This is a genomic window from Halioxenophilus aromaticivorans (genome assembly GCF_042850945.1).
Lineage (GTDB): Bacteria > Pseudomonadota > Gammaproteobacteria > Pseudomonadales > Cellvibrionaceae > Halioxenophilus > Halioxenophilus aromaticivorans.
Window position 1 is genome coordinate 1495165 of record NZ_AP031496.1, and the last position, 115343, is coordinate 1610507.

The window sequence follows — 115343 nt, forward strand, 5'->3', positions numbered from 1 at the left end:
GATTTACCGCGAGTATTGATGAGCTATTTTTTTTAATGGGATTGGCTGTGTTGGCGCCGGGTTTATTCTGCTGGTTTCAGCGATAGACCTGGCAACATTTGCCGGTGAATTTGCTGCCCCGGCAACGCAGTATAATATCTTGGTGTTAACCAATACCGTCACCTGATCCTGCTTGATGGAAATTACCCTAGAGGGAACGGTGGAGCCCGCATCGTCTTTATGCAACACCATTGTCTACTGCATGGCGGCGTTGCTTATCATCGCGTTTTTTGCCAACCTGTCCACACAGCCGGTGGCAGCTAAGCACCCTTTGGTGAACACGCACCCTAAGGATGCGCCAAGCGCTGCTGCCGCCGAAGTTTTGCTCGCTACCAAGCCTGCGCAACAATGGTTGCTAAGGCCAAAACCGAGCAGGCTGAAGAGGCGACTGAGCCAATTAAAATTCGTAAGAGCCGTAGCAATTGTGGAGCCCTAAGATGCCAAAAGACGAACACATTAAAAAGCCCTCTTCCGCCGCGGGTGGTTGGGGGGCGCTAAAAAGCGTTGGCAAGCAGCTTATGGGCACCGGCCAAGCGGTAACCGGGGCTAAAACGCTACTCAAGCTGAACCAGGCCGATGGCTTTGACTGCCCTGGTTGCGCCTGGGGCGACCCTGAACACGGCAGCTCGTTTGAGTTTTGTGAAAACGGTGTTAAGGCGGTGGCCTGGGAGGCTACCCGCGCCCGAGTGACGGCGGATTTTCTGCGTGAGCATTCGGTGGCTAGCTTACAAACCTGGTCGGACCACGATTTGGAACACCTGGGCCGGTTAACGGCTCCACTGCGTTATAACGCCCAAACCGACCATTACGAAGAGGTCTCTTGGTCGGCGGCCTTTGAAGGCATTGCCCAGGCATTGAACGCGTTAGAAACCCCCAACCAAGCCGAATTTTATACTTCTGGCCGGGCCAGCAATGAGGCCGCGTTTTTATACCAGTTGTTTGTGCGGTTATTTGGCACCAACAACTTTCCGGACTGCTCCAATATGTGCCACGAGGCCAGTGGTGTTGCGTTAACCGAGGCCATTGGCATTGGTAAGGGCACGGTGCAGTTGGAAGATTTTGAGCAGGCCGATTTAGTGTACTGCGTGGGCCAAAATCCGGGCACCAACCATCCGCGTATGCTGGCAACCCTGCGTGAGGTGATTGAGCGTGGCGCCAAGGTGTGCGTTTTTAATACTTTAAAAGAAAAGGGCCTGCATCGATTTGCCGATCCGCAAAATAAAATTGAGATGATCGTCGGTGGCTCCCAGCCAACCTCTACCGAGTACTTTCAACCAAGGCTCGGCGGCGATATGGCGCTGTTTCGGGGGATGTCCAAGGTGGTGTTGGAAGCCGAAGATAAGGCCCGTGCCGAGGGGCAGCCACCGGTGTTGGACCACGACTTTATCGCCGGGCACACCTCCGGCTTTGAAGATTGGTGCGATATTGTGCGAGCCACCGATTGGCAGCATATTGAGGCGCAATCCGGCCTCAGCCGTGCCGATATCACCCGCGCCGCGGAGCTGTACCTAAACGCCGATAAAGTCATCGTTACCTGGGCCATGGGCATTACTCAGCACTTGCATTCGGTGGATACCATCCGAGAAATCGCCTCGTTTATGTTTTTACGCGGCAACATCGGCCGCGAGGGTGCCGGCCTATGCCCGGTGCGCGGGCATTCCAATGTTCAGGGCGACCGCACCGTGGGTATTAACGAGAAAGCGCCAGCGGCTTTTATGGATGCCTTAGAAAAAGAACTGGGTGTGACCTTGCCGCGTGAGCCTGGCCACAATGTTGCGGATGCCATTGGTGCTATGTTGAATGGCTCGGCCAAAGCATTTTTTGCATTGGGCGGTAATTTTGCCCGAGCCGTACCAGACAGCACGCTGGTGGCAGAGGCCATGGGCAAGCTGGATTTAACCGTTAATATTGCCACCAAGCTAAACCACGGCCATTTAATGCCGGGTAAGGTTTCTTATGTGCTGCCCTGCCTGGGGCGTACAGAAATCGATAAGAATTCCAAAGGCGAGCGGCAGATGATTACCGTGGAGGATTCCATGTCCATGGTGCACGGCTCGGCAGGCATCAACACACCGGCATCTGATCAGTTAAAGTCTGAGATCGGTATTATTGCCGGCGTGGCCAAAGCCACCCTGGGCAGCGAGGTTGTTGATTGGGATGCGCTGGCCGACGACCACGACAAAATACGCGATATGATTGCCAGGGTGCTGCCGATGTTTGGCGAATTTAACACCCAGGTGCGCAAACCGCGCGGGTTTTGGTTACGCAACCCGGCGGCACTGCGAGAATGGAACACACCCACCAACAAGGCCAACTTCGGTGTGGCCCAATTGCGCGATCAAACCGAGTGGCAGGCCGCCCAGGGGCAGGAGGCAACCTTTGTGCTGCAAACCTTGCGTTCCCATGATCAATACAACACAACCGTGTATGCCATGGACGATCGCTACCGCGGTGTGTACGGCATTCGTAATGTGGTGTTTATGCACGCCGACGATATTAAGCGCATTGGTGCCAAGGCCGATGACATTGTAGATGTCGTCGGCTGTTATAACGACGGCCGAGTGCGCGCCTGCCGTGGTTTTCGCTTGGTGTCCTACGATATTCCCAGGGGCTGCATTGCCGGCTATTACCCGGAAATGAACGAATTGGTACCGCACCAAACGGTGGGCACGCAGAGCTTTACGCCCACGTCCAAATCGGTAATGGTGCGCATCGAACCCCACGGCGAATAAAATTGGATTCGGCAGAAAAGTTGGCAGCGGCCTTTGCCGCCGCCGAGTCTACAGGGCTTGCGTTTTTAAGCCCTATTGGGCCACTGGTGCTGGCCGCTGCCTGGGAAGAAATTGCCCAAGACAGCCGCAAGTTCGCCCGGGTGTTTGATGTAGAACACGCGCTGGTAATTCGAGAATGCGTGCACCTAGCATCCGATTTAAATCTGATTACCCTAACCTATAAAAACGAGCGCTCTTCCCGCGTGGGGTATGAATTAAACGATAAGGGGCTGGGCATATTTAACGCGGGCCCGTTAGCGCCGGTTTAGCGTTTGGGTAATTCGCGTGCCTTTATATTTTGGCCGCATTAAAGATTGCCCATCAGGGCTTTCGCTTTTTATAGGCCAGTAACAACCGCTCGAAACCCCCCAAATAGTTCGGCTAGGCCTCGGTAGATAACGTCACGCTTTTCCAGGTATCGATCTGTTCCGCCAGCTCGGCAAAATGGTAGGTGGCGTATTTGTAGGCATCTGGCCCCAGCAGCAGTAGGGCGGGTGGCTCTGCTTGTTCGCTTACGGCAATAATTTCTTTGGCAACTTTTGCCGGGTCGCTGGGTTCTTCACCTTGGTGGTTGGCCAGGGTGGGGCGTGCCAGGTGCGCGGTGATAGCGTAGTCGGCTATGGTGGGCTCGGCGCCTTTTAGCGAGCCACCGCCAAAGTGCGTGCGCATGCCGCCCGGTGCCACGTTAACTACCCGTATTCCCAAGGGTTTTACTTCATCGCGCAGGGTGCGGCCAATGCATTCCATGGCAAATTTAGAGGCACCATAAATAGCCGAGCCCGCCCAAGGCGCCAACCCGCTCACCGAGGATACGTTAATAATCAATCCCGCCCGCCGGGATCGCATGGCCGGCAACACCGCCTGAATCAGCGCAATAGCGCCAAACAGGTTTACGTCAAACAGCGCGCGCATTTCTGCTAGGGGTATTTCTTCTATGGCGCCGGTGTAGCCGTAGCCTGCGTTGTTTACCAACACATCAATAGGCCCGGCCAAGTCCACTGCAGCCTGCACGGCCGCCGCAGTTCCGCTGGTATCGGCCACATTAAACTGCACTGCAAAGCTGGCGCCGGGAGCCAGGGCCTGAAACATGGCGCAATCCTCCGTGTTGCGAATTAACCCCACCACCTTATGGCCCTGTGCCAAAAGGGCCTTGGATAAATGCAGCCCAAGCCCCTTGGCTGCGCCGCTGATCAACCAGTTCGCCATACAAACTCCCACATACCCGTTTTTAATTATCCCCAAAGAATAGGCGCACCAACCGCCTGGGGGTGGCAACGCCATAGTGGGTATAGGCTAGCGGAGATTACTGTGCGTCTCTTGTCAGATTCGGCATAAAAACTTGCCCAGGCTGTTTTACTACGGTTTGGCGTGCGGAGTGCTCCTTGTGAGAGATGTATGCTAGAGCAGGGCTGTGCCGTTCATTGAGAATATGGCAAGCTCAGTCGTCTCTTCGCTAAGTGTGCTGAAGCACACATTCTTGAATTCAGACTATAAGGTAACTTCTTAATGATCACCCGCGTAGCCCGCACCCTTGCTCTGCCCGTTATGGTGGTGCTAACGGCCTGTTCCGAGCCCAATACCGATGTAGATGTAGTCGAAACTACGGCCCAAGTAGAGCCCCGCCAGGTGGCCGAGTTTTTGTCTCGCAGCCAGGCCCAGTACCGCGCCGAGCGTATTAGCAACGTACACTACCAGTTGCAGCTCAGCCTGCCTGCGCAGAACAAGCCCTTTAACGGCACCGCCAAGATAACCTTTGAGCTGGCCGATGCTAGCAGCCCTATCACCTTGGATTTTGTGGAGGGCACGGTTACTTCCCTTAGCGTCAATGGCGCGGCGGTGGCGGTGGACCACAACGGCTACTTTATTACCCTGCCAAGCGCGGTGCTCAGCGAGGGCGAGCAAACCGTGGTGGTGGAGTACACCCACCCCTATCGCCGGGATGGCCGTGGCCTGCATTGGTTTGAAGACCCAGTAGATGGCGAAAGCTATGTGTATTCGCAGTTTGAGTCCTGGGATTTTAATAAGGTGTTCCCCGGTTTTGACCAGCCCGACTTAAAAGCCACTTACACCCTAACGGTTGAGGCACCGTCCCACTGGCAGGTGATTAGCGCCACCCGGGAGACCTCGGTTACCGACGTATCCTCCCAGCGCAAGCAGTGGCAATTCGCCCCTAGCGAAACTTTCAGTACCTATTTAATTTCTTTGCACGCCGGCCCTTACAAGATGTGGGAGGAGGCGGAGCCGTTTCGTATTCCGCTGCGCTTATTTGCGCGCAAAAGCTATTCAGAACACGTAGAAGTGCAAGAGTGGTTTACCGTTACCCGACAAGGGTTTGATTATTTTGAAAGCTACTTTGGCACGGATTACCCCTTTACCAAATACGACCAAGTACTGGTGCCAGAATTTGTGTTTGGCGCCATGGAAAACGTGGGCGCGGTAACCTTTGCCGAGCGCTTGCAACCCCGCCGGGAGCAAACCAAAGCCGACCGAGAAACCATGGCCATTGTGGTAATGCACGAAATGGCGCACCACTGGTTTGGCGATTTGGTTACCATGCAGTGGTGGGATGATTTATGGCTTAACGAAAGCTTTGCCGATTTAATGGGCAACCAAGCCACCGCCGAGGCCACCGAATACACCGGTGCCATGGAATTGTTTTCTACTCGGCGTAAATCCTGGGGTTACAGCGAAGACCAGTGGATAACCACCCACCCCATTGTGCAGGATATTTATAACACCGATGTGGTGATGTCCAGCTTTGATGGCATTACCTACGCCAAGGGCGCGTCTTCGTTAATTCAATTGCAGCACCTTTTAGGTAAGGATTCTTTTCAGCAGGGTATTGCACAGTATTTTAAAACCTACGCTTGGCAAAATACGCAATTAACCGATTTCATTGGCACCCTGGGCGATGTGGCCGAGCGTGATTTATCCGCCTGGACGCAAAGCTGGTTAATGCAATCTGGCGTTAATGCGTTAAAAGCACAATTCATTTGCGAAAACGATGTGATAGCAGAATTTGATTTAATTCAGCAGCCGGCAAATGTCAGCGGTGCCGTGCGAGAGCACAGCTTGGATGTTTTGTTGGTGGATAGCAGTGGCGAGCGTACCACCTTTGATGCTCACCTAACCGCAGAGCACAACCCGCAGGCTGACGCCATTGGTAAACCCTGCCCGGCGTTTGTGTTGCCCAATGTATCGGATTACACCTTTGCCACCATTTTGTTGGATGAAACCTCCATTGCCTATCTGCAAGATCACCTGCCGGAATTTAATAACCCGGTAGAACGAGGCATGATTTGGCGCAGCTTAAAAGAGTCGGTATACGCCGGCGAATTAACCGCGCCTGCCTATTTAGATATGGCGTTAAAACATTTGGCCGGTGAGGCCAACGATGGTGTGCTTTCTACCCAATTAAATGTGGTGTCTTCGGTTTATGGGTTTTTGGTGCTGGCGCAACAACAAGTGCCAGAGGCCAAAGCAGCCGCCACTGAATACCGCGCTAAATTAGAAGCCATGGCATGGCAGCAATACCAGCAAGCCACGGATGACTCTTTAAAACACAGCTGGTTGGGTTTTTGGATGGATACTCTGCATTCCAGCGAACAACTGGCTAACGCCCGTGCGCTGTTAGAGGCGGCGGAGTTGAGTATTGATGATCAATGGAGCCTGGCCGGTGCGCTGGTAAGAGAAGGCGCCGCCGAGGGCACCGTGTGGGTGGAAAAACTCACCGAGCAAGATAACTCTGCCAACGCCCAGTTAAACGAATGGGTAGCCTTGGCCCAGGCGGCGGACAGTGAAGCCAAACGGCAATGGCTGCAAGAGGTAGCCAATGTGGAGAGCGATAAATCCTACACGCAAATGCGGTCTATATTGGCCATGTTATTTGCAGTGGAACAATTTGCACTACAGACCAGTTTAAAAACAGATATCCTGGCCCCGCTGGAAAATATCAACAGCGCGTTATCGCCGGTGTTACTGGCAACCTATGCGCAGTCGGTATTGCCGGTGGAATGTTCTAAAAAGGCAGAGGCCGATAAACTGGCCCTGGCTGCCAAGCCAGATATGCCTGCACCGGCGGTTAAATCTTTGAAAAAGGCTTCCCAGGTGGAGGATATTTGTATGAAGGTTGCTGGGGCTTTGAGCTAAGGGCTTGATAGTTAGGTAACTTGGGTTAGAGGGCTTATAGTTGGCCCTCTATCGATTTACACTTAGCAGGTGATAGAAAGATGGAGCTGGTGCCGCTCCGGTCTAAGTGCCTGTATTTTATTTCCCATATTGTTATTCAGAACACATAACAAAATATTCATAGGTGAACTAAAGTTGGCTTATGGCTACCATGTAAGTAACTTGTCCTATCATTCAAAAATATAGGATATAGCCATGAGTGACGCATTGACGAGAATTTTTACTACCTGGAGAACATACCCGGACGGCGCTAGTACGCTTGAGGCAACGGTGGATAAAGCGTTTAACCGCTGTACCAAGGCGGTACAGCAGTATCAGGATGGGCAGGGATCGATAGTCACTGCTTACGATGCCGGGTGGTACAGAGATAAATCTGAGAAACACGTCAACTTTGAGTTTACGTGGCCCCAGGCTGATGTTGTCGAAGGAAATTGTGTTTGCACGATTAGTAGCCCATTAGCAGAGGGGATAACACCGACTAAAAGGCCGATTGACTCCCGCGACGGCGTTAAGGCATTGGTTATTTGCTTGGGTAAACTAAAAGCTCTAACGCCGTCTCGCATAACTATCTATCAAGATATTTCAGAACGTATTAGTGCCCCCATTTATGTGAAAACATTTAATACTAGAGAGTATTGGGTGATCGAAAAAGATAAAGTAGAAGAGTATGCAATTGCGGCAAATCACTGAGCAATTTAAGCGGGCTGGGCTTTTTGGGATGGTATTAGCTGGATTGAGCGGTTGCTCTGAAAAGATGCGTGGTACGCCGCCGGATACCTATCCCGACGGCGGTTTTGAACCGGTTTCAATTTATTCGATACTGGCGAATCCCAGCCAGTTCAGCCAGCGTCACATTGAGGTGAAGGGCTATCTTGCGTTTCATGACGGATACTGGTCCTTGCTCCCTTCTAAGGAAAGAACAGCAATCATTGATCTTCCTTCAACAATCCGATTACGTGTTGCTATGTTAGATGAGGAAAGATGTAACGGGGCCTGGGTGGCGGTTAAGGGCGTTACTAAGCCTTTTATCGGGATAGACGTGGAATTCGATCCAGATAAAATTCAGTATATCAGCTTAGCTGAGCACCCCGGCAGGTGCTACGTCTCTGAAGAATTTGCCAAAAAAATTAAAAGCGGTAAAGGCAAAGTAATTATTGTTGAAGATGGGGAAGAGATCCCGCCTGCGGAGCCGCGTGACGAAGAGTCTCCCAATGCGGCTTTTCAGTGAGTTTTCACTTTCAGTCTATTTTTAGTATCTGTCTATCCAGTAAATAAAAATCCCGCAGAGGCTACGGCCACTGCGGGAAATCCTTTCTATTGAACCACCACCCGCAATCGATCTAAATTGTATAACTTGGCATAGTCGGTGGTCATATCGCCCTCACGATGGGATGCCCCTCGTAGCACGACGAAATACGTACCGGGTTGGTTAAACGTGTATTGCGTGGTTACCGTTACGGTTTCTTTACCTGGGGTTACTTCGACCTTGGTGGCGAATTCGCCGGAGCCATCGAAATCCCATTCAGCCGCTACTACCTTGCCTACACCGGGTGGTACTGTAATTTCACCGCTGAACTCCACAGGTTCGCCGGCTTTTACCTCGATGCGTTCGCTATCACCGGTGTGGATATTTACCACCGGTTGTATCCCTTTGCGCTGTTGTGCGTTATCAGGAATCACTACCTGGGCATCGACAATCTGGTAGTTGTCGCTGGCCGGTGGGGGGGTGCCTTTCTCTGCCCAGGCGGCTAGGTCTCGCAGGGCTTGTTGCAGCATTCCTTGGTAGCTAACGATGCGGGTAAATTCGCTTGCTTGAGGTTGGTCGCCGTGCAGCGCTCGGTCGGTGTAGTACAGGCGCACTTGATCGTCGGCTTTATCGCCGTGGTAGGCTTGCACGCGTTTGAGGTACCAATCGGCCTGCCAAGGCATGGCTTCTCTATCTAACAACGATGCAACGAGGATGACCTTTTCGTCCACTTCGCCGGTCATTTGCGAACCCACGGTGTTTTGCACAAACATTGGCCCTATTAAAAATGGGCGCTGGGGATAAATAGGTTTACCTTCGGCATCGCGGAATTGATCCCAGGCGGGGAAATCTGGCCCCGGTACTTGGTGGCGATGGTAAGTTTGCACCGCCAAAAAGTTGGAGTTATCCACACGTACTTTATCTCCCACGGCTAGAGAATCTACCAAGGTTTGGTCGTTCATGCCCAGTACGATAATGTCTTCCTTGATGTGGGCCAGGGTCAGTTCTTTACCCTCAGCTGAACCGCTGTTGATGACTAGGTCGCCGCCCAAAAACTGCACCTTGGGCGGTGTGGCTGCCAATTTAAATGCGACAACTTTGCTGGCTTCGTCGGCGGACATGGTGAAGGCTTCGTCTACGCCACCGCGATTTTCGGTGTTGGATGCATCGGTAGAGATATTGGCTTCTGCCGCTTGTTTAGCGGTAATAAGTTCGGTGATTTTGCTTTCAAATTGAATACGATAACCGTCAAAGGCGGTGGGATCGTCGTGGCCAAGGTAGCCGGGAGTTGTCCAGAATTCGGTAAAGTAGCCTGGGTCTGCCATTCTTACGCCGCCGTACAAAGCGGCAAAGCCGTGGATACCCATGGTCTTATAGCCGTACCAAGATTCTGGTGGAAAGCCCATGCGGGTAACTTCGGTGTAGGCCTTGCGTTGCAAATCGGTTAAACCAGCGTAGGGATCGCTACCACCCGCGTCCACTGCATCGATAATGCTCGGGAAATTATCTTGTAAAATACGCATGGCGTGCATGCGTACGGTAAACATATTGGGGATGGCCATACTTGAGCCCAGTACATAGGGTACAACACCATCCCATACGCCTTGGGTGTTCTCCGCCGAACCAACGGTGCGATAACCGCCACCGGAACCACCATAGGCATAGCCATAAGGGCGTTCATCTGTTTGGTAGATGGCTTGAGCAACTGCGCGGGAGTATTGCGCCGCTGCAGCGTTAGCCCGGTAGGCGGTGATGGTTGGATCCTGTGGCGAGGTACCGATGGACGCCAGGGTCGAGTCGTCGCCACCATTGGTTTCAACAAAATAAGCGCCGCTGTCTATTGAGAAGCCAATTTTGTTGTACATGCCGGCGGGCATTTCTTGCGCTAGGTTCTCGCTTAGCGGTACCGGAGTAATGTGTTGAAAAAACCGCCCCTGGTATAGGTCTTTTGGAGGGAAATAATAGGAGAACCGAGTTTGCGTGCCGCTAAAACCGCCGTGAATATAGCGGTGCGGCACAGGCGCATCGCGCATTTCGTCGATGTCTATATAGGGCTTGGAAAAGTGCGCGTCTCTGTCTAATAAGGCTTGAGGGGCGGATGGGGCGGCTTGTTCTACCAGCAGCGTTGGCATGGTGTCCGTTTGGTTCTGGTCTGAATTAGAGGTATCACTACCACAGGCGTTTAGCATAAGGGCCGCTATTACGGCAGCGCCCGAGGAGAGTAAACGCTTGGGATTAGTCAGCCCAGCGCTGGTGATTAAATTAAACAACATAAGAAAATGTTTCCGGCTAGTATTTTAATGCAATTTCATCCTAAGACGACTTCCTTGCCGCTTTTTACAGACGTTAGTAAAGAGTATTTTCTATTATTGGCACGACCAATAACTGGGGCTATTGAATGCACTTTCGTCAATTATATTTTTTATCGCCAGTGCTTGCGCTGAAGTCTGTTTCGAATTTGGTTAATAGAGTTATGATATGTGGCCATCTGCAGTGAGTTGTTGTCCAGATGAGTATACGCAGTTGGCCTGAAACTAACCTTAAATGAGCGCTTTCATACCGGTCGGTTTTAGAATTGTTTAAGAGTTGCCTGGCGGTAAGCGGAAAAACTGGGGATAAATGCCACGATGAATACGCTGGCAATAATAAGCCCCAGTAATATAACGGTGGTGGGCGTTAGCAGGTTTGCGCTGATTAATAAGCCATAGTGGTCGGCAAGGATGGGGGCGGCCACAGCCAGCACTGCGCTTAGTAACGCCAAGCCCAGGAGGCAACCCAAGGTGGTAATAATAAAAGCTTCGGCCTGAATCAACAGTAACACCAGCCAGGGTGGAGCTCCTATGGCTCGCAGCACGGTTATTTCTCGGTTGCGCTCGCGAATGGAGGCCAATAGCATGGCCGCCAACCCAAATTCCGCAGCCAGCAATACCAGCAAAGAGATAACGCGTAGGGTGTTTTCCATGGTGGCCATCAATTGCCACAGTTGGCTGAGAGTAACGCCGGGCAGAATTGCCGAAAGCGGTTCTTCTGGGTAGTTGTTTATTGTGCGTTGCAATGTGAAGGTGGCGAGTTTTGATTTTAAGCCCACCATATACGCAGAAAGGCTTACATCGCCGTTAAGATCTTCGTGCTCATGCTCATGCTCATGCTCATGCTCATGTTTGTGCTCTTCTGGCTTACGGTTTGTTGGCGTTGCTGCACCTTGCTGCCAGCCGGCGTGGATGGCATCAATTGCTGCCAGTGGTACGTACAGTGCTTGGTCCACCGGTGTGCCCGTGGAAGATAAAATACCCACGGTTTTAAATGGGCTACCGGTGTGTTTGCTAAAACTGGTGCTAGCCATACCGTGAGCCAATTCTAAACTGTGGCCAATGGAATAACCCAGTTTGCGCGCTACCTCGCTGCCCAGTACAACATCGTAGGTTGAGTTAAAGGGCTTTCCTTGGCTAAAACTCAATGGCTTTTTATTGCCGTAATTAAAGTGCGTAAAATAATTGCTGTTGGTGCCCACCACAGGAAACCCCTTGTGAGAGTCTCCAAGAGCGATGGGGATTGTCCAGGCCACCTGTGGATTGCTGGCAAACTGTTGGTAGCTTTGCCAACTTACGTTGTTGGTTGCGTGGCCAATTCTAAATACCGAATATAGCAATAAGTTAATATCTCCGGTGCGAGCGCCTACAATTAAATCAATACCCGATACTGTATTGCCGAAACTGTTTTTGGCTTGTAAACGAACTTGCTCCACCGCCATTAACACAAATACGCTAACCGCAATAGCCATTATAGTGAGCAGGGCAGAGCCTTTACGGCTCCATACACTGGCCAGCGCCAATCGTAATAAAATCATTGCCTAGCTCCTGCCCGGTTAAAGTCACTCAGGGCTTCTACCCGTGTCATGCCCTCGCTGAGTGAAAGGTCGTGGCTAACAAATAACAGGGTGGTATTGTGTTTTTCTACTTGCCGCAACAACAGCTGCATAAACGCCGCTCGGTTTTCGGCGTCCAAAGCCGAGGTGGGCTCATCGACAATTAACAGCTCTGGGCGGTTTATTAAACTGCGGGCGATGGCCACACGTTGCTGTTGGCCAATGCTTAATTGGCTGCATTTTTTTTCGGCAAGGCTGGCGTTAATGCCCAGAGTCTCTAATAACTCATGGCTGTGCGATTTCGTATCCTTGCCCTTGCCAAAGTGAGCGCCAAGCTGAATATTTTGCAAAGCGTTTAAATAGGGGATTAAATTAAATTGTTGAAACACCACGCCGATATGTTGAGCCCGCCAACGGTCGCGCTGGCCTGGTCTCAACCGATGTAAGGGCTGGCCTAAAACTTCCAAAGTACCTGGGTTATGTTTTTGATTGCACACCAATATGCCGGCTAGGAGATTCAGCAAGGTGGTTTTACCGCTGCCGGATGGCCCGTGCAAAAACACTCGTTCGCCAGCTTCAACCTGCCAGGTTGGAATATCCAATATTGGCTGGCTGTTTTTGTGGTAACGATAGATTAAATCTGAGATGCCAATCAGCACTGTAGGCCCCTTACATGCTTACTCGGCTGGATTTTAAATCAGCCTAAGTCCCGCGTTTTTTCCTGTCGCAAAATGATATAACATGTCATCGAACTATACGACACCCCCGGTGAACTTGTTGGCTAGCGATCATTCCTATGAATAGGATTTTTGGGGCCGGCTGAAGCGTTGGTCTGGTACCTTAGGTGGATTGCGCCTTAGACGGGGCGAGCTCGATGGATAGCTTGATGCCTGTGAGAGAGGCGAGTTTGGAGATTAATACGATGTTAGGGATATTTCACGGTCATGGCCGGAGCGCCTCTTACGTGGGTGCACTGTGCGCTGCCGCATTGTGGCTTTGTGCTTTTCACAGTGCACAAGCGCAGGATGACTCCGCGCCTGAGGTGATAGACGGTTATCTTACTGTGGAATGGCCAGAGCTTATGCCACAGGCGGATTTGGATGCTTTGCTCAACCCGCCGGAAGAGATTATGCAAATTCAGGATGGCTCGGAAGAAGACCAAATCACCAGTCAGCTAAAAGCGGAATCCGGTGAGACGCTTTCTGGTGGAGAACCTGTATTCGAGGATTCCGCCCAGGCAAAGCGTTATCAGCAGGCGTTAATTTCTACGACGATTGTGCCGGAATACGATGGTAAGCAAATTAGAATTGCGGCGTTTGTGGTGCCCTTGGCGTTTGGTGAAGGCCCGCAGGATGTTACCGAATTTTTCTTAGTGCCGTATTTTGGCGCTTGCATACATGTGCCACCGCCGCCGCCCAATCAAATTATCTTTTCAGATTTTCAAAAAGGTTTTGTTTTAGAATCACTCAGTCAGCCGTATTGGGTGTATGGGAAATTGGCCACTAAAATAGTAGAAAACGATACCGCAACCGCGGCCTACAGCCTAATGGTAGATAAAGTAGAGCCTTATACGGAATACAACGGCTGAGCTTCAGCTCACTCGCCCGCTGTTTTGCTATTTATTTGTTTGGTATAGACCTAGCGATACGCTAGGCAATCCATTAGTGCTTGGGTGAGCTCGGTGTCGTTTAGGGCGTAATCGCTGATGATTTCCAGTCTGCTATCATCGGATTCATAACCCGGACTTTGGGTGAGTACATCGTCAGCTTTGTTGAAGACAGTAATACCTTCCGAAGTAATAAGAACGCCCTTAATTCGTTCGGCCGGTATGCCCAACAGTAATAGGTTGAGTTTATCGGTATTAAAAACCCACCGCGAATCAAAGATCCAACCCACTGTATGGAAGCCGTCGCCAGAACCAGTTAAGCACAGGTAGCCTTCCTCTGGTAGTGTTTTTTCACTGAGTAATTCTACGGAATTTGCACTTGGGTGGTGGTGAGTATGCGCGTTACTTTTGACGCTATTCGGGGCGCTACTATTGGCGCTATTTAGGGCATTAACCTCTGGCGTAAGCGGTTTGGTTTGTGAGCGTTTGGTTTGCAGCCACTTGGTTTGCAGCCATTGGGGTTGTAATTCACCGTTTTGCACTTGGTAAATAGGCGCATTACTTAGGTTGCCTTTAGATTCCAAATAAACCAGTAGATTACTAAAATCCTCTGGCTTGTAGAGATCGGATTTATTCGCCACTATTACATCGGCTACGTCTAGCTGTTGGTTAAAGGTAGCGTGTTGGGTGTAGCGAGCATCTTTTATTTTGCGCGCGTCAACCAGTGTGATAGTGGCTTGCAGGGCGAGTAATTCTTGATTGTAATCGGCCCCTAGGGTATCTAATACTTCTCGCGGGTGGCCAAGGCCCGTGGGTTCAATCAGTAGCCGCTGGGGTTTCGCTTTTGCCAGCAGCATATTCATCGCCATTTGCATGGGCAAGCCCGCGGCGCAACACATGCAGCCACCGGGCACTTCTTTAATAAATACGTTTTCAGCTTGTTGGCCCAGCCGGCTGTTGCATAGTTCGCCATCGATGCCGACCTCACCAAATTCATTCACTAATATGGCCCAGCGTTCATCGCTGGGTTTTTGCTGTAACAGATTTAAAATGGCTGTGGTTTTGCCAACGCCAAGGAACCCGGTGATAACATTAGTTGGTATAGCTGTCAGTTTTGTCATCGATAGTTATGAAAAAGAAGATTAAGGGTAATGTTATTGAATGTATGAGTTGCATCACTGGATTGCATGGCAACCTTTTAGGCCTTTTGTTTACGGTTAGTGGTCACAATGGCAGTGGCTTTGTTGGCACAACCGGAAGTTTTTAATGTGCCCAATGGCTATCAGGCTAGCCCCCGCCAGCGATAACGACTTCTCGGTAAATTCACCCAGAAAATCGTGCCCTAAAACTGCCGCCAAGCACATTAATGCTATGCCAAACGCGCCAAAGATTAATACGGTTCGGTCACCGTGCTGCCGGCAGCCCAGTGTTAAGGCTACGATGCTGGTGGGTATTACGGCCAACAATAACCATAGATGAAACTCTCGCTGGCGAACACCGTGGCGGTTAGCGTTGGCGTAAAGGCCAGTAACGCAGGCAATAACAGGCAATGTGCTGCGCAAGCTAACGATAAGCCAACGGCGGTTTTATCTATGTGGGTGCTATTGAGTTTCATGGTTTCCTTAGGGGTTAGGCTGCGCGCTCTGCGCAGTCCTGGCAGACACAGTGCAGTTCAAGCTGTGGGCTTTTTAGTAGGTAGCCTGCTTGTTCAACACTGTTTTGCAATGTGTTAATCACGTTTTTCTTAACACCAATTTCGGCCACACTGCCGCAATCATCACAAATAAGAAACTGCGGTACCTCATGGGCGTGGTCGCAACTGATGTGGGAACAAGCAACGTATTTGTTCGCCAGCTTCAGTTTATGCACCAGGTTTTCTTCTGATAAAAAATCCAATATGCGATACACCGAGGTGGGCGGAGGGGCTTCGTCGAACTCAACTCGTAGGTAGTCGATCAAATCATAGGCGGATAGCGCTTTTTTGGACTGTAGCAGCCCGGTTAGCACGCGCTTACGCTTTTCTGTGAGATTGGTTCCTCGTTGCCGGCAGCTGGCTTCGGCGTGGCTTAAGATCTGGCTAATATTCGGCATCACATCGTTACCTTATTTGTATTTTGTCCCGGCTATTATCCAGCGTTGACGCGCCTTGTCGACTGCCTATCACCCATTGAGCGTTTAACTGGGTGATTGCCGGAAAATTAGTCAACAGTTGGGTGGTGATGGATTCCAACTCAGCCACACGTTTGCAGGTGTAGTTGTAGGTGACGATGACGTCTGCATGGTTCTCATCGTGATCCTGATCGTGGTCATCTTCATGTTTAGCGTGGTGCTCGGCGCCTGAATCCAAAGAGGAGAAGTCCGCATCAATCGAGTCTGATTCGCAATCGCTGGGTTCAGGCTTGAACAGGTTTTTGGTTAGCAGGATTTGCTTGGCTCTGTTGACCGCTCGCTGTTGCTGGGGGCTCTGGGCTATTTCCTCAAAGCCGGTGATATTGGCGGCAGGGGATCGTAACTGGATTTGCAACTGGCTGCTTTGGGCCACAATCAACAGTTCTGCGTGGTCATGCTGGTGTGGCGCTTTGCTGTGCTGGGCCAGTACAACCTGGGTGCAAAGCAAACTAGCTCCTATGAGTAACGCCACCCAGCCGTAACGCAATGGTCGTTCGGCAACGTGTGTCGTTGTGGAGCCGGGTAAACGAATCATAATTAGCAGTGCTCTATCTGAGGCAGGCGCAGTGCCCAACGGGTTACTTATTGGGGAGGGGGCTAGCTTGCCTGTGCATCTCACGCAAAAGCCTTCTGGTTCCCTCTCTGGACGCGATTAATCATCTTGACTGTGGATGATATAACGTATCATAATTTCCACCATCGGGTTAGGCAAGCACTAAAGCTCGTAGCTAAACGTCTTTTTAGGCGGTCAGCGTGATTGGTTGCTTGTTTAGGTAGTCCAATAGGCACCGCGCTTATAGAGACGTTTTGAGTGGTTGTACAAACGGCCCTATGGTGCTGATACCCAAATATGAATCTTGGCCTTGTGTCCAGTGTTGATTTGGTTTTTGAAATGATGGATGTAGGCAATATGAAGTTGCAAGCGGATGAATTGCGCGTAGCGCGAGGGGGAAAGGAAATCCTGCACGGGTTGTCTTTTCATGTAAGTGCGGGGGAAGTATACGCCCTGCTAGGCGGCAATGGTGCTGGTAAATCCACCACATTGTTGAGTTTTTTGGGGTTTATAGAGCCCACCAGCGGCGCGGTAAACGTAAATGGGCAAAGTGTTACCAGCAATTTAACCCAAGCGCGCAGTGCCATAGCCTACCTGGCCGAAGCCGCCAAATTGTATGAGCATTTAGATGCGCGAGAAAACCTAACCTACTTTTTGCAATTGGCGGATAAACAGGTCGACAGCAACGCCATAGAAGCCGCGCTGGATCGTGTTGCCTTGCGAGGGGATGCTCGCGGTCAGCGTCTTAAGGGTTACTCTAAAGGTATGCGGCAGAAGGTGGCCATCGCCCTGGCAATTTTGCGCGATACCGACATTTTACTGTTGGATGAGCCCACCTCCGGATTGGACCCAACCGCCATTGATGAATTTCACCATCTGGTACGCGCTTTGGCCGATGCTGGCAAAGCGATTTTAATGGTGACCCACGATGTATATGGGGCCTGCCATGTGGCAGATAAAATTGGCCTGTTGAAAAGTGGCAACCTAGTGGGTGAGTTCACCGCCGAGGCTGGGCAATCTATCGACACAGAACTGGTTCACCGCGCCTTTGCACAAAAGGATGCCCCATGAGCCCTGTGTTATTAATCGCCAAGGATGAGTGGCGTTATTGGCTACGGTCTAATTTGGCCGTTTACAGCGCGCTATTGTTTTTACTGCTGTTGGTGGTGACCAGCGTAATTACAGTGAGCGAAATTCACAGTAAAGCCCAGCACCTGGAGCATGATCAAAACCAAGCGGAAGAAGCCTTTGTAGACCAACCCGCCCGTCATCCGCACCGTATGGTGCATTACGGGCACTATGTTTTCCGTACCCCGTTGCCTTTGTCGTTGTTTGACCCAGGCTTGGATGCCGTAACCGGCAAGGCGATTTTTTTAGAAGGGCATCGACAAAATTCTGCCACCTTCTCCGATTCCGCCGCAAGCGCCGAGCTGGGTGGTTTAGCTTGGCTCACGCCCGCCGTTGTGTATCAGTTATTTGCCCCTTTGCTGATTATATTATTGGGCCACGGCGCCATTGCTCGTGAGCGCGAATCGGCCACGTTAATGCCCATGCTGGCACAGGGCTTGGGTGGCAGAACCCTACTGCTGGGCAAGTCGCTGGCATTACTGGCGGCCATTTGTGTGTTATTAATCCCTATGGTTATCGCTATGGGAATTGCGGTGGCCAATGGCGCGTTGTTTTCAGCATCGATTTCTTTGCTGGCCATTTATTTTATCTATTTGTGTATTTGGGGTGTGCTAACCCTATGGGCGTCTAGCTTAATGCAAAGCCGGGCCACGGGCTTAGCAAGCCTTGTGTCGGCTTGGTTGTTGTTTAGCTTGGTTATGCCAGCGGCACTAATCAACTGGGTGGCTAAGCAGCATCCCATGCCGGGCAAAATTGAAACCGACATGGCAATGCTTGAGGAAGCCCGTAAGTTGGGCGATGGTCACAATGCTAACGATCCAGCGTTTGCTCAACTACGAGCCCAATTATTAGAGCAGTACGACGTAGAAAACGTGGAAGACCTACCAGTTAACGTGCGCGGTATTGTGGCGCAATACGGCGAAGAAAAACTCACCAAAACGCTGAATGAATACGCCCAGCAGCAAGCTGCCGGTGAAGCAAGGCAGGCGCAGTTGTTACAGAATATGAGCTGGCTATCGCCCACCGTAGCGCTGGGGTTGGCTTCTCGGGCCATGGCGGGTACGGATTTACACCATTATCAATTGTTTTTAAAAGCCGCGGAGCAATTGCGGTTTGATTTTGTGCAGGGCTTAAATAAATTGCACGCCGAAGAAGTGACCTACAACGACGATGTCAATAAATACGGCTCTGCCGAACAACAAGCTCGGGCAAGAGTAGACGCCAGCAACTGGCGGTTACTGGATGAATTTGAATTTCACCCACAGGGGACATCAGCGCGCTGGGGCCAATCAACCGTAACCTTAGCGGTGTTGGTGGTTTGGTTGCTAGGGCTAACCTCAGCAATGTTTTTCCAGGCTGGGAGGTTGCAGCGATGAATTTGATGGCAAATATGCGGCGGGAATCCACTCTGATGCTGCGCGACCGCGCCGTTATTGCATGGGCAGGGGTGATTTTTTTGCTAGCGGTATACGCCGTTTGGGTAGGCATGGCTGAAGTAAAACAGCAGCGTGAGAGCATCACTTGGTTGCTGCAGCAAGATACCTTAGAGCGCGACGCGGCGCTCACGCATCAATCGGATTACGGCGGTGTGGCTTATTACAGCTTTCATTTAACCTATGACGAACCGTCTAACCTCGCCTTTGCAGCAATGGGATTGCGAGACGAAACCGCCTGGAAGCACCGGGTACGTATGCTCGCCTTGGAAGGCCAAATCTACGAGCGCGATGCGGGTAACCCGGTGTTTGCGTTGATCGGCCGGCTAGATTTTGCGTTTTTAATGGCTGTGGTTTGGCCCCTAGCGCTCATTATGCTGTTGCACGATCTTAAATCCAGTGAGCGCGTTGCCGGGCGTTACAACCTGTTGGTAGCCACGGCGGCGCAACAGAGCGCTTTGTGGGTTTCGCGGGCGTTACTTCGGGCGGGCTTATTGTTGGTTGTGGCGGTGCTGCCGTTTGTTACCGGGGCATTGCTCTCTGGCGCATCGCTACTGGCAATCGTGTTGGTGTTGGCCATGGTTATTATTTACGCCGTGTTTTGGTTGTTGGTGTGTTATTGGTTGGCCAGTTGGCAGCAACCTTCGCCTACCATTTTGGCGGCCAATCTCGGCGTCTGGTTATTACTCGCGGTGGTGATCCCTTTAGCTGGCCGCATTACCATTGATCAACTAGTGCCACTGCCCAGCGGATCAGAAATATTAATGACCCAACGCGAGGCGGTAAACGATGCTTGGGATTTACCCAAGCAAGATACCTTTGATGCGTTTGTTGCCACCCATCCACAGTGGCAGGAGCAGGCCAAGGTTGGCCAAGGGTTTCAGTGGGATTGGTATTACGCCTTTCAGCAAGTTGGCGATCAAAAAACGCAAGCCTTATCCGATGCCTATCGCGATGGCCGCTTGCACAGGCATGCTCTTGCGGGGTTGGTGGCGTGGGTTGCACCACCGGCATTGCTTGAGCGCAGCATGCAGAGGATTGCCCAAACCGATTTGAAATCAGTCATTACCTACGAATCTAAAATACGAGAATTTCATGCGCAACTACGGCAATTTTATTATCCGTTATTGTTTGGTGATGGCGCCTTTGATGCAGACAATTTGCAACAAAGGCCTAACTTCTCCTTGACCCACTCTAACGACAGTTAGGTGGTAAGTCTTAGCCCTCGTTTTTGCAGCAGCAGCGTTTTAGGGGGCTTTTTTTATTTAGCGGTTCTTGTGCTGTTTGCGGCATTTTACAACCACAAGAACCACTCTGGGTGATCTTGCCAGAGCAAGCGAAGGGACATAATCAGCGATACCGCCACCAACAGTGGGCGCACCAAGGCAACTCCCTTGCGCAGAACTAAGCGAGAGCCTATGGACCCACCAATAAATTGGCCCACAGCCATGGCGAAGCCGATAGTCCAAACTACGTGGCCGCCAAAGGCGAAAAACAGCAAGGATGCGATGTTAGAAGTAAAGTTGAGCAGTTTAGTGTGCGCCGTTGCTTTTACCATGCCATAGCCCAGCAGTGACACATACGCAATGGCAAAGAACGACCCCGTGCCAGGCCCGAAAAAGCCGTCGTAAAATCCGATGGCGGTGCCGAGTACGAAAGCAAAGCTTCTGTGTGAAAGCCGCTGGTGGCTGTCTTCATCTTGGATGCGAGGTGAAAACAAAAAATACACAGCGAAGCTGGCGAGTAGTACCGGCAATAATTTATTTAACACAGAAGCATCAATAAATTGTACGCAGATGGTGCCCAAGGCCGACCCGGCGAAGGTACAGGCAATGGCAAGCTTGTTTTGCTTTAAGTTGATGAGGCCACGTTTAAAAAAATAGGCCACAGCAGCGAAGGAGCCAAAACAGCTTTGTAATTTGTTGGTGGCTAACGCAGAGGCTGGCGGCAGCCCCGTGGCGAGTAACGCCGGAATGGTAATCAGGCCACCACCGCCGGCGATGGAATCAACCGTACCAGCGCACAAACCCACTAGGGCCAGAACCAGCAGGGTGGTTAATTCGACTTCCATGGTCATCCTTAAATGACCTGATACTAACATTTTGTATAAAAAGTAAGTAGTGGGTAGCGCTTATCTCACCTACATAGCAACGCAACAGGGCACCGTTTTAGCTTTAAAAATCAGTGGCCCATTGTTAAGCGGTGGGGGGCTAAGCAGTGGGGATGCGATGGCCGGTTAAATAAGCTCAAACCGTATGTTCTACGTACATTCTGTTAGATATGATATATCATAACTATGTGGAGAAAATTACTGTGCAAGCTTTAACTGCAGCAGTCAACCAGCCTCCAGGCGCTGTGTATCACTCGGAACCCGAAATATTGGCAGAGATATACCAGCACAGCGTCAATATGGCCTGTTGGCAAAGGGACCTGTCAACCAACGTTTCTGAATTCGCAACATTTTTAGTTAATAGCAGCCCGGATTTTCAGCTGCGTAGCGGTGTGCGGGTAGACGCCTGCGCCCAGTGGTTGGAGCGCAGTCTGCCAAGCCATGCAGCTAAATCCGAATTTATAGAAGACGTTAGCCTGCTTACGGATATGTTCGCCTGCTTGTTTCAGTTAAATGAGGTAGGCGTGCGATTGGCGGTGTTGCACTGCGCTATGTGCCCAAAATTCCATGTGGATTATGTGCCTTGCCGCCTGCTGTGTACCTACGCCGGGGTCGGCACACATTGGCGCAGGGCCGAGCAAGGCGACGACGAAGGATATCAACAATTGTCCCAGGGCGACGTTGCCTTGCTCAAAGGAGAAAACTGGGAAGGCAACGAAAATTTCGGATTGATTCATCGCTCACCCCAGGCAACGCCTGCCACTGGGCGGGTAGTTCTGTCCCTGGATTTTGCGTAACAACATTATAAGGCAGCGTTGATGAGCGCAGCCGTAGTACTAACTGGAGTTAATAATGAAACTTAAGGGAATTGCTGCACTGATCGCCCTGGCATCCGTCGATGCTGCGGCGCTGGAAGGTGTGGTTGTAAACGCAGCTGGAGAAGCCATCGCCGGCGCTGAGGTGACTTCCTATAAAAATAAAACCACGGTAACCACTGGTACTAATGGTGAGTTTTATTTTCAAGGCGAGCCCGGCGAATTGCATTTTGATGCAGCAGGCTTTAGCCATAAAATTGTTCATACCGATGATCGCGTAACGCAGAACGGGCGTGTCACCGTAACGTTAGCGCCTACTGTTATCGAACAGGTTGATGTCGTCGGCCTACCCATTCACGCCTCTACCATTGAATCTGCCATACCCGTGGCGGTGCTTACCGGTGATAGTCTGCGCGAGCAACAAGCAGCAACCTTGGGTGATACCTTAGTTCGTCAGCCCGGGGTAAATTCAAATTTCCACGGTAATGTGGCCAGCACGCCCATCATTCGTGGATTAAGTGGCCCGCGAGTTCTAATCACCCAAAATAATTTGGATGTCAGTGACGTATCGCGAGTTGGTCCAGACCATGCCGTATCCACCGAGGTGTCTACTGTCCAGCAAGTCGAAATTTTGCGGGGCCCAGCAACACTGTTTTACGGCAGTGGTGCGATTGGCGGCGTGGTCAATATTGTGGATCAGCGCGTGCCGACCGATTCGGAAACCCGTGGCGAGTTTTATGTTGGCCACGAGAGCGTCAATGATCAAAAAGCGGCCTCTTTCAGTGGCCTCACCGGGGGCGATAGCTGGGCCATATACGGCGACGGCTTTTGGCGCGAAGCCGACGATTACGAAACACCGGAGCCCGCAGAAGAGGGCAGTGACAGCACAACCGTGGCTAACAGCAGTGAAGAGTCCAGTGGTTACACCTTGGGCGGCAGCTATCTGTTGGATAACGGCTACATAGGATTATCCGTGGGCCGTTTGGATCGCGAATATGGTATTCCTGGCCACAGTCATGGCGAAGAAGGTGGCGAGGAAGAATCGGTTCTGGCCGAGCTGGAGCAGGATCGTTACCAATTGCAAAGTGAGTTCGAGATTGCGAGTTCTTGGCTGCGCAGTATTCGCACCAGTGCCGCCTATACCGATTATACCCACGCGGAAATCGAAGCGGGTACTGTCGGTACCACTTTCTCTAACGAGACCACCGAAGTGCGCATGGATTTAATGCATCAAACTTGGCACGACTGGCAAGGCGGTATCAACCTGCACTATAAAAACAGCGAAGTCGCGGCCCTTGGCGAAGAGGCTTTCACCCCGCCGTCGGAATCCGAAACCTTCGCCATAGCGTTAATGGAAGAGCGTCACTTTGGTGACTTTCTGGTTCAGTTAGGAGCACGAGCGGAGCAGGTCACCATAACCGCAGACAGTGTGCTCTTGCCAACCATTGAGGCCCATCTACACGATGGCACGGAGGACGATGCCCACGATCACGACCACGCAGGCGAAGCCAGTGTTACTCGTGTGTTCGACGTTGAGCACGAATTTACGCCGGTGAGTTTATCGGCCGGTGTGGTTTGGGATTTTGCACCCGGTTACAACCTTGGTGTTTCTTTATCCCGTGCCCAGCGTGCGCCATCGGCTGCAGAATTGTTATCTTTTGGCCCGCACATAGGTACCCGAACCTATGAAATTGGTGCATTGTTTTTAGAAGACCTTTCTGGCGATGAAGCCGAGTTTGCGCTCTCCAATGCCGATATCCAATTGGAAACCTCCAACAATATCGACTTAACCTTCCGTAAATTTGAAGGCGACCTAGGCATCGTATTAAACCTCTTTTACAACCAAGTAGACGACTACTATTACCAACGCGCAACCGGCTTATACACCGAGTTTAGCCATGATCACGAGCACGACCATGATCACGCCGATGGCGATGAAGAAGAGCACGCTGACGAATTGCCGATTTACATTGGCGCCCACGCCGATGCGGATTTCTACGGCTTTGAAGCACAGGGTATTTTAAAACTTAGCCAAGCCTGGCAAGCCTCGGTGTTTTCCGATTACGTAAGAGCGAAATTGGCCGATGGCGGCGACCTGCCACGTACGCCTCCCAAGCGATTTGGCTTTGATATTGATTACCAAACCGGGCCTTGGAGTGCCAATGTCAATTGGACTAACTACGCAGAGCAAGACAAGGTCGCAGCGCTTGAAACCAGCACCGATGATTACGATTTATTGGCTGCCAGTGTGACCTACCGCTTGCCCTTTGCCGGCAATGCGTTGGCGCTCTTCGCCAAAGTTGAAAACATTACGGATGCCGAAGCGCGAGTTCACACATCGTTTATTAAGGATGTAGCGCCATTACCCGGCCGTAATTTCCGTTTAGGCCTGCGCGGGTCATTTTAATTTCACATAGGACGTAACTGTACTGCTGGCTATTTGCCAGCAGGAATTAATACTAAGAGCTATTATGAATTTTTATAAAAAACAATTGTTGGCGTTTTCTGTAACCCTGGCCTCAGCGGCTTTACTCACCGGCTGTGGCGATGCAGAAACCAATATCGTCGAAAACGAGGCCATTGTTGAAGAGAGTGAGGAAGAGGTCGGTGAAAGTGATACCTCCAGCGGCAGATTATTTTTGTTGGATAAAACTGCGGTGCAAGCCCATGTTTACGATTTAAGCACCACGGATTTACTAGCCACCATCCCGTTGGATGCCCTACCCAGTGCGGTGTATGCCTCGGGGGACTACCGTTTTGCCTCATTAATTGAGCGCACGGAGGATAAAGTTGGTTTTGTCGACGGCGGACTTTGGCAAGAGCCACACGATGACCACTACGACACCTATTCCACCACGCCTGCGTTAATGAACAACAGTCTCACCGGCTCCCGTCCCACTCACTTTGTGCGCCACGAGGGTAAGGTTGCTGTATTTATGGACGGAGATGCAGCCACCGGCGCCGTGGCCGGCGTGCAGGTATTTGAAGATCATCACATCGAGGATGCTGAGGCGCCCGCCACATTAGAATTTACTATGAATATGCACGGCGTTGCGGAGCCACGCGGTGAATATTTAATCTCTACCATTCGCCGTGAGGATGCGCTAAGCACCTCAAACAATTTTATTCTTCCGGATCAGGTGGGTGTTTATCATTTGCACGACGAAGAATTTGAATTAGAGCAAACCATCGACCTGCCTTGTCCAGATTTGCACGGTGCGGCTCAAAACGAGAGCCATGTTGCCTTTGGTTGCAGTGACGGCATTTTGGTATTAACGGATAACGGCGACGGTACATTTGCTGCCGAAAAACTCGCCAACCCAGATGATTTGGAAGATGGACTGCGAATTGGCAGCCTGTGGGGCCACTACGACAGCGGCCAATTTATTGCTTTGGCTAGTGCCCACGGCGGTTCAACTTCTCAGTTATACGCTGTAGACCCTGACGAAGGTGAAATTGAGGCCATCGATTGGCAGCCAGAAGATGGCGCCAGCGCCGTGGCTCGTGGTTTTGGGTCTGCTGCGGAACAGTTTCTGATTTTGGATGATCAAGGCTACCTAACCGCGGTGGAGCCCCACGATGAAGGGGATCACACCCACTGGGAATTCGGCGCTCGTTTGGATATCTCGGAAGAAGACGTGAGCACTATGCCGGATGGTGAAAGTTTCAGTATGACCTTGGCTCGTAATGGGCATTTCGCCTACGTGGCGGATCCCATTGCGCAACATGTTTTGGTGATTGATTTGGGCTTGCTTGAGATCACCGGCGACATAGAAACGGACTTTGTGCCCAGTTCGCCTACTTGGTTGGGAATCGCCAGCGAGTAAATACAGTGGTTTCAGCGCGGGCAGGTACCGCGTTGAAACCCTAGTGCGCTTTCAGGGCCTGATGCAACCGGTTATCAAAGGCGCACCTTAATTTAACCCCATCAGTTTACGTTAACCAAGCGACTACTCCTTATGCCCCGTGTATTAGCCAGCAATCTATTACTGTTTTCCACTGATACTTCTGCCGCAATAAAGCAAACAATAGGCGATTTTGAGGATAAATTCCGGCAACTAAATGAAATACTGCCTCCCCTCAATACCTATCGCAATGCCGCCGGCGAGCCCAGCCACGCCTATTGGCAACAGCAGGTGAATTATCGTGTTGAAGCCACACTGGATGAAGAAACGCGGCACTTCAGTGCCAGCCAAGCCATCACCTATGTAAATAACTCGCCGGATACGCTGAAACACCTGTGGTTGCAGTAGATTATTAATTCCATAAGACTCAAACCAGAATCAATCCAATAACCAGCTCGAGGCGGTTATTGATTGAACGCTATTCAAACACCTGTACGGCCTGAATTTGCTCGCGTTGCTGGCGTTTTTTCTCAACCCTGGCCGGCGCACATTGGCTATCGTCGCGTAAAATTACCACGCATTCCAGGCACTGAATGCATTCGTCGTAGTCAATTTTGCCACTGGGCTCAATGGCGTTGATGCCACAGCGATGGTGGCACAGTTGGCAGGGGGTACCGCACTCCTTGCGGCGGCTAAGCCACTCAAAAATGTGCAGTTTGCCCACCACGGCTAAACCAGCGCCTAGGGGGCAGATGTAACGGCAGTAAAATTTGTGCACAAATAACCCCAGCCCCAGCAGTGCAATGGCGTAAAGCACAAATGGCCAGTAGCGCACAAACACCAAAGTGATGGCGGTTTTAAACGGCTCTACCTCGGCCATTTGTTCTGCCAAGCGTAGGGAATAAAACGACATGCCCACCAAAACGATTAGAATAACGTATTTTAACCACAGCAACCGGCGGTGCCAGCTGGGGGTTATTTTCCACTGTTTAATGCGCAGTTTTGTGCCCACCCAGGCTACGGCTTCTTGCAGCGCGCCAAACGGGCATAGCCAGCCGCAGAACAAACCTCGCCCCCAAATCACTAAGCTAATGGCGGTGTAAACCCACAATATAAAAATGATGGGGTCTAGTAAAAATACATCCAAACTAAAACCGTTATAGATTTCTAAAAGCAGGGTGTAGATGTTCACCACCGAAAGTTGGCCCTGGGTATAGAAGCCAATAAAAAAGAGGGTAAATGCCAAATAACCCCCACGAAACCACGCAAACAGCTTGGCTTTTTGAGTGAATTTTTCTTGGTAGACGAACACAACGGTAAGTACGGTTAGGCCCAGTAAAAGCACCAGAATGTCCGCGGCTCGGTTTTCCCAGATGCGTTGCCAAAGTGGTTTATTTTGGCTTTGGTCGACCTCTGGTAGTATGGCCTCATTGAATAATTTTTTAGGCAGTTGGTAGTTATCGGTAAAGGTCGCGCTATCGCTGATTAAATGATTGCGCGGTAACGTTAGGTTGAGGTTGAGCGCTATTTCGCCACTGGGATCTAAGCCGGTTTGGCTGTTGATAACAAAGACGTTGATGTTTTCTACGTCCTCATATTCTGCTGGCAATAGACTGTTGCTGTAGGAATAAAAGTTGATATCGCGCATGGGCATGGAGAGCCCTTCCTGGGTGATGCTGATGCGGTTAGGTACGGTTCCGGGCCGAAATTCATCCTCTAAATAAGACAATATCCCCCGGGAAAACACCATCAGCGCGTGTTGGCCCGGTTTAAGTTTTTCAGTGAGGCGGGCAAATTCCTGCTCGCCAAGTAAATTACGGCCAATGATTGGGCTGTTAAGGTAGGCGTAATAAATATCTAAGCCATCTTCTGGGTTGTAGTCAAAATTTAAATCCACCGCGTAGCTGTCTAGGCTTTGCCCAAGCTGTGCTTCTAGCATGTCTGGGGCTATGTGCCATCGCTTCAAATACCCCAGCTGCAGCAGCTCCTGCCAGGGTTTGGGCTCATAGTTATCGGTTATAGCTGTGGCCGGTGGCGATTGAGAAAAACCATCTAACATGGCGCGCGCAACCTGCAATGACGACGACAAAATTGTGTCGTTAATGACAATTACCGACACCGTAGCCTTGGTGACACCGTCAAAATACGCCGTACCGTCGGTACCGGTTCCAGATTTTTTACCGCCAACGATGATGCGGTCGGATACTTTACGGCCAGGGTATTGGTTGACAAATTCCAGCAATGGTTCTGGCCCGAGGCCGTGTAGAAATATGGGCTCGTGGTGGTGGATGATTTGCACGCCTTCCAGCACGCCAGCGGTATTGATACCAATGAGTAGGTTCACTCGGTCGCCGGAAAACCCCGGTAAGTCAACGAGGTCGTTACTTTCAAATGCGTAGCCTAAAAGCTCGTTGAGCTGGTATACCGGCCAAGCCGGTGGGTGTGCGAGCTTTTCATCAAGGCGAGTGGCTTTCGGGAATATTTCGAGAATTCTGTCCTCAATGGCGGTGTCGCGGAAGATTATGTCGTTCTCAGCCCATGCAGGTGTGGCGCGGATAATCGCAAGGCAGATTAACAAAACAAGCAGCCAATAGTAGGTGCATAAACAGCGGGCAGAACGAGATAGGGTTACATCAGATTTCGTAGGCACCACAGAAGACTCTTTTATATAGGAAGTTATTATAGGAACGTCTGATTAACCCAAGAATTAGCTTTCGTTGCGACTTAAATACGGAATTTAATGACCTTTACAGCTAACGAACTCGGTTATTACCACCGCTTCTTAGGCGATGTGCTACTTTCAGGCATACCTCGCCTGCTAAATGGCCAACAAATGCCGTTTGGCAATCACTAAATTTGCCAAAGCGCATTTCGTAAATACTGCCTGTGCGTTCTTTTCCAAGCCTTTATATCGAACTTTGCGATACCCGAATTGGTTTTTGATAACACCAAATAGGTGCTCAACGCGTGGTCGAATCTTGGATTTATGACGATTCGCTTTACGCTCTTTTTCGCTCAATGGGTGATTACGCCGTCCACGCCTATGCGTAAAATCAGCAGCATCTTCTGCATTGGCTTTTATTTGCGCCTTTTGGCCTATGTACGCGGAATCACCGTAGACTCGCTTCTCGTTACCGTGTAATAAATCGCCAAGTACTTGCGAGTCATGGACGCTTGCGGAAGTGACCACGACAGAATGAATTAGCCTCGTTTGGCTATCTACGCCAATGTGCGTTTTCATTCCAAAATACCACTGATTCCCTTTTTGGGTAGACTCCATGTCGGGGTCTCGGTGGCGCTCCTTATTTTTAGTGGAGCGTGGTGCATCGATAATCGTTGCATCGACAATGGTGCCACGGTTGAGTTTAAGACCATTTTCCTCAAGATACACATTCACTAGCTGAAATAACTCACCGCCTAAATTATGACGCTCCATCAAATGACGAAATTTGCAGATTGTCGTTTCATCCGGTACAGGCTCTTTGCCTAAATCGATACCGACAAACTGGCGCATGGCGCGCGAATCGTACAGCGCTTCTTCCGCGCCAGGATCGGATAGCTCGAACCAGTGCTGCAAGAAGTGTATTCGCAGCATTCTCTCTAACCCAATCGCTGGACGACCACCTAGTGCTGATGCCTTCGGATAAAATGGCTCAATCGCTTTACAGAGCTCTACCCAAGGAAGAATCTCGTTCATTTGCTCCAGAAATAACTCTTTTCGAGTCTTCTTACGATACTTTTCGAATCCACTGGCATCTAGGCTTTGCTGTTTCATGTTTTCGTTGGGCTCAAGTTCGGGTTCTGGATATTATTGCATTTCTGGTGGGTAAATCAGAGTGTCCTATATTTTCTGATGTTAGCGCTGGCGGTTGTGATAACAATGGTTCAGCTGGATGAGGGTTTTCATACTTTGGTAGGTGTTGGTCGGGGTGGCAAAAGGCCAGCTGAACGATTGAGAGGCCATGCAAACGAATGCTGGCCCGCGAAAGTAGGATTTACCCGCACGCGAGAGAGGCTCTACTATACGGCGAATAAAAAGTGCCGATATAGAGCACACAAAATGCCGCTCAAGATAATAACGATAACCTTATATAAGAGGATAATTTGTGACACACACAAATCTGCCCAACCGCTTTTTTTATAAAATTCCGTTATCTTGCGCCATTGCTCTAATAGTATCTTCGGTTAACGCCCAAGCGAAAGACGACAGAGAAGCCATCGAAGAAGTCAGTGTGGTTGCTGCCACGCCGTTGCAAGGCCTAACTGCTGACTTGTCGCGGTTGCCCTACGCGGTGCAACGCGTCATCGGTCAAGAGCTGGAAGAATCCGCCGCGCTGAGCATCACGGATTTTGCCAATAATCAGATGTCGAGTTTTTCCATAAACTCGGCGCAGAATAACCCCTTGCAACCGGATTTACAGTACCGCGCCTTTACCGTGTCGCCTTTATTGGGTTTGCCCCAAGGGCTGTCTGTGTATTCCAACGGTGCGCGTTTAAATGAGCCCCTGGGCGATGCCGTTAATTGGGATTTGATTGCCACATCGGCCATTGCCGAGATGACCGTGCACGGCGGTGCCAACCCTGTGTTTGGCCAGAACAGCTTGGGTGGCTCACTCGCTATTGTCACCAAAAATGGATTTAACTATCAGGGTAATTCCCTATCTGCTTTGGCCGGGTCCTGGGATAGAAAACGTGCCAGCTTTGAATCTGGCGGTAACAACGGTGAGTGGGGTTACTACGTTAACATCGACGGCTTCGAAGAAGACGGCTGGCGCGATTTATCGGAATCCGAAGCCACCCGCTGGTTGGGTAGTGTAAGCTGGCGCAACGATGATGTATCCGCCGCCAATTTGACCTACCAAGGCGGCGACAGCGATCTCACCGGTAATGGTGCCTCTCCAGAAGGGCTGTTAGCCATAGACCGCGAGGCGGTATTTACCGCGCCGGATACCACGGCCAACGAAATGAACATGGTTACGTTAGATGGCTATCACTTTTTCAACGATAACACTCAAATTGCAGCGGTGGCCTACTACCGCGATATCGAGACCAAAAGCTTTAATGGCGACGCCTCTGAATTTGAAGAGTGTACCTTTGCCAGCGGCCAAGAAATTCTGCTCGAAGAAGCCGATGAGTTAGAGGATTTATTTGAGGATGAGCTGGGCATCGACCTCGACGGCATCTGCGAAGGCGGTAACCCCAATATCAACGATTTCGACGATCTTGAAGAATTCATCGAAGACGCCGCTATTGCCGCCGGTTTCGACCCAGAGGATTTTGAACTGGAAAACGCCAGCGAAGATCTGCCTCCCGGAGCTGAGCTGAGCGATGAAGCCATTAATAACATCAGTACACGCCAGCAAGAGTCCTACGGGTTTGACGTACAGTGGACAGGTACCGGTGAGCTCTCTGGCATGGAAAACAGCTTGGTGGTTGGCTTGGGTTATTTTAGCGGTGATGCCGATTTTGAATCCGCCACCGAGTTGGCCGACCTAGACCCCATTACTCGCAGCACCGAAGGCCTGGGCACAGGGGTATTTTTGGAAGACCAAGAGGTAGACGTTAATGCCACCGTAGAAACTTCTAGTTTGTATTTGGCCAACACGCTGCAAATCAACGAACAGTTGGCGTTAACCCTAGCAGGCCGATTCAACCGCACGGAAGTCGTGTTGCGCGACCAATCCGGCGAGCGCCCAGAATTAAACGGCGATCATCGGTTTAGCCGGTTCAACCCATCGGTGGGTATTAACTACGCTGCTGGCGATGGCCAATTTTGGTATGCCTCCTACAGCGAGTCGTCCCGAGCGCCTACGCCTATTGAGTTAGCCTGTAACGAAGGTGTGTTTGAGGTAGCCCGTCAGTTTGCTGAGGCTCGCGGCGACGACCCAGACGACATCGATTTTGAGTGCCGCCTACCCAATGCGTTTTTGGCTGACCCGCCGTTAAAGCAAGTGGTAGCCAAAAGCCTGGAAGTCGGTGTGCGTGGCGGTGAGGATGGCCTGCGCTACAGCGCTGGTGCGTTTTTCACCCAAAATACCGACGATATTTTGTTCCAATCCACCGGGCGGGCCACGGGTTTATTTGCCAATGTGGATAAAACCCAGCGCCAGGGCATAGAGTTTTCGTTGAGTGGTCAAATTCAACGTGCCCAGTGGGCGGTGAATTACTCTTGGGTGGATGCCACCTTTGCCAGCGACATGATGGTACTGAGCCCTAACCACGATTTTGCCGATGAAGAAGGTGAAATTGCGGTGCGCGATGGCGATCGCATCCCAGGTATTGCGGATCACCAAATTAAGTTGTGGGGGCAATATCGGTTTACCGATGCCTTTAACACCAGCTTAGAGGTGGTTTATAACTCAAGCCAAGTGATGCGTGGGGATGAGTCCAACCAGCTCGATGAAGTGGATGGCTATACCGTGGTGAATTTTAACGCTCAGTACACCATCAACAACCAGATACGCCTGTTTGCTCGAGTGGATAACGTGTTTGATACCGAGTACGAAAACTTTGGCTTAATTGGTGAAGACCCCACCGAAGTGATTGAAGACTTGGATAACGACAGCGCGCGTTTCTATGGTGCCGGCACGCCAAGGGCTGCTTGGTTAGGCGTACAGGTTCACTTCTAACGCAACTACCAGCTAGAAAATTACCGAATGGTCTAAATTGTGCCCCAGAAATGGGGTTTTTTTTGGCCTGCAAAAGGTGTCACGGTTGATTTATGACCCTGTTTATTAATCTGCTTGGCGGCTATTTACTCGTAGATAAGCGTACACAAAAATTCATCCTAAAGTAGTAAATCCAACGGTGTAAATTACCGGCCCCGAAAGGATGGCTTAATAAGTCAGATCGGGCAATATTCCAGATTTCGCCTCCCGCGCATACTCTCCCCACACTTAAAGAGCACACATAACGCCGATAGGTGTTGGCTGTTGCAAAACAGTCGTCACCTTCTGCCACTCAAAGCTAACAATAATCATAGATATGAGGGCTTATAATGAAACCAACCGCCTATAAAACCACCACCACCAAATTGTGTTTAGCCATGGCCGCTGCGGTAGCTATGCCCGCCAGCGCCGCAATCACTTTGTACGACAAAGAAGACACTAGCTTTAGTGTTGATGGCTCATTTAACACCTTTTTGGTACGCAGCGATTCTGACAACGATTTAACCGGTAACGACCGCACCCAAGCTCGGGTAAAAATGGGTCTGTTGCCAAACTGGATTGGCTTTAACTTCAGCAAACAAGTTGGCGATCTTAAATTAGGTGGCCGCTCCTCGTTTTGGGTGACCATTAACGACAGCAACACTGGTATAACCAGTACTGGCATTGATGTTCGTCAGTTCTACGCTACCGTAGATGCCGATTGGGGGCAGCTATTAATTGGTAAAGATTTCACTCTGTTCAGTCGCTCAAATATCTTTTTAGATGAAATGCTGGCTGGTTACGGTTCAGTGAATGACACGCTTGGCTTAATCGATGGCCAAGGCGTTTCCTTCGGCCACATTGGCAGCGGTTACATCTATCCATTCCCTCACTCTCAAATTACCTACCGTTCCCCAGATATGGGCGGCTTTAAGTTGGCTTTGGGCATTGTTGATCCAGGTAACACCGCTCCAACCGACCGCGGTCCTGGTCGTTCTTCCGAAGAAAGCATGCCTCGCTTTGAAGGTGAATTGGCTTACAGCACTAAGTGGGACGGCGGCAGTTTCAACGCGTGGGGAGCCTTCTTGCAACAGGAAACCGACAGCGATATCGACGGAAGTGTCGAATCAACTGGTTTCTCTTACGGGGCCAAAGTGAAGTTTGGTGGCTTAGCGCTGCACGCTTCAGGTTTCACGGGCGAAGGCATTGGTTATTTGCTTGGTCCAGGCACCGATGCTGGCCTTGGCTTAGTTAACTTAATTTCAGAAGGTGGCGATGAAGTCGATAGCGATGGTTATCTGGCTCAGGCGTCATACTCAGTAGGCAAAGAGCGCTTCGTGGTTTCTTACGGTGAAACCGAAGTTGATACAAGCGCACCTTGGGAATCCGATACTACCCAGGTGGCTTGGTTTCATGCCTTCAATAGCAGCTTTACCGTAGTGGCAGAGTTCAACACCAACGAGATTAGCATCGGCGGTGTGGGCGAGGAGACTGACACTATTGGTTTGGGCTTAATCGTCAATTTCTAACGATTTACTATAACAACTATCCAAAAAAAATGGAGTCGCGATCATGATATACGCATTTCCCGGCGAAGCTGGTTCTTTATTTAGTTTCAAACAACGTTACGAGAATTTCATTGGTGGCGAGTGGGTACCTCCGGTAGCCGGTCGTTACTTCGAAAACACCTCTCCGGTCGATGGCCGAGTGTTGTGTGAAATTCCCCGCTCACAAGCGGAAGATATTGAGCTGGCGCTGGATGCGGCTCACAAAGCCAAAGACGCTTGGGGTAAAGCCTCAGTGACCGAACGCTCCAATACTTTGCTTAAAATTGCCGATCGTATTGAGCAAAACTTGGAAGTGTTGGCGGTAGCAGAAACCTGCGATAACGGTAAAGCCGTGCGCGAAACTCTGGCTGCAGACGTACCTTTGGCGGCGGATCATTTTCGCTACTTCGCAGGTTGCCTGCGTGCCCAAGAAGGCACCATGGCAGAAATCGACCACAACACCGTAGCCTATCATGTGCATGAACCGCTGGGTGTTGTTGGCCAGATTATTCCTTGGAACTTCCCGCTGCTGATGGCAGCTTGGAAATTGGCCCCTGCATTGGCAGCAGGTAACTGTACTATCCTAAAGCCAGCTGAGCAGACGCCTGCGTCTATTCTGGTTCTGGCCGAGCTGATCGCTGATCTACTGCCTCCAGGTGTATTAAACATCGTTAACGGCTTTGGCCGTGAGTGTGGCCAGGCGTTAGCCACCAGCAAGCGCATTGCTAAGATTGCTTTCACCGGTTCTACCCCAGTTGGTAAGCACATTTTGGCGTGTGCCGCTGAAAACTTGATCCCATCCACTGTAGAGCTGGGCGGTAAGTCTCCGAACATCTATTTCGAAGACGTAACCAAGCAAGAAGACGAGTTCTTAAGCAAAGCGGTTGAAGGTACTGTATTGGCATTCTTCAACCAGGGCGAGGTTTGTACCTGTCCTTCACGTGCGTTGATTCAAGAAAGCATTTACGACGAGTTTATTTCTCTGGTTGTTGCTCGCACGCATCAAATTAAGCGTGGCAGCCCATTGGATACCGAAACTCAGGTGGGTGCACAGGCTTCTAACGAGCAGTTCGAGAAAATCTTAGGTTACCTAGAATTAGGTAAGAAAGAAGGTGCCGAGCTTCTGACCGGTGGTGGCCAGGCGACTGTGGACGGAATGACTGGCGGTTACTACATCGAGCCTACGTTGTTCAAAGGCAACAACAGCATGCGCATCTTCCAAGAAGAGATCTTTGGTCCTGTTGTGGCTGTAACTACCTTTAAAGACGAAGCCGAAGCTCTGGCCATTGCGAACGACACTATGTTTGGTTTGGGTGCCGGTGTGTGGACTCGCGACATGAACCGCGCTTACCGCATGGGTCGTTCTATCCAAGCTGGTCGCGTCTGGACTAACTGTTACCACGCATACCCTGCCCATGCTGCCTTCGGCGGTTACAAGCAATCTGGTATCGGTCGTGAAACTCACAAAGTGGCGTTGGATCACTATCAGCAAACCAAAAACTTGTTGGTTAGCTACGATATCAACCCACTGGGTTTCTTCTAAAAAACGTTTAGCGGCTCGATTCCGGGCCGCCTTTTGTTTCTCTCCTGGCATAGGCTGGCATGAGGTGACTCAACCGAAGCTCTCTCTCTTCGGTCTCATGTTGGCAACATGCTGCTTCGCTTGAGCTTAGGCTCTTTTAGCCCAGGGTAACACCTGGGCTCCTTGTCTCTCCATTTGCTATTTCTATTGCCATTACTCGTTCTAAAGTAGGATTTCTCCCCGCAGTTGGGAGGGGTAGCATCGGGCCATAACTATTTCAATAATCGAGGTTTATCGTGCGTTGGCAGTTGCACAGCTTATTCTCACTATTGCATTTCTCATGGCGCCTATGGGCATTTTGGATTTTATTCGCTCTTTGTGCCCTGACGGTAGCGACGGCTGCCGATAGAACCTACGCCGATAGCAAATCAAAAACCAATATCGACACCATTAAAGTGGGCGTGCTGCAGTTTGGTACTGTTCGCTGGGAGTTGGACGTTATAGAGCGTCATCACATCGCGGCGGAGCACAACGTAAACATACAGGTTACGCCCTTGGCATCTAATCAAGCCACGCTGACCGCGCTGCAGTCTGGCGCCGTGGATATCATTGTTGCCGATTGGATTTGGGCTGCCAGGCAGTATGATTTTGGCCGAGAATTTTCTTTCTATCCTTATTCCAGTTCTGCGGCTTCACTGATGCTTGCTGCTGACAGCGGCATTGAAAGTTTTGCCGATCTAAAAGGTAAAAAAATAGGTGTGGCTGGCGGGCCGGTAAACAAAAGTTGGATTTTGTACCAAGCCTACGCCCGTAAACATCACCAAATGAATTTACAGCAAGATGCCGTGATTAACTTTGCTGCGCCGCCTATCCTTAATGAATTGGTACTCAAAGGTGAATTGGATGCGGTTATCAACTTTTGGCATTTCAGCGCGCGCTTGGAACAGCGGGGGCTAAAACAACTGGTGGCTATGGATCAGGTGTTGGCCAGCTTAGGAATTACAACGCCTACGCCTGTATTGGGATGGGTATTTAAGACTGATTGGGCCGAGCAACACGCCGATGTATTAAACCGATTTATTGCTGCGTCCTACCAGGCTCGGCAGCGCTTATTAGTGAATGACCAAGAGTGGCAGCAACTAACGCCGCTGACATCGGTAAATAATGCCCAGCTAAGAGACTTGCTACGCGATGGCTACCGCGCAGGAATTCCACGCCAATGGGGGCCAGAGCAACGCAGCGCAACGCAGCAGCTTTTTAACGTATTGCGCAATGAGGCCGGAGCCGATCTTGCCGGCCAGCTAACCGAATTACCCGGAACATTATTTTGGAAAAATTCAGTCCTGCCAGCACAATGACGGCGCCCGTTATTAAGAAGACTGCCCCTCAGGGCAGTGCCGTTGCCGCTTGGTTGTACTCGCCACGGGTGCTTTCTGTGGTGATATGGCTGTTGTTGTGGCAGTTGGTGGTAACAATTTTACAGCCGGAATTACTGCCTGCGCCCACTGCTGTATTTGAATCCCTATGGCAGCATGCTGTGCGAGGCGATTTGGTGAGCCAACTGGCCGTTACTCTGCGCCGTTTAGTCATCGCTTTTAGCTTGGCATTACTGCTAGGCATGGTGTTGGGTTTGGCTATGGGACATTTTAAGCGCCTTAACGATTGGCTCGACAGCATACTCACCTTGATGCTCAATATTCCCGCGTTGGTCACCATTATTTTGTGTTTAATGTGGCTTGGCTTAAATGAAGTCGCAGCGGTGACGGCGGTGGTGATGAATAAGCTACCCAACATGGCGGCAATCTTCAGAGAGGGCGCCAAGGCGGTGAATCGCGAATTACTGGAGGTGGCTAAAGTGTATCGCTTGCCGGCCAGTAAAGCGTTGTTCAAAGTGTATTTGCCGCAACTAGCGCCGTACTTTTTGGCCGCGGCGCGCACTGGCCAGGCATTGGTGTGGAAAATCGTGCTGGTGGTGGAATTGTTGGGTTGCAGTAGCGGGGTAGGTTTTAAGCTGAGCGTTTTTTTCCAAATGTTCGATATTACCAGTATATTGGCTTACACCCTGGCATTCGTGGCAATCATCTACAGTTTTGAGTCGTTTATATTGCGGCCTTGGGAACGGCGAATTAACCGGTGGCAACAATGCTAACGGTGGATATTCATCACAAGCGGTTTGCCGGCCAGCCAGATGTCATTCGTGGCTTGACCTTTAGCGTTCGAGAGGGCGAGCAGCTTGCTCTGATGGGCCCGTCTGGGGCGGGGAAAAGCACACTGCTGAACATGATCGTTGGTTTGGATTGCGACTATACCGGAGCAATAACTGGCCACGGCCAGCAAAAGGTCACTCAGTTGTTCCAAGAGCCTCGCCTCATGCCATGGCTCACGACCATGGAAAACGTTCTATTGGTGGCCGATAACAGCCCACAAAGCCGTGATAGAGCGTTGCAGTTGTTGCAAGAAGTCGGCTTGGCTGAGCAAGCCAGTCTGTATCCGGGGCAGTTGTCCGGTGGTATGAAAAAGCGGGTGGCGCTGGCACGCGCGTTTATGCCTGCGCCGTCACTGCTTCTGATGGATGAACCCTTTGGCTCGTTGGATCTACCTACAGCCCGGGCTCTGCGAGCATTGGTGCAGCGCCTATGCCAGGCCCAAGGCACCACCCTAATATGCGTAACACACGATTTAACCGAAGCGGTGACCCTAGCCGACCGCTTGTTGTTTTTCAGTAAAGAACCCATGACCCTGGTGCTGGATAAAGACATTTTCTCGATGAAAGCTAAGGGATTGGGCGAGGAGGGAATTGATCACTGTTGTCAGGCGATATTGCAGCACCACCCTTGTATATTAAGGGGCATTGCCTGAGTGGCGCTTGTGCCTTGTTACCTCAAGGTATTCGGAGTAGTCTGCTGCGTTTGGTCGAGTCAGCAGGCCAATTGGCCTACACAATTACAACAATAAACGGTGATTGAGGACAAATATGACAGACGCCTCTAATGAACGGCCCTTGGCGGCTAACGACGGCAATCTTAGCCAAAACAGGGTATTGCGAGCGGGTTCTGATCACCCCGACCCTGTAATGGCCGCCAGAGAGATCCACGCCGGACTTACCGGCCAGGAGTCGGCCTGTATATTCTTCTACTGTAGCGCTGATTACCGGTTGGATCTGCTGTCCGAGGAGCTCAACACGTTGTTTCAAAACGTGCGTATCGTGGGCTGCACCACGGCCGGAGAAATTACGCCCCTAGGCTACCGCCGCAACGCCATTGCCGCCTTTAGTTTACCCAGTAGCCACTTTTCTGTGGAAACCGTACTCATCGAAGACCTGGCGCATTTCAGCGAGCAGGAGGCCCAGTTACTGGTGAGTCACATGGTAGAGCGCTTGCAAAGCAAAGCGGTGGCACCTATTTCGGGCAATAGCTTTGCGTTGTCGTTATTGGACGGTATGTCCATTCGGGAAGAGTTGGTGCTGAAGGCCTTGAGCACGGGTTTGGCCGAGATACCTTTGGTGGGAGGCTCGGCCGGCGATAACATGAACTTTCAGGATACCCGCGTCTATTTTGAAGGCGAATTTAAAACGCGCTCAGCCATTTTGGCGCTGGTCAATACCACCTGCCCATTTCACGTTTTCAGTACCCATCATTTAACGTCGCAACAAGAGAAACTGGTGGTCACCAGTGCCTCACCCTACGAACGCGTAGTGCATGAGCTAAACGCCGAGCCTGCTGCATTGGAATACTGCCGCGTACACGGTTTATCCATTGATAACCTAGATACCGAAACCTTCGCCATTCACCCAGTGGCCGTGCAGTTAAGTGATGAGTTGTATGTGCGCGCAATACAAAAAGTGAACGATGATTTAAGCCTGACGTTTTTCTGTGCCATCGATGTTGGAGTGGTGTTAACCAAAATGACATCCGGTGGCCTTTTGGAGCAGTCAAAACATCTGCTACACAGTGTGACGCAAGATATCGGCGAGCCTCAGATAATTATCGGTTTTGACTGCATCTATCGTCGTTGTGAAACCGACCACATTGATATTGTGGGTGAGATGTCTGAGCTGTACGCCCAGTATAAAATGATCGGATTTAACACCTACGGTGAGCAAATGGATGGCTTGCATTTAAACCATACCATTACCGGAGTTGCCATCGGTTCCCATGACTGACTCAAAACCCAGAATTACCTTGCACGAGGCCAACGCCAGCGCGGAAGAGGGCAACTCGATCGCAAAATTGCAGGCGCAAGTAGAGGCATTGCAGTACGAAAATTCTAAACTAAAAAAAATTAACCACGTGCTCACCCAGCGCGTTGAAATGGGCTGGGGCAATAATAGCGACCCGTACCGCTCGTTTGAAAATGCCGCGCTGTTGGCCGATAAAGTAAAAGAACGCACCCGCCAGTTACAAGCAACCTTGCAGGATTTAGAAGCCGCTAACAAACATCTAGAGGCGTTAAAGTCCCATGCAGATAAAAGTACCTACCTGCTGCAAGACATCATTGAAAACATTCCCGAATCTTTTGTGATGTTCGATTCAGAGCGCCGGGTAGCTCTGGCCAACAAACGCTTCTTGCAGTTTTGGCAAGAGGCCGGAGTTGATGTGGTTTTAGGTGCTACCACCTCCCACGACCTCAAAAAGCAGGCGGTGGCGCTAGGTTTGGTGGACAACACCAATCGCACCCGCGAAATTGAAGGCTTCCCTAAGCAGCGCATGCAAGATGTTTTGTTCCGGTTAAAGGGCAACCATTGGATACAAATGACGGAAAAGCCCACCCTCGATGGCGGGTTGATGGTGCTTTATTCAGACTTGAATATCCAATCGGATGAGGGCGACCTGCGGCAAGAGAAAGCTTTGGCCGAGCAAGCTCGTTTATTGCAAAACACCCTGGAGAATATGTCCCTGGGAGTGGCCTCGGTGAATGGCGAAGGTTTGTTGGAAACCTGGAACCCTAAATTTGTGGAGCTGTGTGGCTTAAGCGACAACAACGTTACGCGGCATGTGAACTTCGATACTCTACTGGCGGACACAGAGCTTGCTCAGCTGCCCCGGCCCAACAGTGGCAATGCTAAGGTAGAGCCGGGCAAGGTAATTTATTTTGGTGAGCTTACCCTGGCCAACGGCTGTGTGTTGCTGGTGCGCAGGCATTCCATCGGCGACGGGGGCTACTTAGACACCTACGCCGATTACACCGACCGCTTTTACAGCCAAGCGGCGCTGCGAGAAAGCGAGCATCGTATTCGCCTCATTACCGATGCGCTGCCCGCCATGATCTCCTACGTGAACAAGAACCTATTAACCCGGTGGAAATATACGTCTGCTAGGCGGCATAGCTGATATATTCATTGTTAAAATATTTCCTGACCCGACTTGGCTTTCTTTGCAGCATCGCCATGTGAGATTGTGCCTTAGACTTTAATTGCTTTTTATTTCTAGCCGGCTTACCACTGTGAACACCTTTCTTTAGATCACAGTTTAAATACTCGTCAGGATTAAGCTCTGGAGAATACGCAGGTAGATAAAACACCTCAATCATCTCTTTGTGATCCTCTAGCCATTCTTTGACCGGCTTGCAATGATGCACTCGTAAGTTATCCAAAATTAAAAATACCTTGCGGTCAGCTGAATTAACTAAGCGCATCATAAAATCGATAAGTATGTCGCCGTTCATGGTTCCTTCGAAAAACCGAAACCGAACTTTGCCCTGATTCGTGACTGCAGATATCATGTTGATCGACTCAGAATTTGCGTTTAGCTTGATTACCGGCGTCTTTCCCTTCGGGGCGTAACCTCGTTCGTGCTGGCAATTGTTACGCAAGCCTGTTTCGTCACCCCAATATATCTCGGCATTTTCAGACTTCGCGCGCGCTTTGATGTCTGGATATTCTTCTTTAAGCCACTTCTTTACTTCTGGTGCTCGTTGCTCATAAGCGCGCTTCTGAGGCTTTTGTGGCGTCATTCCCCAGCGTTTCAAGTAATCGCCAACCGTTCTTACCGCTAGCTCAACTCCATACTCTTGAAGAATTAGCTGCTGTACTGATTGGCGAGTCCACAATGCATAGTCCAACCGCAGTTGATCTGGCGTCCTATTTGTTATCAGGCTTTTAATTCTGTCGCTCTGCTCCTTGGACAGAAGTGTTCCTTCGCCTTTTTTAGGTCCGCGCTTATTGATTTTTAATTTGTTGGGAGGAATTTTCAGCCACCTCCCAACGGTATCGGGGTGAGCTCCAACGATTTCAGAAATTTCTGCTCGAGTCATTCCTGTCTTGCGCAACTTTTGCGCCGTACGTCGTTTTTCTTCTATTGCGTCGAATGATAGAGTGCGAGTGTCTGGTTTACTGTTCATCCGAGCATTATATCAGATATATACACTCACCGGGTTAATAGATTACGAATTCGTTAACAAATCCTTTGAGGACTGGTTTGAAAAACCCCGCGATCAAATCTGTGGCCAAGCTATGTCGTCGGTGTTGGGCGAAGACAACTACCTGGTGCACAAACCCTACATTGAGGGTGCGCTGGGCGGCCGCACGGTAAATTTCGAGGTGTCGCAATCCAATGGCGATAAAGACAGCCGAGATTTTCGCAAGACGTTTATTCCGCACTTTTCTGCCGACCGTGCCGTGGTGGGCTTTTTTGCCCTAGAGCAGGACATCACTGCCCAGCGTCGCACCGCACAGGCTTTACAGCAGGCCTACGAGTATATGGAAAAACGAGTGAATGCGCGCACCCATGAAATCTCTGCCATTAACCTGCAATTGCGCCAGGAAATTACCGAGCGGCAGCAGGTTGAGGCGCATTTAATTGAAGCCAAAAAAATGGCCGATGAAGCCAACGAGTCGAAGACACGTTTTTTGGCCGCTGCCAGCCACGACTTGTTGCAACCCATGAACGCCGCCCGTTTATTTGCCACCGCTCTGCGCGATCAGCAACTTGGTGACGAAGCCCACCAGTTGGTGGATTCCTTGGGCTACAGTTTAGAAAACGTTGAAGCGCTGATTTCCTCGTTAGTGGATATTTCTAAGCTGGAGGCCGGTGTGGTAGAAGCGGCACCAGAGAGCTTTCATATCGATGACCTGTTGCATAAATTAGCGGCTGAGTACCGCCCGCAAGCACAAAAAATTGGTTTGCATTTAGATTACATCAGCAGCAAAGCCGTTATTTTTTCTGATAGCCAATTGCTGGCTCGGGTACTGCGCAATTTGTTGTCCAACGCCATTCGCTACACACCCAGTGGCAAGCTGGTGCTGGGATGCCGCCGTCGAGTGCGCGGGGTTGAAATTCAGGTGTGGGACACTGGCATCGGTATTGAGCGATCCAAATTGGGTGAGATTTTCCGGGAATTTAGCCGCATTGATGCCGCGCGTACCCGCACCGACAAAGGCCTGGGCCTAGGCTTGGCCATTGTGGAGCGATTATCCCGTGTGTTGGGCCATGAGGTTTCGGTGAAGTCTTGGCCGGGCAAGGGTTCCTGCTTTTCGCTGCTGGTGCCGTTTGGACAGCCACTGGCGCCCACTATTGTTAACCCTATTGAGTTAGACTCCGTGGGCTTGCCCCTGCGTGAGGCACGGGTGCTGGTGGTGGATAACGACCACGAAATCTGCGATGGCATGAAAGCCTTGTTGGCCACTTGGCACTGTAAGGTTATGACGGCCCAAGGCCTGGCTCAATTAAACGAAGAACCCGAGCTGCTAGAGTTTCAACCGCAGTTGATGATTGCTGATTTTCATTTGGACAACGACGAAACCGGTTTGCAGGCCATTGCTGCGGTACACCAACGCTTGCAGCGTGACATCCCGGTGATTTTAATTACCGCCGATTACACCAATGAGTTGCGCCAGACGGCGAAATCGGCGGGATATGTTATTTTAAACAAGCCGGTAAAGCCGCTTAAGTTAAAAATGTTAATGTCTAATTTTTTGCGCGAATCTAAAGCTCGTGAGGCCGCTGGTGCTCCCAACTAGAAGCAGACGGTATTCTTTGCTAATCCCATAGTACTGTGCGGAAACTGATTTTTTAAAAAATTCACACAGGAAATATCTAAAAGCCACGCAAAGCAACCTCCACATGGCACAAAAAAGGGAGCGATAATTGCTCCCTTATTTGCGCCCGTTAAATATCCGTGTATTTAATTGCGGATATAGTCTTTAAAATCAATGTTGGAAGCACACAGAACGGCTTGAATACGATTGTGGACTTTAAGCCGATGTAAAATCGCTGATACGTGGGATTTTACCGTGGTTTCCGCGATGTTTAATTCGTAGGCAATTTTCTTGTTGGACTCGCCTTTGGCCATGCGTTCAAACACCAATAGCTGACGGCGGCTCAGGCTGGCGATCAGTTTAGGGTCTACCTGGGAATCTTTTGATTCCTTCCTTTGTGGCTCGCTATTGGTGCTGCGAATTACGTCTGGCGGAAGATACACTTGGCCATTCATGATTTGCTGCAGTGCGTCAGCGATTTCTTGACTGGTGGAGGATTTGGTAATAAAACCCACAGCGCCGTAAGTCATAGCTTGTAGCACCGTGCTTTTGTTTTCTTCGGCGGAAACGATCACTACGGGAATATCCGGGTGATTATTGCGCAATTTAACAATACCGTTTAAGCCATCCATGCCGGGCATGTTTAAATCCAGCAGTATTAGATCTAGGTCTGGGCTTTCGGCGACCAGCTCTAATGCGGCATTGAGATCTTCTGTTGTGAGTGTTTGCACGTCTTGGAAACGTGTTTCGAGTACATTGGTGATGGCATCTCGAAAGAGCGGATGATCGTCTGCAATGAGTACTTTTTGCATGTTAATTCTCTAGCTCTTGTTATAAAAATTATAGATTAGAACGCTGTTGTGTTAGTGCGCTTATAACGGGGCAATATAGCTCAAATGTTGATTAGATGCTAACCCGTTTGTCGTCTGAATTTTTAACGTGATTCATAAGCGACTATGGCGGCGCCTAATATTACCGCTGTTGTCACAAGGGTGACGGAAAGCGCGAGGTAATTTGCCGCGCCATATAAGGAAAACCGGATCAGTTCCACCGCGTGGGTAAAAGGGTTCGCTAAACAAACGAAATATAGCAGCTCGCTGGATTCTCGCATGCGCCACAGCGGGTATAGGGCGGAGGACAGGAAAAACATGGGGAAGACAACAAAATTCATTACCCCGGCGAAGTTTTCTAGCTGTTTAATCAGCGACGACAGCAACAGGCCTAATGCGCTGAGCAGCAGTGCGGCTAAAAAGGCCGAGGGCAGCAGCCATATATAGCCCTCTAGTGGCAGCGTGATTTTAAAACACGCGGCAATGGCGACAAACGCGTACACCTGCAGCATGGAAATTAAAGCGCTGGCAACCAGTTTACTGATTAATAAAAATGGTCTTGGTAATGGGCTGGTGAGCAACACCTTCATGCTGCCCATTTCTCGGTCGTAGACCATGGATAACGAACTTTGCATGCCATTGAACAGCAAAATAATCCCTACCAGTCCCGGTAAAATATACACCTCGTAGGTGATGTAGGTTTCGTAGGGCGGGGCAATGGCGATACCTAGGGCGGCGCGGAAGCCAGCGGCAAATACCAGTAGCCAAAGGAGGGGGCGCACCAGAGCACTGATAAAACGGGAGCGCTGTTGTAAAAATCGCCAAAACTCTCTTTTTACTATGCCATTAAAAGCGTAACCGGCTTGGCTCAAGTTCATTGCTTGGCCCCCGTTAATTGTTTAAACAGTTGTTTTAGTGTGTCGCAACGGTGTTGTTCTAGCACGGTTGTGCACGGGCCGTAGGCTTGGCTCAGGCCTTTGTCAATCAGTAACAGTTGATCCTGTGGTTGTATCTCTTCAATTAAGTGGGTGGTCCACAAAACGGCCATATGGCGCTCGGCGCACAGGCTGCGTACGTGTTGATTGAGCAACGCGCGGCTGTCGATATCGAGGCCAACGGTGGCTTCATCCAATAATAAAAGCCTGGGCTGATGCATTAGCGCCCGGGCGATTTCAACTCTGCGACGGTGGCCGCCGTTGAGTTTTCTTATCTTGGTGTCAATGCAATCCGGCAAGTCTAGACGTTCTAACTCTTGCGCTATGGTTTTTTTGGCTTGGCGTTGGCTAATACCGTGCAGCGCAGCGTGGTAAGCCAGATTTTGGGCCACGGTGAGGTCTAAGTCCAAGGTGCTTTGCTGAAACACCACACCAACATTACGCAGCGTTTTTTCTCTGCTACGTTGCAATGATTCTCCAAAGATTTCAATTTTGCCATTCTGTGTTTTAAGCAACCGGGTGATAAGTGCAAATAGTGTACTTTTACCCGCGCCGTTGGGGCCTAATAACGCCAGAAGTTGCCCGGGTTGGATATCGAAGCTGATATTGTTTAGCGCTTGTTTACCGGTGTAGTCGTGGCTCACAGACGCCACGGACAATGCAGGTTGCGTCATAGTTCTGATCTTTCTCAATAGTGGCTCTTTCAACTGCCGGCCCGCCCCTTCAAGTACCGTTTCAACAGCCGTCCGATTCGCTTTGGTGTGCGGTATTTTAATTGACTTTTTTTACCGCTAGGCCCCAGGGGTAGCGGCCTACACGGATGGTCTTAATTACTTTAAGTTTATCCACATCGATTACAGATACGTCGCCGCTGATGCCGTTGGTGGTCAGTAATTTGGATTGGTCTGAAGAAAACTCCAGGTGCCAAACCCGACGCCCGACTAGTAAATACTGCTTTACTTGGTAGGTTTGGGCATCCACAACGGCGACGTGGTTGGCAGGCCCAAGGGCCACAAATGCGTAGCGGCCGTCCTCGGTGAGTTTAACGCCCACCGGTTGTATTTTATCCGGGTGAACGCCCGGAATTTTAAAGGTGATATCTTTAACAATGGCGCGTTTGGCGGTGTCCACCACGCTCACCGTACCACCGATTTCTGCCGACGCCCACAGCAGACTTCCGTCTTTATTAAATTCCACATGGCGTGGCCGTTGGCCCACCAAAATGTTGTCTTTTAATTCAAAGGTTTTGGCGTCTATCCAATGCAGCATATTTGTGGTTTCGGATGTATTCACCACCCAGTTGCCGTCGGGGCTGGCGGCCATTCCCTCAGGCTCTACCCCCACATCCACTTGGCCAATAACCGTACGCGTTTCGGTATCCACAATGGTAACCACCGCGTTGTCTTCGTTGGCAATGTACAGGTGATGGTCGTTGGGGTGCAGGGCGAATTGTTCTGGGTCTTCGCCGGAGGGAAGGTTGGCGAGCATTTTATGCGTTTTGGCATCCATGACCTGCACCGCATCCGAATCGCTGGCGCAGATAAACAGCTTGCTTTGATCTTTGTTAAAAGTGATTCCCCGTGGTCTTTCGCCAACCTCTAGGGTGTCGACCACGGTCAGAGTGCTTAGGTCGATTACGGACAGGGTGTCGTCTTTTTCATTGGATACGTAGACCAAATCTTTAGCAGTGGCATAGCCGGCGCCTAGCGCCAGTAACAAAGCGAGAGAGCGAATCATGGGGATCAATCCAATTGGGTTTTAAACGAGCAGTTCACTTCGGGCTTGTCGTAACCCAAGGTGTCTAGGTCGGTGTGGGGGTGTAAAAACCCCTCTTGTGGCGATTGGCTGATGAGCGCGCGCGGATGCACTAGGGCTATGGGTTGGCGCATTTGCCCATTCCAGCTGCGAAAATTCATTTTGCGGCCTTTGAACGCAGCCACCTCAAACTCGGGGCTAAGAATGTACTTGTAGATATCCGTCGCCGCAGTGGTGTTGGTGCGGGTTACCGCCTCGCCAATCACTCGCACGGCCAGCCATGTGGCGTAATCGGTGCCGTTCATGGCGCGCTGGGCTAGGTCTTCAAAACGGTTTTGCAATTGGATGGCGCCCCATTGTTCGACCACGCGGTGCCACGCCGTTGGCGTTAAGCCTTGGGTGCCCGCGACCGGGCGCGGTAACCAGGTGTTGTAAGGCACATACTCACCCACATCGCCAAGTTCATCCGCTACCACAACCACATCGTAGGCTCGGGCGCGGGTGAAGGTGGGTATTTCTTGTTGCGCAACCCGGCGTAGATCGGTGTTAAAGCTCCAGGTTTTGTCTTCCACAATACTGGCGCCGAAGCGCTTGGCAGCACGCTTCATGGCGCTAGCAAAGAGGCTATCTTCCGGGCGCTGGCCGCGCATTAAAAACCATTTTTGCCAGCGCTTGCTCACCAGTAATTGTGCTAGGGCATCGGCCAGCATGGCCCGGCTGGCGGCGGTATGGAGCAAGCCCGTTGTGCACTGTTGGTGGCGAAGGCTGTCGTCACCGCTGCCGGTATTTATGATGACTGCTTTAGCGCGCAGTGCCGGATGGTTAGCCAATTGCAGAAGGGTATCACTGGCGACGTTGGCAACGATCAGGCCTTCGCCATTTTGTACCCATTCTACAGCCGCCGCCACTAAGGGTTCAGCGGTGGGACTTTGGTTGTGGGTAAGTTTGTAATGGTGTTGTAAAAAGCGGCCCGTGGTGCTGTTGTCTTCGATGGCAAGCTGAGCGCCGGGTAGCCCGCTATCGGCCGGCTCATTGAAAATGTTGGATAGCAGCGCCTGTTCGGGTCTGTTTTGTTGCAAATAAAGGATGTTGGCGTCCAGTGCTTGGACAGGCTTGGCCATTATTACGCAGAGGGTGGCGAGTAGGCTTGGTAGCGAAAAAGTGAAATGCTGAAAGTTACGTTGCGCTTTAAAGTTAAATAAGCGGATAAAGGTCATAGCTACTGTGTTGTTATGGTATTTAGTAACAGTTTTGCCACGCTAACTAGGCTCAAATTTGCCTAAAAACAGGGCGCATAGGTCTTCCCAATCTATGCTAGCCGGGCGGCAGGGGGATAGCTATTGTTAAAAGGGATGAAAAAAACACTACCCAAGTACAATGGATGCGTTGGGGGGGCTTCTTTAGGATTCGGACTCATTGATGTAGCTCAAACAAATCAAACGAAATAACGAGTGTTCAATGGGTGCCATTAGGGCTAGATGTCGGTGGTACCTGCGATCAAGAAGAATATTCGATTTTAATAATAACCTTAGTAGTCTGGATGGTGCCTACCTATGAAGAAGACAAGCGCTCTCGCAATAGGATTGTGTTTTAGTATTATCCCGTTGGCGGACATTTCTGCTCACGGTAACGTTACCCCTCAAGCGGTGGATGTCAGTGAATTGCCTCCACTGGGTGATGAGTGGCGCACAGAAAACCCTTATCGTGGCGATGAAACAGCCATTAAAGTGGGTGACTCCGCGTACAATCAAAACTGTGCTCGGTGCCACGGTTTGGAAGTTATTTCTGGTGGTATCACCCCAGATTTGCGCAAGCTTAACGACCCTGATGAGTTCTTCGACGCCGCGGAAGCTGACGAGTGGTTTATGACTCGCATCCGCAAAGGCGCTGTTATCGACGGCCGGGTATATATGCCTCCTTTTGAAGGTATACTCAGCCAAGAAGCCATGTGGGCCATTCGTTCTTACATTGATACTCGTAACTTCGAAGAATAAACTGTTAGACCATTTATAAAAAAAATAGGTAGGGCCAAACATGAAAGCGATATTAACGTTGGTGTTGGCCCTGCTGCTGCCTTTTTTTTCATCTATCACTCAAGCTCGCAATTACGAAGACATTATCAAGTCTGGTTACCTAGTAATTGCTGTTTATCGCGACTTCCCGCCTTATTCTTCTCTCGAAAATGACCAACCTGTTGGTATCGATATCGACCTTGGTAATAAGCTGGCTAAATCCCTAGGCGTAGAGCCGCGTTGGTTTTGGGTAACGCCAGACGAGAGTTTGGAAGATGACCTACGTAATGCCGTGTGGAAAGGGCACGTATTAGATGCCAAGAAGAAAAAGGCGGATATTATGTTGCGAGTGCCCTACGATCGCGAATTTAATTACGGTTTGGATGGCTACGGCTTACCGCGTAACGAATTAGTGCACATGTTCGGGCCCTACCATCAGGAGTCTTGGGCAATTGCTCGGGACACTCAAAAGACTCGAGATGTTCGCAACTTGGCAATTTTTCAGTACGAAAAAGTTGGCGTCGAAATTGATTCCATGCCAGACAATTACCTTTCCGGCTTTCTCGGTGGCCGCCTGCAAAAGAATGTAGTGCACTTTGTTTCTCTTAAAGACGCCGCAGAGGCATTTAAAAAGGGTGAATTGGCCGCGGTAACCGGTATGCGAAGCCGTTTGCAGTGGGCAATGTCAGGTTTACCCGACCCGGACATTACCGGTGAAGGCTTTGAAATGTTGTCTCGCCGCCAGTGGGATATTGGTGTGGCGGTAAAGCAAGACTACCGTGAGCTTGCCAATGAAGTTGAATATCTTATCGATACCTGGGTTAAAGGTGGCTCAATGGCGGAGATCTTTAGCCAGCACGGCGTAAGCTTTGAAAAGCCATCCCTTTATACCGAGCAATGATCAGCTTCGCCATATTGGCGCGTAGAATTCGTCTTTGAAAATTGCCAATTATTTATAGCCATTATTTTTTTGATTAGAAAAAGTTTGGTTTGTGTCGAGCTTTATACCCTGTTGTGTATTTGCCCGCCTTTTCTCCTACTTTAAGACGAGTAATCCTGCCGTGGTGCTACTACTAAGGGTGTAAAAAGTTGGCTCTGAGGTTTAATTGTTCGCAGTCGGTAAGCGCGGCACTCTAATCGCCACGTATAAAGTAGCCTCGTTACTTGACGTGATAACTCTATTTGGAAATAGCCGCCTCGCAGCAGTCGCCATTTATCTACTGCGCAGAGAACACTAGTCCTAAATTCGGAATCTTCATTCCATCTAGAGCTTGCAAAAAAATAAAGTAAGCCGTTTTACTCCATACCGCTCTCAAGGAGATGCATAATGAAAAATAAGACACTCTCTATAGGTTTACTGGCGTCTGCCGTGACCCTGTCCCTTTCAATCACGCTAGGCTCTCAGTCTGCATTTGCTGTTGTTACCGACAAAGACATATCGCAAGACGAAGTTACCCCTAATGACGTTGTGACTTATGGGATGGGTCAGCGTGGTCAGCGTTATAGCGACCTTAAGAAAGTTAATACCAAAACCGTTAAAAAAATGGTTCCTGTTTGGGCCTACTCCCTGGGCGGCGAAAAACAACGTGGTCAAGAAAGCCAGCCGTTGGTAAAAGACGGCGTTATGTATGTAACGGGTTCTTACTCTCGTATTTATGCCATTAATACTGAAACCGGTGACGAGCTTTGGGAATATGAAGCCCGTCTTCCCGATGGCATTATGCCTTGTTGTGATGTAATCAACCGTGGCGCGGCGCTGTATGACGATCTGGTTATCTACGGTACTTTGGATGCAAAATTAATTGCCCTTAATGCCAAGACAGGTAAGCCAGTATGGCGTAAGAAATTAGGCGATTACCAAGCCGGTTACTCTTACACCGCAGCGCCATTGATTGTTAAAGGTATGGTTATAACCGGTATTTCAGGTGGTGAATTCGGTATTGTAGGTAAAGTAGAAGCCCGCGACGCCAAAACCGGTGAGCTGGTGTGGACTCGTCCTACCGTTGAAGGTCACATGGGCTATCTGAATGGCAAAGAGAACGGTATTACCGGCGGTAAGCCTGGCCAAACTTGGCCTGGAGACCTATGGAAAACCGGTGGTGCAGCCACTTGGCTGGGTGGCACCTACGATCCAGATACCGATCTGATCTTTATGGGTACTGGTAACCCTGCACCATGGAACTCTCACTTGCGTCCTGGTGATAACCTGTACTCTGCCTCTCGTTTAGCCATTGACCCAGACACCGGTAAAATTGTTTGGCACTTCCAAACCACGCCACACGACGGTTGGGACTTTGACGGTGTGAACGAGCTGATCGCCTTTGATTACAAAGATGGCGGCAAAACCGTTAAAGCGGCGGCTACCGCTGATCGTAATGGTTTCTTCTACGTATTAAACCGTGAAAACGGTGACTTCATCCGTGGCTTCCCATTCGTATCTAAAATTACTTGGGCCGAAGGCCTGGACAGCGAAGGTCGTCCTATCTACACCAAAGGCGGTCGTCCTGGTGACCCAGCCGCTGCAGATGGCAAGAAAGGTGAAACCGTATGGTCTATACCTTCTTTCTTGGGTGGCAAAAACTGGATGCCTATGGCCTACAGCCAAGACACCGAGTTGTTCTACGTACCTTCCAACGAGTGGGGTATGGACATCTGGAACGAGCCTGTTGAATACAAAGCAGGTGCCGCATACCTGGGTTCTGGCTTCACAATCAAGCCAATCTACGACGACCACATCGGTTCTTTGAAAGCAGTTGATCCTAAAACTGGCAAAATCGTTTGGGAATACAAAAATGGCGCGCCTCTGTGGGGCGGTGTGTTGACTACTGCGGGTAATTTGGTGTTCTTTGGTACCCCTGAAGGCTACCTGTTGGGCTTAAACGCCAAAACGGGTGAGATTGAGTATAAATTCAACACCGGTTCTGGCATTGTGGGTTCGCCAATTACTTGGACTCAAGACGGCGAGCAGTACCTAAGTGTATTGTCTGGCTGGGGTGGTGCGGTTCCTCTTTGGGGCGGCGAAGTAGCCAAGTCTGTTAAAAATTTCAACCAAGGTGGCACTGTTTGGACTTTCAAACTTCCTAAGAAGTAAGGCCAAAACTCGTTACACTCAGTTAAAGATTTTGGGTCGCGCAAGCGGCCCTTTTTTTGCCTAAAATTTAATCAGAGCGTTGGTTGTGTCGCCTAGATTCTGATTCGTTTGTGCCAAGGCCGCGGTGAGATTCGACAAATATGGGTGTCTCGATAACCAATAGGCGGAACAAATATGGGAACAAACGTGGGTGTCTTGATAGTAGGTGTCTTGATAGTAGGTTAAAAGTGGGTCGTAGGTGTCTCGATAGTAGGTGGACAGGTGATGGACAGTAGGTGTGTGGAACAACAATGGGTGTCTTGATAGCAAGTGTCTTGATAGCAAATGGAAGGTGTTAAAAGTGGGTGTCTTGATAGTAAACTTCCTAAGAAGTAAGGCCAAAACTCGTTACACTCAGTTAAAGATTTTGGGTCGCGCAAGCGGCCCTTTTTTTTGCCTAAAATTTAATCAGAGCGTTGGTTGTGTCGCCTAGATTCTGATTCGTTTGTGCCAAGGCCGCGGTGAGATTCGACAAATATGGGTGTCTCGATAACCAATAGGCGGAACAAATATGGGAACAAACGTGGGTGTCTTGATAGTAGGTGTCTTGATAGTAGGTTAAAAGTGGGTGAAAAGTGGGTGTCGTAGGTGTCTCGATAGTAGGTGGACAGGTGATGGACAGTAGGTGTGTGGAACAACAATGGGTGTCTTGATAGTACTTCTTGATAGTACTTTGATAGTAGGTGTATTAATGGTAAACGCGTGCAGTTGCCGGTTTTTTGAGCATTCTCGGCAGAATTGCGGATTTGCCAAGCGATAGCCAGTTTGCGCTTGCCTTGGACTATGAGGTGACTTACTTTATGCCCCTATGAAATCCATCACCGAATCTTTGGCGCAAGACTTAGGCTCGCGCTTGCTCAATATGGGTCTAACCGTCACTACCGCCGAATCTTGCACCGGGGGTGGTGTTGCGTCGGCTATTACCAATATTCCTGGCAGTTCCACTTGGTTTGAGATGGGCTTTGTCACCTATTCCAACCAAGCCAAAGTCAAATTGCTGGGGGTAAGCCCCGAGACGCTGGAGCAGCATGGCGCGGTGAGCGAGGCGGTTGTACGTGAGATGGCGATTGGCGCCCTGCAGCAGTCCGGCGCTAATGTTGCCGCCGCGGTGAGTGGCATTGCCGGCCCAACTGGGGGCAGTGAAGAAAAACCCGTGGGTACTGTATGGCTGGCCTGGGCCTGCGATTTTAAACCAGAAGTCGTGGTTTTAGGGCATCATTTCAACGGTGGCCGGTCCGAGGTGCGCAACCAGGCGGTGATGGCGGCCTTGCGCGGCATCTCAGAAATGATCAAATAATACTGGATAAATCATCAGATACTGTTTGCCCGTACAGTATTTTGTGTTAGTCTTGCCAAAAATTGAGCAACACCCGGTGCGCTGGGACTCAATCCTCTCCTAGGGCAGCCTCAAATATAATTGTAGGCATCAAGCATGGGTGAGGCATCGTATACAGTTTAGGCTTAGATTTACCCTGCAATCGCTGGCTACTCAGCTACCCAGCGGCGTTGGGCACTAAGCGAACAATCAGAAACAAAACTCTCTATCTGAGGTTGGTAATGGACGCAAACAAAGAAAAGGCACTCTCGGCAGCACTATCGCAAATTGAACGTCAATTCGGTAAAGGTACCGTAATGCGCATGGGTGACCGTGAGCGGGTTAAAGTACCCACCATTTCCACGGGCTCCATTGGTTTGGATGCAGCATTAGGTGTGGGCGGTTTACCTAAGGGCCGAATTGTCGAGATCTACGGCCCAGAATCCTCCGGTAAAACAACCCTGACGTTGCAGGTTATCGCCGAGGCTCAAAAGCAGGGCGGCACCTGCGCCTTTGTGGATGCTGAACACGCCTTAGACCCAATCTACGCCGAAAAACTGGGCGTAAACGTGGACGACCTAATTGTTTCCCAGCCAGATACCGGTGAGCAAGCTCTAGAAGTAGCCGACATGCTGGTTCGTTCCGGCGCCATTGATGTACTAGTGGTTGACTCTGTTGCAGCGCTTACTCCCAAGGCAGAGATCGAAGGCGAAATGGGTGATCACCACGTGGGCCTGCAAGCCCGTTTGATGTCTCAGGCTCTGCGTAAAATCACCGGTAATATCAAAAGCGCAAATTGCTTGGCCATTTTTATTAACCAAATCCGTATGAAGATTGGCGTAATGTTCGGCTCACCAGAAACCACCACCGGTGGTAACGCGCTGAAATTCTACTCTTCCGTGCGCCTGGATATCCGCCGCATTGGTTCTGTAAAAGAAGGCGACGAAGTCACCGGTAACGAAACCCGCGTTAAAGTGGTAAAAAACAAGGTGGCGCCGCCCTTTAAACAAGCGGAGTTCCAGATTTTGTACGGCCAGGGAATCAACCTGCTGGGTGAGGTAATCGACTTTGGCGTTAAGCTTGGTTTAATTGATAAATCCGGCGCTTGGTATAGCTACCAGGGCGATAAAATTGGCCAGGGCAAGAATAACTCCATTCGTTTCTTAAGCGAAAACCCGGAGATTGCACAAACCATCGAAGCGCAGATCCGCCAACAACTGCTACCCGATAGCCAGCCGGCCCCAGCCGAAGAAGGCGCCGAGCCAGCAGAGGCTTAACACTTAAAAGCAGGCCACAGAGCCTGCTTTTTTGTAACTGTAAGAAATGAAACGGCTGACTGTATTTTCGCTCACCTTCGCTCCACTGTTGTGGCTTACAGCCGTGGCCTACGGCCGCGATGTAACGCAACAAGCCGAGAAATTGCAACAAGCAAACGACCAAGAGGCTAACGTTATGGTTGCTACCGGCAGCTTTGAAGTAACCCTAGGCCCGCAAACCGAAGACTCTGTTTCGGCCGGGCGCATGCTAATCAATAAGGCCTACGTCGGCGACCTTGAGGCCAGTGGCTCAGGTCAAATGCTGAGCAAACATGTGGATGGCGGTGCTGCGGTGTACTCGGCCATAGAAGAGGTGAGCGGCACCTTAGCCGGTAAAGAGGGTGCTTTTACGTTATTTCACGTAGGGACCATATCGGCTGAGGGTACGGCTAACCTTTCTATTTCCATCGTGGAAGGCTCTGGCACTGGCCAGTTAAAGGGTATCCGTGGCGAGCTGGCTATCCGCCAAGAGGGCGCAGCTCATTTCTACGAATTGCAGTATTCATTTTAGCGGTAGTCTGCCTTAGCGTGGGTTTTAGGGTAAATACGGGTGGTTAGGGCTGATTGCTTAACACGGTTTGTAAAAGGATATATACCAACGCCCGAGCGGTGTGTAGTAAACGATGGCAATGGCTTCTCACGACGTTAATAATCAAGACTTAAAAACTAGCACGTTAAAATACGACGCTGTTAAAACTAAGGTGCGCAATTATGCCGTTGGACTGCTGGCCAAGCGCGATTATGCCACCGAGGAACTACAGTCTAAGTTGGCTCGGAAATTTTCCGAGGAATTACAGTCTACCGGGCAAGACATATTCGCGGATTCAGTGGCTTGGTTGATCGAACTGGGTTACCTAAACGACGCTAAGTATTGCGCCATGTTCATTCGCAGCTCGGTGGCAAAAGGGCGTGGCAGACGTCGCATCGAACAAGAGCTAAAACAAAAGCGGTTACCGCAGACCCTTGTGGCAGATGCCCTGGCTCAATGCCAAGTGGACTGGTATGAGCATGCCTACGAGTGTTTACGGCGTAAGTTTAAAACGCTACCGGAAGATGCCAAAGAAAAAGCCAAAGTCATTCGATATCTTCAATACCGTGGCTTTTTGCCAGATGAAATCTTCTGCGCGCTGGACCAGTGGCAAGAGTCGCTGGAGCAGGAGTGCTAGCTGGGTCCTTCTCGGGTGAGCTTCTTCGGTGATTGCGTTTTTCAACACAAATACAAACTCTAACCTGTTCTTTCAGCTCTTCCCATCCTTCTATCTGGTAAAGCGGTAGACGTCCATGGTATCGCCGTCCTCTGTGGCTTGTTCTACGCTAAACCGGCCTTGGGTAATCTGCAAAATGGCATTCTGCCAAAACAGCTTTGCTGTATGATTTTCCAATAGAACACGGACTTGCCAGCCGCCAGGATACCGGCCAACAATGTCTGAAAATACGGCTGCCCCCAATCCCTTACGGGTGTGATTACGGGTAATGAAAAACTGATCTACATCGTATTGCCCAGGCGCCAACCTGCGAATTAGCGCAAACCCCGCTAGCTGATGATCACTCTGAATCAAAAAGCCAAACCGATCTTCTGTGGTGCCTAAGCCCTCAATCAGCCCAGGCCTATAGTCGTAATTGCCTGTTTGGTTAGGCCCCGCCAAGGTGATGTGCGAAAACTCATAAACGTAATAACGAAAGAGGTTTTGCAATATAGCAAGGTTGTTTTCGGTAATCGTCTCTAGGTCGAATGACGGTTTTTTTGTAAATTTGTCCAAGGTTTTACCCGATTGTTCAAGTCGTAAGGTGCTGGGGGCTGTGTAGCGGAGCTATTTTAACCTGACCTATGCCGCAGATTGAGTCCAAAATGGGCTGAGCTAAGTGGCTTTATTTTTGCTTAATATCATTAATACACTGTGCAAACTGAGTGTTACTCAATAGTACTGGCTAGACTGAGCTAGCTAATACTATGTGCCGGCTACTACTAAATACAGCCGAGCAGATGAGTTGAAGTAACGTAGGCAGTGCACAAATCTCATTTTGTTGCCAAGTCGCCGTCGATAAGTGCTTGCCCAGAGCGGACCGCACAATATGCCCAAGCAACCTAGGTTAACAGAGACAACCGGGAACATTCACGCCGATGAACATTGTTAAAGCTAAAGATCAAACATTACTACTGCTTAAACAGACCCAAGAAAACAATCTCTCTTTGGTCTCGGCAGGTGTGGCTTTTTATGGTTTCCTGTCGATTTTTCCGTCCTTGGCGGCATTAATCTCGCTATACGGCTTAATCTTTGACCCGGCCAATGTAGTGGAGCAGGTAAACGCGCTGGCAGGCATTCTGCCGCCGGAAGTGCACTCAATATTGCAGCAACGGCTCAGTGATATCACCACCACCGATGCGCAATCGCTTAAGGCCGGCGTTATCTTCGGTATTTTGCTGTCTTTATGGAGTGCCAACCGTGCCATGAAGGCGTTTTCCGAGGCATTAAACATCGTTTTCTCCAATCGCGAGCAGCGTAATTTTATTCAGGTTAATTTGGTTACCCTGGCGTTAACACTGGCCTCCATTGTGGTGTTTATCATCGGCATGATCGCTATCGTGGGTGTGCCCATTGTGGTGAGTTATCTTCTAAGCCAAAGTTGGGCCCAAATTATCACTGGGGTGCTGTCTTGGTTACTGTTTGTCGGACTGGTGGTGGGTTTGTTTTTAATGCTCTATCGATTCGCCCCAGCCAGCCCTCGTTACGAGTGGCGAGAGCATTTGCCAGGCAGTATTCTCGCCACGGTTCTATTTCTTAGTGCCTCGGTGGCGTTTTCGTTCTACGTTTCTAACTTCGGCGATTACGACGAACAATACGGCGCTCTGGGCGCAGTGGTGGTGACGCTATTTTGGTTATACATCGGTGCGTTTATTTTCTTACTTGGGGCTGAAATCAACGCCATGAGAATAGAGCCCAGCGACGACCTATCTCCGGGTTACTACGCCGAAAAGCAACAGCGAGAATCGATATTCCCCGCTAGGCCTTAGTTTTAAGTCATCGGGGCTTTAGTTAGTTAACCCAAGAGTTAGTTAATCCAAGCATTAGTCACTCCGAGCTGCCATTAGGCCGCTTTCCATTGTAGATAAAACGCGGCAAAACGGCGCTCAAGTTTTATTTCGTGCTCCGGCTCACTGTGCCACTTTTTCTTGCTACAAATCTGGGCTAGGAAAAATGAGTTAGGTGAAAAGCGTGGCAGGCAGTTCCAGCTGCGCTTTAATATCTTGTACCAAGCGTGCGCCATCGTAGCCGTCCACAATACGGTGGTCGAAGGACGCGGAGATATTCATCATTTTGCGAATCGCTATTTGGCCGTCGATCACCATTGCGCGCTCCTGGAGTTTGTTAATGCCAATGATTGCTGTCTCAGGCGCGTTAATTACCGGTGTGGTCGCTATGCCGCCCAGTGCTCCGAGGCTGGTAATAGTGATGGTGGAACCGCTTAACTCATCTCGGCTGGCTTTGTGGCTTCGCACAGCCTGTGATAACCGGCTAATTTCCGCTGCATTTTGATATAAGTCCATGGCCTCGGCGTGGCGCACCACAGGCACGGTTAATCCTTGCTCGGTCATGGTGGCAATGCCGATGTGCACCGGCTCGTAAAGAGTTAAGTGCTCTGTTTCGGTATCATAGTGGGCGTTGCAATGGGCGTGTTGCGGTAGGGCGTTGATTAATGCTCGCATAATAAAAGGCAGCACGGTGAGTTTACTCTGGTGTGGGGCTCGCTGATCGTTCAGGCGTGCTCGCAGTCGTTCTAACTCGGTACAGTCTACTTCCTCTATGTAGGAATAATGCGGAATGTTTCTTTTGGCGGCGGATATTTTTCCGGCAATGACCCGGCGCAAACCAGAGATTTTTTCACTGTGTAGGCCCACACGCCGGCGCCCAACAGTACCCCCAACACTACCAGTGCCGGTTTGGTTGCTGTGCCGAATAAATATTTCCAGGTCCTCTGACTCAATGCGGCCATCCGGGCCGCTACCTGGCACCATGCTTAAATCGATGGCCGCTTCCCTGGCCCGCCGTCGCACCGAGGGTGAGGTTAAAATCAATCGGTTGGGGTACAGCGGCGCCATAGTGACGGGGGCATGGTCGCCGGCTGAAGCCGTTTGTGCCTCCATGGCAAGGTCTGCGAATGCGTTCTCGTCGTGGTGCCGGTCTTCGGTCGGTAGGTTGCCGGTAGTCGGTGTAGTTTCGGCCGCTGGAGCTGCCAATTCCTTGGGCGACGTCTTACTGGCGTTGGGCAGCTCCACAGGGGTTTCTAAGGTGGGGATGGCATCCCCAGGGCTCGCAGATTGCGTCGCGGGTTCAAGCTCAGCGGTGGTATTACCTTCGCCCTTAACTTCAAATCGTATCAGTTCTTGGTCCACGCCAAGAACTTCGCCGGCGGCGCATGCCAGTGCCAAAACTACGCCATCCACCGGCGAGCCTATTTCCACAGTGGCTTTATCGGTCATCACATCGGCGATGGGTTGATCCTCAACCACTTGATCCCCAACGTTAACACGCCAGGTGATAATTTCAGATTCCACAACGCCTTCACCGAGATCGGGTAATTTTAATCGGTAAATGCCCATAATTATGGCTCCTTATCAGCAGGCTAGGGTGCGACGTAGAGCTTTAATGATGCGCTCTTGGCTAGGGAAATATTGCCATTCAAAGGCGTGGGGGTAGGGGGTATCCCACCCGGTTACTCGCTCCACCGGGGCCTTTAGATGCCAAAAGCAGCTTTCCTGTACTTCGGTGACCAGCTCAGCGCCGAAGCCGCTAGTGCGTGTGGCCTCATGCAACACCACACAGCGCCCGGTTTTTTGCACTGATGCTGCGATGGTTTCAATATCCAGCGGTAGCAGGGTACGTAAATCAATAAGCTCTGCGTCAATGCTGCTGGCCTTCACCGCCGCTTCGGCTACATGTACCAGGGTGCCATAGGTTAATATAGTGACGTCATTGCCTGCTCTGAGGATGGCGGCTTTGCCCAGTGGAATACTGTAGTGGTTGGTGGGAACTTGCCCTGCGGGGTGTGCACTCCAAGCGCCGGTTTTGCTGCCACTGTTGTCGTGGCCAAAGAACGGCCCATTGTAAATGCGTTTAGGCTCGAAAAATATCACCGGGTCGTCGTCTTCGATGGCGCTGATCAACAACCCTTTTGCATCAAATGGATTTGAGGGCATTACCGTTTTTAGGCCACAGACATGGGTGAAGATACCCTCTGGGCTTTGGGAGTGGGTTTGTCCGCCACGGATGCCACCGCCACAAGGTGCACGAATCACCACCGGTGCAAAATATTCACCGCCGCTGCGATGCCTTAGGCGTGCCAGCTCACTGATGATTTGATCCAAGCCTGGGTAGATATAATCGGCAAATTGCATTTCTGCCACGGGCCTTAAGCCATTGACCGCCATACCAATGGCGGTGCCGACAATACCACCTTCGGATATTGGAGTGTCTAGGGCGCGGTGGGCGCCGTATTTTTCGTACAGTCCGGCGGTGCAACGAAAGACGCCGCCAAAATAGCCCACGTCTTCACCCATCACCAGCACGTTGGGGTCACGTTCCATGCAGACATCCAAGGCGGAATTAATCGCCTGGATCATGCTCATCGGTTGTGTGCTGTATTGGGCATTGACCTCGTCGGCTGCGGGGTAACGATTACTAGAATTCATGGCGCCCCCTTAATTATTTTTCATAAGTTGTTCACGCTGACGGCGTAAATAACTGGGCATATGCTTAAACACATCTTCAAAAACGGTTGTGGCAGGCCAGTGCGGGCCTTCCTCCAAAGAGCCAAAGCCGATGGCCTCCTTCCAATCTCTGTTGATGGAGGCATCCAGTTCTTGCTGTAAGGTTTGATGCTGCGCGTGGCTCCATTGCTTATTTAAAATTAAATGGTTTTTTAATCGTTGAATGGGATCGCCCAGGGGCCAGGACTTGGCTTCGGATCGATCGCGGTAGGCGTCTGGGTCATCGCTGGTGGAATGGCTGGCAACACGATAGGTGTATAGCTCAATCACGGTCGGCCCGTAACCTTGCCGTGCCCGCTGGGCGGCCCATTGCGTTACCGCGTAAACCGCAAGGGCGTCGTTTCCATCCACTCGCACGCCCGGGATGTTGTAGCCAAATCCACGCAGCGCAAAGGTGGTGCCTGCGCTTGCTACCGATTGAGGTGTGGATATAGCCCACTGGTTGTTGACGATATTGAGCAGCACCGGTGCTTTATACGTAGAAGCAAACACCATGGCGTTGTGGACATCGGATTCCGCGGTACTGCCATCGCCCACCCAACTGGCGGCGATATTATTTTCGCCTTTGTAGGCAGCGGCCATTGCCCAGCCTACCGCCTGGCTAAATTGGGTTGCAAGGTTGCCCGAAATGGTAAAAAAATTGCCTTCCTTCCAGGTATAAAACACCGGCATTTGTCGGCCTTTACAGCTGTCGCGAGAATTGGAAATACAGTGGCACATCATGTCGATGATGGCTCGCCCGCGCACAAACAATAGCCCCTGTTGGCGGTAGCTTGGGAATAACATGTCGCCGGGCTGCAGTGCCATGGCTTGTGCTACCGCAACGGCTTCTTCGCCGGTGCATTTCACGTAAAACGACAGCTGTCCCTGGCGTTGCATTTTAAACATGCGTTCGTCGTAGGTGCGTACGTGCATCATATGGCGCAGGGCTTTGCGTTGATCCTCAAAAGACAGCGACGGCGCCCAATCACCCACAGCGTTACCCCGGTCGTCCATTACTCGAACTAAACCTGTGGCAACGTCCTGGCTATTTTGTGCGGAGCAATCCAATGCGGGTTTTCGGGTAGCGCCAGCATCAGGAATGTTGAGTTTACTGAAGTCCGGCTTGCGCCCAGGCCGAGAAGAGGCTTCGGGAACGTAGAGCTTGCTGGTAGACATGCGGATGACCTCCACCATGTTTTTTATTGCCTTGTTACCGGTGTACGGAAACAACAGTAAAATGGCTTATTATTGTTCGCTCACTGATTTTTGCGCGCCGATATTAAACGTATTTTTAATACTCCGGCGGCGGGTAATGCTTCAGTGCAGCATTTTTACTAATTTTTTGAGTACAGTTTTCAGTATAGCCGGCGATTTGGCGTTTGGAGGTAAACACGAGCCCAAGTGGCTTTATTAAAAAAAAGAAACTAATCCACGAACACTAAAACGAAAAGCACTGAATCGGAAAAAAAATGCATCGCCTTTGCTTACAGTACGTAATAGATGACCTTTCCCTCAATAATAAATTCCGCACCTTCGTATTTGGAGAGTACCGCTAGTTTGCGCAGTTATATTAGTTTGAAGAAAAGTGGTGGCAGTGTTTTTTGGCGAAATGTCAGGTAAGGCGGGTTGCAGGAATTATTGCAGTAAGCTTTGCGGCACCGTGCCGCAAAGCTTTGCGCAAAGTATTAATCGCTCTTTTTGGGAAGTTCGATTTCGGCCTTTGCGGTTGCCATAGTGGTGCCATTTTGGTTGAACATTTTACTGTCCACTTGAATTAAATGGCGGCCGTCTTCATCGACAAATTTATCGATGACTTTGGCGCTTTGGTAGGTTACATCGCCACTCAGAGAAGGGCCACGGTAGGAGCAATTACTGTGCACCACCATACCCCACTCACCGGCCCAGCCGGCTAGGTAGTCAATAATCCAAGCGCCCATAGAGGCGCCGTATCCGTAGGCTCGGGGCATGCCGATGTAACGAGCCCAGCGCGGGAATAGGTGGCCGCGAGAAGGACCAAAATAAGCACCGTCGGTCAACTCCGGGTTAATGCGCTCCATTACGCCGTCGTTTTCGTGGCCGGCCATATTTGGGTCAAAGCCCAGGGCTTCTAAGTCCAGGTCTGTGCGGCGGTGGGTACCTCCCCAAATGGTGAACAGGTAGGCGCGCCACTCGGTGGTAAAGCTGGCGATACTGTGCGGGCCGAATACGCGCTTGGGTAGCTCATCACCGACGTTAACATCGTCCCAGTAGCGCTTGTCGTGGCCCAGTGCGTGCAAGGTTTTGATGTAATCGAGTTTTTCGTCCTCCAGCTTAGCGATGTCCTCATCGCTCCATTGCGGCTCCTCCTCGGAGTCCGTCGAGCCCATTTCTCGGGCGAGGTCTGCGCGATAGCGAATGGCTGTGGAGCGCTGCTTGGCGATGTAGTCACCATCTTGGTTATAGTAGTTGTTGTCGCCCCACTGAAAGCAGGTAGGGCCGGCAAACTTGGTGTCTTTTACGCTGTAGCCGGTGGGCACACGCTCGTTTATTAGACTGTCACCATGGAAGATTCGTGGGCCGTAAAACCACCATTCATCGCCGCCAAAAATAAGGTGTGAGTCCGGAATTGCGCCAACGCAGGCCGGAGCCGCTCCATGGCCGTCATCGGTGGCCACAGGGAAGGATTGGGGCGCTACCAGCCGGCCAAAGCGGCTCTCTGCAGCGAATTCTGTGTCGTAGTGCAGAAGGTTGGGGTAATGCATTCCTTGAGCCCAGCGGCGAAAGTCGTTGTTGTGGAGCGGTTCTTTCATGCGGGCAGGTTGCATGGGTTTACCCATGTAGTTGTCGAGATCGGAGCAATCCAGTGTTTTATCGTTCATGGCGATTCCATTAGCTGATGATTAGTTATCGTTGTTTTGACTATCGGCTCTGGCGCCTATCCGCACCGTTTGGGTGGGTGCCGCCAGTAGGTACTTTGTTCGCGCTAGTATATATTAATCAACAGTGGTGTGCATTGACGGTGGAAAAGTTTTTGTCTGTCCGCATTGTTTAGGTGGCCGGGGCCGTGTATAACGGGCGCTTCGTCTGGAATATGACCTGGGCAGTAGAGACGCCAGCGTCGATGGAATTCAGTTGGGGAAATGGGTGAGTAGTGACGGTTCAAGCATCATTCGCGTGATTCGAGCGGGTGAGGAGGTTGAGTTTCCGGCCTTGGTTGGTGAAACCATCTTGTTTTCCGCGCGCAGTAGCGGTGTTACCCTGCCTTCGTCTTGCAAGGTAGGCATATGTGCCACCTGCATTGCACGTTTAATCGTAGGGGAGGTGGTAATGCGTAATAACCAGGCGCTTACGCCCCAAGAGCAGGCAGATGGCCTGGTGTTAGCCTGCCAGAGCGTGCCGCAGACCCCGTTGGTTATCCTAGAATATTAGACAGTAAGCGGTGTTAGCCTGGCCCAATAAAAGCAGTAGATGCAAACGAAGCAGTAAAATTTAGGAGTGCACCACAATGATAGACACCAAGCAGTTTCGAGACGCCTTGGGAGAATTTGCCACCGGGGTTTGCATTGCCACCACGGCCCCCCCGCAAGGTGACGCCATTGGCATGACCATCAACTCGTTTTCGTCGGTTTCGCTGGAGCCGCCACTGGTGTTGTGGAGCATCCATAATTCATCGGATTGTTTCCAGAAATTCAACGATTCCGAGGTGTTTTCGATTAGCGTGCTGAGCCAAGCCCAAGAGGCGCTTTCCAATCACTTCGCCAAGCCTGGTGACCACACTCTTACTCCTGAGCACTTCATTGCCAGCGAGTTTGCCGCCCCCGTATTAAAGGATGCCATGGCCACGTTTGAATGCCGAGTTTGGGCAAAATACGCCGGTGGCGACCACACTATTATGGTGGGTGAAGTGTTGCGCTTCGGTGCTACCCACGGCCTTAGCCCGTTGTTATTTCACGGTGGTGGCTACGGCCGCAAGGCCTAACAGCTGCTGTAAGCTCATGTATTAAGTGCTTACCTTATGTGCAACTTAACACGTGGGCTTAAAGACCAATACAAAGCCTAGGGTAGTGCGGTCATTAAGCTAAATGGGCTTCGTGCGGTTGTTGGCGTGGCGCGGATTTGTAAGTGGCCATAAGCTGTTTGTCCACCGCGCGCAAAATCAGCCGGCGGCTGATGACGCCAATCACTTGTTTGTCGTCATTGAGCACGGGGTACACTTTGGGCTTTTGCTGCAACATTTGCTGCGCAAGGCTTAGCAGATCGTCGTCTTCGCGAACCGTAAGTACTTCGGTTTTCATAACGTCTTCTACTTGAGCAACACGCTGGTTGTAATACACCACTTGCAGAGCCGAGCTTAGGCAATCCTGCTCGGAGATCCAGCCGACCAATTGCTTGTTGGCGGCAACTACTGGGCCGCCAATAACCTCGTGTTTAATCAATTCTCTAACGGCTTCCACCACCAGTTCTTCCGGACGGAAATTAACAAAATCGGTGGACATGTAATCTGAAACTTTCATTGATTCCATTGCAGGGCCCCACAGTTGCTTATAAATATTGTTGTCTAACTTTCCCGAGTTGCTTTTCGATAATGTATCAAACTGGCTATGGAAACAAGATTCAAACATCGAATTTGTTCTAAAACTGTATCTCAACAGTTTGCTAATGTATTGCGTAAGTGCGCTAAATTGTTGATTTAGAGTAATTTCACTGCTGGGCCTGTGAATGCTGCGCCAAAATACGATTCGCTGGCATCGTCAGTTGCTGCATTAGGTATCGCGCCAAAGACTCAGGAAACCCTTGTTTAGCAATGGCTTGTTGCATGGCCCATAGCCACTGGTCGTGGTGGGCTTGGGATATAGGCAGGTGTTGGTGGCTGTGCAGAATGTTAATTGGCCCATAACGTTCTCGGTAGCGTTTGGGGCCACCCATCCAGCCACACAAAAAACGGGCGAGTTTGTCCCGGTTTTCCGTAAGGTCGTCGGCGTGCATTTGCTTTAAAGCTTGGGTGGCGTCACTGGTGCCGATGATGTCGTAAAAATCGTTCACCAGCTGCCACACTCCCGCCTCGCCACCCACTGCCAGAAAGGTAGCGTCTGCTTGGCCGTAGGCCGGGGGAGAATCGCTAGCGTCGTTACTCGTCATGGTGGAGTATAGCCTGTTGATCGGTTGGCTTTTGGTAGTGCCAGCACAGCAGTACTTTGTTATTGCTTTGAGTGGCGCGGGTAATTTTGGTGACTTTAGCGGCCTCTGGTAATTCAATAAAGCGGGTAATGGGTCGCCACAATTGCTGTGTATCACAGTGGTTGCTTTTTAATGCCTGGCAAACATGATGAATTAGCCGCTTTTGGCAAGTGCCGCCGGGCTGGCAGGTCACCGGCATTTTTTTTATAAACAACGGCTCACTAAATTGCTGGCAGCCCACATGTGTGGCCGTCGTTTTTTCTGTATGTACTTGGCCGAGGCCGTTTGCCTGGTTGCCACTATTCGATGGTTTTAATGGCGACGCATTTACGCTGGGCGCTATACCAAAATACAGCGACAACAAAACAGCGACCGCTGCCATTTGGCTAACGAACAGGCCAATGGCTTTATCTGACACGTTAAAAAATGATTGCTGGTTTATTGCATCCATTGAGCGTCTACCTGCACGGCAACTACCGTGGCTTTTACTTCGGTTTTTTCTGCACTGCGAACATCGCAGCTCAGCGTGGATTTTTTGCCGTCTACCTGTGTTACTTAGGCGGTTACTATTAATGGTTGGTCAATAAGGGCCGTAAATAGTTAACCTGCAAGCTTGCGGTGGCGTACCACAGGGCAGGGGAGGTGCCGATGCCACGGTTGGCGCGGCGATAGGCGTCGGCCATGGCCGTACACACGCAATGGCAATCGACTACCGTTGCAATAATAGCGCCGTTGACGAATTTCTTGCTGCCGGCAACGTGCTGCTTGAGCGGCTGAAATTGGCAGATGGCCAGTTGTTCGTCGCTATCACTCCAGTAGCTGTTGATACCTAAGCCGGCGGTATTTTCTGTGCCACAGCCGAAGCAGGGGTTATGTGCTTTTTGCTGCTGAGATGATGTCATAGCCAACCTCGTCATTGCGGTTGCAAGCCCGCTTGGTCTACCAACGCGGCGTAATCCGGGTTGCGGTTGTAGCCGGGGCAGCGGTCGGTGGCGGCGGTTAAGGCTTCCAAACTTAACGTTGGCTGCTGCATTAAATTAAATAAAATGGCTAACCGAAAAAAGCCGCTAACGGATGGGTTTTCTTCTAAGAGTGTTACCAGTTTATCCAGCGAAAATGGCGCCATCGTTTGCGGATATTGGTTGGCATCTAACAAGTTGAGCATCTGAAAATAATAGGCGTGAAACACCTGGTTGGCGTAGTTGCTATTGCCACGCAGATCGTCGCGCTGTATGACGGTAATGGCTTTTCGGTAGCTGTCGATGGCGTTTTCGTTGCTGCCTAGGTGGCGTTGAGCGTCGGCCAGCTCGCCCCACATTTGTTGGATGCCCATCTCACCGGTGCCTACATTTTTAATGGCGCTGCTTATGTGGGCCACGGCTTTTTTGAAATCGCCATTGTAATAATAGCCGCGGCCTAGCATTTCATCTCGGAGGTAAGATTCCTCTATGGGAGAGGACGATTCCAGCGCCACTTGCAAGGCCTTTACCGGTTCGCCCACGCACATGTAGGCGGTATTAAGGTTAAAGCGCGAAGTGAAGTTCTCCTCCAGCGCCAATCCCTGTTCGAGGGAGCGGATCATATCGAGCATTCGGCCATTCAAAAAATACGCACTACTCAAGTCGGTGAATATCTTTGCAAAGCGTGGGGATAATTGCGTCGCCAGTTCTAAATGTTCTGTGGCTTGGGTAAGGTAATGCTTTTGTTCACTGCCTTTTTGGTGGTATTCACTGAGTTCTGCTTGGGCCAGTTCAACCAGCGCATCGACGTTATTTGGCCAGCGTTGCAACAGCTGATTTAAATAGCCTATGGCTTCAACGGCACGACCGGTTCGTGCTAGCACATGGCCGTAGGCGCTGCCGGCAAATGGGTTGTCACTGTCTTGTTGCAGAGCTTTAACGCAATACTCCTCGGCTTGTTGCAACAGGCTTTTTTCATTACCCATCCAGCTTTCTAAAACAGCGGCTTGGCACAATCCCGCGTAGGCCAAAGAAAAGTTGGGGTGGGTTTTTAATAAGCCCGTCAGCAGGCTTTGCGCGCGTTTGATTTTGAGTTCTGAGGAGCGATCTTCCAGTGCCTGGCGCGCGTGTAAAAAATCTTTCTGCTCGGCAAGCTCCAAGCCTTTGTTGGCGGTGTTGCCGTTAAAAGCCTGTGTCACCGCTTGCAGCAGAGCTGGGGCAATTAACTCGGGGTGATTGTTCAGTTCATCCTCGGTGTGATGAATAGCGGCAATTTGGGTTTGTTGGCCCTGGTGGTAGTAATAGATTTGCGTGAACTGATAGCGGCTGACGCTGTACAAGCTGAACGTTAGTACGGCATCGGCCTGGAACTGGTCAGCCACATTGGCCGACAGCCCCGGAGGATTAATCAGTGCCTGCGCCACTGTGACGCGTCGAATCCCGCCAGGGAGCTGTTTTGATAAGTGATCAACGAGGGTTTCTAAACCTTGATCTTTTATCACAATCGCCACGCTTTTAGGCTGTGTCGCGCTATCAGTTTGTGGCTTGGTCTGCGATATGCTGGCTTGGAGTAGCCAGATGAAAACCAACGCAGTTACAGTCGCCAAGGCCGCTCCCCAAGGCCAATAACGCCGTTTGGGGCCCTTCTTAGGGGTAACGATAGAAGGTTGTTCTAAAGCTGAGTCTGTTGTGGACCGGTTACTATCGGTTTGAATGGCTGGGTTTGGTTCGGCTGCAATGGATGACTCAGCTGTGCCCAGGGCGTTGGATTGTGTTGGGTCAGCCTGTGCGGGGAAGTTGTCGGTATTGGATGCGGCTTCCTGGGCGGCCTGTTCCTCCGAGCTGAGGTACAGCGTGTGCGCAGGCACCTCCAGCACGGCGGCGATGCGCTCTAAGGTATTGGGGTCAACCGATTGCTCGTTGAATACGCGGTTGACCAGATCTTTGGGTGCTGAGTTAAGTTGTTCGTGTTCGGCAATTTTCTCAGCCAGTGCCGCTTGGGTTTTCATGCCAGCGGCAAACAGGGCTTTGGTTAATTTACTTCTGGATGCTTGAATACCACGTTTACGATTTTTCTTTTTCTGGCTCACCGTAAATCCCTTCACTAACCTTTATCTGTATCCGTTGGCGTGTGGTACATCCTAGAAAAACAAAGTTTTACATACTGACTGTAAAAAATTAAGTTTTTACTCAGTTTATTTTAGCAAACGTTCCAATATGCCTTGGTAAATGGCTGAAAGCTGGTCTAGCTCCTGGGCATTTACACACTCGTCTACCTGGTGAATAGTGGCGTTAATCGGGCCGAGTTCGATGACCTGGGCGCCACTGGGGGCGATGAATCGGCCATCGGAGGTGCCGCCGGCGGTGGACAATTTGCTGTCGATTCCGGTGGCCGCTTTGATGCTCTCCTGGGTGGCACCCACTAGGGTACCGGGCTCGGTTAAAAAGGCTTCGCCGCTGAGGTTCCAGTCTAATTGGTAGGTGAGTTGGTGCTTGTCCAATATGGCTTCGGTGCGCTCTATAATTTGCTGGTGGGTCAGCTCAGTGGAAAAGCGAAAGTTAAAGATAACTTTTAAGGTGCCTGGTACCACGTTGGTTGCGCCGGTACCACCATTGATGTTGGAAATTTGAAAGCTGGTGGCGGGGAAGAAGTCGTTGCCTTCATCCCATTGCTCTGCGGCCAGCTCGGCCAGCGCCGGTGCCGCCATATGTATTGGGTTTTTGACCTTGTGGGGGTAGGCAACGTGACCTTGAATGCCCTTAACCGTAAGCCAGCCGCCAATACTGCCACGACGGCCGTTTTTGATCACATCGCCGGTTACATCAGTGCTTGACGGCTCACCCACCAGGCACCAGGTGATTTGCTCGCCTTGTTCGGCCAGCCATTCCATAACCTTAACGGTACCGTAGTCCGCCGGGCCTTCTTCATCGCTGGTGATCAGGAAGGCGATGCGCCCGTTGTGATCAGGATGCTGCGCTACAAAGCGCTCGCAGGCGGTTACCATGGCGGCCAGGGAGCCTTTCATGTCGGCAGCGCCTCTGCCATAGAGCATGCCTTCGTGCAGCACCGGCTCGAACGGCGGGAAACGCCAGTTTTCCTCTGGGCCGGTGGGCACCACATCGGTGTGGCCGGCAAACGCAAACAGCGGCCCCTGGGGGCCGCGCACAGCCCACAGATTTTGCACCCGCTCATCATTCTCACCCCAGCACAAGAATTGGCAGTCGAAGCCAATGGCGGATAACCGGCTGGCCATTAATTCTTGGCAGCCTTCGTCGAGGGGCGTAATGGACGGCCGTCGAATCAGTTCTTGGGTGAGTTCAACGGTGGCGGATGGTGCTTCCATGGGTTGTGTATCTCTTGGGGTTGCTTAGTTGTGCTTGTGCAGTTCTTCGTTCAGCTCAATGGCTGACTTATTGGTGCGGCATTGAACGGCGCCGGTTTGCGAGTGGCGACGGAAGAGCAGGTCGCTCTTGCCGGCGAGATCGCGGGCGTTAACGACTTCTACCACGTCGCCGTTGTCGGCCAGTACCGATACTTTGGTGCCTGCGGTAATGTACAAGCCCGCTTCAACGGTGCAGCGGTCGCCCAGTGGGATACCGATACCGGCGTTGGCGCCCAACAGGCAGCCTTCGCCCACGGAAATAACAATGTTACCGCCGCCAGATAGGGTACCCATGGTGGAGCAGCCGCCACCCAAATCCGAGCCTTTACCCACAACCACACCGGCGGAAATACGGCCTTCGATCATGCCCGGGCCTTCGGTACCGGCGTTAAAGTTGACGAAGCCTTCGTGCATGATGGTGGTGCCTTCGCCAATGTAAGCGCCCAAACGTACGCGTGCCGTGTGCGCAATACGCACGCCGCCAGGTACCACGTAGTTGGTCATTTTGGGAAATTTGTCCACGCAGTCGACGTCGAGCAGCTCGCCGCTTAAGCGTGCTTGCATTTGACGCTCTGACAGCTCAGCCAAGTCGATGGCGCCCTGGTTGGTCCAGGCTACGTTGGGCAGTACGCCGAACATGCCGTCCAGTACAACACCGTGGGGTTTTACCAAACGGTGGGACAACAAGTGCAACTTGAGATAGGCCTCTGGTGTGGTGTTAGGCGCGCTGTCGTCGGCCAAAAAAGTGGCTACTAACGGTTGTTTGCTGTCGGCGAAGCTTTTGGCAATGGCCGCTTGTTCGGCATCGACGCTGGCTAAATCGGCGGCCAGTTGGCTCACCTGGGCGGCATTTAAGGCGATGGCTTGGTTGCCTTCGCTGTAACCTGCGGCTTTGGCGGCAACGGCGGCCAGCTCGGCGCTGGGATTGAGCACAGGGGCTGGGTAGAACACTTCCAGCCACTCTTGTTTTTGGTTGTGAGTGCCTACGCCGAGGCCGAAGCTAAATAACTGAGTCATGGTGCAATCCTGTTATAGGGTGGTTGGTGCCGAGCAGGGCGGCAACTGATCTTGATTAGAGTAGCGCTTGGTAATTGGCGGCGGAAAAGCCCACCTGGCGCTGCTTGCCGGTATCCAGAACCGGCCGTTTTATTAGGGTTGGGTGCTCAACCAGTAGAGCCGCAGCATCATCACCCAGGGCCTGGTCCTTCTGCGCATCATCCAATTGCTTCCAGGTGGTGCTGCGCTTGTTCACCAGCACCGCGTGGCCGAGTTCATCCAGCCAGGCCTGCACCTGGTCTTGGCTCAAACCCTCGGCCCGAAAATCGTGAAACGCGAATTCAACGTTGTTGTCTTCCAGCCAGCGGCGGGCTTTTTTTACGGTGTCACAGTTTTTGATGCCGTAGAGCGTAAACATACTTCGGGTCTCGTTACGTGTAATTGCAGGTGCAAAAGGCGCGCAATCATAGCAAAAAACAGGGGCGTTATCACAGGCAAGGAATCAATGGGGTCAGATCCGTTTGATCCGACAGCGGCTAAGGCTTCAGCACCTTTTTGGGGTGCTTGCGGTTGGGGTAGCAGGTGGTGCAAATTTCACACACCCGGCCATCGCAACCGCGCGCACTGCAGAATTCCCGCCCGTAATAGATGATTTGCAGGTGCAGGGCGTTCCAGCATTCTTTGGGAAACAAGCGTTTGAGGTCTTTTTCGGTTTGGGCAACGTTTTTGCCGTTGGTGAGGCCCCAGCGCTGAGCCAAACGGTGGATGTGGGTGTCCACCGGGAAGGCGGGTACGTCGAAGGCCTGGGCCATGACCACGCCGGCGGTTTTATGACCCACACCGGGTAGGGTTTCTAGCGCTTCCATATCGTTGGGCACAACGCCGTCGTACTCTTCTACCAGTATCTGTGACAGTTTGGCGATGGCCTTGGATTTTTGCGGTGACAGGCCGCAGGGGCGAATAATGGCTTGGATATCTTCCACGCTTTGCTTGGCCATGTCCCAGGGGCTGTCTGCCAGCTGCCAAAGCGCAGGCGTGACTTGATTGACGCGCTCGTCGGTGCATTGAGCAGACAGCAGCACGGCCACCAGCAAGGTGTAGGGGTCTTTGTGGTCCAGGGGGATGGGTGGCTCTGGGTAGAGACTTTGCAGCTTGCCTAAAATGTACGCCACGCGCTCGGGCTTGGTGAGATTTTTGGCCGGTTGAATTGGGCCCTCTGCGGTGGTCATGCTGCTACTCCCTTAACCCAAGCTGGCCGCAAAGCGCACAATACGATGGGCCGCTTCCAGACACTGGTCTACCTCTGCCACCAAAGCCATGCGCACGTGATTGGCACCGGGGTTGAGGCCGTGGGCTTGCCGTGCCAGATAGCTGCCAGGCAAAACGGTAACGTTTTCCGCCGCAAACAAGGCCTGGGTGAATTTCTGATCACAGATTGGGGTTTGGGCCCAAAAGAAAAACGCCGCATCGGGTTGGGTAACCGGCAGAGCCTGCTGTAACACCGGCAGTACCTGCTCAAATTTTTGGCGGTATTGGGCGCGGTTGTCTTGCACGTGGTGCTCGTCCTGCCAGGCGGCGATACTGGCGGCCTGGGTGGGCAGCGGCATGGCTGAGCCGTGGTAGGTGCGATACAACAAAAAGCTTTTAATGATGGCTTCGTCGCCGGCGACAAAACCTGAGCGCAGGCCCGGGAGGTTGGAGCGTTTAGATAAGCTTTGAAACACGACACAGCGTTGGTAGGCGTGGTTGCCCATTTCTTCGCACACTGACAACAAGCCCGTGGGCGGCGAATCGAAATAAATTTCCGAGTAGCACTCATCGCTGGCGATAATAAAATCGAATTTCTCGGCCAAATTAAGCAGTTCTTTGAGTTGGCTCTTGGGCATTACCGCACCGGTGGGGTTGCCTGGGTTGCAGATGTACAGCAGCTGGCAGCGTTGCCATACCGAGTCGGGCACGGCGCTGTAATCCGGCAGGTAATGGTTGTCCGCTGTGCAATTTAGATAATAGGGCTCGGCGCCGGCCAAAATCGCGGCACCTTCGTAAATTTGGTAAAACGGATTGGGCATCAGTACCAGTGGGTTTTTAGAGCGGTCCACCACGGCTTGGGCAAATGCAAAAAGCGCTTCTCTTGTGCCGTTTACCGGCAATATTTGGTGTGCGGCCAGGGCGCTCAGTTGATAACGCTGGATGGCCCACTCGGCGATGGCTTTTTTCAGCTCCGGCGTGCCGCCGGTGGCGGGGTAGGCGCCAAAACCGGCCATGGCATTGCTGAAGGCATCCAGGGCAAATTGCGGTGCTGGGTGTTTGGGCTCGCCAATAGATAACGCAATGTGCGCGCGGTCCGCGGGCGGTGTTATACCGGTTTTCAATTGCGCTTGTTTTTCAAACGGGTAGCTGTGAAGGGCTTGGATGTCTGGGTTCATGCGACTGCTTCAGTAAAAGTTAACTCTATATTTGGGTATTTGTGCGTGCCGCATCAGTAGACCGTCAAAGCATAAGTTCTTTGGTGGGTACTAGTCAGGGGCGGGCTAGCCCAGTGCTTTAGCGTCCTGAGCTTGGTTTTGCTTATCCAGCTGCTTGCGAATTTCTAACTGTAATTGATCGCACAATGCAGGGTCGCTCAACGGTTGGCCGTCAAGGTCGCAAATTAAAAACACGTCTTCTACGCGCTCACCTAACGTGCTAATGCGAGCCGAGTTCAATTGAATACCCAAGTCGATAAATATCTGGCCTATACGCGCCAGCAGGCCCGGACGATCTGGAGAAATCACCTCCAGCAGAGTTTGGCCGCTAATTAAATCGTTGTGGATGCTGGTTTGCGTTGGGCTGCGGAAGGCTTTCAGTTGCCGCGGTGTGCGCCGTTGGATACTGGTGGAATCGTCCGTGGTAACGACCAGCTCTTTGAGTAAGGCCTTTTCAATGCGTGCTAGCTGATTGGAGCCGTTTTCAATGGCGTTACCGGATTGATCCAATACGTAGTAGTGATCAACGTTAATGTCCGAATTTGAGTTGTAAATACGAGCTTCTTGAATATTGAGGTTTAGGTGGTCAATGGTGGAGGCAGCCCGGGCAAAAACGTTTTTACGGCCTACCGTGCGTACAAAAATTTGCGTGGCGCCTTCCTCGTGGTAGGAACTAGTGGTACTGAAAGACACAACCACATCTGGGTAATTTGCTTCAACCACAGCGGCGGTTTGCCAGGCAATGTCCAAATGGGTTTCGCGCACAAAGTAATCGTCGTTAATGTCGGCCCATACCTTACGAGCTTGTTCTTCCGTGATGCGTTTATCGGCTAGTTTGAACAGCGCCTGCTGCTGGGTTTCATCGATGATGTCTTGGCGGTCGACGGTGTTTTCTAAGCCTCGGCGCAGTTGGCGCTTGGTTTCCATGTACAGCTGGCGCATTAATGATGCGCGCCAGTTATTCCAGATGCTGGGGTTGGTGGCGTTCATGTCAGCCACGGTGAGCGCGTAGAGGTAGTCCAAGTGCTCTTGGTCGCCCATTTCCAGCGCAAAATTACGAATCACGTCTGGATCGGTGATGTCTTCTTTTTGCGAAACGGTAGACATCTTCAGGTGGTTTTCTACCAACCAGATCACCAAGTTGGAATCGCGTCGGCTTAGGCCGTGATGCTGACAAAATTCTTCGGCATCTTTAGCGCCAAGCACGGAATGATCTCCACCCCGGCCTTTGCCGATATCGTGATAAAGCCCGGCAATAATCAGTAAATCTGGCCGGCGCAGGTGGCGATAGATGTAACCCGCAACCGGAAATTTATCCTGGGAGGCTTGGCTGGAAAACTCGTGGATAAACTTAATCACCAGTAAGGTGTGGGCATCTACTGTATAAATGTGGAAAAGGTCGTGCTGCATTTGGCCGGTGATACGACCAAATTCCGGCAGATAGCGCCCCAAGATGCCGTAGCGGGTCATGCGCGTGAGCACGGCAAACAAATCAAACGGCGAACGCAGTAGCGTTTGGAATAACTGAATATTTAACGGTGTGTTGCGGAAATCGTCGTCGATAATATCCCGCGCCTCACGAATTAAACGGATAGTGGCGGCACGTACGCCTTCAATTTTGGGGTCGTTGCCCATCAGCACAAAAATTTCTAACAGCGCCGAAGGCGACTCTTCAAAAACCTTGGCGTGCGTCACCTCAATAAAATAATCGTTGAGCTGAAAGCGCTCGTTGATGGCCACGATATTGCGAGTTTCGTCTTTATGGAGGATGGTTTCGCTGAGGTATTGCAGCAGTACTTCGTTTAGCTCGCGCAGCGACAACACAGCACGATAGTACCAGTGCATAAATTGTTCAACGGCCAATCTTTTTTCTGAATTGCTGTAGCCAAACATCTCGGCCAGCTCGGTTTGGTAGTTGAACAACAAGCGTTCTTCGGCTCGGCCGGCTAATAAATGCAGGCCATAGCGCACTTTCCACAGGAATTCCTGGCCGCCTGTAAGTACCGAAAGTTCACGGGCGTTTAGAAAATCTCGGCCTTCCAATTCTGAAAGTGATTCGATGCCAAAGATGCGCTTGGTTACCCAGGTGATGGTTTGGATATCACGCAGGCCGCCGGGTGCGTTCTTGATATTGGGTTCAAGGTTGTATTCGGTAAAATTGTTTTTTTTGTGGCGCTGGGTTTGCTCGTTTAACTTGGCCTCAAAAAACGCTTTGGCGGGCCAGATTTTGTCTTCGGACACCGCTTTTTTTAGTTCGTTGGCCAATTGGTTGGGGCCTGCCACGGTGCGACATTCCATCATATTGGTAACGATGGTGATGTCTTCTTCGGCCAGCGCTGTGCACTGATCTATGGTGCGCACACTGTGGCCGATTTCCAAGCCGATGTCCCACAGGAACATAATAAAGGATTCTATATTGTCGGCTTGTGATTCGACCTCGTCTTCTTCAAATAAAATCAGTAGGTCGATATCGGAATGGGGGTGCAGCTCAGCGCGGCCGTAGCCGCCCACGGCAATCAGCCCACAGCTGTCAATCCATTGGTGGCGATGCCAGGCGTAATGCAGAATGCAATCAATAAACAGAGCGCGGTCGTTGACCAGCGAGCGAATGCTGGCGCCCTCAAGGAAGCGCGTATCAAAGTAGCCGCTGGCTGCGGCCAGGGCGTCTTTGAATATACTGACCGGCGATTTGCTGCTGGCAAGGTTACAACGAAATTTTTCCTGGTCGAAAAAGACCAGGGGTAATTCAAAATGCGGCGCTAGCACTAAAAACTTTCCTCGGATCGAGCAGTTAATACCTCAACGCCATTGGCGGTTACGGCCAGGGTGTGCTCCCACTGGGCGCTAAGACGGCCATCTTTGGTTTCCACCGTCCAGCCATCTTTTTTCAATTTGGTTTGCGCTTTGCCGGCGTTGATCATGGGCTCGATGGTAAAGGTCATGCCTTCTTGAATTTCAAAGCCGGTGCCCGGGCGGCCGTAGTGCAACACTTGTGGTTCTTCGTGGAATTCAATGCCAATACCGTGGCCGCAGTATTCGCGCACCACCGAATAGTAGTTTTTCTCGGCATAGGTTTGAATTACATGGCCAATATCGCCCAAGCGAGTGCCCGGTTTAACTAAGTCGATGCCCTTATAAAGGCACTCTTGGGTGATTTTAATTAAGCGCTCAGCGTGAGGAGCGGCTTTGCCCACGGTAAACATTTTGCTGGTGTCGCCGTGGAAGCCATCCTTTATAACGGTGACGTCAATATTGATGATGTCGCCGTCTTTTAAGATTTTCTTGTCCGATGGGATGCCGTGACAAATAACGTGGTTTACCGAGGTGCAGATGGATTTGGGGAAGCCCTTGTAGTTCAGGGGTGCAGGAATCGCCTTTTGCTCATTGATGATGTAATCATGGCAAATACGGTCCAATTCTCCGGTGCTGACGCCGGGTTTCACGTGCGGGCCAATCATCTCTAAGACCTCGGCTGCCATGCGGCCGGCCACTCTCATTTTGTCGAGTTCTGCGGGTGTCTTGATGTGAACTTTGCTCATAATTACGGTTTTAACTACCTATCTTGGGGCTTTGGGCTGGCTCGACCTGGTGACGTGGACTGTAGACGGCACTCGGGGAGCTGCAAAAATGGGGCATTGTAAACCACCCCTGGCTGTCTCGATAGTCATGGTTTTTGGCCGGTTTGTTTAACTGTAGCAGTGCAGTCGCAGCCTAGGTGGCGACTCAGGTGTGGGTCAGTCAATCGCCAGTCCTGCGAAAAGGGTGGTGTTGGCGTGGTTTCTGTGGTATAAAGCGCGCCTCTTGCTGGTCAGAGCCACAATTGGTGGGTGTTTAGCAAGGTAACGAGCCCGGTTTTTGGGCCACTTTAACGTCACACATACATCGTCACAATCCCCTGGGTGCCAAGGTTTCTGTTCGCAGATTGTCCTCGGTTGGTGGCTTGGGATGTATGGAGGCCTAACCCAATATATTAGGAAATTACTATGCCTCAAGTCAGCATGCGCGACATGTTGCAGGCTGGTGTGCACTTTGGCCACCAGACTCGCTACTGGAACCCAAAAATGAACCAATACATTTTTGGCGCCCGTAACAAAATCCATATCATCAACCTAGAGTACACTGCTCCCGCCTTCAATAAGGCGTTGGAAGTGGTTCGTGGTTTGACTGCCAGTAAGAAGAAAGTCTTGTTCGTTGGCACCAAGCGTGCCGCTCAAAAGAGCATTAAAGAGCAAGCAGAACGCTCTGGCCAGCCGTTTGTTAGCCACCGCTGGTTGGGTGGTATGTTGACCAACTACAAAACCATCCGTGCTTCTATCCGCCGCTACCGCGAGCTTGAAGCTCAAAGCCAAGATGGAACCTTTGAAAAGCTGACTAAAAAAGAAGCTTTGATGCGTACCCGTACGATGGAAAAGCTTGAGCGCTCCATTGGTGGTATTAAAGACATGGGTGGCCTGCCAGACGCGTTGTTTGTAATCGACGTAGAACATGAGCGAATCGCCATTCAAGAAGCCAACAAGCTGGGTATCCCTGTTATTGGTGTTGTTGATACCAACAGTAGCCCAGAGGGTGTTGATTACGTTATCCCTGGTAACGACGATGCCATCCGCGCCATTAAGCTTTACACCACTGCTGTGGCCGACGCATGTTTAGAAGGCGCTGCTTCTGGCCAAGCACCTGCGAAAGACGAGTACATCGAAGAGAGCAACCAAGCCGTCGCTGGCGAATAAGTTGTTGACCGCTCTTTTGTCATCTGTTTGGCACAAGAGCGGGTTATAACTCGTACTTTTTGACCGCCCAATTTCAACTTCAAGCCGTATCCTTTTCAGGGTGTGGCTTGAAGTATTTTTAATCCAACGAATTTTCTAGAGGGGATAGGACAATGGCAGCCGTATCTGCAGCCCTGGTAAAAGACCTCCGCGAGCGCACTGGCCTCGGCATGATGGAGTGTAAAAAGGCATTGAAAGAAGCCGATGGCGACATCGAGCTGGCCATCGAAAACCTGCGTAAAGCCAGTGGCCTGAAAGCCGCTAAAAAAGCAGACCGCACCGCCGCTGATGGTGTCGTGGCCGCTAAGACTGCCGAAGATGGTAGCTACGCCGTAGTATTGGAAATTAACAGTGAGACTGACTTCGTTGCCCGTGACGAAGGTTTCTTGGGTTTTGTAAACACCGTTTTAGACAAAGCCTTTGCTGACAAGCAAGCCGACGTGGCTGCGTTGATGGCCGGTGAGCTGGAAAGCGCTCGAGAAGCCCTGGTACAGAAGATCGGTGAGAACATCTCTGTGCGTCGTGTTTCCGTGGTCGAGGCCAACGGTGGCGCCGTAGGTGTTTACGTTCACTCCAACAACCGTATCGCTGCTGCTGTTCAGGTTTCTAACAGCGATGTTGATTTGGCTAAAGAAGTGGCTATGCACGTTGCCGCCGTAAGCCCGCGTGTTAATAAGCCAGAAGACATGCCACAAGAGCTGCTGGAAAAAGAGAAAGATATCATCAAGGCCCAGCCGGATATGGAAGGTAAGCCAGACAACATCGTAGAAAAAATGATGGTTGGCCGCATCAACAAGTTCTTGAAAGAGAACAGCTTGGTTCAACAGCCTTTCGTCAAAAACCCCGATGTTACTGTTGGTCAGTTGGCGAAAGACGCCGGTGCCGACGTAGTTGGCTTCGTTCGTTTAGAAGTCGGCGAAGGTATCGAAAAAGAAGAGGTTGATTTTGCAGCGGAAGTTGCCGCTCAAGTACAAGCTTCTAAATAAGCCCATCTGGGCACCCGGCACTGTTTGGCAGCGCCGACCGAAAAGGGGAAAGCATGGCTTTCCCCTTTTTGTTGGTGCTCTTTGGCTGATTTCGCTGATGGCTATTTTTAGTGGTTGGTTAACCCTTGGGGCCAGGTGCTGGCCAGCTTTTGAGCGGTGATGACGCCTTTTGGGTGGCAGTGGTGGCCATCTGCCACCAGAAATGCAATTGGCTTGTGAAATTGGTGTGCCTTCCTGGTACACTGCGCTCCAAATTTTGGATGCTGGAGCGAACTAGGATGCCGTCGGCGCGTGATAAGAAGTACAAACGTATTTTATTGAAACTCAGTGGCGAGCAGTTGATGGGGGATGAAGGGTTCGGGATTGACCCCAAAGTCCTCGATAAAATGGCGCTGGAGATCGGCCAGTTGGTCGGTATTGGCGTGCAAGTCGGCCTTGTTATTGGTGGTGGTAATCTGTTCCGAGGCGCGGCATTGAATGCAGCAGGCCTGGATCGAGTGACCGGTGACCACATGGGTATGTTGGCCACGGTAATGAACGCCTTGGCTATGCGCGATGCCTTAGAGCGCTCCAACATTAATTCCACCGTTATGTCCGCCATTCCTATGAGTGGCGTCCTTGAGCATTACGATCGCCGTCGCGCGATTCGCTTGCTGGAGGCTGGCGAAGTAGTCATCTTCTCGGCCGGTACCGGTAACCCCTTTTTTACCACAGACTCCGCGGCCTGCTTGCGTGGCATTGAAGTTGAAGCTGATTTGGTGCTCAAGGCCACTAAGGTGGATGGCGTTTACACCGCTGATCCGATGAAGGATCCGAGCGCCGAGAAATACGATCGTCTGAGTTTTGACGAAGTCTTGTCTAAGAAGTTGGGTGTTATGGATCTTACCGCCATGTGTCTGTGCCAGGAGCATGGTATGCCGGTGCGCGTGTTCCGTATGGACAAGGTCGGGGCGCTGCTCAACATTATAACCGGTAGCAATGAAGGCACCCTGATTGAAAACGATCCGGAGTAATCGCCCGCGCGGGGGCTACCAGCGAGGCAATTGGAGAAAAAATAATGATTGACGACATCAAAAAAGACGCCGAAACACGCATGTCCAGGTCCATTGAGGCGCTGGGGCACAACTTTAACAAGATTCGCACCGGCCGGGCCCACCCCAGCCTGCTCGACGGTATCACCGTAAACTATTACGGCTCTGATACCCCGTTAAGCCAGGCCGCCAACGTTAGTGTTTTGGATGCGCGTACCCTGTCGATCAGTGCTTGGGATAGATCCTTAGTGCCTGAAATCGAAAAAGCCATCATGAAGTCTGACCTGGGCCTCAATCCTTCTACCACCGGTGAGCTAATCCGCATTCCCATGCCGATGCTGACAGAAGAAACCCGTAAGGGATTCATCAAAACCGCTCGGGGTGAGGCTGAGCAAGCGCGGGTGTCCATTCGCAACATCCGTCGCGATGCCATCAGCGAGCTGAAAAATCTACAAAAAGAGAAGGAAATCAGCGAAGACGAAGAGCGTAAGGGTGGTGACGAGGTGCAAAAGATCACCGACAAATTCATCGCCAAAGTAGACGCTGCGTTAGCGGACAAAGAAAAAGACTTGATGGAAATATAACCGCTGCCCCGGGTGGGGCAGTCGTTTAAGAGGTCAGCGTGACGACGGAAACACTCAAGCACATTGCCATCATCATGGATGGCAATAACCGCTGGGCCAAACAGCGAGGAATGTTGGGCACCAGTGGCCACAAAGCGGGTGTTGAACGCATCCGTGATGTATTAGCAGCCAGCAAAGAGCACGGCATTGACATTGTCACCTTGTTCGCCTTCAGCAGTGAAAATTGGAGCCGCCCGCCAAAAGAGGTTGAGGCCTTGATGGGCCTGTTCCTAAGTTATCTGAAGAAAGAAGCCAAGAAGCTTAACGCAGAAAATGTGCGTGTGCGCGTGATTGGCGATAGATCACGCTTTAGCAACCGCATTCAAAAAGCCATTGCCGACGCCGAGGCCATCGCCAGTACCGGTGAGCGTACTCTGGTTATTGCCGCCGACTACGGCGGTAAATGGGATATTGCTAATGCGGCGAAAGCCATTGCTGAGCAAGTAGCTGCCGGCAGAATTACTCCGGATCAGGTCAATGAGAGCCTAATGGAGCAACACGTTAGTTTGGCAGACGTGCCGCCGGTGGATTTGCTTATTCGCACCGGTGGAGATTTGCGTATCAGTAACTTTTTGCTGTGGCAATGCGCTTACGCCGAGTTTTATTTCACCGACGTCTTCTGGCCGGATTTTAATCGCGAACAACTGCAGTTGGCGGTGGATTGCTTTTACACCCGTCAGCGCCGGTTCGGTGGCAGAATTGACGGCGACAACGATAACTCAGGAATCGCCAGTGCTTAAACAAAGAGTCATTAGCGCGTGCATCATGATGCTGGTGTTTCTGCTGGTTTTGTTGGTGTTACCTCCCATTGCATTTATCGCGTTTGTCAGCCTAGGCATGGCCATTGGCGCTTGGGAGTGGAGCAATCTGGCTGGCTTAGGGAGTCGGGCCAAGCGCTACGCCTATCTTGCCCTGGTTCTTTTTGCCACTGTGTTGTGTGGTTGGTACATCGATATCGACGCCGATTTTGTGCCACAAAATATGGCTAACCTTCAAGCTCTATTTTGGGTAAGTCTGATTTGGTGGGGTATTGCTCTGCTGTGGGTTCAGGGCTATCCCTCCAGCTCGGTGTTGTGGGGCTCGATTCCTGCTCGCCTGCTTATGGGCATGTTGGTGTTGGTGCCAGCCTGGGTTGGTTTGTTTTTCATCCGCGCCCAGGAGCACGGCAGCTGGTTGGTACTTTTGTTAGTGTTGGCAGTGGCGGCGGCAGATACCGGTGCTTATTTTGCGGGCAAGCGCTTTGGCCGGCGCCGTTTGGCGGCCTCGGTTAGCCCCGGTAAATCCTGGGAGGGCTTCGCTGGTGGCTTAATGGCCAGTATTGCCTTGGCCGTAGTAGTGGGGCAGTTTTGGGCTCCTGACGAACGACTGTGGATATTACTGCTGGTGGCTCCCACCGCTCTTGTTTCTGTGCTTGGTGATTTGCTCGAGAGCATGGTTAAGCGTCATCGGGGTGTTAAAGACAGCGGTCTAATTTTACCCGGCCATGGCGGTGTTCTGGATCGTGTTGATGGCATGACCGCCGCCGTACCTGTGTTTGCCTTCACATTGCTGGTAACGGGAATGCACACAAGTGCGGCCATAGGCTAAACAATGTCGCATTCCTTTTCCTCTCTTCATTCCCACAGCGAGCACTCCAGCGGTGCCGCTAGCAAAACGAATTCTTCTGTGCAAAAAGTTACTCTACTCGGGTCCACCGGTTCCATCGGCGGCAGCGCCCTGGATGTGATCGCGCGACACCCAGATCGCTACCAAGTTTACGCACTCAGTGCCAATCAAAGCGTGGCAAAACTGGTGCAACAGTGCCAGCAATTCCAGCCCAAGGTGGCGGTTATCCGCGATGTCAGTCTGGTGGATGAGCTGGCCCAGGAGCTGGCCGAAGTGGCGCCCGGCACCGACGTTGTGGGCGGCGAGCAGGGTTTGATAGAGGTCAGTCGAGCCAGTGAAGTGGATACTGTGTTGGCGGCCATTGTCGGGGCCGCGGGGTTGGCACCGACCTTAGCCGGCGTGCAGGCCGGCAAGCGTGTGTTGTTGGCTAACAAAGAATCACTGGTTATGGCGGGGAAATTATTTATGGATGCCGTGGCCCAAAGCCATTGCACGCTTTTGCCCATAGACAGTGAGCACAATGCTATCTTTCAGTGTTTGCCCGAACGTCATGATGGTCTGCCCAGTGCAGGCGTTGAGCGCATACTTCTAACCGCCTCCGGTGGGCCGTTCCGCACCAAGCCGGTGGCTGAATTGGCGGCGGTAACACCGGACCAAGCCTGCGCCCATCCCAATTGGTCCATGGGCCGTAAAATCTCGGTGGACAGCGCCACCATGATGAATAAGGGGCTGGAGCTTATTGAGGCCTGCTGGCTATTTGCCACCGGCCCAAGCAATATTCAGGTGGTGATACACCCGCAAAGCGTTATCCACTCCATGGTGCAGTACAAAGACGGCTCGGTACTGGCGCAATTGGGGAACCCCGATATGCGCACACCCATTGCTCATGCCCTGGCTTGGCCGGAGCGTATAGATGCCGGCGTTCAGTCTTTGGACATATTTGACGTGGCACGCTTGGATTTTGAGCCGCCGAACCTGGAGCGATTCCCGTGTTTGGCACTGGCCATGGCCGCTGCCGAACGCAACGACTGCAGTGCCGCCATTGTTAATGCAGCCAACGAAGTTGCGGTTGATGCCTTCTTGAATGAGCAAATTGGCTTTACCCAGATTGCCAGTTTGATTGAATCGGTGTGGCAAAGTATGTCGCCGGGGCCCGTTGCGTCCCTGGCCCAGGTGATGTCGGTGGACCAAGAGGCGAGGGCCAAGGCCTTGGAAAGCATTGGCCGCGGCGCCATATCGAAGCCTGCGCACTAATGCGCTCTAAAATAGGATAACAGCCTATGCTTTTGACGATATTTTGGTTTTTGGTGGCTTTAGGTGTACTGGTTACCATCCACGAGTTTGGTCATTTTTACGTGGCACGGCGTGTGGGTGTTAAGGTATTGCGCTTTTCCATCGGTTTTGGCAAGCCGTTTTTCACCTGGCACGACCGTCACGGCACCGAGTTTGCCATTGCTGCCATTCCCCTGGGTGGCTACGTCAAAATGCTCGACGAGCGCGAGGGCACGGTGCCTGAGGAAGAGCGCCACATGGCGTTCAACCGCAAAAGCGTGTGGGCGCGCATCGCCGTGGTGGCAGCAGGGCCGGTGGCCAATTTTATATTGGCGGTTGTGTTGTTTTGGGCCACGTTTTTGCCTGCCGATATCAACGTAGCCCCGGTTGTTGGCGAGGTAGCAGTTGGCAGTATCGCCGAGCAAGCGGGTTTGGAGTCAGGCCAAGAGATTGTTGCCGTGGATGGTAATCCGACGCCATCCTGGCAGGCTTTAGGGCAGGCGCTATTGGCGCGGCTGGGTGAATCCGGCGAGATCAGTTTTAGCGTTAAATACCCCGGATCAGATTTAGAATACCAATCCCACGCTACGTTACAGGGCTGGCTCAAGGGTGAAGAAAACCCAGATCCAATCGCCGGCCTCGGGTTGACGCTGTTCAGGCCTAAGATTGAGCCGGTGGTGGCCAGTGTGGCGGACGAAACACCGGCGGCGCAATCCGGCGTACAGGCGGGAGACCGCTTTATTGCCATAAATGGCCAGGGTATTGAGAATTGGCAGGGCTTGGTAGAGACAGTATCGGCCAACCCCGGGCGCACATTGGATTTCACGTTGTTACGCAATGGGTCGGAGGTCAATATGGCCATCACTCCAGCAGCGGTGAAAGATCAAAACGGCGCGTCCATTGGGCAAATTGGTATTGCCCCGGTGATACCCACGTGGCCGGAAGAAATGTTGCGCCCTTACAACCATTCATTAGGCGGTGCTTTTGTAGCAGCAGTTGATAAAACCTGGGAAACCACCGGTTTTATCTTCTTATCCCTGAAAAAGCTTTTGGTGGGTGAAATATCGACGAAAAGCTTGAGTGGGCCATTCACCATTGCTAAAGTTGCGGGCGATTCCGCCGAGGCGGGTTGGATTGTGTTTGTCAGCGTCTTGGCTTCACTTAGCGTCAATTTGGGCGTGCTCAACCTACTGCCAATTCCAGTATTGGATGGCGGCCATCTGCTGTTTTACTTTATTGAAGCCATTAAGGGTAAGCCCGTGTCGCAGCGGGTTCAGATGATTGGTTACCAAGTGGGTTTGTTCTTGGTGGCAGGCATCATGGTTTTGGCCTTTTATAACGACATTGTGCGGATATTTCAGGGCCGTTTATTTGGCTTGCCAGTATAGGCAGGTTTGCGGAACCGATAGGCATTGTCAGTATCAAATGGCTGCTGCTTAAACCGGGTGGGGCACCAACAGCCTTGCCCGCAAACAAAAACGTGTTTTTAGGTACCAACGTTAGCACACGTCCTATGCCCATAATAATGATCGACAATCGCGCCTTATCCGCACCGCTATTGCGTCACTCCCCACGCCGATCCCTTTGGGCGTTGGCTTGTTACGTTTCCTTTTGATTAATTTCCCAACTCTATGAATCGACTGATCGCTAGTTGCACGCTGTTGTGCTTATTCGCTCTTTCTGCACAGGCAGAATCCTTCCGCATTGATGATATCCGCGTACAGGGCTTGCAGCGTGTGTCTGCCGGGACGGTGTTCGCCTCCCTTCCCGTACAAGTTGGTGAGCAGATAGAAGAAACCGATATCCAGCGCATGACTCGCGCGCTGTTCCGCACTGGCTACTTTGAAGATATCGCCATTGGCCGCGATGGCGGAGTGCTGGTAATCGCCGTGGCTGAACGGCCCGCCATTAGCTCCATCGAAATTGAGGGCAACAAGGCCATTAAAACCGACGATTTAATGCGCGGTTTAACCGATAACGGCCTGTCTGAGGGCCAGATTTTTAAGCGCGTTACGCTGGAAGGTCTAACCCAAGAGCTGGAGCGTCAATACGTGGCCCAGGGCCGCTACAGCGCCAGCGTTGAGGCCGACGTGGAGCCCCGTCCGCAGAACCAAGTGAGTATTAAAATTAACGTGGATGAAGGCTCGGTGGCTAAAATTCGCCACGTTAATATCGTTGGTAACGAGGCCTTCTCGGAAGAAGAGCTGCTGGAGTTGTTCGAGCTGGGTGTGGGCAGTTGGATGTCGTTCTTCAGTAGTAAGAACAAGTACTCCAAAGAAAAGCTATCCGGTGACTTGGAGCGCTTGGAATCGTTCTACCTGGATCGTGGTTACCTTAAGTTTTCGGTGGATTCCACCCAGGTTTCACTTAGCCCAAACAAAGACAGCGTGTACATCACGCTTAACATTACCGAGGGCGACGTTTATAAAATCAGCGAAGTTGAATTGGCTGGCGATTTGGTGGTGGATGAAGCGTTGGTCCGGCGTCTTATTTTGATGCGCGAGGGCCAGGACTTCTCCCAAGTAATGATGACCACGTCATCCGAGTATATTACCCGAAGGTTGGGTAACGAAGGCTACACGTTTGCCGAAGTTAACGGTATTCCAGAGCCCAACGACGACGATAAAACCGTTAAAGTGACTTTCTTCATTGACCCAGGTAAGCGCGCCTATGTGCGCAGAATCGATTTTAGGGGCAATACCCGCACCGCCGATGAAGTACTGCGTCGGGAAATGCGCCAAATGGAAGGTGGTTCGGCCTCCACCGCTGCCATTGAGCAGTCTAAAGTACGTTTGGAGCGCCTGGGTTTCTTCAAAGAAGTAAACGTTGACACCCGGGAAGTGCCCGGCAGTTCCGATTTAATCGATGTTGAGTACACTGTGGAAGAGCAGCCCTCGGGCAGTATCGGTGCCAGCATTGGTTACTCCGACGGGTATGGCACCACCATTGGCGCCAGTATTCAGCAGGATAACTGGTTTGGTACCGGTAAATCCGTGGGTATTTCGCTTAACACCAGTGCCTACCAAACCAGCTACCGATTCAACTACAACGACCCTTACTTCACGCCAGATGGCGTCAGCCGTGGCTTTAGCGTGTTTTATCAAGAGCGTGACTACGGCGAATTTGGTAACGCCATTAGCTATAACACCGATACCTATGGCGCCACCCTGAGCTTTGGTTACCCAACGTCGGAGATCTCCCGCCTTAATTTTGCCGTTGGCTTCAGTAATGTTGCCATTGACACCGGTAACTACGCGGTGCAAGAAATCCGCTCCAGCCCCCGCCTAATTGATGGTCGGGCCTATTCACAGTCCTATATCACCGAGGCGGTGGCGGCAGAAATTGCTGCCAATGCTAGCGGTGATTTCGATTACTCCGATTTGGCTACGCTGCTGCAAGAAAATGACCCAGTTCTGCTCGAAAACGACTATAGCGGTTTCTTGGATCGCAACGGTGATGAATTCGACATGTTCACGGTGAATCTTGGTTGGCGTCAATCCACGCTTAACCGTGGCCGCTTGGCCACCCGTGGTGCTTCGCAGCAAATCTCTTTTGAAGCCAGTGTGCCGGGCAGTGATTTGGAGTACTACAAAGTGGTTTACGATGCCCAGTACTTTAAGCCCCTAACCAAAAGCTTAACCCTGCGCCTGCGCAGTCAGTTGGGCTTTGCTGACTCCTATGGCGACACTACCGAAGTACCATTTTTTGAGCACTTCTACGGCGGTGGTTTTGGCTCGGTACGAGGTTTTGAGCGCAACACCTTGGGGCCACGGGCCACACCAGCTTTGACCTACGCCACCCAAGCCATTGCTGGCGAAGATAGAAACGATAATGGCACGACCGACCGGATTACCAATTATGCCTACATCGTTGACGATGACACCGGCCAACTGATCTACAACCGTGCCCAGCCGAATTTACAAACCAAGGATCTGCGGTCTTTCGGTGGTAACGTTCAGGTTGAGTTCGGTATTGAAGTGTTATTTCCTTTACCGTTCATTAAGGACCAGCGTTCTATGCAGTCTGCGTTCTTTATTGATGCTGGTAATGTGTTTGATACAGATTGCGGGCAAACTCAGCTCAACTGTGCCGATGTCGATCTATCTAACTTAAGTTCGTCTGCTGGTATCGGTTTGACTTGGATTACTGGCTTTGGCCCACTGACTTTCAGTATTGCCCGGCCGATCGAAAAACAAGAGTATGATCGCGAAGAATTCTTCCAGTTTTCACTGGGTACCGCGTTCTAGTCTTGGTTAAAAAGTTATGGCTTAGTGTCAGTGTTACAGTACACTGCGCGGCCATAGTACCGGCAGTTGCCGCAGGGAGGCGGGTTTATGCGGGGTAAATTGCAACCCATGAGTAAGCCTGTAGCCGCCGTAATACGCACCCTCAAGACCTAGGAGCAAGACTTGTGTTAAAAATTAAAACTATATTTGCCGTTGTCATTTTGGCCGTTTCTTCAAGTGCTGCGCTAGCCGCCGACAAGGTTGCAGTGTTCAACTTAGAACGCGCTATTTTAAGTACCGAAGCAGCTAAGAAAGCCAGTTCCGATCTACAAGCCGACCCAGAATTTGCCGCCCTGCGCGCCAAGTACGAAGGTTTGGTTGCCGATATGGAAAAACTGCGCGATGAGCAGAATTCCAAAGGCATGACCTGGAACACAGAGCAACAAGCAGAGCACCGCAAAAAAGTGGATTACATTCGCGCGGATTTAGAATTGGCTCAGAAGAAATTGCAAGCCGAGCAAAATGCTGCGGTACGTGGTTTGATGCAAGACCTGCAAGCCAAAACCGAAAAAGCTTTGGAAGAGGTGATTAAATCGGAAGGCATCACCGTCGTGCTGAACGCGGCCCAGGTTTACCACGCGGATAAAAAAGCCGACATCACAGACAAAGTAACTGCTCGTCTCAACAAAATGAAGTAGGCCTTGGTGCTTCGCTGCGGCATCAGATTGGCTTAAATGTTTAAGTTGTATGAGTCGCTTGGCCTGATCACACAGTCATAGATAAGGTAGAAACCATTGATAGCGCTAGGTGAGTTGGCCAAGCAGATTGGTGCTCAATTAAACGGTGACGCTGAGTTTCAAGTCGCCGGAATCAATACTCTATCCAAGGCCAGTTCATCCGAACTGGCTTTTATTGCCCGGCCTGAGTTTCTCGAACAGGCCAGCCAAAGCTCAGCAGGTGTGTTGATGTTGGCACCCGCCATGGCTGAGCAAGCCAGCTTTCGTGGCCACACACTCCTTATAGATGATCCGTATTTGGGTTATGCCCGCGCCTCGCAGGTGTTCGATGCATTCTTCAATCACCGACCGGGATCCGTGGACCCAAGTGCTAGCATTGCCAGCGGCGTGGAGATCCCGGCAGATACCACCATTGGCGCCAATGTCGTGGTTGCCGAAGGCGCCGTGGTGGGGCAGGGCTGCAAAATTGGCCCGGGTTGCTATTTAGGGGCTGGCAGTGTGCTTGGCGATGGCACCCTTCTGCACGCCAATGTCACTATCTATCACGGGGTCAGCGTGGGTGAGAACTGTGTGATACACAGCGGCACCGTCGTTGGCAGCGATGGATTTGGTTTTGCACCGAGCGAAGCGGGTTGGCAAAAGATCCACCAGTTGGGCGGCGTGCGCATCGGTGCTCGAGTTGAAATTGGTGCCAACACGGCGATCGATCGCGGTGCCATTGGCGACACCGTTATTAGTGATGGGGTCATCATCGATAACCTGGTGCACATTGCGCACAATGTGTTTATCGGCGTAAACACCGCCATTGCTGGCTGCTGCGGCTTTGCTGGCAGTACTAAGGTGGGTGCCAATTGCACCTTTGCCGGCCAAGTTGGCGTAACTGGCCATATCGAGATAACCGACAACTGTCACTTTTTAGGCAAGGCTATGGTGACTAACTCGGTAACCGAGCCCGGTACCTATGGTTCTGGTGTACCCATGCAGCCGGTGAAAAAGTGGCGCCGAAATATGGTGCGTTTCAGTCAATTGGATGATCTCTCCCGCTTGGTAAACAAGCTTGCGAAAAAGATCGGCGAGAAGTAATCGGCGAAAAGTTAATAAGAAGTCCTCCGCAGCACCCTGTCGGCTAAGCTAGCTGCTGGTTTTTTATACTCTTCGATTGTTCCGTATTCACGCACCTCAACCAATACTGAAGTTAACGACAATAGCGAAGCCAAACGCGGATTTTGCCGGTATAATTGCCGCGCTGAGAAAAATGCAGGTAAGTACACAGTGACTTGCAGGCTGGGGAAAGTAAAAGGCCGTTTTATGATGGATGTAACCGAAATTAAAAATTACCTGCCACACAGGTTTCCGTTCTTACTTGTCGATCGAATCGTTGATCTCGTGCCCAACGAATCCATTGTCGGCTACAAAAATATCACCATTAACGAAGATGTATTTAACGGCCATTTTCCGAATGCGCCGATTTTCCCTGGTGTTATGATTATTGAAGCGCTGGCGCAAGTGTCGGGCGTGCTGGGTTTTAAATCCATGGATAAAACCCCAGAAGACGGCTCTATTTATCTGTTTGCAGCGGTGGATAACGTGCGTTTCCGCCGCCAAGTAGTGCCGGGCGATCGCCTGCAGTTAGAATCGAAAGTGGTATCGGTAAAACGCGGCATTTGGAAGTTTGACTGCGTCGCTTCCGTAGACGGCGAAACCGCCTGCGCCTGCGTTATTATGTGCGCCGACCGCAAAGTTTAATCGACAGCCAACTACCGGGTATCACGCTTGAGTCATATAGATCCTCGCGCAATCATAGATCCGACGGCGACCTTGGCCGAGGGCGTCAGCGTTGGCCCCTGGTCCATCATTGGGCCAGATGTCACCCTGGGAGAAGGCACGGTTGTAGAGTCGCATGTGGTGGTCAAAGGGCCTACCACCATCGGTAAAAACAACCGCATTTTTCAGTTCTCCAGCGTTGGCGAAGATACCCCGGATTTAAAATACAAGGGCGAACCTACCACGCTGGTGATTGGTGATAACAACGTTATCCGCGAAGGCGTTACCATCCACCGCGGTACCGTCACCGGCCGCAGTGAAACCCGTATTGGCGATAACAATTTAATCATGGCCTACGCACATATCGGCCACGATAGCGTGGTGGGCAACAATTGTATCCTGGTGAATAACGCCGCCCTGGCCGGCCACGTGAACGTCGGTAACTGGGCGATTTTGAGTGGTTTCACCCTGGTGCACCAGTTTTGCTACATCGGTGCCCACAGTTTTACGGGGATGGGCAGTGTGATTGGCAAAGATGTACCTGCCTATATTATGGTCAACGGAAGCCCAGCAGCCGCAAAAAGCATCAACAAAGAAGGCCTGCGTCGACGCAATTTTAGCAAAGAAGAGATTGCGGCCATTAGCACCGGCTATAAAGTCATCTACCGGCGCGGGTTAACCACCGATGAGGCCCTGGTCGAGCTGGCCTCGCTGGCCCAACAATACGATTGTATCCAGCCGTTAATTCATTCGTTGCAGTCTGCCTCAAGGGGCATTGTGCGTTAAGCATGGCCAAACCCCTTCGATTCGGCCTGGTGGTGGGCGAACGCTCCGGCGACATCCTAGGCGCCGGTCTTATTCAAGCTATTAAACAACGTCATCCGGATGCGCAATTTGAAGGCATCGGCGGTGAACTAATGATGGCCCAGGGCTTTGATTCTTGGTTTGATCAAGAGCGCCTGGCGGTAATGGGGCTCATTGAGCCGCTCAAACGCCTGCCCGAGCTGTTGCGTATTCGCAAGCAACTGTTTCAGCGTTTTACTGCCAATCCACCGGACGTTTTTATCGGGGTGGACTCACCGGATTTTAATCTCGACTTAGAACTTAAGCTGCGCAAACACGGTATTAAAACCGTGCATTACGTCAGTCCCTCGGTGTGGGCCTGGCGGCAGGGCAGAATCAAAAAGATCGCTCGTGCTGTGGATTTGATGCTCACTTTGCTGCCCTTCGAGGCGTCGTTCTATCGTCAGCACAATGTGCCGGTTAAGTTTGTTGGCCATCCGCTGGCCGATGAATTGGCCCCGGTGGACGACATTCAAGCTGTGCGGCAACGCTTGGCATTGCCTTGTGACGAGGTTCCCCTAGTAGCCTTGCTGCCCGGTAGCCGGGAAGCCGAAGTGCGCTTGGTGGGCCCGGTAATGTGGCAGGCAGCGCTACAAGCCCTGCGCCAGCAGCCGCAACTGCGATTTGTTGTGCCGGCGGCCAACGCTGCTCGCCTTGCGCAAATAAAACAACAGCTCGCCGGCCACCCAGATTTACCCATTACAGTGGTGCAAGGGCAGTCTACCCAAGTGATGGCGGCAGCCAACGCCGTAGTTATGGCGTCTGGTACCACAACCTTGGAAGCTCTGCTGCTGGGTAAGCCCATGGTTGTGGCCTATCGCATGGCGCCATTGTCCTACGCCATATTGGCGCGGTTAGTGAAATCGAAATATATCAGTCTGCCTAACTTGTTGGCCGACAAACCCCTGGTGCCGGAACTCATTCAAGATGCGGCCACGCCTGAAGCGTTAGCTGAGCAACTGCTACGAATACTGCAGCCGGGTGAGCAGCAGGTGCTGAAGCAAGAATTTTCTGCCATTCGTCAACAGCTGAGCTTGAACGCCAGCCAAGAGGCGGCCAAGGCGGTATTGGAGTTAGTAAATTGAAAGTCTTAGAACCTTTTGTGTCTATCTATAGCGGGCATCTCTTGGCTGGCGTGGACGAAGTAGGGCGCGGCCCCTTGGCCGGCGATGTGGTTACCGCCGCTGTTATTTTAGATCCAAATCACCCTATAGAAGGGCTGGCGGACTCAAAAAAGATTTCCGAGAAAAAGCGCGAGCGATTGTTCGATGAGATCAAAGAAAAAGCTCACGCCTATTGCATTGCCAGGGCCAGCGTGGCGGAAATTGACCAGTTGAATATTCTGCAGGCTAGCCTGTTGGCTATGAAACGTGCGGTGGAGGGCCTACCGGTGCAACCCGAGCATGTGTTGGTGGATGGCAATAAAATACCCCGATGGCATTATCCTGCCGAGGCGGTGGTGTCCGGTGATGCGCGGGTGCCTTGTATTGCCGCCGCGTCCATTCTGGCCAAGGTTACACGAGACCGGGAAATGGTAGCGGCCGAGGCGACTTATCCTGGCTATGGTTTTGCCAAGCACAAGGGCTATCCCACCAAAGTTCATCTACAGGCCCTGGCCGACCAAGGGGTCAGTGCAATCCATCGGCGCTCCTATGCACCGGTGCTAAAACATTTATAGGCCGATCAGTTATAGGCCGAACCATAGGGCGGGGTAACCAGTGAGCAGCCAGGAGCCAGATTTACAGCTATTGATTGCCACTAATCGCCGTATTCGCAAGCACCGGCCAGATTTAGTGTTGGACGATACCCTAGACGACCAACTGCACTTGTTGCAATGCCAATTCAGTACTGGCTACGCCATAACTTTGCCGCCGATGGTGACCGTACCCGACGGCCCGCCGCAGGATCCACCCAAACGCCAGGGCTTCAAACGCAAAACTCAGCGGGTGGCAAAGAGATGGGCACGCAGTTTTCGCGGCGCCGTGGGTTCTAAAATACCTGGCGTGCAGCTGGCAGTGGTGGAAGAGCACCAACAAGCAGCGTGTTTACAGCGCTTGGTTGATCACAACGACAACACGCCCTGGCTCTTTTTTTTACACGGTAACAATCAAACCCTGGCCGACAGCATTAAAGTGTGCCGGCAAATTCAACGTTACTACCGGGTTAACGTGTTTCTGTTCAGTTGGCCATCGCGCTCCTACAACCCAAGATCCATTCCCCACCTGTTGGCCTCGGCGTTGATGATGACCCACCCGGCCACACGCATAGTCGCCCGGCTCACAGCGTTAAAATCGGTTTACGACCGCCACGCCCAGTATCGCGCAGCCCGCCAGCTGGCCGAGCATACCGTTGCGCACCTGCAGCAAGCCATGCAGCTGTTTGGCCAACACATACTTAAGCCGTTACAGCGACGCGGTGTGGCCGTCAATCTCTTGGTGCACAGCCTAGGCCATTACTTGTTGCTGCTGATGTTGCAGCGTGAGGATGTCGCCTTTGATTTTCAATTTGGCGCGGGCCTATTGCACCAAGCGGATATTGATGTCGATGACATTGCGCCGCTGTTGCAGCGCTTAACCTTGGTAAATCCGCAGCAGGTTTATTTAACTCACAACAAAAAAGACTACGCGTTGTTTTTGTCAGGCCTGTGGAATAACCGGCTACAGCCAAAAAAAGCCTACAGCCGCGCTGGCAATGGCCTCAGTGATTGGGAGCTTGATGTGCCGGATCTACACGGTGCTCAAGTTATCGATTTAACCGGCCGCCGGCATGTTGGCTTTAACCACGGCATAGTCTGGCAAGAGCCAATCGATAAGATTAGTAAAGCCCAGTTTTCACAAGTGATAAATCATTCACAGCGCAATATAAATAACGATAATAGCCCGTGAGCGAGAGAATTTTTTCTTACCGGTTTATTGAACCGTGACGAATTATTATCACTTTAATGCTGTTATAGTCAGAAAATAACTCACTCAAGGGCGCTTTTCTCAATAAACTCAACCGTTGTTGTTTTGTTCATTGAGGGGAGTATCCATCCGAACGTCAGTTTACTCTAATGGCCCAGTTGTCTTTGGGTTATTACCTTGTTTTTTGTTTGTGCCCAAGTCAGGTTTGTTGTTGATCGTGTGAATTGTTAAGCAGTGTTAGTCGCTTGTTTGCTTAAGCCAGTTTTAACGGACTATGCAATGGCGGGTTTGATGGGAGGCATCGACAGAATAAATGCAAAGCAAAGGGAAGTGGGGTTTTCGGTTTATACGCGCATGATCTAGCGGTGCCAAAACCTTGTCTAGCAACGCACTCCCACTACTACCTGCAAATCGTTGGGAGCAACGGGGATATACAATGAACAAAAAACTACTAGCAGCGGCTTCGTTGTCGGTAATGTTGTCGGGGGGCATGTGGGCGCAAGTATCCACAGCGGTACAGTCCACCAAACAACAGCCCGCCATATTGCAAGCTGCGACTGACCCAGTCAAAGCCGATAAATCGGTTAATCGCATAGATAAGAAAGTCTTTGTCCCAGAAAAGGGCATTAGCGGAGAACATCGCTACATTGTCCGTTTTGAAGAAGAGCCACTGGCCACCTACAGCGGTAAAATTCCAGGCTTGGCGTCCAGCCAAAGCAAAAGCTTAAAAGGCGCCCTAGGTAAATCCGGCCTAGGCCAAAAATCCACAACCAGATTCAACGCCAAAAGCTCCGAATCTCAAGCCTATGTTGGTTATTTAAAACAGCGTCAGGTTGAGATGGAAAGCCAAATCAGCAACCGTTTGGGCCGCAGTCTGGACGTTAAACATCGCTTCCAAAGCGCCATCAACGGCGTCACTTTGAGCATGACCCAAGAGGAAGCCAAGCGCGTTTCCAGCTTGCCAGGAATTGCCAAAATCCAACGTGACCGCATCGACCAGCTGCAAACCGATCGCGGCCCAACCTACATTGAAGCGCCTTTTATTTGGGACGGCGAAGCCAATGGTATAGCCGCAAAAGGCGAGGGCATTGTCATCGCTATTATGGATAGCGGTATCAACGGCGATCATCCTTCGTTTGCGGCGGTGGCCAGTGATGGCTACGAGCACGTTAACCCACTGGGTGACGGCACTTACTTGGGTATTTGTAACCCCGTCAGTGCCGACTACGACGCCGAGGTGGAATGTAACAGCAAATTGATTGGCCGTTACTCCTTCCTTGAGGCCAGTATCACCGAAAACAATTCGGAAGATCTCGACGGCCACGGCTCCCACGTCGCCAGTACTGCTGGTGGTAACCCGGTAAAAGCGCCTGTATTTGATACCGAAGGCACGCCCACGGGTTTGGAAATTTCCATCTCTGGCGTGGCCCCGCGGGCCAATATTATTGCGCTAGAGGTGTGTGGCGAAGACGGTTGTTACACCAGTGACCGAGTTGCCGCCTTGGACCAAATCATTGCCGATGGCATTGTCGATGTGGTCAACCACTCCATCGGTTCTACCACCCCTGTGAATTCATCGCCTTGGGAAGATGCCATGGATCTGGCGTGGTTATCAGCCCGTGCGGCCGGTATTACCATTGCTAACTCCGCCGGTAACAACGGCCCAGACCCAGCAACCTTGGGTGGCACTGGCGCGCCGTGGATTACCAACTCCGGTAACTTTACCCACGACCGAGCCATCGCCCCTAAAACCCTGGAAGACATGACCGGCGGTGACACTTTGCCTCCGGCCAATATCACCGGTGCGGCGCTGTCTGGTGGTGTGGGTCCAGCCCCCATTGTGTTTGCCGGTGACTACGAAAACGGCGATGTTGATCCTGAGCAGTGTTTAACGCCATTCCCGGCGGGCACTTGGACCAACGAAATCGTTATGTGTGAGCGTGGTACCATCGCTCGGGTTGATAAGTGTATCAACGTGCGTGAGGGCGGTGCGGCCGGTTGTATCCTAGCCAACGTTGCTGGCGGTGCAACTTCTCTGGTTAACGATGCCCATGTCATTCCTGCCATCCAGATCAGCGCCGAAGACGGCGAGGCTGTGAAAGCTTGGTTGGCCAGCGGTACCGGCCATACTGGTGTTATTAGCAATAACCTAGTGCCATTTGGTTCTGACCCAGCCCTGGGCGGCATTGCCAGCAGTGGTACTTCTCGCGGTCCGAACCTTAGCCAAGACTATCTGCCTGTATCGGTGGGTGCGCCGGGTACCGATATCTACGCTGCGCTGCATAACGGTGTTGAATATGGCTTCCTAAGCGGAACCTCCATGGCCAGCCCGCACACCGCAGGTGCCACCGCGTTGATGAAGCAAATTCACCCCGAGTGGACCGACGCCGAGATCTTGTCTGCCCTAATGACCACGGCAAACTTCACCGGCGCTAAGAAAGAGGACGGTGAAACACCGGCTGACCCCTTCGACGTGGGTGGCGGTATTATTCAACTGAGCAAGGCCTCTACTGCAGGCCTGTTATTGGATGAAACCATCGCTAACTTCGAAGCCGCAGATCCAGCCCTAGGTGGCGACCCTAAAACGCTGAATTTGGCAGGCCTATTGACCCGCGCCTGTTTGATTGAGTGTACTTGGACGCGTAGCTTCACAGCCACCACGGCGGGTACCTGGAGCGTTGCTACCTCGGCTGCCAATGTAACTGCGCAACCGGCCAGCTTCAGTTTGGCTGCCGGTGAATCGCAAACCGTAACCGTAACGGTTGACGCTGCAGGCTTGGAAGAAACCTGGTACCACGAGCTGGTAACGCTGACTCCTAGTGGCGACCTACCTGAGCAACACCTGACCGTATCCTATGTACCTTCTAACGGTGTACTGCCTGAATACGTCGCGCTAACGGCTCACCGCGATGCCGACTCCGCACTTATTGAGGGCCTTACCGCTGCTGCCATCGATGATCTGCAAATCGAGCTGACTGGCTTGGTTGCACCAACCTCCACCAGTTTGTCTTTGGCCGGCGATTCCGATAACAGCACCCCGTTCGATAATCTTGCCGACGGTGTTTTCTTTAAAACCATCGAAGTGGATGAAACTGCCACCCGCTTGATTGCTGCCACCAGCGATGCCACCTCCACCTCGCCCGATTTGGACATTTACATCGGTTACGATTTGGACGGCGACGGCCTACCTGGCGACGGTGAAATAGCCTGTATCAGTGCCACGGCTTCGGCTGAGGAGTTCTGTGATGTTACCGGTATCTTCCCCGGCACTTGGTGGGTGCTGGTGCAAAACTGGCAAGCTTCTGATGCCGGTACCGATACCGCTGAGTTAAAAACCACCTTGGTTGCCGGTGATGCAGGTAACGCCTCGGTCACTGGCCCAGCTGCTGTGCCAGAGCTAGAGCCATTTGATCTGCGTATGCTGTGGGATCTGGAGAACGTTGCCGAAGGCGATACGCTGTACGGTACCATCACTCTTGGTGCTAGCGCCGGTGATCCTGCCGGTATTGGTATTATCCCAGTTGAGTTGACTCGCTCAGTGGACGACGTTGCCTTTGCGGCCAGCACTGACACCGCTGCAGCCGGAGACTCCGTTAGCTTCCTGGCGGAAATTATCCCCAACCTGACCACCTCCGATCGCACCTACACCGTGACTGCTGCCATTCCTGACGGCATGACCCTGGTGGATGGTTCTATTTCGGCCGGCGGTGAAGTGGTTGGCGATAAGATTGTGTGGACTGTAGCCATGCCAAGTTTGGCCGATTCTGAGCCTACCTACGTGGCAGTTACCAGTGAAGAAGACGCCGCCTGTGCTGCACCATTTGCAAACAGCGGTGCCTACACAGACCTGGAGCAGTTTGGAATTTTGCCAGACACCACCGTCTCCGGAGATAGCGTAAGTTTCTCGGCGTTTAGCAGCCAGAACTTCAACTTCTACGGCGAGGACTTTGTGGGTGGCATGAACTTTACCGACGACGGCTTTGTGTTCTTCAACTCCTCGCAGGGCGCCACGCCTTGGGAAAACACGCCGATCCCAGATGTATCCGATCCTAATGATCTGATTGCAGTTCTGTGGCGCGACATGGTTATCCCAACGCCAAGCACCACGCCGGGCGAAGTTGCCGGTGTCACCCTGGCTTCTGCTGGTCCTGATGTGACCATCGTTGAGTACGACAACATGAAGTTGTACCCCGGCGACGGCGATGACAGCATCGACTTTGAAGTAGCCATTATGGGTTACGCCGATGACACCCCAGGGGCCTATGAGATTATGGTTGCCTTTGACAACATCAATGTCGACTCCTCTGTGGGTACCATTGGCGTTGAAAACCAACTCGGTACCGCCGGTACGCAAGTGGCCTTCAACGATGTTGCCATAGCCAATGGCATGGCCATTTGTTACGACCTGGTACAACCGGCCTACGATGCAGCAGCACTCAGCTTCGAAGCAACGGTGGACGCCGGCATTGCGGACAGTGAGCTTAGCGTGGCGTTAACCAGCGAAGTTGATGTGCCCGGCACCGAAGCCGTTACCGAAACCGTTTCCATTGCGGTTGAAGGTGCAGTTTCGAATTACCGTGGCCGCTTTGTTGGGCCGTTCGTTGACGGTGCCGTGGTTGAAAAAGGCGATTTCATTAAGCCCCGCTTGGTGATGTTCGACGGTAAGTACCGCACCATTGAACCGGAAATGACCCTAACCATTCTGCGTGCTAACGGCAGCGTATTGCTTAGCAAGCGCGGTCAGAAGCTTTATTCCAACAAGATTTACTACCGCAACATTATGTCGCGTTGGATGAAGCCCGGCAGTTACACAATGCAAGCCATTGTGGACGGTGAAGTCATAGACGAAGTGGAATACACCATCCAGTAAGCGGATGTTAGGCACAGGGAAGTGCCGTTGAAAAACCGAAAAGCGCCCCTCAGTGGGCGTTTTTTTATGCTCGGTGATTATTCACCTAACCTAGCCACCGACCTTACGGCGATAGGTGTAGGGGGTGACTCCCGTCCAGCGTTTAAAGGAGCGGGTAAACGTACTGGTTTCGGCAAAACCGGTGAGCTCGGCAATGCCCTCAATAGACTCGCCACTTTGGGTGAGAGCATTAATGGCGATATCCCGGCGCAGTTGATCCTTTAAATCCTGATACTCAATACCTTCGTTTTTTAGCCGCCGTCGTAGGCGCTTGGGATGGATATCCAAGTGTTCGGCCACCGCTTCTAAATTGGGCCGCGTGTACAGCAGCGATTGCAACGCCGTACGGGTACGCGCCGTCCAGGATTGCTCGCTGTAGGCGTTCATTAAAATGTTAAACAGCGGTCGCCGCAGAAACAGCAGTAGATCTTCCTGGCCCTGTTTGATAGGAAGCGACAGAAGGCTTCGGTCAAACAACAGTTCACAAAAGGACTGCACGCGGTCAAATTGAATCTCCGCCGGTGGAAACATAAACCGGTAATCCGATCCGTGCGTGGGGCGGCTGTAATTCAAATGCACAGCCTGCACTGGTACATCGTGGCTGGTTAGCCAGGTTAATACACGATGATGGGCAAACATAAAGTGCTCGTAAGCAAAGGGGGCAATTATTTCGTCGGATACTACCGGAGCGAACTTCAAACTGGCGTGGCTTGCCGATGTGGAATACGACACCCGAAAGCCTTGGCCCAATAGGTCGTAAAACTGATTGATGCGAGCCAACGCCTGGGCCAAATTCTTGGTGGTAACCAACCAGTGGCACAGTGCTTGGGAAGTGCCAACACGCTGCGGGCTTTGGCTGAAACCCATGAGCTCGTCGTTCATGGCGCGGATCGCCAAAGACTGCATATGGGAATACTGAGCCGCACTGATGCGGGCGTTGGGTTGCTGCAGTATAACCGGCGGGATGCTGGCCTGTATTAGCCACTGGTCCACCTGGTAGCCCTGGTCTTTGGCTGGTGCCAAGGCCGCATTCAGCAGGGGAATAGGGATGGATATGTCGTTCATCTAAGGCTCCGGTTGGCCTATAGCTTTGGTTAGCTGTGGCATAAAATGCCAATAATTGTCCAATCATATCCTTGTTTGGCCGGTATTTCGCTCCCTATAATGGTCGAAAATGCAAACTAAAGGTGTGGGAGTAGTTTTTAAAGCTGTTGGCCCCAACCGCAGCACCACACCCAAAGCACAACAGAGCAAATACTCACACCTAACATTGCAAGGGGAATTCATGGATATCAAAGGTAAAACGGCCATTGTTACAGGCGGCGCGTCCGGTTTGGGGCAAGCAACCGTAGAGCGATACGCGGCGGACGGTGCCAACGTTGCTATTTTTGATCTCAATGAAGAACTGGGTAACGCGCTGGTGGAAAAGCTGGGCAGCAATGTGGCTTTTTTCAAGGTTAACGTTGCCGACGAAGAATCCGTTCAGGCTGGTATTGATGGCGTTGTAGCCAAGTTTGGGGCTCTCCACATTGTGAATAACTTTGCCGGTATAGCTCCGGCATGCAAAACGCTTAGCAAAAAAGGCCCGCACCCCTTGGATACCTACATGAGTGTGGTCATGGTGAACCAAGTGGGTACTTTCAACGTGGCGCGGCTGGCGGCGGAAAAAATGGCCGCCAACGAACCCGTCAACGACGACGGCGTGCGCGGGGTTATCATCAACACCGCATCTGTGGCCGCCTATGAGGGCCAAATCGGCCAGGTAGCTTACTCTGCCACCAAAGGTGCCGTAGTGGGTATGACATTGCCCATGGCGCGAGAATTAGCACCCTACGGCATTCGGGTAAACACCATTGCCCCAGGCCTTATTTGGACACCTCTGTTCGAAAAGATCGACCCGGAGTACATCAAATCACTAGAAGCCTCTGTGGTATTCCCACACCGCTTAGGCAAAACCAGCGAAATTGCCGCGTTGTCTGCTCATATCGTCGCTAACGATTACATCAACGGCGAAACCATTCGTATGGACGCCGGCGTGCGTATGCAGCCTAAATAAGCGGTTGTTTTACCGTTTATTCAGTTTGTAAACCTCGCTGTTAGCCGATGACAGACACTCTTTATAGGCCCGCAATGCGGGCTTTTTTTTGCCTGGCCGATGGTGGGCTGTTTGGCTATCAAAACGGGTGGCTGAGTGATTGGTTGCCATATGGAACCTGCCTACCATAATTGCGTATAAAATTAGCTTATAAAACCAAACAAAGACATAGAGGCATGCCATTGCGCGCCTCTCGCAAACAGGCAGCCAACATGAGCGAATACCAAACCATTCTCGTCGATACCAGCGACAGTGGCGTTACCACCATCACTTTTAATCGCCCCAAATCCCGCAATGCTCTTAATCGCTTGTGCCGCTTAGAGACCATTGATGCTATCCGGGCGGCGAACTGTGATAAGGCCGTGCGTGTGGTTGTGTTGGCTGGTAATGGCAATGGCTTTTGCGCCGGAGCCGATTTAACCGAAGAATCCCCAGGTATGGCGGAAGACGGCTGGGGAACCCGCCAATTGCGCTACGAATACAATCCCATCATTGAAGGCATTCTCAGCGCGGAAAAACCATTTATTGCCGCCGTAAATGGCGCTGCAGCTGGGTTCGGTGCCAGTATTGCGTTGGCCTGCGATTTTACCGTGATGGCAGAGGATGCTTACTTGTATTCAGCCTTTGGCGGCATCGGCCTGACCGCCGACGGTGGTTTGCACAAGATGCTTAGTGAGTATGTGGGCCAGAAAAAAGCCTATGAGATGATCGCGCTGTCGCAAAAGCTTAGCGCGCAGCAATGTGAGCACTATGGTATGGCTAATGCCGTGGTACCAGCCCAAGTGTTAATGGCCAAGGCCCAGGAGTTGGCTCAACAGGTGGCCGCCGCGGCACCTCTAACGCTGCGTTATTCTAAGTTATTGTTGAAAGAATCGAAAACGTCCAGCGTTGAGCAAATTGCTGAGCGCGAGGCGCAGCTACAAAATTATTGCATTCGTAGTAAAGATTTTGCCGAGGGCATGGCCGCTTTCTTTGAAAAACGGCCAGCTAAGTTCACCGGTGAATAGACTTAAACCTATGGGGTTTTACTGGGGCGCATGTCCATGATGGGCATAGCGCCGTCCCCCAATATCGTTTGCGGTAATTTTCCATCCCAGCTTTGTGCTTCGGTCAGTTTAACGATTAATGGGTTGTCTTTAAGGGCTTTGGCTTTTGCTTCAATGGCTTCGGCCTCAGCCTTACCCTTCAACAAAATAGACTGAGCCTCTGCCTCGGCGATCTTTAAAATTCCCTTCGCTTTTGCGTCCGCGGTATTTACCTCGCGCAGTGCTTCTAACCGCTGACGTTCTAGCTTGTGCTCCTCCGCCGCCGCTAGGTTTTTTTCGGTTTGTTTTATTTCGATGGAATTTATGTATTTTTGCGGAAGCACAATGTTTTCGATTTGAATATTGTCCACAACCACGGGGAAACCAGCCATTTCCTCGGATAATCTGCGCTCAATGCCGTGGATCGCCGATGCCCGGTCCTGTATTAACTGTTCGGCTTCAAACTGGGGGATGGTATCTTTGGTGGCCGAGCGGAAGCGAGGGTCGAGGATACGCTGTTCAAATTGATTCAGGCCGCCGTATTTCTTGTACAGGTCCAGGGCTGCTTCTTTATTCACTGTCCAGTTGACCGATACTTCCACGGTTACCGGCATTTGTTCTTTGGTGCTGGACGCCATTTTCTCAGCGTTTTTGCGCGTGCGTACTTCTATCATTTCAACGCTTTCGATAAACGGCATTTTAAAGTGTAGGCCAGGGCTTTGTTGAGTTTTGGCTTCGCCAAAGCGTTTTACTACGCCTACGTGGCCTTCAATTACGATGTAGTACGAGCTAATAACCGCCAATACAATAGCCGCTAGCGGCAAAAGTTTTAATACTAATGAGGTGTTCAGTTGTCCTTTGAAGTTGTCCATAACGTCCCTTAACGTTTTATTCGTTTATTCTTAAACGATTGGTTTCTAAAGCAGATCACCATTCGCCAAAAATAGTGTAGCAGAAACTGCTCAACCACTCGGCAATGGTCTGTTAGAAGCGTGACATAGGGCGTGACTAAGTTGGAAGAGGGCGGGCAAAGAAGGGTGAACTAAGGGGGAGAAATCAGGCTGGGTAGTCTGAATACGGCTGAATAAGCGAGCAGCGCGTGCTGGATTTATGGCTTGGGGGCTAAGGTTGTTGACTGACCCAGATTAAAAACTGCTCACGTTCGGCTTCGCTGGCTTGCTGCCAGTAAAATTTTAGCCCGGTCAGCACGGGGTTGTCGGCGTTATCGCCGGGCTTGGGGCCAGTGGACCCGCTGTTAAGCAGGCGCTCTATTGGGTTTGGCTCTTCTGGCAGCGGTTCGGCAACGATTTTGGTAGGCGCGGCTGCAATTGATTGGTTGTCGGTTGTTTCTGTTGTATTGACGACCGCGTCGGAGTCATTGCTTCTATTGGTGCCGGTGTTTTGGATTAAAGCGGTATCCAGCCATATTTCCGGGGTGTCTTTCCAGGCACGGGCTTGTTCTTTGGTATTAGGCCGGCGATAGTTGATTTGGTAGCGTTGACCCGCTTGCAGTGTTGCCGTGGAGTATCGTGCATTCGGTAACTCATCCGGAATTCGCTAAAGTCGTTAAAGATGCCTCTTAAGTCAGTGTGATGCTGTTGTTTGTTATTGCCAACGCCATGCTGTTTGCCCACGTACTTACCACCGAGCGTATTCCGCACGAGATTACCGAGTTAATTGTTCAGTGGGGCTTGCCGGCTTGGGGTTTTCTAATCGTGGTTAACATTCTGTTGTTGTTGGCGGGTAACTTTATGGAGCCGTCGGCAATTCTGTTGATCATGGCGCCAATTTTGTTCCCCATCGCCATGCAGCTGGGTATCGACCCTATCCACTTGGGTATCATCATGGTGGTCAATATGGAGCTAGGTATGCTAACGCCGCCGGTGGGGCTCAACCTATTTGTAGCTGCGGGTATTACTAAAAAGCCAATTGGCTGGGTTATCAAATCCTGTTTACCTTGGCTGGCGTTGATGCTGTGCTTCTTAATGCTCATTACCTACGTACCCAGTATTTCCCTATTCCTGCCTGAGTACATCGACTCACTGCAGAACTAAATGCTTCATAGCACTTTGCTCCGGCGTTGCCGGAGCTTTTTTTTCTTTGCCCTTAGCCAAATATTCCCTGTTACTCGCTTCACCTTTCTTCTTTCTTACGTCGTTTTGCTCGTTCCTCGCCTTTTGGTTCACATCTGAACTATTTTGATTTTTTAAGTTGTACGCTTTTTGGCAGCGTGCAAAATTATCGGCTGTCACTGCGCAGTAACGCCAGCACAAAAAAATAATAAGAGGAAGCCTTAAGAATGAATACACCTGGTGATTCGTCCGTTCTGTCCCACCGCCGTAAGCCGTTGTTTAGTGCCATAAAAGGCAGTTGCTTCGTAGCTGCTTCCTTGACCGTACTCGGAGCACAATGCGCCGCCGCCCAAGATTCAGAAACCCAAGAGCCGCAATCTGCCACTGTGCTAGAAGAGGTGGTGGTGACCAGCTATCGGCGCTCGCTAGAGGCAGCGCGGGATTTAAAGCGCGCCATGGCGCAACAATCGGAAAGCATTGTCGCCGAAGACATTGGCAAAATGCCGGATTTAAACTTGGCTGAATCCCTTCAGCGGGTGCCCGGTGTTGCCATTACCCGTGAGGGGGGCGAGGGCCGTAATATTACCGTTCGTGGCCTTGGTCCCGGGTTTACGCGCACCACGTTAAATGGCATGGAGGTGCCCGCAAGTACCGGTGGCTTGGATTCCTCCGGTGCGACCAATCGCGGGCGGGATTTCGATTTTAATATTTTTGGCTCCGAGCTGTTTAATCGCATCACTATTAATAAAAGTGGCGTAGGGCACATCGAAGAGGGTGGTTTGGCATCCACCGTGGAGTTATTTACTCGCAAACCGTTTGATCAGCCCGGCCGATCCATTAATTTTAGTTTGCAGGGCTCTTACAATTACGACAGCGGCGAAACCGACCCCCGTGGCACTTTTGTGTACAGCGATACCTTTGCCGACGAAACACTGGGCGTGTTAGTGGCGCTAACGCGCTCGGACCGCACCGTGCACCAGGAAGGGTTTGGTACGGTGCTGTGGACATCGCCCTACGCCAATGGTAATCGCTCCTGGGTGGGTACCGATGCTGATGTTGTGATTAATGGCACACCCAATGCCGCTGGCAATCACCCGGATGCGGATATCGACCCGAACCAGCAATTGGATTACATGTGGCATGCACGGCTGCCGCGAATGGATTCGTTTAACCGCGAACAGGAACGCACCGGCTACAACATTGCGTTGCAATGGCAACCCACCGATACTATGGAGCTCGGTCTGGATATCGTTGGCTCGAGCCTAGAGGCTGACGTGACTTCCTATAATTATTACGGCCAGTTTCGTAACCTACAAGAAACCATCACGCCCCAAGAAATTACCCTAGACAGCAGCGGCAGAAGAATCATTGCCGGCACCTTTGACGGTGTTAAACCGCGATCTGAAAGCCGCAAGCAAACCCACGATACCGAATTTTTGCAAACCGTGGTTAATGGCAGTTTTGATTTAACCGACGCCATCACCTTAACCACCATGTATGGCCGGGCCACATCGGAACACCATGAGGAGCAATACCGGTTAAATTTAACCACCATCGACGGCCACCCCTTTACTTATTCGTTTGCAAGCGACAGCAACATCGCCGAGATGAGTTACGGCTTTGATATTTTGGACCCGTCACTGTATGAGTGGGGTAATTACATTGCCCTGGATAAGGTCGATCGAACCAACGAAACCTTTCGGTTGGATTTGAGCGTAGAAGACGATGCCTCCACCCTGCGCGCGGGTTTGGTTTGGAATTCACGGGAGGTGGAATCGTTTAAAGGTGTTCCGGTTGGGTTAGTAACGCCAGCCGGGGTGGACGCGTCGAACACCCGTGCTTTTGCCGGTGCAATTGACAGCTACGGCGATATTATCGATCCGCCAGGGGGCTTTCCTACCAATTGGTTAGTGGCGGATTTCAGTACTGCCATCGGCCAATTTAACGCCGGTAATTTTGCCATCGACCCGGGCAACCCAGAAACCTACCGTATCGAAGAGGAAACCCTGGGCGGTTATGTTGAATTAGAAATCGAGACCTCGCTGTTGGGCCGGCCGTTTGTAGCCAATGCTGGTTTGCGTGTGGTGACCACGGATTTATCCTCCATTGGCGCAACCTCTGATGGCGCGGGTGGGTTTATTGCGCTGCAATCGGATAAAAGCTACACCGATTATCTGCCCTCCGTTAATTTTAGTTGGGAATTAATGGACGACTTTTTACTACGCTTAAGTATGGGGCGAAATTTATCTCGGCCTGGGTTAGGCAGCTTGGTTACCACCGCCAGCGTGTTGCCCATTGCCGGGGAAATCAACATAGGCAACCCAGACCTCAACCCGGTACGCGCCAATTCCATTGATTTTGGTGCAGAGTGGTATTTTGCCGAGCAGTCCTTGCTGAGCTTGGTGTTTTTCCACAAAGACATCGACAGCTTTATCACGGGTTCCGCCGAGCAAAACCAAGTATTGCCGGATAACATTCGCGCCGTGGTAGCGGCCCGCGCCGAGTACGATCCAGCCAGCCCCGGTTACGACCCCAGTGTAGTGGCGGTGGACAGCTCTGATTGGCAGATCGCATCCTACGTCAACGGGGATGGCGCCGAGTTAGATGGCTTTGAAATTGGCTATCAGCACGCCTTAGATCAATTTATCGATGGCTTTGGCGTTATCGCCAACTACACCCATGTGGAATCCGAAGCGGTGTTTGGCAATGGCGTGGTGGGCTCGTTAGAGGGGCTATCTGAAAACAGCTACAACGCCGGCGTGTTTTACGAGCAAGATAATTTTGGCGGCCGCCTAGTGATCAATGACCGGGATGACTACGTCACGGCCCAGGTGGGGGGCACCGGTAATGCCTCGGAAGGTACCACGGGGCCAACGCGGATGGATATGTCGGCGTTTTATAATCTCACGCAAAATATCACGCTCACATTGGATGTGATCAATCTCACCAACGAAGAAGAGCGGCTGTACAGCACCGGGCCACAGGGGGATTTTAATTTGGTGCGCGAGTTCACCGCCACCGGCCGGGAATTAATCTTTGGATTGAGAGCTAACTTTTAAATATCTGCCTGCAATCCCATTGGCGAGAGGTGAGCTCAGGCCCTCTCGCTTTTTTTCTTCCATCATGTGCTGTTTTTAATCAACGGTTTAAATAAATCGTAGTTCCACCGGCGTATCGCCAATACCACCGTCGAGCCCTCCCGTTGGTCCAAATTCAGGGCCACATCCTCTCGGTTTAGCTCTTCAAATTCACGGGCTAGTCGCCGCATTTTTTGCTGAAACTCCTGATTGGATGCCTTGGATAGCATGCCATTTAGGACCAATAATTGTTCGCCATCCTCTTTAAACCGAGTTTTAAAAAACTCAGCGGCGACGGTTTGTTGAAAAAACTGTTGGATGGGGCCGTTATCCAGCCAGCTAAAATTGGCCGCCACTTTCAGCTTAATTTGGTTCTTAGGCAGCAGGTCGATGATTTTCAGTCGATCCAAGTGAGCCAGTTTCTGGATGCAGGTGTGCTCGTCGATGGTGTAAAAGTCGGTGATTTGAGCCAAGCTCCAGCGATTGAGTACGCTCACGGTAACCAGCAAAAGCACTAAGTCCTTGGCGATTTCCGATTCTTGGTCGTGGCTGAGGTGTTCTATGCGACCGCTGGATTCCTCCATTTGTTTGCACAAATCCGCAATATCCATGTCCATAAGCTTACAGATCTGCTCCAATCGGCCGATGGAGATTTGATCCGATGTCAGTAGGCGTTTGATGCTGGCCTGGGAGAGCCCCAGCGCTGTTGCCACGTCGGCATAGGTTTTACCATTGGCCTTGAGGCTGCGTTTGAGTGTGGCCAGGAGCGGGTGTGGGCTTCTCGGCATAGGGGTTCTCCGTAATGGGTAAACTACCTATTAAAGTATCACAATACGATACCATAAGGTGTTACATAGGCTACATTTGCGACGAAGGTTGTGTAATAAGCCGCCATTGGCAGAATGCGACCAAACAGACAAACAAAGGACTGGAAATAACCATGCAATCGCTGCGCAAACTCACAGGCTTTATGCCTTACCTGCTGGTGGTGTTCTTAAACGCTTTTGTGGACCTAGGGCACAAGGTCACCATCCAAAATACCATCCTCAAAGTGTGGGACGATCGCTCACAGGTGATCTTTACGGCCATTATCAATGGTCTAATCTTGCTGCCGTTTATTTTATTGTTCACCCCGGCAGGGTTTTTGTCTGATCGCTTTGCCAAACATAAGGTTATTCGTTGGGGCGCTGCCAGTGTGGTGGTGGCCACGGTGTTGATCACCTTGGCCTACTACCAGGGGTGGTTTTGGTTGGCGTTTGCGCTCACCTTGATGCTGTCCATCCAAAGTGCAATCTACTCACCGGCCAAGCTTGGTCTTATTCGAGAAATGGTCCACGACGACCAGCTGGCCGGTGCCAATGGCGTTGTTCAGGCCACATCCATTGCCGCCATTTTAGCCGGCACCTTGGTGTTCTCCGGCCTGTTCGAGATGTTTTATGAGCCCCGGGCCAACACCGCCAGTAGTACCTTACAAATGGTCTACCCATTGGGGTTTGCCCTGGTCGGTTTGTCCGCCTTGGAATTGTTGCTTAGCTTTCGCCTGCCTACGGTATCCAAAGACGACACCAGCAAAGTCTTCGATCGCCGGGCCTATGTGCGTGGCCAGTATTTGGCAAACAACTTAAGCGCTATTCGCAGCCACAAGCCGATCTGGTTATCCATTGTTGGTTTGTCGGTCTTTATGGCGCTATCGCAAGTTATGTTAGCCGCGTTTCCGGCCCACGCCAAAGTAGTGTTGCAAGACAGCAACGCGCTATTGATTCAAGGGCTATTAGCTACCACGGGCATCGGTATCGTGCTGGGTTCTCTGCTGGCCGGTCGTTTGTCCAAGGCGCATTTGGAGCTTGGTTGGATTCCTCTATCCGCCGCCGGTATCACCGCAGGCCTTGCTGTTCTGCCATTGTTGGCCAACCCTTGGGCTATTGGCGTGCTGTTTTGTTTTATTGGTTTGTGTGGTGGTTTATTTATTGTACCGCTCAACGCTTTAATTCAGTACACCGCCAAGGAAGACCAATTAGGCACGGTATTGGCCGGCAATAACTGGGTGCAAAATCTTTTTATGCTGTCGTTTTTGGGCTTAACCGTGGCCTTTGCTTGGTTTGGCTTTCGCTCTACCCAGTTATTTTATTTTTTAACCGCCGTGGCCGCAGTGGGTTTCTGTTACACCGTGGTGCAGCTGCCGCATTCCCTGGCGCGCCTGGTGGCCGGTGCCATTCTTAAGCACCGGTATCAGGTATCGGTTTCTGGCTTCGATCATTTGCCTCGTCGCGGCGGCGTGTTACTGCTGGGTAATCATATTAGTTGGATCGATTGGGCCCTGGTGCAGGTGGCATGCCCACGGGCTGTGCGCTTTGTGATGATCCGTGATATTTATCAGGTGTGGTATCTAAAACCCATTTTAAAGTTCTTTGGCGCTATTCCAATCAGCCCGGGTAACAGTAAAGCGTCTTTGGCCCAGGTGGCTGAGCTGCTGCGCCAGGGTGAGGTAGTGTGTATATTTCCCGAGGGCACCATCAGCCGTAACGGTCAGTTAGCCCAATTTAAACGTGGCTTTGAACGTGCCTGTGAAACCCTCGCCGAGCAGGATGCGGTAATCGTACCGTTTTATTTGCGTGGCCTGTGGGGCAGTAAACTATCGCGCTCGCGCAGCGAAAAACTGCGCGCTAACACCAGTACGGAAGCCAAGCGCAATATTATCGTCGCATTTGGTCAACCCTTGGCAATACACACCACGGCGGAGCAGTTAAAACAAAAAGTGTTTGAATTGTCCATTGACGCCTGGGAAAACTACACCACAACGTTGGACCCAGTACCCTTGGCTTGGCTCAAGCAGGCCAAAAGTCGGCCATTGGCTAAATCGGTCTACGAGTCTAACGGTGGTGCCTACAGCAACGTAAAAATGGTCGCGGCCAGTACTTTATTGGCAGGCAAAGTACGCCAATTTACCCAGCAGTCGAATGTGGGTGTGCTATTGCCAACCAGCGCACCAGGCATCATTGCTAACCTAGCGGTAATGCTCAGCGGCAAATGTGCGGTTAACTTAAATTACACGACGGGCAATACGGTGATCGAATCGGCGCTGAACAATGCCGCCATCGATTGCATACTCACCTCTAAATTATTTTTACAAAAGCTCAAAGCCAAGGGCATTGATGTGCAGCCTAACTTGATGTCGGCAAACTTGGTCTACCTAGAAGATGTAATGAAAGCGCCTTCTAAGGCGCGCTGGCTGTGGCAATTTACCTGTGCATTGGCGTTGCCAGCAAAGGCGTTAGTGAGAGTATTTGGTCGCCCGATGGGGATTGATCAGCCGGCGCAGATTTTATTCTCCAGCGGCAGTGAGGGTACCCCCAAGGGCATAGTACTCAGCCACCGCAATCTTATGGGTAATATCAAGCAAATCAGCGATGTTTTAAACACCCAGGGGCAAGATAAAATGGTGGCTTGTTTGCCGTTGTTCCACTCGTTTGGTCTTACGGTAAACAGTTTGCTCCCTATGGTGGAGGGCATCGCCGCCATCTGCCATCCAGACCCAACCGACGTCTTTGCCACGGCCAAGGCCATCGCTAAATATCAGGGCACTATTTTGTGCGGAACGGCCAGTTTTCTGCGTTTATACACCCGCAATAAAAAAGTAGAACCACTGATGTTAGATTCCTTGCGCGTGGTGGTAGCCGGCGCAGAGAAATTAACACCCGAAGTTAGGCAAGGCTTTGAGCTGAAATTCAAAAAAGTTATTTATGAAGGTTACGGTGCGACGGAAACCACACCCGTGGCCAGCGTGAATATCCCCGACGGCATAGACCCGCGCAGCTGGCGCGTACAGGAGGGCAACAAAATTGGCTCGGTTGGCCTGCCGTTACCAGGAACCTGTTTTCGTATCGTCGACCCAGAAACACGGCAGCCATTACCGGCGGGGGAGGCCGGCATGATTTTAATCGCCGGCGGCCAAGTGATGCAGGGCTACTTAAATAACCCCGAGAAAACCAATCAGGTCATCATTGAACAAGACGGCCGATGCTGGTACGTCACCGGTGATAAGGGGGTTCTAGATGGCGACGGCTTTTTAACCATCATCGACCGCTACTCTCGCTTCGCTAAAATTGGCGGCGAGATGGTGAGCCTGGCCAGAGTAGAAGAGGCGGTTAAAACAGTGATGCCCGGCAATGAGCCCGAGTGTGTAGCTGTGAATATTGCCGATGATAAAAAGGGCGAGAAGATTATTGCCCTAGTGGCAGGCGTGGCTGAGGTGGATAGTTTTAAACAGCAATTGATCGATGTGGGGGTTAACCCGCTGGTGATCCCAGCTCGCTTTTACTGCGTGGAATCTATTCCAAAATTGGGCAGCGGTAAGCTGAATCTAGCCGCGGCAAAACTGATGGCGCGTGAATTCACAGATTCCTAGGTTTTTCCTTAGTTGCTTGGTGGCTTAGTTATTTTAAGCGTTACAATGGCGGCTTTTAGGCACTGTGGAAGGGTTCGACATTGGACTGCAACACAACGTTGTTGGTTTTGGGCGCGTCGCGCGGTGGAACGACCATTGTTACCGCCGCGTTGGGTAGCCACCCTGAGGTTGCCATGCTCGATGAAGAATTCACTGGCGCTGTCTTTCATGTTACCGGTGGCAAAATTCGCGGTAATAAATTGTGCGTGCCTAATCAATTGGAGTGGTCTAAACGCTACCATCGCTGCTACAAAATTTTGGGGGTTAACGGTTTTTTGCGTAAGCGCAAATTGTGGAATTTAATCCCGCGCAGTGAATTGAGCTTAATGGATTATGTGGCGCGCGGGCCCGTGCAGTCGGTGTGTATTTTACGAGAGCCCAATGCGGTGATTAGCTCCATCATCCAGCGAGAGCGGCGCAGTGCAAATATTGCGGCGTTTCGTTGGCAGCGTTGTGTGGAATTTATTGCGCAAATACACGATCAACACGGCCAACACGATAATCTGCTGCCGCCGGCAATCGTTTCCTTTGAAGGCCTGGTGCAATCGCCAGAAGAGACCCTCAAACGGCTCTGCCAGTTTATCAATTTGCCCTACGCCCCGGCGATGATGAATGCGCCAAGCCGCAACGCGCGCTATGCCGGCAGTGGCTTTGATGCCAGTAAAATTCAACCGTCATCGGCAATCAATTTTGAATCGTTGTTGTCTACCGCCACGTTAGAGACGTATCAGCGCTTGCTGGTCCAGGATCTGTCTCTCCCTCAATCTTAGCGCTGTTTACGCCTAATTTGGTATCACTGTGCGGGTTTTCGACTAAACTTTTGGCAACCATTGAAATTTTGGTGCAGCTCGATTAGCACAGCTGCAGCCGTCCAAACACAAATAACAACGACGCAGAGCAATGAGTGCCATGAACGATACGCCAACCATCGCCGTACCTGCGGCAACCTTGATTTTGACGCGGCCCAGCGCCAGGGTGAAAGACAGCTTTGAGGTGCTACTGTTGAAGCGATCGCAAGATGCGGGTTTTGCTGCCGGTTCCTGGGTTTTTCCCGGAGGCCGCATCGAAGATGAAGACTTTACAGACACGGTGCAGACGATTTCGCCGCAAGATCAAACCTTAAACGGCGCCATCCAAACTGCCGCGTTGCGGGAAACCAAAGAAGAGTGTGGTGTTGATGCCAGTGAGCAAACGCTGCATTATTTTGCCCATTGGACCACGCCGGAGTTCTCGGCCAAGCGTTACAGCACTTGGTACTTTATCGCTGACATGCCCCATGGCCAGCCTATTAATATTGACCAGCACGAGATTATCGACCACTGCTGGCTAACCCCCCAGGCGGCTTTGGATAAGTACTGGGCCGGTGAGCTGCAATTCACACCGCCAACGTTTATCTCCCTGGCTGAGCTGTCCGATATAGAAGGCAGTGCACACCTAGCCGATTTTATTGCCAGCCGGCATGCCCCGGTGGTGTTGCCAGAGCGGATCGACAGCAATGGCGGCCAGCAAACACTGTTGTGTGTGGATAGCAACCCTTTGCAACACCCTCGGCAATGGCGCCAAAGAACGTTAGTGCGGCATGAAAAAGGTATGCGGGTGGAGTTTTAACACCCGCAATAACCGCTTGCTTTAGGACAGGATTAACTCTTTAGGCGGTACGGATTCGTCTGCCAATTTAGTAATGTCCAGCTTGGCGTCCGTACTCAGTACCTTTTTAGCCAGCATAAATTCAGCTGGCCGGTTCACACAGTCTGCGGCGATGAGTTTACCCTCGCGTAAATAAAACGCGGAGAAGCTACGCCCGGATTGAATGTCACCGCGTACTACCACTTGATCGTAACCCTGGCTAAGGCCTGCGATTTGCAGTTTCAGATCGTATTGATCTGACCAAAACCAAGGCAGGGTGCAGTACACCTTTTCTTTGCCACAAATAGCGGCGGCGGCAGACTTAGCTTGGTCGGATGCGTTGGGCACCGACTCCAAACGCAGGCGTATGTCGTAGATACCGTTGTAGTGGTTGGTTACATCGCCGGCGGCGACAATATCGGGGTCATCGGTGCGGCCGAATTCGTCAACCACGACACCGTTATCCACAGTAAGGCCGCTGGTCATGGCCAGCTCTACATTGGGGACAATGCCCACCCCGATAACAACCAAATCGGCGGGGAAATTACTGCCATCGGCGCACACAACCTGCTGCACCCGGCCGTCGCCCTCAAACGCAGCTACCGCGATACCAGTTTTGATTGCCACGCCTTCCTCGGTGTGCACACGGGTATAAAACTCAGACAGCTCCGGAGCGGTTACCCGTGCCAGTACCCGAGGCGCCATTTCCAACACGGTGACTTGCATGCCCAGCTTTTTAAGAGACGCGGCGGTTTCCAAACCAATATAGCCACCCCCTACAATCACCGCGTGCTTGCCCGGTTGTATCTCTTCGCGAATTCCGGCCACGTCTTTTAAATCCCGCAGGTAATGGATGCCTGGCAGGTCGATACCGGGTAACTCCACTTTCCGCACTCTAGAGCCGGTGCACAGCGCCAGTTTGTCGTAGTTAAGCTTTTCGCCAGAATCCAAGGTAACCGTTTTGGCCAAGCGATCGATGTCTTCCACCCGCGCGCCCAGTTTAAATTCGACGTCTTTTTGCTCGTAGAAGTTGGGCTTGCGGATGAGTATGTCTTGTGCTGATTGATCGCCGGAGAGAAAGGCTTTGGATAGGGGAGGGTGGTGGTAAGGGAGATAGGCCTCATCGCCAATCACTAAAATCTGGCCATCCCAACCTTCCTGCCGGAGGGACACGGTGAGCTGCGCCGCCGCGTGGCTGGCGCCAATAACGATGCAAGTTTGGGTCATGTCTTCTTCTCTTTTTCTATTTATTAATGCTTATTGGTGCGCGAAGGTCTTAGGTTAGCCCTAATTCCTCTGCCTATGACTAGCATTTTAGGCCAATTAATGAGTAATATCGGCCAAATCTACTGCTTTAGATAGGCTACCGATCGATGAATTCTACATTTCAACCGATGATTAAAACCCAGGTGGAGCGTCTGCATTCGGTGTTGTTGAGGGATTTTAATCACTTGGATACTGCCAGGCTGGCCGCCGCGGCAGGTATTGCCTCGGATTGGCGGCAGAAACCGGATTGCTTAACCTTTAGTGACTACTATCGATTGCTCACGCATATCGCCACCCATCACGCGCCGGACATAGTCGTGCGCATGGCCAGAGAGATTCGCATACGTGAATATGGGGCTTTGGGCTACGCAGTGTGGTCTGGCGGCACGCTGGGGCAGAGCTTGGAAATGCTGATGCATATAGTGGAATGGCAGCATCCCTACGTGCGATTGCAGATCAAAGTGGGGCGCGAACAGGCCTTGATTCGCTGCCAAATACAGCCCCGAGGTGTGGAGTTTTATCGGGTGCTGATAGAAGATTCACTGCTGACCCTGTGGCAACTGATTCAGTCGCGCATGCCAGACGGCTTAGCCGCATGCGCCAGCTTTGCCC

The 115343-nt window shown here is 51.4% G+C and carries 94 protein-coding genes and 3 pseudogenes (1 of these 97 running past the window's edge); 57 read left to right on the top strand and 40 right to left on the bottom strand.

Going from position 1 to position 115343, the window contains the following annotated elements; genetic code table 11:
- Positions 1–476 precede the first annotated feature (476 nt).
- Both ACGHM3_RS06500 and ACGHM3_RS06505 read left to right on the top strand, forming a co-directional pair.
- The gene (locus tag ACGHM3_RS06500) at positions 477–2771 is read left to right on the top strand and encodes an FdhF/YdeP family oxidoreductase (RefSeq protein ID WP_345427405.1); all 2295 of its coding nucleotides are present in this window, start codon (positions 477–479) and stop codon (positions 2769–2771) included.
- A 2-nt stretch (positions 2772–2773) separates the two neighbouring features.
- Complete coding sequence (locus ACGHM3_RS06505; RefSeq protein WP_345427407.1) at positions 2774–3079, top strand: hypothetical protein; 306 nt, start codon at positions 2774–2776, stop codon at positions 3077–3079.
- 112 nt (positions 3080–3191) lie between these two features.
- Here ACGHM3_RS06505 and ACGHM3_RS06510 read toward each other — a convergent pair whose 3' ends face one another.
- Positions 3192–4016, bottom strand: a complete 825-nt coding sequence (locus ACGHM3_RS06510; protein ID WP_345427409.1) for an oxidoreductase — start codon at positions 4014–4016, stop codon at positions 3192–3194.
- A gap of 300 nt (positions 4017–4316) precedes the next feature.
- Here ACGHM3_RS06510 and pepN point away from each other — a divergent pair, with 300 nt between their 5' ends.
- The 3 genes from pepN (at position 4317) to ACGHM3_RS06525 (ending at position 8226) form a co-directional block, all read left to right on the top strand.
- Positions 4317–6959 (top strand): aminopeptidase N, encoded by a 2643-nt coding sequence (gene pepN / locus ACGHM3_RS06515; protein WP_345427411.1) that lies wholly within the window; start codon positions 4317–4319, stop codon positions 6957–6959.
- A 234-nt stretch (positions 6960–7193) separates the two neighbouring features.
- The gene (locus tag ACGHM3_RS06520) at positions 7194–7688 is read left to right on the top strand and encodes a hypothetical protein (RefSeq protein WP_345427413.1); all 495 of its coding nucleotides are present in this window, start codon (positions 7194–7196) and stop codon (positions 7686–7688) included.
- The gene (locus ACGHM3_RS06525; protein WP_345427415.1) at positions 7666–8226 is read left to right on the top strand and encodes a hypothetical protein; all 561 of its coding nucleotides are present in this window, start codon (positions 7666–7668) and stop codon (positions 8224–8226) included. Before ACGHM3_RS06520 ends, ACGHM3_RS06525 begins: the two co-directional genes overlap by 23 nt.
- 86 nt (positions 8227–8312) lie before the next feature.
- Here the strand turns inward: ACGHM3_RS06525 and ACGHM3_RS06530 are convergent, their stop codons facing one another.
- The 3 genes from ACGHM3_RS06530 to ACGHM3_RS06540 form a co-directional block, all read right to left on the bottom strand.
- Positions 8313–10517 (bottom strand): hypothetical protein, encoded by a 2205-nt coding sequence (locus ACGHM3_RS06530; RefSeq protein ID WP_345427416.1) that lies wholly within the window; start codon positions 10515–10517, stop codon positions 8313–8315.
- Positions 10518–10813: 296 nt separating this feature from the next.
- Positions 10814–12091, bottom strand: a complete 1278-nt coding sequence (locus ACGHM3_RS06535; RefSeq protein WP_345427418.1) for an ABC transporter permease — start codon at positions 12089–12091, stop codon at positions 10814–10816.
- Positions 12088–12768 carry an ABC transporter ATP-binding protein gene (locus tag ACGHM3_RS06540; RefSeq protein ID WP_345427420.1) on the bottom strand — a complete coding sequence of 227 codons (681 nt, stop codon included), beginning with the start codon at positions 12766–12768 and terminating at the stop codon, positions 12088–12090. The genes ACGHM3_RS06535 and ACGHM3_RS06540 overlap by 4 nt, the downstream gene beginning before the upstream one ends.
- Before the next feature lie 263 nt (positions 12769–13031).
- Between ACGHM3_RS06540 and ACGHM3_RS06545 the strand changes: the two genes are divergently transcribed.
- Positions 13032–13697, top strand: a complete 666-nt coding sequence (locus tag ACGHM3_RS06545; protein ID WP_345427422.1) for a DUF3299 domain-containing protein — start codon at positions 13032–13034, stop codon at positions 13695–13697.
- Between the two features lie 50 nt (positions 13698–13747).
- On the opposite strand, the gene ACGHM3_RS06550 is transcribed toward ACGHM3_RS06545, so the two are convergent.
- From ACGHM3_RS06550 to ACGHM3_RS06565, 4 genes and pseudogenes are all read right to left on the bottom strand, one after another.
- Positions 13748–14836 (bottom strand): CobW family GTP-binding protein, encoded by a 1089-nt coding sequence (locus tag ACGHM3_RS06550; protein ID WP_345427424.1) that lies wholly within the window; start codon positions 14834–14836, stop codon positions 13748–13750.
- Between the two features lie 96 nt (positions 14837–14932).
- Positions 14933–15330, bottom strand: a pseudogene (locus ACGHM3_RS06555) (MerC domain-containing protein).
- A gap of 14 nt (positions 15331–15344) precedes the next feature.
- Positions 15345–15806, bottom strand: coding sequence for a transcriptional repressor (locus ACGHM3_RS06560; RefSeq protein ID WP_345427428.1), 462 nt, complete (start codon positions 15804–15806; stop codon positions 15345–15347).
- 7 nt (positions 15807–15813) lie between these two features.
- Positions 15814–16419 (bottom strand): DUF2796 domain-containing protein, encoded by a 606-nt coding sequence (locus ACGHM3_RS06565; protein WP_345427430.1) that lies wholly within the window; start codon positions 16417–16419, stop codon positions 15814–15816.
- Between the two features lie 357 nt (positions 16420–16776).
- Between ACGHM3_RS06565 and ACGHM3_RS06570 the strand changes: the two genes are divergently transcribed.
- The 3 genes from ACGHM3_RS06570 to ACGHM3_RS06580 are packed head-to-tail and all read left to right on the top strand — an operon-like array spanning position 16777 to position 20206.
- Positions 16777–17508: an ABC transporter ATP-binding protein gene (locus ACGHM3_RS06570; protein WP_390518227.1), complete on the top strand. Its 732-nt coding sequence runs from the start codon at positions 16777–16779 to the stop codon at positions 17506–17508.
- Positions 17505–18941 (top strand): DUF3526 domain-containing protein, encoded by a 1437-nt coding sequence (locus ACGHM3_RS06575; RefSeq protein WP_345427432.1) that lies wholly within the window; start codon positions 17505–17507, stop codon positions 18939–18941. The genes ACGHM3_RS06570 and ACGHM3_RS06575 overlap by 4 nt, the downstream gene beginning before the upstream one ends.
- Positions 18938–20206, top strand: a complete 1269-nt coding sequence (locus ACGHM3_RS06580) for a DUF3526 domain-containing protein (protein WP_345427434.1) — start codon at positions 18938–18940, stop codon at positions 20204–20206. The genes ACGHM3_RS06575 and ACGHM3_RS06580 overlap by 4 nt, the downstream gene beginning before the upstream one ends.
- A gap of 86 nt (positions 20207–20292) precedes the next feature.
- On the opposite strand, the gene ACGHM3_RS06585 is transcribed toward ACGHM3_RS06580, so the two are convergent.
- Positions 20293–21069 (bottom strand): TSUP family transporter, encoded by a 777-nt coding sequence (locus ACGHM3_RS06585; RefSeq protein ID WP_345427436.1) that lies wholly within the window; start codon positions 21067–21069, stop codon positions 20293–20295.
- A 242-nt stretch (positions 21070–21311) separates the two neighbouring features.
- Here ACGHM3_RS06585 and ACGHM3_RS06590 point away from each other — a divergent pair, with 242 nt between their 5' ends.
- The 4 genes and pseudogenes from ACGHM3_RS06590 to ACGHM3_RS06605 all read left to right on the top strand — a co-directional run.
- Positions 21312–21905 carry a DUF1826 domain-containing protein gene (locus ACGHM3_RS06590; protein WP_345427438.1) on the top strand — a complete coding sequence of 198 codons (594 nt, stop codon included), beginning with the start codon at positions 21312–21314 and terminating at the stop codon, positions 21903–21905.
- Positions 21906–21960: 55 nt separating this feature from the next.
- Positions 21961–24330, top strand: coding sequence for a TonB-dependent receptor domain-containing protein (locus tag ACGHM3_RS06595; protein ID WP_345427440.1), 2370 nt, complete (start codon positions 21961–21963; stop codon positions 24328–24330).
- Positions 24331–24394: 64 nt separating this feature from the next.
- Entirely contained in the window at positions 24395–25750 is a 1356-nt protein-coding gene (locus tag ACGHM3_RS06600; RefSeq protein WP_345427442.1) for a 5-methyltetrahydrofolate--homocysteine methyltransferase, read from the top strand.
- A 132-nt stretch (positions 25751–25882) separates the two neighbouring features.
- Positions 25883–26173: pseudogene (locus ACGHM3_RS06605) on the top strand (aminopeptidase); the annotation flags it as partial.
- 73 nt (positions 26174–26246) lie between these two features.
- On the opposite strand, the gene ACGHM3_RS06610 reads toward ACGHM3_RS06605, so the two are convergent.
- Both ACGHM3_RS06610 and ACGHM3_RS06615 read right to left on the bottom strand, forming a co-directional pair.
- Positions 26247–28418, bottom strand: a complete 2172-nt coding sequence (locus ACGHM3_RS06610) for a 4Fe-4S binding protein (RefSeq protein WP_345427446.1) — start codon at positions 28416–28418, stop codon at positions 26247–26249.
- Between the two features lie 168 nt (positions 28419–28586).
- A complete protein-coding gene (locus ACGHM3_RS06615) occupies positions 28587–29543 on the bottom strand; it encodes an IS5 family transposase (RefSeq protein ID WP_345426144.1) in 957 nt (318 codons plus the stop codon).
- A gap of 331 nt (positions 29544–29874) precedes the next feature.
- On the opposite strand from ACGHM3_RS06615, the gene ACGHM3_RS06620 reads away from it, so the two are divergent.
- The 8 genes from ACGHM3_RS06620 to ACGHM3_RS06655 all read left to right on the top strand — a co-directional run bounded on the left by ACGHM3_RS06620 (position 29875) and on the right by ACGHM3_RS06655 (position 40814).
- Positions 29875–32397, top strand: coding sequence for a TonB-dependent receptor (locus ACGHM3_RS06620; protein WP_345426273.1), 2523 nt, complete (start codon positions 29875–29877; stop codon positions 32395–32397).
- 368 nt (positions 32398–32765) lie between these two features.
- A complete protein-coding gene (locus ACGHM3_RS06625) occupies positions 32766–33944 on the top strand; it encodes a porin (RefSeq protein ID WP_345426276.1) in 1179 nt (392 codons plus the stop codon).
- 43 nt (positions 33945–33987) lie between these two features.
- A complete protein-coding gene (locus ACGHM3_RS06630; protein ID WP_345426278.1) occupies positions 33988–35505 on the top strand; it encodes an aldehyde dehydrogenase family protein in 1518 nt (505 codons plus the stop codon).
- Positions 35506–35780: 275 nt separating this feature from the next.
- Positions 35781–36842, top strand: a complete 1062-nt coding sequence (locus ACGHM3_RS06635; protein ID WP_345426280.1) for an ABC transporter substrate-binding protein — start codon at positions 35781–35783, stop codon at positions 36840–36842.
- Positions 36812–37633, top strand: a complete 822-nt coding sequence (locus ACGHM3_RS06640; RefSeq protein ID WP_345426282.1) for an ABC transporter permease — start codon at positions 36812–36814, stop codon at positions 37631–37633. The genes ACGHM3_RS06635 and ACGHM3_RS06640 overlap by 31 nt, the downstream gene beginning before the upstream one ends.
- Positions 37627–38343 carry an ABC transporter ATP-binding protein gene (locus tag ACGHM3_RS06645; protein WP_345426288.1) on the top strand — a complete coding sequence of 239 codons (717 nt, stop codon included), beginning with the start codon at positions 37627–37629 and terminating at the stop codon, positions 38341–38343. The genes ACGHM3_RS06640 and ACGHM3_RS06645 overlap by 7 nt, the downstream gene beginning before the upstream one ends.
- A gap of 115 nt (positions 38344–38458) precedes the next feature.
- The gene (gene nosP, locus ACGHM3_RS06650; RefSeq protein ID WP_345426284.1) at positions 38459–39646 is read left to right on the top strand and encodes a nitric oxide-sensing protein NosP; all 1188 of its coding nucleotides are present in this window, start codon (positions 38459–38461) and stop codon (positions 39644–39646) included.
- Entirely contained in the window at positions 39639–40814 is a 1176-nt protein-coding gene (locus ACGHM3_RS06655) for a PAS-domain containing protein (RefSeq protein ID WP_345426286.1), read from the top strand. The genes nosP and ACGHM3_RS06655 overlap by 8 nt, the downstream gene beginning before the upstream one ends.
- On the opposite strand, the gene ACGHM3_RS06660 is transcribed toward ACGHM3_RS06655, so the two are convergent.
- Positions 40798–41823, bottom strand: coding sequence for an IS630 family transposase (locus ACGHM3_RS06660; protein WP_390517130.1), 1026 nt, complete (start codon positions 41821–41823; stop codon positions 40798–40800). The two genes, ACGHM3_RS06655 and ACGHM3_RS06660, sit on opposite strands and share 17 nt — an antisense overlap.
- Here ACGHM3_RS06660 and ACGHM3_RS06665 point away from each other — a divergent pair.
- Positions 41804–43441: a NahK/ErcS family hybrid sensor histidine kinase/response regulator gene (locus ACGHM3_RS06665; RefSeq protein ID WP_390517850.1), complete on the top strand. Its 1638-nt coding sequence runs from the start codon at positions 41804–41806 to the stop codon at positions 43439–43441. The genes ACGHM3_RS06660 and ACGHM3_RS06665 overlap by 20 nt on opposite strands.
- Positions 43442–43605: 164 nt before the next feature.
- On the opposite strand, the gene ACGHM3_RS06670 is transcribed toward ACGHM3_RS06665, so the two are convergent.
- The 5 genes from ACGHM3_RS06670 to ACGHM3_RS06690 form a co-directional block, all read right to left on the bottom strand.
- Positions 43606–44271, bottom strand: a complete 666-nt coding sequence (locus ACGHM3_RS06670; RefSeq protein WP_345417156.1) for a response regulator transcription factor — start codon at positions 44269–44271, stop codon at positions 43606–43608.
- A 122-nt stretch (positions 44272–44393) separates the two neighbouring features.
- Entirely contained in the window at positions 44394–45167 is a 774-nt protein-coding gene (locus ACGHM3_RS06675) for an ABC transporter permease (RefSeq protein ID WP_345417159.1), read from the bottom strand.
- Complete coding sequence (locus ACGHM3_RS06680; protein WP_345417166.1) at positions 45164–45898, bottom strand: ABC transporter ATP-binding protein; 735 nt, start codon at positions 45896–45898, stop codon at positions 45164–45166. Before ACGHM3_RS06680 ends, ACGHM3_RS06675 begins: the two co-directional genes overlap by 4 nt.
- 97 nt (positions 45899–45995) lie before the next feature.
- Entirely contained in the window at positions 45996–46961 is a 966-nt protein-coding gene (locus tag ACGHM3_RS06685; protein ID WP_345417169.1) for a YVTN family beta-propeller repeat protein, read from the bottom strand.
- 5 nt (positions 46962–46966) lie between these two features.
- A complete protein-coding gene (locus ACGHM3_RS06690; protein WP_345417172.1) occupies positions 46967–48100 on the bottom strand; it encodes an ABC transporter substrate-binding protein in 1134 nt (377 codons plus the stop codon).
- A gap of 432 nt (positions 48101–48532) precedes the next feature.
- On the opposite strand from ACGHM3_RS06690, the gene pedF reads away from it, so the two are divergent.
- From pedF to ACGHM3_RS06725, 7 genes are all read left to right on the top strand, one after another.
- Positions 48533–48973 (top strand): cytochrome c-550 PedF, encoded by a 441-nt coding sequence (pedF, locus tag ACGHM3_RS06695; RefSeq protein ID WP_345417175.1) that lies wholly within the window; start codon positions 48533–48535, stop codon positions 48971–48973.
- 40 nt (positions 48974–49013) lie between these two features.
- A complete protein-coding gene (locus tag ACGHM3_RS06700) occupies positions 49014–49892 on the top strand; it encodes a transporter substrate-binding domain-containing protein (RefSeq protein WP_345417178.1) in 879 nt (292 codons plus the stop codon).
- 426 nt (positions 49893–50318) lie between these two features.
- Entirely contained in the window at positions 50319–52082 is a 1764-nt protein-coding gene (locus tag ACGHM3_RS06705) for a PQQ-dependent methanol/ethanol family dehydrogenase (RefSeq protein WP_345417181.1), read from the top strand.
- A gap of 847 nt (positions 52083–52929) precedes the next feature.
- On the top strand, positions 52930–53418 hold the full coding sequence (locus tag ACGHM3_RS06710) for a CinA family protein (RefSeq protein ID WP_345417184.1): 489 nt from the start codon (positions 52930–52932) through the stop codon (positions 53416–53418).
- A gap of 260 nt (positions 53419–53678) precedes the next feature.
- Positions 53679–54713, top strand: a complete 1035-nt coding sequence (gene recA / locus ACGHM3_RS06715; protein ID WP_345417187.1) for a recombinase RecA — start codon at positions 53679–53681, stop codon at positions 54711–54713.
- Positions 54714–54759: 46 nt separating this feature from the next.
- Positions 54760–55263: a DUF3224 domain-containing protein gene (locus tag ACGHM3_RS06720; protein ID WP_345417190.1), complete on the top strand. Its 504-nt coding sequence runs from the start codon at positions 54760–54762 to the stop codon at positions 55261–55263.
- A 118-nt stretch (positions 55264–55381) separates the two neighbouring features.
- Positions 55382–55918, top strand: a complete 537-nt coding sequence (locus ACGHM3_RS06725; protein ID WP_345417193.1) for a regulatory protein RecX — start codon at positions 55382–55384, stop codon at positions 55916–55918.
- A 90-nt stretch (positions 55919–56008) separates the two neighbouring features.
- Here ACGHM3_RS06725 and ACGHM3_RS06730 read toward each other — a convergent pair whose 3' ends face one another.
- Positions 56009–56512: a hypothetical protein gene (locus tag ACGHM3_RS06730; protein ID WP_345417196.1), complete on the bottom strand. Its 504-nt coding sequence runs from the start codon at positions 56510–56512 to the stop codon at positions 56009–56011.
- 362 nt (positions 56513–56874) lie between these two features.
- Here ACGHM3_RS06730 and ACGHM3_RS06735 point away from each other — a divergent pair, with 362 nt between their 5' ends.
- A complete protein-coding gene (locus ACGHM3_RS06735) occupies positions 56875–57765 on the top strand; it encodes a YihY/virulence factor BrkB family protein (RefSeq protein WP_345417199.1) in 891 nt (296 codons plus the stop codon).
- A gap of 189 nt (positions 57766–57954) precedes the next feature.
- On the opposite strand, the gene ACGHM3_RS06740 is transcribed toward ACGHM3_RS06735, so the two are convergent.
- The 4 genes from ACGHM3_RS06740 to ACGHM3_RS06755 form a co-directional block, all read right to left on the bottom strand.
- On the bottom strand, positions 57955–59352 hold the full coding sequence (locus ACGHM3_RS06740) for a dihydrolipoamide acetyltransferase family protein (protein ID WP_345417202.1): 1398 nt from the start codon (positions 59350–59352) through the stop codon (positions 57955–57957).
- Positions 59353–59367: 15 nt separating this feature from the next.
- Positions 59368–60441 (bottom strand): alpha-ketoacid dehydrogenase subunit beta, encoded by a 1074-nt coding sequence (locus ACGHM3_RS06745; protein WP_345417205.1) that lies wholly within the window; start codon positions 60439–60441, stop codon positions 59368–59370.
- Between the two features lie 9 nt (positions 60442–60450).
- Complete coding sequence (locus tag ACGHM3_RS06750; protein WP_345417208.1) at positions 60451–61677, bottom strand: thiamine pyrophosphate-dependent enzyme; 1227 nt, start codon at positions 61675–61677, stop codon at positions 60451–60453.
- 509 nt (positions 61678–62186) lie between these two features.
- Positions 62187–63359: a MaoC family dehydratase N-terminal domain-containing protein gene (locus ACGHM3_RS06755; protein ID WP_345417211.1), complete on the bottom strand. Its 1173-nt coding sequence runs from the start codon at positions 63357–63359 to the stop codon at positions 62187–62189.
- A 265-nt stretch (positions 63360–63624) separates the two neighbouring features.
- Between ACGHM3_RS06755 and ACGHM3_RS06760 the strand changes: the two genes are divergently transcribed.
- Positions 63625–63909 (top strand): 2Fe-2S iron-sulfur cluster binding domain-containing protein, encoded by a 285-nt coding sequence (locus tag ACGHM3_RS06760; protein WP_345417214.1) that lies wholly within the window; start codon positions 63625–63627, stop codon positions 63907–63909.
- Between the two features lie 76 nt (positions 63910–63985).
- A complete protein-coding gene (locus tag ACGHM3_RS06765) occupies positions 63986–64459 on the top strand; it encodes a flavin reductase family protein (RefSeq protein ID WP_345417217.1) in 474 nt (157 codons plus the stop codon).
- Positions 64460–64553: 94 nt separating this feature from the next.
- Here ACGHM3_RS06765 and ACGHM3_RS06770 read toward each other — a convergent pair whose 3' ends face one another.
- The 12 genes from ACGHM3_RS06770 to map all read right to left on the bottom strand — a co-directional run bounded on the left by ACGHM3_RS06770 (position 64554) and on the right by map (position 77000).
- Complete coding sequence (locus tag ACGHM3_RS06770) at positions 64554–65003, bottom strand: CBS domain-containing protein (RefSeq protein ID WP_345417219.1); 450 nt, start codon at positions 65001–65003, stop codon at positions 64554–64556.
- A gap of 178 nt (positions 65004–65181) precedes the next feature.
- Positions 65182–65619: a group II truncated hemoglobin gene (locus ACGHM3_RS06775; protein ID WP_345417222.1), complete on the bottom strand. Its 438-nt coding sequence runs from the start codon at positions 65617–65619 to the stop codon at positions 65182–65184.
- Entirely contained in the window at positions 65609–66109 is a 501-nt protein-coding gene (locus ACGHM3_RS06780) for a hypothetical protein (protein WP_345417227.1), read from the bottom strand. Before ACGHM3_RS06780 ends, ACGHM3_RS06775 begins: the two co-directional genes overlap by 11 nt.
- Positions 66110–66227: 118 nt before the next feature.
- Positions 66228–66560, bottom strand: a complete 333-nt coding sequence (locus ACGHM3_RS06785) for a hypothetical protein (protein ID WP_345417230.1) — start codon at positions 66558–66560, stop codon at positions 66228–66230.
- Between the two features lie 11 nt (positions 66561–66571).
- Positions 66572–68707, bottom strand: coding sequence for a tetratricopeptide repeat protein (locus ACGHM3_RS06790; RefSeq protein ID WP_345417233.1), 2136 nt, complete (start codon positions 68705–68707; stop codon positions 66572–66574).
- 105 nt (positions 68708–68812) lie between these two features.
- The gene (dapE, locus tag ACGHM3_RS06795; RefSeq protein WP_345417236.1) at positions 68813–69961 is read right to left on the bottom strand and encodes a succinyl-diaminopimelate desuccinylase; all 1149 of its coding nucleotides are present in this window, start codon (positions 69959–69961) and stop codon (positions 68813–68815) included.
- A 24-nt stretch (positions 69962–69985) separates the two neighbouring features.
- Complete coding sequence (gene dapD, locus ACGHM3_RS06800; protein ID WP_345417239.1) at positions 69986–71017, bottom strand: 2,3,4,5-tetrahydropyridine-2,6-dicarboxylate N-succinyltransferase; 1032 nt, start codon at positions 71015–71017, stop codon at positions 69986–69988.
- 55 nt (positions 71018–71072) lie between these two features.
- A complete protein-coding gene (locus ACGHM3_RS06805; protein ID WP_345417243.1) occupies positions 71073–71414 on the bottom strand; it encodes an ArsC family reductase in 342 nt (113 codons plus the stop codon).
- Between the two features lie 118 nt (positions 71415–71532).
- A complete protein-coding gene (nth, locus tag ACGHM3_RS06810) occupies positions 71533–72225 on the bottom strand; it encodes an endonuclease III (protein WP_345417246.1) in 693 nt (230 codons plus the stop codon).
- A 12-nt stretch (positions 72226–72237) separates the two neighbouring features.
- Complete coding sequence (gene dapC, locus ACGHM3_RS06815; RefSeq protein ID WP_345417249.1) at positions 72238–73422, bottom strand: succinyldiaminopimelate transaminase; 1185 nt, start codon at positions 73420–73422, stop codon at positions 72238–72240.
- A 105-nt stretch (positions 73423–73527) separates the two neighbouring features.
- Positions 73528–76227 (bottom strand): [protein-PII] uridylyltransferase, encoded by a 2700-nt coding sequence (locus ACGHM3_RS06820; protein WP_345417252.1) that lies wholly within the window; start codon positions 76225–76227, stop codon positions 73528–73530.
- Positions 76227–77000: a type I methionyl aminopeptidase gene (gene map, locus ACGHM3_RS06825; protein ID WP_345417255.1), complete on the bottom strand. Its 774-nt coding sequence runs from the start codon at positions 76998–77000 to the stop codon at positions 76227–76229. Before map ends, ACGHM3_RS06820 begins: the two co-directional genes overlap by 1 nt.
- 444 nt (positions 77001–77444) lie before the next feature.
- Here map and rpsB point away from each other — a divergent pair, with 444 nt between their 5' ends.
- The 17 genes from rpsB (at position 77445) to ACGHM3_RS06910 (ending at position 99087) form a co-directional block, all read left to right on the top strand.
- The gene (gene rpsB, locus ACGHM3_RS06830; protein WP_345417258.1) at positions 77445–78188 is read left to right on the top strand and encodes a 30S ribosomal protein S2; all 744 of its coding nucleotides are present in this window, start codon (positions 77445–77447) and stop codon (positions 78186–78188) included.
- A gap of 152 nt (positions 78189–78340) precedes the next feature.
- On the top strand, positions 78341–79213 hold the full coding sequence (gene tsf / locus ACGHM3_RS06835; protein WP_345417261.1) for a translation elongation factor Ts: 873 nt from the start codon (positions 78341–78343) through the stop codon (positions 79211–79213).
- A gap of 278 nt (positions 79214–79491) precedes the next feature.
- The gene (gene pyrH, locus ACGHM3_RS06840) at positions 79492–80226 is read left to right on the top strand and encodes a UMP kinase (RefSeq protein WP_345417264.1); all 735 of its coding nucleotides are present in this window, start codon (positions 79492–79494) and stop codon (positions 80224–80226) included.
- 44 nt (positions 80227–80270) lie between these two features.
- Positions 80271–80828, top strand: coding sequence for a ribosome recycling factor (gene frr / locus ACGHM3_RS06845; RefSeq protein ID WP_345417267.1), 558 nt, complete (start codon positions 80271–80273; stop codon positions 80826–80828).
- Positions 80829–80866: 38 nt separating this feature from the next.
- Positions 80867–81607 carry a polyprenyl diphosphate synthase gene (gene uppS, locus ACGHM3_RS06850; protein ID WP_345417270.1) on the top strand — a complete coding sequence of 247 codons (741 nt, stop codon included), beginning with the start codon at positions 80867–80869 and terminating at the stop codon, positions 81605–81607.
- The gene (locus tag ACGHM3_RS06855) at positions 81600–82454 is read left to right on the top strand and encodes a phosphatidate cytidylyltransferase (protein WP_345417273.1); all 855 of its coding nucleotides are present in this window, start codon (positions 81600–81602) and stop codon (positions 82452–82454) included. The genes uppS and ACGHM3_RS06855 overlap by 8 nt, the downstream gene beginning before the upstream one ends.
- A 78-nt stretch (positions 82455–82532) precedes the next feature.
- Positions 82533–83726, top strand: a complete 1194-nt coding sequence (gene ispC, locus ACGHM3_RS06860) for a 1-deoxy-D-xylulose-5-phosphate reductoisomerase (protein WP_345419120.1) — start codon at positions 82533–82535, stop codon at positions 83724–83726.
- Between the two features lie 26 nt (positions 83727–83752).
- Positions 83753–85132, top strand: coding sequence for an RIP metalloprotease RseP (gene rseP / locus ACGHM3_RS06865; RefSeq protein WP_345417276.1), 1380 nt, complete (start codon positions 83753–83755; stop codon positions 85130–85132).
- Positions 85133–85375: 243 nt separating this feature from the next.
- A complete protein-coding gene (gene bamA, locus ACGHM3_RS06870) occupies positions 85376–87991 on the top strand; it encodes an outer membrane protein assembly factor BamA (protein WP_345417279.1) in 2616 nt (871 codons plus the stop codon).
- Positions 87992–88155: 164 nt separating this feature from the next.
- Positions 88156–88668 carry an OmpH family outer membrane protein gene (locus ACGHM3_RS06875; protein WP_345417282.1) on the top strand — a complete coding sequence of 171 codons (513 nt, stop codon included), beginning with the start codon at positions 88156–88158 and terminating at the stop codon, positions 88666–88668.
- Positions 88669–88764: 96 nt separating this feature from the next.
- Positions 88765–89790: a UDP-3-O-(3-hydroxymyristoyl)glucosamine N-acyltransferase gene (lpxD, locus tag ACGHM3_RS06880; RefSeq protein WP_345417285.1), complete on the top strand. Its 1026-nt coding sequence runs from the start codon at positions 88765–88767 to the stop codon at positions 89788–89790.
- A gap of 225 nt (positions 89791–90015) precedes the next feature.
- Positions 90016–90453, top strand: a complete 438-nt coding sequence (fabZ, locus tag ACGHM3_RS06885; protein ID WP_345417287.1) for a 3-hydroxyacyl-ACP dehydratase FabZ — start codon at positions 90016–90018, stop codon at positions 90451–90453.
- 27 nt (positions 90454–90480) lie between these two features.
- A complete protein-coding gene (gene lpxA / locus ACGHM3_RS06890; RefSeq protein ID WP_345417290.1) occupies positions 90481–91257 on the top strand; it encodes an acyl-ACP--UDP-N-acetylglucosamine O-acyltransferase in 777 nt (258 codons plus the stop codon).
- Between the two features lie 2 nt (positions 91258–91259).
- Positions 91260–92399 (top strand): lipid-A-disaccharide synthase, encoded by a 1140-nt coding sequence (gene lpxB / locus ACGHM3_RS06895; RefSeq protein WP_345417293.1) that lies wholly within the window; start codon positions 91260–91262, stop codon positions 92397–92399.
- A 23-nt stretch (positions 92400–92422) separates the two neighbouring features.
- Complete coding sequence (rnhB, locus tag ACGHM3_RS06900) at positions 92423–92992, top strand: ribonuclease HII (protein WP_345419123.1); 570 nt, start codon at positions 92423–92425, stop codon at positions 92990–92992.
- Positions 92993–93032: 40 nt separating this feature from the next.
- Positions 93033–94199, top strand: coding sequence for an alpha/beta hydrolase (locus ACGHM3_RS06905; RefSeq protein WP_345417296.1), 1167 nt, complete (start codon positions 93033–93035; stop codon positions 94197–94199).
- 454 nt (positions 94200–94653) lie between these two features.
- On the top strand, positions 94654–99087 hold the full coding sequence (locus ACGHM3_RS06910; protein WP_345417299.1) for a S8 family serine peptidase: 4434 nt from the start codon (positions 94654–94656) through the stop codon (positions 99085–99087).
- 90 nt (positions 99088–99177) lie between these two features.
- Here the strand turns inward: ACGHM3_RS06910 and ACGHM3_RS06915 are convergent, their stop codons facing one another.
- A complete protein-coding gene (locus tag ACGHM3_RS06915; protein WP_345417301.1) occupies positions 99178–100191 on the bottom strand; it encodes an AraC family transcriptional regulator in 1014 nt (337 codons plus the stop codon).
- A 220-nt stretch (positions 100192–100411) separates the two neighbouring features.
- Between ACGHM3_RS06915 and ACGHM3_RS06920 the strand changes: the two genes are divergently transcribed.
- Both ACGHM3_RS06920 and ACGHM3_RS06925 read left to right on the top strand, forming a co-directional pair.
- On the top strand, positions 100412–101182 hold the full coding sequence (locus tag ACGHM3_RS06920; protein WP_345417304.1) for an SDR family NAD(P)-dependent oxidoreductase: 771 nt from the start codon (positions 100412–100414) through the stop codon (positions 101180–101182).
- Positions 101183–101433: 251 nt separating this feature from the next.
- Positions 101434–102228, top strand: coding sequence for an enoyl-CoA hydratase-related protein (locus ACGHM3_RS06925; protein WP_345417308.1), 795 nt, complete (start codon positions 101434–101436; stop codon positions 102226–102228).
- Between the two features lie 8 nt (positions 102229–102236).
- On the opposite strand, the gene ACGHM3_RS06930 is transcribed toward ACGHM3_RS06925, so the two are convergent.
- On the bottom strand, positions 102237–103118 hold the full coding sequence (locus ACGHM3_RS06930; protein ID WP_345417310.1) for a prohibitin family protein: 882 nt from the start codon (positions 103116–103118) through the stop codon (positions 102237–102239).
- Positions 103119–103368: 250 nt separating this feature from the next.
- Positions 103369–103800 carry a DUF2057 family protein gene (locus ACGHM3_RS06935; RefSeq protein ID WP_390518231.1) on the bottom strand — a complete coding sequence of 144 codons (432 nt, stop codon included), beginning with the start codon at positions 103798–103800 and terminating at the stop codon, positions 103369–103371.
- A 29-nt stretch (positions 103801–103829) separates the two neighbouring features.
- On the opposite strand from ACGHM3_RS06935, the pseudogene ACGHM3_RS06940 reads away from it, so the two are divergent.
- Positions 103830–104300: pseudogene (locus ACGHM3_RS06940) on the top strand (TRAP transporter large permease subunit); the annotation flags it as partial.
- Here the strand turns inward: ACGHM3_RS06940 and ACGHM3_RS06945 are convergent.
- A complete protein-coding gene (locus ACGHM3_RS06945; RefSeq protein ID WP_345417312.1) occupies positions 104286–104498 on the bottom strand; it encodes a hypothetical protein in 213 nt (70 codons plus the stop codon). The pseudogene ACGHM3_RS06940 and the gene ACGHM3_RS06945 overlap by 15 nt on opposite strands.
- Before the next feature lie 47 nt (positions 104499–104545).
- On the opposite strand from ACGHM3_RS06945, the gene ACGHM3_RS06950 reads away from it, so the two are divergent.
- Entirely contained in the window at positions 104546–107377 is a 2832-nt protein-coding gene (locus ACGHM3_RS06950; RefSeq protein WP_345417315.1) for a TonB-dependent receptor, read from the top strand.
- Between the two features lie 62 nt (positions 107378–107439).
- Here ACGHM3_RS06950 and ACGHM3_RS06955 read toward each other — a convergent pair whose 3' ends face one another.
- A complete protein-coding gene (locus ACGHM3_RS06955) occupies positions 107440–108183 on the bottom strand; it encodes a helix-turn-helix transcriptional regulator (RefSeq protein ID WP_345417318.1) in 744 nt (247 codons plus the stop codon).
- A 152-nt stretch (positions 108184–108335) separates the two neighbouring features.
- Between ACGHM3_RS06955 and ACGHM3_RS06960 the strand changes: the two genes are divergently transcribed.
- The 3 genes from ACGHM3_RS06960 (at position 108336) to ACGHM3_RS06970 (ending at position 113447) form a co-directional block, all read left to right on the top strand.
- On the top strand, positions 108336–111800 hold the full coding sequence (locus tag ACGHM3_RS06960; protein WP_345417320.1) for an acyl-[ACP]--phospholipid O-acyltransferase: 3465 nt from the start codon (positions 108336–108338) through the stop codon (positions 111798–111800).
- Between the two features lie 80 nt (positions 111801–111880).
- Positions 111881–112609: a hypothetical protein gene (locus ACGHM3_RS06965; protein ID WP_345417324.1), complete on the top strand. Its 729-nt coding sequence runs from the start codon at positions 111881–111883 to the stop codon at positions 112607–112609.
- A 139-nt stretch (positions 112610–112748) separates the two neighbouring features.
- Positions 112749–113447 carry an NUDIX hydrolase gene (locus tag ACGHM3_RS06970; RefSeq protein ID WP_345417327.1) on the top strand — a complete coding sequence of 233 codons (699 nt, stop codon included), beginning with the start codon at positions 112749–112751 and terminating at the stop codon, positions 113445–113447.
- 21 nt (positions 113448–113468) lie between these two features.
- On the opposite strand, the gene ACGHM3_RS06975 is transcribed toward ACGHM3_RS06970, so the two are convergent.
- Complete coding sequence (locus ACGHM3_RS06975; RefSeq protein WP_345417330.1) at positions 113469–114692, bottom strand: FAD-dependent oxidoreductase; 1224 nt, start codon at positions 114690–114692, stop codon at positions 113469–113471.
- 146 nt (positions 114693–114838) lie between these two features.
- Between ACGHM3_RS06975 and ACGHM3_RS06980 the strand changes: the two genes are divergently transcribed.
- On the top strand, positions 114839–115343 hold the beginning of the coding sequence (locus ACGHM3_RS06980) for an AraC family transcriptional regulator ligand-binding domain-containing protein (RefSeq protein ID WP_345417332.1). 533 nt of this gene lie beyond the right edge of the window; 505 of the gene's 1038 nt are visible here — the first part of the coding sequence; the start codon lies at positions 114839–114841; its stop codon lies off the right edge, out of view.

What these genes read in the sequence shown, in the direction of transcription:
- ACGHM3_RS06500 (WP_345427405.1), top strand. Translation starts at nt 477, where the DNA reads ATGCCAAAAGACGAACACATTAAAAAGCCCTCTTCCGCCGCGGGTGGT.
- ACGHM3_RS06510 (WP_345427409.1), bottom strand. Translation starts at nt 4,016, where the DNA reads ATGGCGAACTGGTTGATCAGCGGCGCAGCCAAGGGGCTTGGGCTGCAT.
- pepN (WP_345427411.1), top strand. Translation starts at nt 4,317, where the DNA reads ATGATCACCCGCGTAGCCCGCACCCTTGCTCTGCCCGTTATGGTGGTG.
- ACGHM3_RS06520 (WP_345427413.1), top strand. Translation starts at nt 7,194, where the DNA reads ATGAGTGACGCATTGACGAGAATTTTTACTACCTGGAGAACATACCCG.
- ACGHM3_RS06525 (WP_345427415.1), top strand. Translation starts at nt 7,666, where the DNA reads ATGCAATTGCGGCAAATCACTGAGCAATTTAAGCGGGCTGGGCTTTTT.
- ACGHM3_RS06530 (WP_345427416.1), bottom strand. Translation starts at nt 10,517, where the DNA reads ATGTTGTTTAATTTAATCACCAGCGCTGGGCTGACTAATCCCAAGCGT.
- ACGHM3_RS06535 (WP_345427418.1), bottom strand. Translation starts at nt 12,091, where the DNA reads ATGATTTTATTACGATTGGCGCTGGCCAGTGTATGGAGCCGTAAAGGC.
- ACGHM3_RS06545 (WP_345427422.1), top strand. Translation starts at nt 13,032, where the DNA reads ATGTTAGGGATATTTCACGGTCATGGCCGGAGCGCCTCTTACGTGGGT.
- ACGHM3_RS06550 (WP_345427424.1), bottom strand. Translation starts at nt 14,836, where the DNA reads ATGACAAAACTGACAGCTATACCAACTAATGTTATCACCGGGTTCCTT.
- ACGHM3_RS06560 (WP_345427428.1), bottom strand. Translation starts at nt 15,806, where the DNA reads ATGCCGAATATTAGCCAGATCTTAAGCCACGCCGAAGCCAGCTGCCGG.
- ACGHM3_RS06565 (WP_345427430.1), bottom strand. Translation starts at nt 16,419, where the DNA reads ATGATTCGTTTACCCGGCTCCACAACGACACACGTTGCCGAACGACCA.
- ACGHM3_RS06570 (WP_390518227.1), top strand. Translation starts at nt 16,777, where the DNA reads ATGATGGATGTAGGCAATATGAAGTTGCAAGCGGATGAATTGCGCGTA.
- ACGHM3_RS06575 (WP_345427432.1), top strand. Translation starts at nt 17,505, where the DNA reads ATGAGCCCTGTGTTATTAATCGCCAAGGATGAGTGGCGTTATTGGCTA.
- ACGHM3_RS06580 (WP_345427434.1), top strand. Translation starts at nt 18,938, where the DNA reads ATGAATTTGATGGCAAATATGCGGCGGGAATCCACTCTGATGCTGCGC.
- ACGHM3_RS06585 (WP_345427436.1), bottom strand. Translation starts at nt 21,069, where the DNA reads ATGGAAGTCGAATTAACCACCCTGCTGGTTCTGGCCCTAGTGGGTTTG.
- ACGHM3_RS06595 (WP_345427440.1), top strand. Translation starts at nt 21,961, where the DNA reads ATGAAACTTAAGGGAATTGCTGCACTGATCGCCCTGGCATCCGTCGAT.
- ACGHM3_RS06600 (WP_345427442.1), top strand. Translation starts at nt 24,395, where the DNA reads ATGAATTTTTATAAAAAACAATTGTTGGCGTTTTCTGTAACCCTGGCC.
- ACGHM3_RS06615 (WP_345426144.1), bottom strand. Translation starts at nt 29,543, where the DNA reads ATGAAACAGCAAAGCCTAGATGCCAGTGGATTCGAAAAGTATCGTAAG.
- ACGHM3_RS06625 (WP_345426276.1), top strand. Translation starts at nt 32,766, where the DNA reads ATGAAACCAACCGCCTATAAAACCACCACCACCAAATTGTGTTTAGCC.
- ACGHM3_RS06630 (WP_345426278.1), top strand. Translation starts at nt 33,988, where the DNA reads ATGATATACGCATTTCCCGGCGAAGCTGGTTCTTTATTTAGTTTCAAA.
- ACGHM3_RS06645 (WP_345426288.1), top strand. Translation starts at nt 37,627, where the DNA reads ATGCTAACGGTGGATATTCATCACAAGCGGTTTGCCGGCCAGCCAGAT.
- nosP (WP_345426284.1), top strand. Translation starts at nt 38,459, where the DNA reads ATGACAGACGCCTCTAATGAACGGCCCTTGGCGGCTAACGACGGCAAT.
- ACGHM3_RS06655 (WP_345426286.1), top strand. Translation starts at nt 39,639, where the DNA reads ATGACTGACTCAAAACCCAGAATTACCTTGCACGAGGCCAACGCCAGC.
- ACGHM3_RS06660 (WP_390517130.1), bottom strand. Translation starts at nt 41,823, where the DNA reads ATGAACAGTAAACCAGACACTCGCACTCTATCATTCGACGCAATAGAA.
- ACGHM3_RS06670 (WP_345417156.1), bottom strand. Translation starts at nt 44,271, where the DNA reads ATGCAAAAAGTACTCATTGCAGACGATCATCCGCTCTTTCGAGATGCC.
- ACGHM3_RS06675 (WP_345417159.1), bottom strand. Translation starts at nt 45,167, where the DNA reads ATGAACTTGAGCCAAGCCGGTTACGCTTTTAATGGCATAGTAAAAAGA.
- ACGHM3_RS06680 (WP_345417166.1), bottom strand. Translation starts at nt 45,898, where the DNA reads ATGACGCAACCTGCATTGTCCGTGGCGTCTGTGAGCCACGACTACACC.
- ACGHM3_RS06685 (WP_345417169.1), bottom strand. Translation starts at nt 46,961, where the DNA reads ATGATTCGCTCTCTCGCTTTGTTACTGGCGCTAGGCGCCGGCTATGCC.
- ACGHM3_RS06690 (WP_345417172.1), bottom strand. Translation starts at nt 48,100, where the DNA reads ATGGCCAAGCCTGTCCAAGCACTGGACGCCAACATCCTTTATTTGCAA.
- pedF (WP_345417175.1), top strand. Translation starts at nt 48,533, where the DNA reads ATGAAGAAGACAAGCGCTCTCGCAATAGGATTGTGTTTTAGTATTATC.
- ACGHM3_RS06700 (WP_345417178.1), top strand. Translation starts at nt 49,014, where the DNA reads ATGAAAGCGATATTAACGTTGGTGTTGGCCCTGCTGCTGCCTTTTTTT.
- ACGHM3_RS06705 (WP_345417181.1), top strand. Translation starts at nt 50,319, where the DNA reads ATGAAAAATAAGACACTCTCTATAGGTTTACTGGCGTCTGCCGTGACC.
- ACGHM3_RS06710 (WP_345417184.1), top strand. Translation starts at nt 52,930, where the DNA reads ATGAAATCCATCACCGAATCTTTGGCGCAAGACTTAGGCTCGCGCTTG.
- recA (WP_345417187.1), top strand. Translation starts at nt 53,679, where the DNA reads ATGGACGCAAACAAAGAAAAGGCACTCTCGGCAGCACTATCGCAAATT.
- ACGHM3_RS06720 (WP_345417190.1), top strand. Translation starts at nt 54,760, where the DNA reads ATGAAACGGCTGACTGTATTTTCGCTCACCTTCGCTCCACTGTTGTGG.
- ACGHM3_RS06725 (WP_345417193.1), top strand. Translation starts at nt 55,382, where the DNA reads ATGGCTTCTCACGACGTTAATAATCAAGACTTAAAAACTAGCACGTTA.
- ACGHM3_RS06735 (WP_345417199.1), top strand. Translation starts at nt 56,875, where the DNA reads ATGAACATTGTTAAAGCTAAAGATCAAACATTACTACTGCTTAAACAG.
- ACGHM3_RS06740 (WP_345417202.1), bottom strand. Translation starts at nt 59,352, where the DNA reads ATGGGCATTTACCGATTAAAATTACCCGATCTCGGTGAAGGCGTTGTG.
- ACGHM3_RS06745 (WP_345417205.1), bottom strand. Translation starts at nt 60,441, where the DNA reads ATGAATTCTAGTAATCGTTACCCCGCAGCCGACGAGGTCAATGCCCAA.
- ACGHM3_RS06750 (WP_345417208.1), bottom strand. Translation starts at nt 61,677, where the DNA reads ATGTCTACCAGCAAGCTCTACGTTCCCGAAGCCTCTTCTCGGCCTGGG.
- ACGHM3_RS06755 (WP_345417211.1), bottom strand. Translation starts at nt 63,359, where the DNA reads ATGAACGATAAAACACTGGATTGCTCCGATCTCGACAACTACATGGGT.
- ACGHM3_RS06765 (WP_345417217.1), top strand. Translation starts at nt 63,986, where the DNA reads ATGATAGACACCAAGCAGTTTCGAGACGCCTTGGGAGAATTTGCCACC.
- ACGHM3_RS06770 (WP_345417219.1), bottom strand. Translation starts at nt 65,003, where the DNA reads ATGGAATCAATGAAAGTTTCAGATTACATGTCCACCGATTTTGTTAAT.
- ACGHM3_RS06775 (WP_345417222.1), bottom strand. Translation starts at nt 65,619, where the DNA reads ATGACGAGTAACGACGCTAGCGATTCTCCCCCGGCCTACGGCCAAGCA.
- ACGHM3_RS06780 (WP_345417227.1), bottom strand. Translation starts at nt 66,109, where the DNA reads ATGGATGCAATAAACCAGCAATCATTTTTTAACGTGTCAGATAAAGCC.
- ACGHM3_RS06785 (WP_345417230.1), bottom strand. Translation starts at nt 66,560, where the DNA reads ATGACATCATCTCAGCAGCAAAAAGCACATAACCCCTGCTTCGGCTGT.
- dapE (WP_345417236.1), bottom strand. Translation starts at nt 69,961, where the DNA reads ATGGAAGCACCATCCGCCACCGTTGAACTCACCCAAGAACTGATTCGA.
- dapD (WP_345417239.1), bottom strand. Translation starts at nt 71,017, where the DNA reads ATGACTCAGTTATTTAGCTTCGGCCTCGGCGTAGGCACTCACAACCAA.
- ACGHM3_RS06805 (WP_345417243.1), bottom strand. Translation starts at nt 71,414, where the DNA reads ATGTTTACGCTCTACGGCATCAAAAACTGTGACACCGTAAAAAAAGCC.
- nth (WP_345417246.1), bottom strand. Translation starts at nt 72,225, where the DNA reads ATGACCACCGCAGAGGGCCCAATTCAACCGGCCAAAAATCTCACCAAG.
- dapC (WP_345417249.1), bottom strand. Translation starts at nt 73,422, where the DNA reads ATGAACCCAGACATCCAAGCCCTTCACAGCTACCCGTTTGAAAAACAA.
- map (WP_345417255.1), bottom strand. Translation starts at nt 77,000, where the DNA reads ATGAGCAAAGTTCACATCAAGACACCCGCAGAACTCGACAAAATGAGA.
- rpsB (WP_345417258.1), top strand. Translation starts at nt 77,445, where the DNA reads ATGCCTCAAGTCAGCATGCGCGACATGTTGCAGGCTGGTGTGCACTTT.
- tsf (WP_345417261.1), top strand. Translation starts at nt 78,341, where the DNA reads ATGGCAGCCGTATCTGCAGCCCTGGTAAAAGACCTCCGCGAGCGCACT.
- pyrH (WP_345417264.1), top strand. Translation starts at nt 79,492, where the DNA reads ATGCCGTCGGCGCGTGATAAGAAGTACAAACGTATTTTATTGAAACTC.
- frr (WP_345417267.1), top strand. Translation starts at nt 80,271, where the DNA reads ATGATTGACGACATCAAAAAAGACGCCGAAACACGCATGTCCAGGTCC.
- rseP (WP_345417276.1), top strand. Translation starts at nt 83,753, where the DNA reads ATGCTTTTGACGATATTTTGGTTTTTGGTGGCTTTAGGTGTACTGGTT.
- bamA (WP_345417279.1), top strand. Translation starts at nt 85,376, where the DNA reads ATGAATCGACTGATCGCTAGTTGCACGCTGTTGTGCTTATTCGCTCTT.
- fabZ (WP_345417287.1), top strand. Translation starts at nt 90,016, where the DNA reads ATGATGGATGTAACCGAAATTAAAAATTACCTGCCACACAGGTTTCCG.
- lpxB (WP_345417293.1), top strand. Translation starts at nt 91,260, where the DNA reads ATGGCCAAACCCCTTCGATTCGGCCTGGTGGTGGGCGAACGCTCCGGC.
- ACGHM3_RS06910 (WP_345417299.1), top strand. Translation starts at nt 94,654, where the DNA reads ATGAACAAAAAACTACTAGCAGCGGCTTCGTTGTCGGTAATGTTGTCG.
- ACGHM3_RS06915 (WP_345417301.1), bottom strand. Translation starts at nt 100,191, where the DNA reads ATGAACGACATATCCATCCCTATTCCCCTGCTGAATGCGGCCTTGGCA.
- ACGHM3_RS06920 (WP_345417304.1), top strand. Translation starts at nt 100,412, where the DNA reads ATGGATATCAAAGGTAAAACGGCCATTGTTACAGGCGGCGCGTCCGGT.
- ACGHM3_RS06925 (WP_345417308.1), top strand. Translation starts at nt 101,434, where the DNA reads ATGAGCGAATACCAAACCATTCTCGTCGATACCAGCGACAGTGGCGTT.
- ACGHM3_RS06930 (WP_345417310.1), bottom strand. Translation starts at nt 103,118, where the DNA reads ATGGACAACTTCAAAGGACAACTGAACACCTCATTAGTATTAAAACTT.
- ACGHM3_RS06950 (WP_345417315.1), top strand. Translation starts at nt 104,546, where the DNA reads ATGAATACACCTGGTGATTCGTCCGTTCTGTCCCACCGCCGTAAGCCG.
- ACGHM3_RS06955 (WP_345417318.1), bottom strand. Translation starts at nt 108,183, where the DNA reads ATGCCGAGAAGCCCACACCCGCTCCTGGCCACACTCAAACGCAGCCTC.
- ACGHM3_RS06960 (WP_345417320.1), top strand. Translation starts at nt 108,336, where the DNA reads ATGCAATCGCTGCGCAAACTCACAGGCTTTATGCCTTACCTGCTGGTG.
- ACGHM3_RS06970 (WP_345417327.1), top strand. Translation starts at nt 112,749, where the DNA reads ATGAACGATACGCCAACCATCGCCGTACCTGCGGCAACCTTGATTTTG.
- ACGHM3_RS06975 (WP_345417330.1), bottom strand. Translation starts at nt 114,692, where the DNA reads ATGACCCAAACTTGCATCGTTATTGGCGCCAGCCACGCGGCGGCGCAG.